Genomic DNA, 107,244 nt, shown 5'->3' on the forward strand with positions numbered 1-107,244 from the left:
CCCTGCCGCGCTTGTGAGGCCGCGGGCTCCTTGTCCTGCGGCATATGCGAGCCAGTGGACAAGTATTGGCGGGGGCTGAGACGGAGTCGACGATGACGAACATGTCCCTGGTCCGTGCGAGCGCCTATCGGGATCTTTGCCGAGCCTATGACGGCCTCCTGCTGCCGGACGCTCCCGAAGCCTCCGAGCGGGTTCAGCGCGAACTTGCCGGCTATGCGCGGCTTCTTGACCTGGACATCAGCGAGGCCGATGCAGCCGAAATCTGGCGCCGGGTACGGCCGTTGATCGCCAGAGAGTTCGGCTCCGTGGGCGAGGAGATGGCTTCGACCGCGCCGGACTGGACCCCGAAGATCTACCTGCCGGCCGCCGCAGGCGCGGCGGAGAGGTTCTCGGTCGACGCGCCGTCCCTGTCGCTGCTGGTCGTCGAGGACGATCCAGATCTGGGCCCGGCCATCGTCGAAGCCCTGACCCACGCCGGGCACCGGGTCGTCGCGCACGCCGTGTCCGCCGAAGTCGCTCTGGCCCAGGCGGCTTTGCACAAGGTCGACTTGGCGATCGTCGACGTGGAATTGGCTGAAGCCGCCAGCGGCGCCGAACTGGCGAAGGCGCTCTATGAGCGATGGGGCGTGCCGGCGCTGTTTATCTCGGGAAGCCACAACGAACACCTGGTCGCCCAGGACATGGCCGTCGGGTTTCTCGGCAAGCCGTTCAAGGCCGTGGAACTGCTGTCCGCCATCACCCTCGCCACGCCGCTGCTCGATCGGCGGGGGCTGGGGGCCGATGTCGCGCTTCAGCGCTGAACGCTCAGCCTCAGGCCGACCACGCAGACGCTGCGGCGGCCGGTGGACGTCGTCAGCATCGATCTGAGACTTGGAAGGAAGTGGTGGGTGTACAAGGATTCGAACCTTGGACCCGCTGATTAAGAGTCAGCTGCTCTACCAACTGAGCTATACACCCATAACCGTTACGCCATAAGGCTTTGCGGTTGTTCCGATGGTGACCGGTTTTACATCTCTCCGAGAGAGTTTTACCGCCCGCCGTTCGGAGGGCGTTCTCTAAGGGCATTTAGCGAAGCCCGCAAGACCCATTTCGCGCATCATCGCTTTTGTTGGCCGACCCTTCCTCATCGTGGGAAATTTCACCATTGCGTCGAGGCGTTCGATCGCCGCCCGGTCCTTGCGCGCATGCGCCTGAATGTGCCGCCGAAGCCGATCTGAGGGGAGGAACCACTCGCCCCGCACGCGATCCTCGGCGAACTTTGCGTGAAGATCCTCTTCCAGCCTGCCGAAGTCGTCACAGTACTGCAGGCCGAGCACCGTGAGTTCATCGGGACAACCGTTTGCAAGTTCCCGTAGCCGTCGCTCCGGGCGGTCGCACACTCCGATTTTGATGAGCCGCAACTCCTGGGCCTGGACGAAATAGACGACGCGCTCCTTGGACGGCTCGCGCACCACGACCACGCCGTCAATTATCTCCGCCACTCGTCCTCTCCAGTTTCAGCAGCACTGCTTTCACAACAGCGGCGCGGCTCACATATTTCCTCTTCATCGCCTCCACGTCGTCCTCGCTCCAGCCCATCAGGAGGGCCACCTGGGCGCTGTCCAGGCCCGCCGAAAGCAGGCCTGTGGCGGCCGTTCTGCGCAGGTCGTGGAAGGTCCGTTTGACCCCGGCGTCCTTGCAGGTCTTTCCGAACGACGAGCGCAGCCCGTCAGCCGTCCAGGGGCGCTTGCCGCGCTCCGTCGTGAGGATGACGGGGCCGCGCTTCGGGATGCGATCAAGCAGGGCGCGGCACGCCGGCGTGATCGGGATGGTGACGAATTTCCCCCGCTTCGATGTCAGGAAGCCGAAGGCCCCGTCGCTCTCGTGGTTCCAGGCGAGCCGGATCAGGTCGGATTGGCGCAGGCCGGTGAAAGCGGCGAGGTGCACCGCCCACGACAGCTCGGGGCTGGCGATCTTATCGAACGCCGTGAAGTCGTCGGCCGTCCAAATTGCATCGGACTTGTTGGCGCTGTGCAGGCGCTCGATGTCCTCGGCGTGGTTCTCCTTGTTGAACCGGCGCCGCTTCTTGCCCCAGGCGAGCAGGCGTTTGAGCGTCGAGACGGCGTAGTCAGCGGTGCGCGGCTTGTCCGACATGCCGTCGCGCCAGGCGTAGAACTCCTCGGCCACGTCCGGGTCGTCGATCGCCGCCAGCGGCATGTCGCCGAACTCGCGCTCGATCAGGTCTAGGTAAGTCCGGTAGGCGCGCTTGGTGTGCTCGCCCAGCTTCTCGAACTCGGGCGACGCCTTGAACGCGACGATAAGGGCCTTCACGGTCTTGCCGTGGCTCTCTGGGGCCTTTCGCGCCCGGTGGGCGGCGGCGTAGGCTTCGACGTACTCTGGGCTTCCTGGGGCGCCGGGCAGGCGAGGGCCGCCGCGCCACGCGTAGTGGTACGTTCGACCCTTCGAGGTGACGACGTGGACGTGTTTAAGCTGCACGACCGCCACGCGCTTGCCTCCAGCGTTCAAGTTCGCTGGCAGGCTCGACGGGAACCTCGGCGCCCGTCAAGACGCGGAAGGAGCCGTCAGGTCGGATCTCGACGCCGCCGATCTTCTCGCCGACGGCCTTCAAGGCCCTGGCGGCGCGCTCGAGGTCCGCTTGTGAGAACGCTGCGCGCTTAGTCACGTCTCGGCTCCTGGGGGCTGGGCGGGGGCGTTGGCCAGTTCGAGTAGAACGTCGGCGTGGCAGGGCGAGCCGATCTTGCACCAGCACGCTAGGTTCTTGCCGCGCAGGCGCTCCCACACGGTCGGCGGCAGTCGCGCTGCGTCGGTACGAAACGCCTCGACAGCCTGCGCGGCGTCGATGTTGCGAAGAACCTCGACTGCCTTAGCGCCGCCAAAGACGATGATGTCGTCTCCGATGCGGTGAGAGTTTCCCCACTTCGACGTCCGATCCACCTTCACGGTGTTGGGCGGCATCCTCCAGCCCTTCTGGCGGCTGAGCTGCACGCGAACGGGCCTACTCATCCGCCCCTCCAGGTGACAGAGCGCGATAGACCTCGGCGGAGCGGCGCTCGGTGACCGGCCCGAGATCGATCGGAAGCATGCTCAAGGCTCGGCTCCTGGGGGCTGGGCGGGGGCGTCGCAGATGGTTCTGAACTCGACCCGGTCGAGGCCGAGCGCCTTACAGCACTGGCCCTCGCTGAGCGTCCCTTCCTGGTGCAGGCGGACGACGAGACGCAGAGCGCGTTGCTCGACAAGCTCAGGGCGGAAGCGGGCGTACGACCCCGCGTGCCCCCGCTGCCCGTACTTCTGACGACGGGTCGCCCAGGCGCGCGCGCGGACTTCGCTGGCGGCCTCACTCATCCGCCCCTCCAGGTGACAGAGCGCGATAGACCTCGGCGGAGCGGCGGAAGTCGCCCCACGTTAGCGTCCGCTTCTGATCACCCTCACGCCAAGCACATCCGCTTTGGAACACACCGTCGTCAGGCACGCGAGCGCGACACCACCAAGCCCTTCGGCTCCCGCGAGAACCCTTTCGTGGCGCGCGATCAGGCCACGCTCGACGCCCTTCCCAAGGGCTCCTACGCCATCTCGCCGGAAGGCCATTTCGGAGTGATCGACTGATGGGCTTCCGCGTCATCCAGGCCGCTGACGGCTCCAAGCCGGAGGAGAAAAAGGGCGGCTTTCGCATCATCCAGCCGGCGGCGAAGTCGGGGAAGGCGGCGGGGCCGGTGTTCGATCCGGTGAAGGATCTTACGCGGGCGGTTCGTCCGGCGTGGGAAGCGGTGGCCGCAGACGTCGAGCGCGGCGGCGGCCCTGACAGTGCCGCACGCCTACTCGGCCTTGGCGCAGGCTTCCTCCAAGGCATCACCACGAACCAAGTCACCGGCCCGGCCTCACGCGCCCTGGCGACCTACGGCCCGCGGGCCTACGAGCGCCCGGCCGCGCCTTGGGACGAACGTTTCGGCCAGGCGCCGCGCCAGCTTTCCGGCGACGAGGCCGCGCAGGCCATTGAAGGCGACCTGAACAGCGCCCTCATGGGACTGCGCGCCGTGCCCGGTGCAGCCAAACCGCTGCCGGCACGCGTCGCCAAGCCGCTGGAGCCCGACGTTCGCGCTGCTCGGGCCATCGAACGCGCCCAGGCACGCGACCGGCTGGCCGGCGAGGTGTCGCAGGCCGCGCCCGGCGCTATGCCGATCCACCAGGGCGGCGAAAGCCTCACTGAGCTGGCCGACGTGCTCACGAACTCGCCGGGCCCCGGACGCGGCGTCATCCGGCGGGCAGTGCGCGACTATGAGGATGCCGCCGTTAACCGTACCAAAGGGGATATCGCCCGCGACCTTGGCGGGCGCGACGACTATTTCGACACGCTCGATGCTACGATGGCCTCGCGAGCGCTCGCTGCGGAGCCAGCCCGTCAGCGCGCCTTTGCAGCGCCGATCGACCCCGCGGCCTTTGGCGCGGAGATCAGTCCTCTCATGTCGCGCGTTCCCAAAAAGGCCATCGACTATGCCATGGAAATCGCGCGCCGCGACGGCGTGAACCCCAATGATCTCGGCATTGAAATGGTCCGGGTTCCTGGCAAGCCGACGTCGGAGACGGTGACGGAGATGGTCAAGGAGCGGGTGCCGGGGGGAGGCTTCCGCGATGTCCCCAAGCAACGCGAGGTTCGCGTTGAGGCTCCGTTGGAAGACACCGAGTTCATCATCTCACGCCCGACGATGAAGACGCTGCACTACATCAAGAAGGGTATCGACCAGGAACTGGAGGCCTACCGCAATGCGGTGACCGGAAAGCTGGAGGTGGGCAACGGCCTGGGCGCCGCGACAGCCAAATTGCGGAGCGAGTACGGGCAAGCTCTACGCAAAGCGAACCCGGACTATGACGAGTTCATGAAGATTTGGGGCGACGAGAGCGGCCACGTCAACGCCTTGGAGCTTGGACGAGACGCCTTCTCGGCTAAGGGGGACATGTCCTCTGAACTCCTGCGGCGCCGCGTCAATGAGATGAACGATGTCGAGCGCGACATGTTCAGGAAGGGCGTCGGGGAAGCGCTGATCGCGGAGGTGCGGTCCAGTAAGGGTGATGTCGGCGCGCTGCGAAAACTGCTCCGGTCCGAGGAGAATGCCGATCGTCTGGCTCTGGCGTTCCCTGATGATCAAGCCTTCGCGAATTTCATGGAGAGCGCTGCGCGCCGCGTGGCGGAGCGGGACGTCAATAGCCGCATCCTCGGCGGTTCGCCCACTGAAGCGCGTCGGGCGGCTCGCGCCGACCTTGAGGCGGAGGGCTTCGACTACCGTGACGCTGCTGGTGATGTGCTGACCGGCAATGTGGGCGGTGCGGCACGAAAGGCCGCTCAGGCGGCGATCAAGAGCCTACCCCGCAAGAGCCGCAGCGTGATCGGTGATCCTGATGCGAACCTGGCCCTGGCTCGCGCCCTGACGGACGAGGACGAGATGACCCGCGTCCTGAACTCGCTTAACGCCGCTCGCGCCCGGGACGCGCGTTTGCGCGCAGCCGTTGGGCGAGCTGCTCCACTTCTTGTGACTGGAGACGCGGCGCTGCGAGAAGCCCGAACAGCCGGTGAACGGGGTAAATGAGCGCCGCGCCAAATACGAGCGCCGGCGCAATGTCGGGTTCCTTGTAGGCGACCCACATCAGGAACGCGACCATCGCCACATAAAGGACGGCTGACACCCACGAGACAGTGAGCCTCCGCTCGGCGACCTGAAACTCAGCGTCGATGATCTGCTTGTCGGACATCGCCGCGCATCCTCTCACAACCCAGCCGCGCGCGCCACTGGCGCCGGCGCCACCTCCAGACATCGACAACCCTCGGACGGAGACACGCCCGAATGACCACCCGCCATGTGCCGCGGAGCGATGCCGCATGATTGAAATCGCGGGATTGCTCGCCAGCGTCATCATCCCAGCGATCGGCGGGATTGTGTGGCTCGTCCGCCTCGAAGGCCGCATCAACAGCAACAAGCAGACCATCGCCGAGGTCGAGAAGGACCAGAACGACCTTCGCGCGCAGGTACGCCTGGAGCTGGCCGCGATCACGGCCCGCGCCGACGCGGAGGCCGCTGCGCACAGCCAGACGACCATCGCGCTCGTCCGGGTGCAGGAACAGCTCAAGTACCTGACGGACATGATCGAGCGCCTTGTCGGCAGTCCGCGCGCTCGCGGCCGTCAGACGGTCGACCAATGAGCGCGCTGCGCACAACCGCCATCGGCGCCGGCGCTAGCCTGGCCGTCGTCCTGGCGCTGGCCGAGCCCACGATCAAGAAGTGGGAAGGCTACTCCAACGACCCCTATCGCGACATCGCCGGCATTCGAACCGTGTGCTGGGGCGAGACGGCGGGGGTCCAAAACCGCCGCTACAGCGACGCTGAGTGCAGGGCCATGTTCCAGCGCTCGGCGATCCTCCATGGCGCGCCGATTACCGAATGCCTGCCGCAGGCTGCTCCGCCAGCCGTACAGGCCGCGTTCGTGTCGTTCGGCTACAACGTCGGCGTCGCCGCCGCGTGCGGCTCCACGGCCGCCCAGCGAGCGCGGCGAGGGGACTACGCCGGCGCGTGCGAAGCGCTGGCCTGGTGGAACAAGGCCCGCAACCCGGTCACCGGCAAGCTTGAGGTGTCCCGCGGCCTCGCCAATCGCCGCGCCGACGAGCGCGCCCTCTGCCTGAAAGGTCTCGCCTGATGTTCGACGTCATCGGAATGCGCATGGCCGCCGTCGTCGCGGGCATCCTAATCCTGGTCATGGTCGCCATCACGGCGTTCGCCTCGCTCGGCGAGCAGGCGGCCAAGCGCCAGAACAAAGAGCTTCGCGCGGATCTCGTCACCACCAACCAAGCCTGGGGCGAGTGCAGGGCGACGCTGGCCCAGGCGAACGGCGAGATCGAGCAACAGACCGCCCAGGTGAAGGCGTGGAAGGCCAAGGCCGATCAGGTGCGGCGCGACGCTGATGCAGCGGTCGCCAAAGCCCGCCAGGAAGCTGCGCAGTACCGCAAGCGAGCCGACCGGCTGGCGAAGCTCCCGACGCCGGCCGCCGGCCAGTGCGAGGCCGCCGCGGCGCTTTACGTGCAAGTCATCTCGGAGGACGTGAAATGAAGTCCACCCTCACGAACAGAACGGGCGGCGCTGTTGCCCCCGCTGTGGCGCGCCCCGTCGCCATCCACGGGCAACATGAGCACAGCAATGACGACCGTGAACAGCACGTCGGACGAACGCACCGTCAACAACGTGATGCGTCACGCCTATCGCGTCCTGTCGGACGCCGAAAAGGCGCAAATGCAGGAGATCAAAGACATGGGCTTGGCGTTCCACACGCTGGTCGATGGGATCGGCCACAGCCGCGAGATCTCGCTGGCCAAGACCAAGATCGAAGAGGCGGTCATGTGGGCGGTCAAGCACATCACCGCCTAGCGCGGCTGTTGGCTGCGGGCGGCGCAGCGCTAGCCCTGACCGCCTGCGCCACCCCGAAAGAGCGCATCGTCTACCGGACCGTGACCGTGCCGGTGTTCCAACCGTGCGCGCCGAAGCTCGACCCGAAGCCTGACTATCCGACGCTGAGGGCGCCGGTGGCGGCCGACATCTTCGAGCAGATGCGAACGCTCCTGGTCGAGCGCGACATGCGCGCGGCCCGTGAGATGGAGCTCGAGGCGGCGGTTTCTGGCTGCGCCGCCCATCCACCGGACAGCTAGGGCGGTGACCTCGACAGCATCGACCCCACCGGTCGCGAAACACCTGGCGCTAGACGCCTGAACTGGCCCGTCCCTGACCCAGGGCGGGTCTTTTGCGTTATGGTCTTATGCCCCGCCTCGACCCCGAAGACCGCGAGCGCCTCCGCCTGATCAGCCAGGCCGGCGGGAAGATCCACATCGTGACGGCGCGGGGCGGCGAGCGCTTCCCGGATCAGGTCGCGCTCGTCCGCTGGGCCAACGCCATGTGCGACGCCGACTACATGCGGCTCGTCGAGCGCGGCGGGGCGCACGATCCATTCGGCGAGCACTTCAGCGACTTCATTCTGACGGACAAGGCCGAGCGGGCGGCGAAGCGGGGATAGGGAGTTGGCCGGGACGGCAGGAATCGAACCTGCATCGTCGGTTTAGGAAACTGCCGTGCTGTCCATTGCACCACGTCCCGACAACGGAGTGGCTGGAGCCTGCGCGAGGAATCGAATCCCGGTTTCGACCGTACGAAAGGCGCGTCCTGCCACTGAACGACGCAGGCGGTTAGGCCTGCGTGGTTGTCCCGGATCTGGTGGCGGCGCGAAGCATGGCCGTTTCTACCTCGATCAGGCCTTCCATCAAAGCGAAAACTGCTTAGAATCAATGTGCTGCGGCGGCGTGGAAGCGGGTTGGAGCCCCCGCGAATGACACGTATCTGGCTCGGGACGCCGAGCGGATGTCTGGCGGTAAGCCAAGGCCCAGAGCGGACAAGCCGGAGTGGCGCCCGGCCCGCAGCATCTACCCGGCCTTCGCCATCAGCTCTGGCAGTTTCGCGTATCCGAGCGCCAGCCTGCGCGCCTCATCGCGCGTGAGCCGATCCGGGTTGGTCCCGATCACGACCCCGCCGCCATAGCAGAACCAGACCATGCGAAAGCCGCTCGCGTCGGACACGCACCACGACGAGCCGTTGTCTTCGATGGACCAGGGGGCGGGAAACTGGCGCATCTCACTTCGGCCTGGGCTTGTGGAAGGTGATCCGGCCGCCGTCGCCGACGATCCCGATCAATGGAACGACGCGGGCCGGCTTAGGCCGTGGGGGCAGGGGGATGACGTTCGAGAGCTTCATGTCCTCGACGTGAACAGAAGTGGAACATTGGAGTCAATCGAGCGCGCGCTCGGAGGCCGTTTTCAGGCCCGAAAAGTTTTACACCGGCTACGGGGCGCAAGGGTTTGCGAGCGCAGAAATGCGGCCGGTTGTGGAGCTAAGGTGCTGATTTTATTGGAATGGCGGGTGATTAAGAGTCAGCTGCTCTACCAACTGAGCTATACACCCATAACCGTTACGCCATAAGGCTTTGCGGTTGTTTCCCCGACCGGTCCGGAGAGCGTTTCGCTCGCGGCCCCGCTGGGGAGGCGTCCTGTTAGCGAGTCTCGAACTGCGTTGCAAGCGTCTTTGTCATTCGGCCGGCATTGGACGCAAGGTGTAGGGCCCGGTGTGGCCGATATAGTGGTCGAACAGGCCCAGTTCTTCCCGCCCAGCGCCCGCCAGCGATGGCGGAACGAGACGTTCTCGCTCATCGCCACGCCGTTCTCGTCGGCCATCGCCGGGCCCAGCATGCCCTGCAATTCCAGCATTGAGCGGGTTTATTGCACGGTCACCTCGCCGTTTTAGGTGGGGGCGCCGACCAGAATCTTCATGCGGCGAAGTCCTTGTTAGGCCGGCGGCAACCTGAGCAAGGGCACGTCGGGGTCGAGTCGGCGTTCAGAGCGGGAATTATCATGGCGAGGCGCGACATCACCGGGGCGGTGGACTTCAAATACCTCGAATCCTTCACGGCCGGCGATGGCGACGTGATTGACGAGGTGCTCGCCCTGTTCCGCGAACAGGCGGCGATCTGGGCGGCGCTGCTCGACCCGGCCTCGGAAGGCTGGCGGGACGCGGTTCACACCATCAAGGGCGCGGCTCGCGGCGTGGGCGCGTTCCAGCTGGGCGATGCCTGCGAGCGCGCCGAGGCCGCCGGCCCGGGCGCGCTGGATTTGGTCAAGGACGCGCTCGACGCGGCGCTGGCCGACGTGGCGGCCTACGCTCACGAGCGGGCGCTTCAGTCGTTGCGCACGCCGCGCAGCTGATCCCAGACGCCGAACTCATAGGCGATGCAGCGATCGATCAGCAGCCGCCACACCGGCTCGGCGATCTCCTCGGACAGGCCGGCCTCGCGGGCGGCGGCCTTGACCTTGGTCACCACGTCCTCGATCCGCGCCGTATCCAGCACCGTGTGGCGCTCGGACTTGATGCGGGCGGCGGCGTCCATGTAGCGCTGGCGCTCGGCCAGCATCAGAACAAGCGCGCGGTCCAAAGCATCGACGCCCTTGCGGACGTCGAGCATGGTCTCGCAGTCGGCCGGCAAGGGCCGTTCATCAACAACGATTTTCATGGCCGCTTAGGACTAAATCCCGGCCCCGTTGTCCAGGCTTCTTAGCGCGGCCTCGTGGGCTTCGGCCTCGGCGGCGATCCAGTTGATGAACGCCTTGACCTGCGGCAGCCGCCCTTTGGCCTTGGGATGCACCACGTAATAGGCGAAATCGACCGCCGTCGCGATCTGCAGCGGGGCGACCAGGCGGCCGGCGTCCAGGTCGGCCTGTGCCAGAGTGCGCTTGGCCAGCGCAACGCCGCGGCCGTTCACCGCCGCTTCGATCACCAGGCTCGACTGGTTGAACCGCGGGCCGCGCGCCCCGTCGATGCCGCGCAGGCCGCGGGCCGCCAGCCACATGGTCCAGTCGGGGCAGGAATCGTCCGGCTCGGGCGAGCCGTCATGCAGCAGGATGTGATTGGCCAGATCCGCGGGTTCGTTGAGTGCGATATTCGCGGCAAGTTCCGGAGAAAGCACGGGAATCACCGTCTCCCCGATCAGCCGGCGAACCTCCAGCCCGGGGTAGCGGCCGGCCCCGTAGCGGATCGCCACGTCGACTTCGCCGGCGGTCAGATCGACCAGTTCCAGCCCCGCCGACAGCCACACGTCGACCTGCGGGTGCAGCTCTTCGAATCGGCCCAGCCGCGGCACCAGCCACTTGGCCGCGAACGACGGCGCGGCGGTCAGCGTAAGACGCCGTCCGTCAACCGCCGCGGTCAGCATTGAGGCGGCCTCGGCTAGGCGGTCGAACGCCTCGCGCAGGGCGGGCAGGGCCGTCTGCGCCGCGTCGGTCAGCAACAGGCCCTTCGGCGTGCGCTTGAACAGCGCCGCGCCGACATAGTCCTCCAGGTTCTGAATCTGTTGGCTGACGGCGCCGGGCGTGACGGACAGTTCGTCCGCAGCCCTAGAAAAATTCAGGTGCCGCGCGGCCGCCTCGAACGCCCGCAGGGCGTTGAGTGGCGGCAATCGTCGGCGTTCCGCGTTACGCTCCATCGAGTTTTCCTGACACCCCCGGCAGAAGTCCTTGGGTTGCGAATTGGCCTCTTCACAGCCAATTTGCAACCGTTCGCCGAGGTATTGGCCCTTTTCGTCGGCGGATAATGTGGCGGGGCGGGTGCAAGCCCGTCCCGCTCTTACATTCAAGCTCTGGCGTTTAGAGAAGCTAAAAACAATGCCTCACCGCAAGCCCAAAAACGAGAGCGGCCAGCGCCTCGTGGTGCTGGGCGGGGCGCGCCGTCGCGCCGCCGGCGCGGTCTGGCTGGTGGGCGCTGGTCCTGGCGACCCCGAACTGCTGACCCTCAAGGCGCTTAAGGCGTTGCAGGCCGCCGAGGTCGTCGTCCACGACGGCCTGGTCACCGACGACATCCTCGACCTGGCGCCGGCTTCGGCCCGCCGCATCAGCGTCGCCAAGCGCAAGTCGCGGCACGCCTACGCCCAGGACGAGATCAACCGCATGCTGGTCGCCTTCGCCCAGGAGGGCTTGAAGGTGGTGCGCCTGAAGGGCGGCGACCCGTTCATCTTCGGCCGCGGGGGCGAAGAGCTCGAAGCCTGCCGCGAGGCGGGCGTCGAATGCCACGTGGTGCCGGGCGTCACCGCCGCCCTGGCCGCCAGCGCGAACGCCGGTGCGCCGCTCACCCACCGCGGCTCGGCCCAGGCGGTCACCTTCGTCACCGGCCACGCCGCGTCGGGCAGCGAGCCAGGCCTGGACTGGGAAAGCCTGGCCAAGGCCAACCAGACGGTCGTGATCTACATGGGCGTGTCGGCCGCCGCAGGAATCGCCGCTCGGCTGATCGGCGCCGGGCGCGCCGGTTCGACGCCGGCTCTGGTGGTCGAGAACGCCAGCCGCTCCGACGAACGCCGCATCGTCACCACCCTGGCCGAGCTGCCGGCCGCCGCCGAACAGGTGTCGGGCCCGGCTCTGCTGATCGTCGGCGAGGCTATGGCCTTGGCCCAAGCTTCCGGCGATAGCGCCGCCTTCGAACCGAAACTTGAGTTGCGTGTGAAATGAAAGCCCTGACCGGAAATCGCCTCACCGACGGCGAAGTCGTCTTCTGGAAGGCTGGGGCCTGGGTCGAGCGCTTCGCCGACGCCGAGCTCTTCGAGTCCGCCGAGGCTGGCGAGGCGGCCGAGGCGCACGCCAAGACCATGCAAACGATGATCGTCGATCCCTACCTGATCGACCTTATCGAAAGCGAAGGCCTGTGGGCGCCGGTCAGCTACCGCGAGCGCCTGCGCGCGCTCGGGCCCACCAATCACCTGCACCACGGCAAGCAGGCCGAAGGCGGAGCCGCCATCGAAGCCCTGCAGCACGCGTCCGGCGCCGCCCGCTCCAAGGGCCGCGTCAATCTGATCAAGCGTTAGAGAGGGGAGGGCCATGTACCAGTACGACACCCTCGATAAGGAATTCCTGGCCGACCGCGCCGCCGAGTTCCGCGAACAGGTCGGCCGGCGTCTGGCCGGCGAGATCACCGAGGACCAGTTCAAGCCGATCCGGCTGATGAACGGCCTTTATCTTCAGTTGCACGCCTACATGCTGCGCGTTGCGATTCCCTACGGCTCGCTGAACCCGACCCAGCTGCGCGTGCTGGCCGATATCGGCCGCACCTACGACAAGGGCTACGGCCACTTCACGACCCGCCAGAACCTGCAGTTCCATTGGATCAAGCTGGCCGACACGCCGGACATCCTGGACAAGCTGGCGGCGGTCGACATGCACGCCATCCAGACCAGCGGCAACTGCATCCGCAACACCACCGCCGACCCCTATGCCGGCGCGACGGCCGAAGAGGTCGACGATCCGCGCGTCTGGTCCGAGGCGATCCGCCAGTGGTCCAGCCTGCACCCGGAATTTTCTTTCCTGCCGCGCAAGTTCAAGATCGCTATCACCGGCGCTGCGAAGGACCGAACGGCCGCCAAGGTCCACGACATCGGCCTGATGATGCGCCGCGGCCGTGACGGCACGCTGGGCTTCGAGGTGATCGTCGGCGGGGGCCTCGGCCGCACGCCGTTCGTCGGCCCCACGATCAAGGAATTCCTGCCGGCCAATCGCCTGGTCTCGTACCTGGAAGCGATCCTTCGCGTCTTTAACCGCCACGGCCGGCGGGACAACAAGTACAAGGCCCGCATCAAGATCCTGGTCTCGGCCCTCGGGGCCGAGGAGTTCGCCCGTCAGGTCGAGGAAGAATGGCTGAAGATCGGCCCGGAGAGCGATCTGCCGGACACCGAGATCGCCCGCATCCGCGGCGCGTTCGCTCCGACCGCCTTCGAGCCGCTGGTCAACCGCTCGGAAGTGTTCGAGGCCGCCAAGGCCGCCGATCCGGGCCTGGCACGTTTCGCGCGCAATAACCTGCGTGAGCACAAGCGCGCCGGCTACACGATCGTCGAGATCTCGCTGAAGGCCATCGGCGAAACCCCCGGCGACGCCACCTCCGATCAGATGGACATCGTCGCTGACCTGGCCGAGCGCTACGGCCAGAACGACATCCGCGTCACCCACGAGCAGAACCTGGTCCTGCCGCACGTAAAGCTCGACGACGTGCCGGCGCTCTATGCGGCGCTGAACGCGGCTGGCCTGGCGACACCGAACGTCAACCTGATCACCGACATGATCGCTTGCCCGGGCCTCGATTACTGCGCCCTGGCCAACGCCCGGGCGATCCCGATCGCTCAGGACATCGCCCGCACGTTCGCCGACCAGGAGCGGGCCGAACTGATCGGCGAACTTAAGATCAAGATCAGCGGCTGCATCAACGCCTGCGGCCACCACCACGTCGGCCACATCGGCATCCTCGGCGTCGATAAGAAGGGCGAGGAGTTCTACCAGCTCACCCTGGGCGGCTCGGGGGCGGAGGACGCCTCTGTCGGCTCCATGCTCGGCCCGGCCCTGCCGGCCGAGCGCGTGGCGCCCGCCATCGACACCCTGGTCGAGGTCTATCTGCGCGAACGCCAGGGCCAGGAGCGCTTCCTCGACACCTTCCGCCGCACCGGCGTCGTTCCCTTCAAGGAGGCCGTCTATGCCGACGCGAATTAAGCTGACGGACGGCCAGTTCTCGCTGGCCGAAGACCCCTACACGCATGTCTCCGACGACGAAGACCTGGTCCGCGGGGACCTGATCATCTCGCTGACCCGGTTCCAGAGCGAGGGCGAGCGCCTGCTCGCCGAGGGCCGCTCGGTCGGCGTGCGGCTGGAGCCGGCCGAAGAGGTCGAGGTGCTGGCCTACGACCTGCCGCGCATCGCGCTGGTCGCCGTCGCGTTCCCGAAGTTCAACGACGGCCGCGCCTACACCGCCGCGCGCCTGCTGCGCGAGCGCTACGGCTTCACCGGCGAGGTCCGCGCCGTGGGCGACGTCCTGCGCGAGCAGGCCGGCTTCATGGTCCGCGTCGGCTTCGACGCCTTCGAGCCGGCCGACGGCTCGACCCCCGAGCAATGGGCGCACGCCGCCCACCGCCAACGCCACGTCTACCAGCGCGCGGCCGACCGCCGTGCGCCGGCCTTCGCCGAAAGGGAGTGAGCTGACCATGGCCTTCGATCAGTTGGAGCGTCCAACCCTCGCGGCCCGGCTCGACGCCGAGCTGCGCCACGCCCATCCGGCCACCGTGCTGGAATCGGCGGTCGAGGCGTTCGGCGACAAGCTGGCCCTGGTCTCGTCCTTCGGGGCCGAGTCCGCGGTGCTGCTGCACATGATCTCGAAGATCAAGCCGGACGTGCCGGTGCTGTTCCTCGATACCGGCATGCTGTTCGGCCAGACGCTCGACTATCGAAAGAACCTGGCGGCCAAGCTCGGCTTGACCGACGTGCGCGACCTGCGCCCGGCCTACAACGACCTTGCCGTCGCCGATCCCAACGCCAAGCTCTGGCAGACCGACACCGACGCCTGCTGCGAGGTGCGCAAGGTCATCCCGCTCGACAAGGCGTTGGTCGAGTTCGACGCCTGGATCACCGGCCGCAAGCGCTTCCATGGCGGCGACCGCCTGTCGCTGCCCGTGGTCGAGCAGGCCGACGGCCAGGTGAAGTTCAATCCGCTGGCCAACTGGGGCAAGGCCGAGCTGGACGCCTATATGGCCGAGCATGACCTGCCGGCTCACCCGCTGGTCGCCCAGGGGTTCCCGTCGATCGGCTGCTGGCCGTGCACCAAGCCGGTGGAGGAGGGCCAGGACGTCCGCGCCGGACGCTGGGCCGGTCAGGACAAGACCGAATGCGGCATCCACGTCGCCCGCGCCCCGGGCGCCGTCGACAATGTCGGCGGCGACATCTGACGACGGCGTTGCTACATACGCTCCAACCTTTGTCGGCGGCCCCTTTCGCCGCAGACCCTACGACAGCTAAAGACTTGTCATGACTGATGTAATCGCTGCGGCCCCGGCCGCATCCAAGACGCGCGGCGCCTTCATGGTCGAGACGGTGACCTGGGTCCAGCACTGGACCGACGAGCTGTTCTCGTTCCGCACCACCCGCGATCCGGGCCTGCGGTTCTCGTCGGGCCAATTCGTGATGGTCGGCCTGGAAGTCGACGGCAAGCCGCTGGTGCGCGCCTATTCCATCGCCAGCCCGTCGTGGCACCACGAGCTGGAGTTCTACTCGATCAAGGTCGCCGACGGCCCGCTGACCTCGCGCCTGCAGAAGATCAAGGTCGGCGACGAGGTGCTGATCGGCAAGAAGCCGACCGGCACCCTGGTGCTCGACGGCCTCAAGCCCGGCAAGCGGCTCTACATGGTCGGCACCGGCACGGGCCTGGCCCCCTGGCTGTCGCTGGCCCGCGACCCGGAGGTCTACGACCGCTTCGACGAGGTGATCGTCACCCACACCGTGCGCAACGTCGCCGACCTGAACTATGCCGAGCTGTTCGAAAAGGACCTGCGCGAGGACGAGATCCTCAGCGAAGTGATCGGCGACAAGCTCCGCTACTACCCGACCGTCACCCGCGAGCCGTTCCGCACCCAGGGCCGCATCACCGACCTGATCACCTCGGGCAAGATCTTCGAGGACCTCGGCGTACCGCCGCTGGATCCGGCCGTCGATCGCCTGATGCTCTGCGGCGGCCCCTCGGTGCTGGCCGACCTCAAGACCATCCTGGTCGAGCGCGGCTACGAGGAGGGTTCGCTCGCTTCGCCGGGCGACTTCGTGCTCGAAAAGGCCTTCGTCGAAACCTAGGCGCTCTCGAACAGGTTCAGCTGCTCGCAACTGCGCCTTCCCGCTGGAGCGCCGTCGCCTCGCCGTTTTAGGCGAGGGGCGCCCGGGCCAGGCTCAGCACGAACTCGGCGCGTTCGGCCGGACTTCCCTCCGGGACTGTCACCGCCTCGTAGGACAGTGCGCGAAGCCGGCGGAGTATGGCCTCGTGCGTGGCCAGGCAGTCCTCGAAGCTCTGCTTGCGCTCGTCGTCCTGGGTATAGATCTCGCGCCACGGCGGGGGCACGAAAACCGTCCGGCTGTAGCGGTGGGTGCGGGCGGCCGCCTCCATCCAGCCGGGAGCCCGTCCGTCGATCATGCTGTCGAGGATGCCGCGGTCGAAGAACACCCGCTCCCTGACATCCTCCATTCCGTCGAATATCGCGATGTCCTCACGGGCGGCGCGCGCCAGGTAGGCGTCCTGGTCGATCCAGGGCAGGGCGGTCCCGCCGCTGGCGACCTGCTCGCGGATCACCCGCCGATGGGTTTCCTCGACGACCCGCTCGCCGCGGCGGCGCAGTTCGGCCAGCAGGGCGGTCTTGCCGACCCCGGGACCGCCGGTGATCAGAAAGAAGTTGGGCTTGATCATGCATCCTCACGGCGACGTGCTGGAATACGGCGAAGACGTTCCGGGGAACACCCGATGTTCAGGGCGCCAGGCGGCGGGGCAGGTTGGCGGCGGGCAAGGGGCTGCCGTCAAATCCTAGGGAGGACCCTGCAATGGCGCTCACCGAGTACGAACCTGGCCAAGCCTTTCCCGGCGTAATCGGCCGCACCTTCGACGTCTCCAAGCCGGCCTGGCCCGAACCGAACCGCGCGCGCAAGGGATCGCCCAACGTTCTGTTCATCGTGCTCGACGACACCGGCTTCGGGCACCTCGGTTGTTACGGCAGTCCGATCAACACGCCGAACCTGAACGCACTGGCCGCCGACGGCCTGCGCTACAACAACATGCACACCACGGCGCTCTGCTCGCCGTCGCGCTCGTGCATGCTGACGGGCCGCAACCACCACTCGAACGGCATGGCCTGCATCACCGAGGGCTCCACCGGGTATCCAGGCGGCAACGGCTACATCCCGTTCGAGAACGGCATGCTGTCGGAAATCCTCCAGCAGCAAGGCTACAACACCTATGCCCTTGGCAAGTGGCACCTGACGCCGTCGGAAGCGACCTCGGCCGCGGGCCCCTACGACCGCTGGCCGCTAGGTCGCGGCTTCGAGCGCTATTACGGTTTCCTGGGAGGCGACACCCACCAGTACTATCCAGAACTCGTCCGCGACAACTCTCAGACTGAACCCGAAACAACGCCGGAGGAGGGCTATCACCTGACCCCAGACCTCGTGGCGAAGGCCAAGGCGATGATCGCCGACGCCAAGCAGGTCGCGCCGGACAAGCCGTTCTTCATGTACTTCTGCACAGGCGCCATGCACGCGCCTCACCACGTCCCCAAGGAATGGGCGGACAGGTACAAGGGCGCCTTCGACGACGGCTGGGACGCCTATCGCGAGAAGGTGTTCGCAAAGCAGAAGGAATTGGGGATCGTCCCCGCCGGCGCCAAGCTGTCGCGGCACGATCCTGACGTCCAGGATTGGAGCAAGCTCCCTGCCGACGAGCGCAAGCTCTATGCGCGGATGATGGAGGTGTTCGCCGGCTTCCTCGAACACACGGATCATCATATCGGCGAACTGATCGCCTTCCTCAAGGAGATGGGCGAGTACGAGAACACGCTGATCATGGTGATCTCCGACAACGGCGCCAGCGCTGAGGGAGGCCCTAATGGCTCAGTGAATGAAGGCAAGTTCTTCAACAACGTCGCCGACGATCTCCAGCAAAACCTGGCGGCGATCGACGATCTTGGCGGTCCGAAGTACTTCAATCACTACCCTTGGGGTTGGACGCATGCCGGCAACACCCCGTTCCGGCGCTGGAAGCGCGAGACCTATCGCGGCGGCACGGCCGATCCGTTCATCGTCGCGTGGCCCAGGGGCATTAAGTCGAGGGGCGAGATCCGGAGCCAGTACTGCCACGCCATCGACATGGTCCCGACGGTGCTCGACGCCTTGGGGATCGAGCCGCCGGCGGTCGTCAGGGGCGTCACCCAGCATCCCATCGAAGGGTTCAGCCTGAAATCGTCATTCGACGACCCCAAGGCCGAGGCAAAGCACATCACCCAGTACTTCGAGATGTTCGGGCACCGCTCGCTCTACCACGACGGCTGGCGCGCAGTGTGTCCGTGGCCGGGCACATCCTTCACCGAATCGGGCCTGACCTTCGGCGCTCCGATCGATTACGACAAGCTGACCGAGTTGGACGCTCACGGCTGGGAACTCTACGATCTCGGAAAAGACTTCGCCGAGACGGACAATCTTGCCGACAAGGAGCGCGAGCGCCTGATCGCCATGATCGGCATGTGGTACGTCGAGGCCGGGAAGTACAACGTCCTGCCGATCGACAGCCGAGGCACCTTGCGAATGGTGGATCAGCGCCCGCAGATCGCTGTCGATCGCAAGCAGTACATCTATTATCCGGGCACGCAGGCGGTGCCCATCAACGCCGCTCCACGCCTTGTCAATGTCCCGCACTCGATTTCGGTTCACGTCAATGTGCCGAAGGGCGGCGCGGAAGGGGCGCTCTACTCCATGGGCGGCAATGACGGCGGGTTCGTCTTCTATGTCCAGGGCGGCAAGCTCTGCTACGGCTACAACTACGTCGCCGAGCGGCGCTTCAAGGTGCAGTCCGACAGCCCCGTGCCCGAGGGCGATCACGTCCTGAGCTTCGAGTTCACGCCCACCGGCAAGCCGGACATCGCCAACGGCAAAGGCGTTCCGGCGAGCATCAAGCTGTTCGTCGACGGCGACCAGATAGGCGCAGGCGAGCTGCCGGTCACAATCCCGCTTTCGCTTGGCCTGTCGGCGGGCGTGGTGGTCGGCGCCGACGCCGGTTCGCCGGTCATGGAGGACTATACGTCGCCGTTCCGCTTCACCGGTACGGTCAAGAAGGCGCTGGTCGACGTGACCGGCGAGGCCTTCGAGGACAAGGAGGCGCAGGTGAAGGCGTACCTGGCCCAGGCGATGGCCAGGCAGTAGCGAGCGCGGCTAAGGGGCTGGCTGCTCTAGTTGACCAGCTCGGGCGCCTCATCGGGGACATCGCACATCAACGCGGCGATGAGCTCGCCGTTCGGGCGGTAGACTTTCCGAAACCGGCCGGCGTCCCAGCCGCAGTCGCCGCAGGCGCAGACGCCGCCCAGGTAGCAGCTGGGCGTCAGCTCCTTGAGCCGCACGCTGGAGCCGTCGCCAACGGCCCGGATGTTGGTGATCGTATAGAGCGCCCCGAGATCGGGCATGATCTGGCTCTCGGGACGGTTGGGCGTGTCGTCGATGCACTCGACGATATCGCCTGTACTCAGGTCGGACACGGTAGCGGGCCTTCAATGGCCGCCGCGCGCGCCGGGGGCGCGCCCGGCGATAGGGACGCTGTAATGCTCAGGGCGCTGGGACGTTCCAGCGCCCTGACAGCATGATCGGGCAGTGTGGGGAGCCAGGCTATGCGGCCTGTCGCCGCCCTGTTTAGACGGGCGGGCAGCCCTTGAACTCGCCGGCCTTCGCGACCGTGAGCTTGGCGAGGTTCAGCGCCATCAGCGGGCGCATCGAGGACGAACCGTGGCCGGTGAAGAGGTCGATCTTCTCGCCTTTGATCGCGCCGCCGGTGTCCGAGGCGTACCAGAATCCGTCGTGCTTGGAGCCGTCGGGCATCGGCAGGCCCACGGTTTCCTTGATGAACAGGCGCGTGCGGCGCGGGATGAGCTTGGTGTCGACGGCGACGGTGCGCATCGCGACCACCTTGCAGCCGAGGGAGTCCAGGTTGCCCACGCCCTTGGCGCCGGCGTGGTAGAGCGTGGCCTTCATACGGAAGTCCGGGGTGCCCGGGAGCGCGCCGGTCAGGGCCGAGACAATCAGGTCCCCAAGCGGGTCGGTTTGAGGCGCGGCTTGTGCGCTTTGTGACAGCCCAAAGAAGAAGGGGAGGGCGGCAAGGGCGGCGAGGCGACGTCGCATGACGGCGGCTCCTTCGTCGTTGTTCTTGGCAGCGGCGGCCTTCGTACCCGGACTCCGAGCGCCAGATCAACCCCGCGTGAACGATGCATCCTCGCGACATATCGACACGAGCGCTTTGAGCGCAGCCTGGGAGAGGCTATCAACCCGTTGGCGAACAAGGGATTGAGGCATGCGCGTCTATGGCGATTCCATCTCGGGAAACTGCCTGAAGGTAAAGTGGACGGCCGACCATCTGGGCCGTCGCTACGAGTGGATCGAGACCGACGTCATGCGCGGCGAGTCGCGCACGGCGGAGTTTCTGGCGCTCAATCCCGCCGGCCAGGTGCCGGTCGTAGTGCTCGATGACGGGCGCCCGCTCGCGCAGTCCAACGCAATCATCATTCATCTCGCAGAGGGCTCCGACCTGATCCCGACCGACGCCTACGATCGCGCGCGGATGCTAGAATGGATGTTCTGGGAGCAGTACAGCCACGAACCCTACGTCGCGGTCGCCCGCTTCCAGGTCCGCTACGCCGGCAAGCCGGTCTCCGAGCTCGAGGCTCGGCTGGTCGAGCGGGGCAATGGGGCGTTGCAGCGGCTCGAGGACGGCCTGGCGTCGTCTCCGTTCCTGGTCGGCGAGGCCCTCAGTCTCGCGGACGTCGCACTCGTCGCCTACACCCGCGTCGCCCACGAGGGAGGCTTCGACCTGGGCCGCTACCCACGCGTCCAGTCCTGGGTGAAGCGGGTAGAGGCCGCGCTCAAGATCGCCTAAACGGAATCGCATGAAAGCTCCGCTGCTCGCCGCCGTCGCCGCGCTCTGCATCCTGCCCGCCCAGGCGTACGCCTGGGGCGCGATGGGGCACCGAATGGTGGGGGAAGCGGCAGCCCGGGCGCTGCCGGCCGAGGTTCCGGCTTTCCTGCGCAATGCGACGGCGGTGCGCGACATCGGCGAGCTCTCTCGCGAACAGGACCGCTCCAAGGGCGCGGGCCGAATCCATGACCACAACCGCGACGCCGGGCACTTTCTCGACCTCGACGAGGAGGGCAAGCTGCTCGGCGGCCCGTCCTTCACGCCGCTGCCCTCGACCCGCGCCGACTATGAGAAGGGCCTGCAGGCCGCCAGCCTCGACAGCTGGAAGGCGGGCTATCTGCCGTACTCGATCATCGACCGCCACCAGCAACTGACCAAGGACTTCGGCTACTGGCGGGTGCTGACCTACATGGCGGCCCGCGAGAAAAATCCCGTGCGCAAGGCCTGGTACAAGCGCGACCTGATCCGCCGCGAGGCGCAAATCCTGCAGACGATCGGCGACCTCTCGCACTTCGTCGGCGACGGGGCTCAGCCGCTGCACGTCACCGTGCACTACAACGGCTGGGGCGAGTACCCGAATCCCAACGGCTACACGACCGCACGCATCCATGGCCCGTTCGAGAGCGAGTTCGTCTTCGAGAACGTCAAACCTGCTGAAGTGGCGGCGAAGATGGCGCCCCTCAAGTCGTGCGACTGCCCGATCGAAAAGCGCACGGTGGATTATCTCACCGATACAAGCACCTACGTCATCCCATTCTACGAACTGGAGAAGGCCGGCGGCCTTAAGGACGGGGATCGGCGCGGCGTCGAGTTCGCCGCCGCCCGTCTGGCGGTGGGCGCCTCGGAGGTGCGCGACATGATCGTCTCGGCCTGGCGCGGCAGCGACAAGGCGACGGTCGGCTGGCCGGTGCTGCGCGTCGACGACGTGTTGGCGGGCAAGGTCGACCCGTTCGACTCCTTGTACGGCAAGGACTGATCGGTGCGCGCCGTGCCGCAGTTTGGCGAGCGCAGGGCGGGTCGGACCTACGCCGACCGGCCGGCGGCGTTCGGGATCCTAGAGCGCGACGAGCGGATTGCTGTGGTTCGGATCGCGAAACCTGACGGTGCGACCTGGATCGACTTGCCCGGCGGCGGCGTCGATCCTGGGGAGACGCCCGAGGAGGGGGTGGTGCGCGAGTACGGCGAGGAAGCGGGGCTGAAGGTCATGGTCCGCGAATCCTTCGCCCTGGCCGACCAGTTCTTCGTCAACACCGACGGCGAGGCCTGGAACAACCGAAGCGCCTTCTTCGTCCTCGACCTCGTGGCTCCGGACGCCGGGTTGAAGGTCGAAGAGGACCATACGCTGGACTGGCTTTCGCCCCCGGAGGCCATTGCGTCGCTTCGCCACGACTCGCACGCCTGGGCGGTCGCGGCCTGGATGCGCCGCTAGGCGCGCTTGCGGGCGGGTTTGGCGGCCGGCGCCTTCGCCTTGGGTTGAGAGCGTCGACGGCTTGGCGTGCCGGATTCCTTCCGTAGGCGCGTTGAGGCCTCATCCAGCTCGGTGAGGATCTCCTCAAGCTCCTTGTCGGGCAGATTTTCGATTCCGATGAAGGAGTTGTGCGCCTTCGACACGCGGATCAACTCGTCCAGCTTGGCGTGAAGGGCGTTGTTGTCCCGGTTCTGTGTATTCTGAATGAGAAACACCATGAGGAAGGTCACGATGGTCGTGGACGTGTTGATCACCAGCTGCCAGGTGTCTGAAAACCCGAACAATGGTCCGCTGACCGCCCACAGCAAGACAAGGACGCAGCAGGTCACAAACGCCAGCGGACGTCCGGTCAATCGCGAGATGTCGGTGGCGAACTGGGTGAAGAGGTGGGTGACTTTGCCGCTCATGCCTAGAACTCCCGCCGCATTGCGCGGCGCAGGCTGAACGGGTACTGGCTGCGCCAGTTCCGACCCCAGGAGAGCGCATGTCCCAGGCCCAGATCATCGACGGCAAGGTCACGGCCGAACGCTTGCGGGCCGAGGTCGCCGAGGAGGTCGCGGCGCTGAAGGCGCAGCATGGCCTGCAGCCGGGGCTGGCCGTGGTGCTGGTCGGCGAGGATCCGGCCAGCCAGGTTTATGTCCGCTCCAAGGGCGAGCACTCCAAGGCCGCCGGGATGCATTCGGTCACCCACCGCCTGCCGGCCGACGTGAGCCAGAGCGACCTGCTGACCCTGGTGCGCCAGCTCAACGCCGATCCGGCGATCCACGGCATCCTCGTGCAGCTGCCGCTGCCCAAGGGGCTGGACGAGAAGGCGGTCATCGAAACGATCGATCCGGCTAAGGACGTCGACGGCCTGCACGTCGTCAACGCCGGCCGCCTGGCTCAGGGGCTGCCCTCGCTGGTGCCCTGCACGCCGCTTGGCTGCATGATCATGCTCCGCGAGACGCTGGGCGACCTGAGCGGCAAGCGCGCCGTCGTCGTCGGCCGATCGGTGCTGGTCGGAAAGCCGGTGGCCCAGCTGCTGCTGGCCGCCGACTGCACGGTGACCATCGCCCACTCGCGCACCCAGGACCTGGCGGCCGTCTGCCGTGAGGCTGACATACTCGTGGCCGCCGTCGGTCGCCCGCAGATGATCAAGGCCGATTGGATCAAGCCGGGTGCGACCGTGATCGACGTCGGCATCAACCGCGTTCCGTTCCGCGATCCGGTGAAGGCCGCCGAGGGCAAGACCAAGCTGGTCGGAGACGTCGCCTATAAGGAAGTCTCGGCGGTCGCCGGCGCGATCACGCCGGTTCCGGGCGGCGTCGGCCTGATGACGGTGGCGTGCCTGTTGAAGAACACCGTCACCGCCGCCAAGCGCATCGCCGGGCTGGAGCCTTAGACCCCGCGGGCGTTGGTCCACGCGACCAGTTCGCCCAGCGCCTGTCCGACCGCCTGGTCATAGGCCGCGACGATCGCCGTGACGCGGTTGTCGCCGGCCCGTACGCGCGTCTCGAAATTGCGTGAGCCGGCCAGCACGCGGTCCGGGCCCGTCAGGGTGGCGCGCATCGTGACCACGATCTCCGGCGCGGCCTTCGGGCCCTGGTTGTACTGCGCCTCGAACTGGGTGACGTCCACGCGCAGCACATAGTCGGCCTTGCTGAAGTCGCCGCGGGTCAGCAACCGCGCGGGACCGGCGTCCGCGTCGAACGCCCGTGACAGCGCCTCGTTGAACAGCACTGAGGCCGGCGAAACCCAGCGGGATCCGGCGACATAGGCCGCGCGACTGCCGGTCATGGTCAGGATGCGGTCGTTGGCCGCCGCTTGCACGAAGGAGCCTCCCAGCCGCGCCACTGCGAACGGCGCGGCCTGGCTCGCGGCCGCTGGCTGGATGTCGCCGTCGAACCGGTAGAGCTGGGCCGGCTCTTCGTCCGGCAGCAGGGTGATGCAACCGGCCAGCAGGGCGGCGCAGGCGGCCAGGGCGAGGGCGGGGAAGATGCGCTTCAGGGCGTTCATGGCTTGACCTTGACCTCTTGGGCCGGGGATTTGCCGACCAGGCCGCGGGGGTTGGCTTCGACGTCGCGGATCAGCCGGTCAAGGGAATCGGCGGTCTGCTGGAGGGACTGGATCGCCGAGGTGAGCTGCGGCAGCCCATTCGTAGCGAAGTCGCTGGTGGGACCTTCCAGACGCCCGACCATGGTGCGGATGTCCTTGGCCGCGACCTGCGCCTCGCCGGCGGCGTCGGCCAGATTGGCGAGGGTGCGCTTGCCTTCGCCGTCGACCAGGTCCTGGCTCGACTTGGTGAGTTCGGTGATCTGCGCAGCCGCTGCGTCGATGCTCTGCAGCGCCTTTTGCGCGTCGCCGATCAGCGCCTTGCGCTCGCGCAGCTCGGCGGTGACGGCCTGGGCGTCCTCGATCGCGTCGCCGAACTTCTTGATGTTCTGATCGGACAGCACTCGGTTTACGCGGTCCAGCGCCTCGACCGTGCGGGTCAGCACCGTGCCGCCGCCTTCCAGCAGGTCCGACAGTGCGCTGCGCTGGGTGCGCAGCTTGGGCACCTTGCCGGGATCGACAGTGTCCTTGAGCAGCCGCTTGGAGGGCGAGCCGGCGGTGATCTGCACGTAGTTGATGCCGGTGATGCCTTGCGGCTCCAGCGTGGCGTAGGAATCGACCTTGATCGGCACGTCGGAAGTGACGCGCGCGCGGGCGATGACGCGGTTTGGATCGGCCGGGTCGAGCTGAATCTTGGTCACTTCACCGACCTTGATGCCGTTGAAGTGGACTTCGCCGCCCTGGCTCAGGCCACGCACGGGTCCCTGAAAGATGATGTCGTAGAGGTCATAGTCCTGGGCGAAGCTCAGCCGAGCCAGCCAGACCACGAAGATCAGCAGGCCGGTCACCAGCAGCAGGGTCGAAAAGCCCACCAGGGCGTAGTTGGCGTCTTTTTCCATCAGGCTGGATTCCCGGCTCTATGGGCCGCTTCGGCCGCGGCGCGGCCCCGCGGTCCAAGGAAGTACTCTTTGATCCACGGATGCTGTGAACGCTCAAGCTCGGCGACCGGCGCCACCTCGACCACGTGTTTGTCGGCCAGGACGGCCACACGGTCCGTGATCGAATAGAGCGTGTCGAGGTCGTGGGTGATCATGAACACCGTCAGATCTAGGCTGTCGGAGAGGTCGCGGATCAGCTCGTCGAACGCGCCGGCGCCGATCGGGTCGAGGCCGGCTGTCGGCTCGTCGAGGAACAGCAGTTGCGGATCCAGGGCCAGCGCGCGGGCCAGGCCCGCACGCTTGCGCATGCCGCCCGACAACTCGGCCGGCTTCAGGTCGCCGGCGCCGGGGCGCAAGCCCACGAGGGCGATTTTCAGGTCGGCCAGTTCGTGCACCACCCGCCGAGGCAGCTTGGTGTGCTCATACATCGGCGCAGCCACGTTCTCGCGCACGGTCAGGTTCGAAAACAGCGCCCCTTGCTGGAAGAGCACGCCCCAGCTGCGCTCAATCTCCGACCAGCGGCGCCGGCTGGTGCGCTGGATGTCCTGCCCCAGCACCTTGATCCTGCCGGCTTCGGGCCGGCGAAGGCCGATGATCGAGTTGAGCAGCACAGACTTGCCGGTGCCAGACCCGCCGACCACGCCCAGCACCTCGCCGCGCTCGACCGTCAGATCGAGATCTTCGTGCACCACATGCTCGCCGAACTGCGAGCGCAGGCCGCGCACCTCGATGGCCGGGCCATCGTCATCGAGCAGGGGTTTGTCGGTCAAATCCGACACTTAGACACCTATCTCCATGTAGATCAGCGCGAATACCGCATCGATGAGGATGATCGCGAAGATCGCGTGTACGACGGCGGCGGTGACGCGGCGGCCGAGCGACTCCACGTCGCCGCCGACTTCCATGCCCTGACGGCAGCCGATGCCGGCGATCACCGCGGCCATGATCGGCGCCTTCGAAAGGCCGATCCAGAAGTGAGTGACGCCGACATTATCGAGGATGCGCTGCAGGAAGAAGGCGGGGCCTAGGTCGAGCACGGTCCACGTCACGAGCAGGCCGCCCATCAGGCCGGCGATCGTGGCCACGAAGGTCAGCAGCGGGATGATCGCCAGCAGCGCGGCGAAACGCGGGAAGACCAGCGCCTCGAACGGGTCGACCCCGAGCACCTTCATGGCGTCGACCTCCTGGTTCATCTTCATCGAGCCGATCTCGGCTGCGAAGGAGGAAGCCGAGCGGCCGGCCAGGAGGATCGCGGTGATCAGGATGTTGAACTCGCGGAACACGGCGATGCCGATCAGCTCGACCGCGAACACCTCGGCCCCAAACTGCCGCAGCATGTTGGCGCCCAGCAGTCCGACGACAGCGCCGATGAAGAACGAGGTGAGGGTGACGATCGGGATGGCGTCGAGCCCGGCGCGTTCGGCCAGCGAGACGCACGCGGCCCAACGGATACGGGCCGGGTTGGCGATCGTGCGGCCGACCACTACCAGCAGGTGGCCGACGAACACCATGGTCTCGAAGATTTCGGTGCCGAGGTTGAACACCCCTCGCCCGGTGCGGATCGCCAGTTCGTAGAAGCCGCGCGGCTCCTGGCGTTTGTCCGGATTGTTGCGGGCCGCCGCGGCGACGAGCTCCAGCAGCCGGTGGGTCTCGGGGCGCGCCTCGATGCGGTCGGCCGCGGGGTGATCGGCCAGCGCGCGCAGGATGCCGTAGGCTCCGGCGGTGTCGAGCCGTCGGATCGGCGTCAGATCGATCCCGGAGAGCTGTTCGCCCTGGACGGCGGCCACCAGACGGCTGACGGCGTCGCCGGCCGCGGTCGCCGTCCAGTCGCCAGACAGCACCGCCCGGCGACCGCCATCGGCCTCCACCACACTGAACTCGGCGGGTCTTTCCATCGGCTCGCGTCGGGCCTCGTAAGCTGGCGTCCGCTTGAATCGAAACGCCTCAAGCTTGAACCTAGCAGAGCCGCCTCACCACGCCGAACGCCTTATGGCGAAGGTTGTTCCGTGGCGCCAGCCAATGGAACGTGTCTCGCGACAAGGTGATCCTAGGTCGCAGGCGGCGGCCAAGATTTCGCCCAAGTCGCAGGCGCTAAGGAGACTTGGCGGCCCGATCCGCCCTCTGAACATGTGCCTATCAGTCGGGAGCGTGGGTTGACCCGTCGTCATGTCGAAATCGCCGGAAAGTCCGGCGCCCTCTACCGTTACTCGGTTCTGGAGGAAGACCGCGTCTTGCCGCCGGCCGGCGCGAACTACGTCATCTGCAAGCCTGCGGATCGTGGCGTGGACATCCTCTTCGTCGGCGAGACCGACAGTCTGGCGCGGATCGCCTGGCGCGAGCAGCTGGCCTATGCGCGCGACACCTATGGCGACGACGCCGACGTGCTGACGCGTCTCAACGTACGCAGCGCGGTGCGGCTGGCCGAGCAGGAAGACCTGCTGGAAGAATACCGCCCGCCGATGAACGCCGGGGCCTAGCGCCGGCGTTAGGGCGTCGCCATTCTCCGGCGCGTGCCTGCTCCTCTCATCGTCATTCTTGGCGCCGCCGTCCGCCCGGACGGCCGCGCCAGTCCAGCCCTCCTTCGCCGGATCCAGGGCGGCTTTCGGCTGGCTGAAGCGAAACCACAAAGCCTGGTGTTCTGCTCAGGCGGGGTGGGGCGCTACGGCCCTTCGGAAGCCTCGATCATGGCCGAGCGCCTGACCGGCATGGGGCTGGCGGCCGACCGGCTGGTGCTCGACGAGCAGAGCCTCGACACCCTGCAGACGGTCGTCGCCGCGGCGCGATACGTCCGTGCTCATGACCTGCCCGGCGTCATCGTCTGCACAGACAGCTATCACACGCCGCGCACGCGGCTCTGCTTCGCTGCGCTGGGCGTGCCCAGCGTCGATGGTTCGGTGCTGGCCGGGCCGCGCCAGATGGGCTGGGGCGCCTGGTGGCGCATGCGCCTGCGGGAAATCCCGGCGATCCCCTATGATGGGGTGCTGGCCCTGACCAAGCGCGGCGCGCTTCAGCCGGTCCAGCGGTAGCCGACCCCTGGCTCGGTGGTGATCAGGGTCGGCGCGGACGGGTCGGGTTCGACCTTCTGGCGCAACTGGGCGACGAACACCCGCAGATACTGCACGTCGGCTTCGTGCGCCGGGCCCCAGACCGCGGTGAGCAATTGGCGATGGGTGACCACCTTGCCGCCGCCCGCGACCAACTGGGCCAGCAGATCGTACTCCTTGGGCGACAGGCGGATCGCGTGGCCGCCGCGGCTCACCAACCGTTTGACGAGGTCCACCGTCAGGTCCCCGGCCGTGACCACCGGTTCGGCGCCTGCCGACTTCAGCCGGTGACGCAAGGCGACGCGAAGACGCGCCAGCAACTCGCCGACTCCAAAAGGCTTTTCCACATAGTCGTCGGCCCCCATGTCGAGGGTGTCGATCTTCTCGGTCTCCTTGTCGCGGGCCGACAGCACGATGATGGGGCCGTCATAGAAGGCCCGCGCCCGGGTCAGCGCCTCCTTGCCGTCGAAGTCGGGGAGGCCGAGGTCCAGGACCACTGCGTCGGGCGCCTTGCGGGCGATCTCCTTAAGGCCGTCGGCGGCGGTGTCGGCGCGTACGGGCTCATAGCCGGCCGCCTCCAGCGCCGGCTGCAGGAACCGGTGGATTTGCGGCTCGTCGTCGATGACCAGGATGCGGGGACGGCTGGCGCTCACAGCATGTGCCCCGGCATGACGTGCTCCTTGGGCAGGCTGATCAGGATGCGGGTGCCTCGGCCGTCATGGATCGGGCTTGCCGCCGCGATGCGCCCGCCCATCGCCTCGACGAAGCCCTTGGAGATGGCAAGGCCCAGCCCCGCGCCCTTGCCGCGGTCGGTGGCTTCCTCCATGCGGCGGAACTTCTCGAACACCCGCTCCAGCTCCTCTGTCGGGATGCCGCGGCCCTCGTCCTCGATGGAGATCACCACGTTGCCGCGGTCCTCATAGGCGGCGACCTCGATGGCCGAGCCGTCTGGGCTGTAGGCGATCGCATTCTCGAGGATGTTCACCAGGGCCTGCTCCAGCAGCGACGCGTCGGCCTTGACCATCGACAGCTGGGCGGGGAAGTCGCGCGCCACGCTGCGCTTGTCCAGCCGCCGCTGCACCCGCTCGACGGCGGCGCGCAGCACGTCGCGGATGTCGACCCATTCGCGCCGAGTGACCAGGGCGCCGCCCTCCAGCCGGGTCATGTCCAGCAGGTCGCCGACATAGCGGTTCAGCCGCTCGGCTTCCTCGCGAATGGACTGAAGAAGGTCTTGCTGGACGTTGGGTTTCAAAAACTTTCCGTAGTCCAGCAGTGTCGTGACCGAGCCCAGCACCGTCGACAGCGGCGTGCGCAGGTCGTGGCTGACCGAGTTGAGCAGCGCCCCACGCAACCGGTCGGTGCGGCGCAGGGCCTCTGCGTCGGCCGCCTGGGCGGCGAACTCGGCCCGCTCGAGCGCCACGGCGCCCTGGTCGAGCAGGGCGGCGACGAACCGCTCGTTGTCTTCCGCCGCCAGCGCCTTGGGTTCGACCCCGGCCACCCCCGCCCGTGCCTTCACGCCTTGCAGCGGCCGGAAGGTCCAGGCGGAGTTGGGCAGGGTGCCGGTGCCGGCCCCCGCCGGCTCGCCCTTTTCCCAGGCCCAGCGGGCGGCGGCCATGTCGCCGGGGGCCAGGGCCTCCAGCGCCGGCGAGGCGGCCGTCAGCGCCAGGTCGTCGCGTTCCGGAGTCAGCACCACCGCTGCGCCGCTGGTGGCGGCCGCCAGTTGCTCGGCCAGGGCCTGCGCCGCCGTGTCCTGCTTGGCCGCGGAGGAAAGCCGGCGGCTGGCCGCCAGCAGCGCCGAGATCGCCGACGCCCGTTGCGCCACCGCGCGGGCCTGATCGCGGATGCGGCCGGTCAGCCAGCCTGTGGTCAAGGCCACGGCGAAGAACACCCCGAAGGTCAGGACGTCCGCCGGGTGGCCGATACGCACCGTCAGCCGCGGCTCCAGGAAGAAGAAGTTGTAGATGAAGGCGCTCAGCGTCGCCGCCGTCAGCGCCGGCCACAGCCCGAAGGCCAGACCGCTGACCAGCACGCTGAGCATGAAGATCATCGCCAGGTTGGCGGTCTCGGCCACCTGGAATGTGACGCTGGCCAGCAGCGCGGCGACCACGACCATGGCGGCGGCCGCCACGTGGCCGGTCCACGGCCAAGCCCGTAAGGGGACCATATGTCGGGCCGCGGGCGGCTCCGGCTCGCCTGGTTCGGTCACCACGTGCAGGGCCGCCCCCTGGGCCTCGTCCAGCAAGACGCGGATCAACGAGCGGCGGAAGGGATTGCGACGGCGGCGTCCCGACTTGCCGACCACGATCTGGGTGACGTTGTTGCGCCGGGCGTAGTCGAGCACACTGGCGACCAGGTCGTCGCCGGTCAGGACCACCGTGGCCGCGCCGAGCTGCTCGGCGAGTTTGAGCGCTTCGTTCAGCCGCGCCTGGCCGCCGGCCGGCGAGGGCGGCGCGTTCGGCCGCTCGACGTGCGCCACGGTCCAGGGCGCGTCCATCATCATGTCCGACAACCGCCGGCCGGTCCGCACCAGCGCCCCAGCAGACCCATCCGTCCCGACCAGCACCAGGATCCGCTCGCCTGCCGCCCAAGGGCCCTCGACGCCGGCGGCCTTCATCGCCCCGATCAGCTGATCGTCGACCGTCTGGGCCGCGCGGCGCAGGGCCAGTTCACGCAGCGCGGTCAGGTTCTCGGGCTTGAAGAACCGCTCGGCGGCCAGCCGCGCGGTGTCGCCGATATAGACCTTTCCCTCGGCCATCCGCTCGCGCAGCTCCGAGGGCGTGATGTCGATCAGCTCGATCTCGTCGGCGCGCGACAGGGCGCTGTCGGGCACGGTCTCGCGCTGGCGCACGCCGGTGATCTTCCAGACCACCTCGCGCAGGCTCTCCAGGTGCTGGACGTTCAGCGTCGTCCAGACGTCGATGCCGGCCGACAACAGTTCTTCGACGTCCTGCCACCGTTTGGCGTGACGCGAGCTCGGGGCGTTGGAATGGGCGTACTCGTCGACCAGCAGCAACTGCGGCCGTCGCGCCAGCGCAGCGTCCAGATCGAATTCCAGCAAGGTGCGGTCGCGATACTCGATCGGGCGACGAGCCATCACCTCCAATCCGCGCAGCAGGGACTGGGTCTCGCGACGGCCATGGGTCTCGACCACACCGACAACGACGTCGCCGCCCTCCGCCTTTCGGCGGCGAGCGGCGCGCAGCATCTCGAAGGTCTTGCCGACCCCTGGCGACATGCCGAGGAACACCTTCAGGCGTCCTCGGCCCGGTTGTTTGGTCGCCGCCAGCAGGGCGTCCGGGTCCGGCCGTCTGGGTTCGTCCATGCTCATGGCGTCGGGGGCGGGAAGCGGGCGTCGAGGGCGAGGTTGGTCATCAGGACATTGACCCTCGGCTGGCCGAGGACGCCGAAGGTGCGCCCTTCCACATGGCTCTGCAACAGCGCGCGTACCTGGGCTGGATCGACGCCGCGGGCCGTGGCGATGCGCTCGGCCTGCAGCAGCGCGTATTGCGGCGAGACGTCGGGGTCGAGGCCCGAGCCCGAGGCGGTGACCGCATCGGCCGGGATCGTCCCCTTGACGCCTTCGGCGCGCAGCGCGTCGGCCCGCTCGGCGACCTGCTCGGCCAGATCCGGGTTCAGCGGGCCGAGGTTGGAACCCGAGGAGGCGCTGGCGTCATAGCCCTCGGCGCCGGCCGCCGAGGGGCGCGGATGCAGGTACTGCGGCTGCGCGAAGTTCTGGCCGACCAGTTCCGAGCCGACCACCTTGCCGCCTTCGAGAACGAGGCTGCCATTGGCCTGGCGCGGGAAGGCGGCCTGGCCGATGCCGGTCATTAGCAGCGGGTAAGCCAGGCCCAGCAGCAGGGTGAAGAAGGCCATCGAAACGACGGCGGGACGAATGAGGGAGAGCATGGTTTTGCGGTCCTAGAGCGCCGCGCCCAGGAAGGCGCAGGCGAAAAGCAGGGCGATCAGCCCCAGCGAGACGAGGGTTTCACGCAGCAGCATCAGGCGAGCCCCAGCCCGGAAATCGCGAGATCGATCAGCTTGATGCCGACGAACGGCGCGACGAGGCCGCCGAGGCCGTAGATCAGCAGGTTGCGCGACAGCAGTTTGGCCGCGCCGATCGCCCGGTAGCGGACCCCGCGCAGCGCCAGCGGGATCAGCGCCACGATGATCAGGGCGTTGAAGATCACCGCCGAGAGGATCGCGCTCTGCGGGCTCGACAGGCCCATGATGTTCAGCGCGCCAAGGCTGGGCAGGGCGACCACGAACATCGCCGGTATGATCGCGAAGTACTTGGCCACGTCGTTGGCGATCGAGAACGTGGTCAGCGCGCCGCGGGTGATCAGCATCTGCTTTCCGACCTCGACGATCTCGATGACCTTGGTCGGGTCGCTGTCCAGGTCGACCATGTTGCCGGCCTCGCGGGCGGCCTGGGCGCCGGTCTGCATCGCCACGCCGACGTCGGACTGCGCCAGGGCGGGAGCGTCGTTGGCGCCGTCGCCGCACATGGCGACCAGCCGTCCCTTGGCCTGTTCCGCGCGGATCAGCCGCAGCTTGTCCTCGGGCGTAGCCTCGGCCAGGAAATCGTCGACCCCGGCTTCAGATGCGATGGCGGCGGCGGTGACCGGGTTGTCGCCGGTGATCATCACCGTGCGCAGGCCCATGCGGCGCAGGTCGGCGAACCGCTCCTTCACATTGGGCTTCACCACGTCCTTAAGGTGGATGACCCCGACCAGAGCGCCGTTCTCGCTGACGGCGAGCGGTGTGCCGCCGGAGCGGGCGATGCGATCCACCGCCGCCGACAGCTCGGTCGGGACCTGCTCGGGCGTCAGCCCCAGGCCGCGCACCACGGCATCGACCGCGCCCTTGCGCCAGGATTGGCCGTCGGCGTCCAGGCCCGACTGGCGGGTCGTGGCGCTGAACGGGATGATGGTCGCCCCATGCGGCGCTTCGGCGTCCAGGCCCTCGGCCCGGGCCAATTCGACGATCGAGCGGCCTTCGGGCGTCTCGTCGCCCAGCGAGGCCATCAACGTGGCGCGCATCGCCGCCTCCGGTCGCACGCCGGGCGCGGGGATCAATTCGGTCGCCATGCGGTTGCCGAAGGTGATGGTGCCGGTCTTGTCGAGAAGCAGGGTGTCGACGTCGCCGGCCGCCTCGACGGCGCGGCCCGAGGTCGCCAGCACATTGACCTTCAGGAGGCGGTCCATGCCGGCGATGCCGACGGCCGACAGCAGGCCGCCGATCGTCGTCGGGATCAGGGTGATGAACAGCGCGCCCAGCACCATCGGCGAGAGCTGCACGCCCGAGAACTTGCCCAGGCCCAGCAGGGTCACCACGGCGATCAGGAAGATCAGGGTCAGGCCGGCCAGCAGCACGGCCAGGGCGATCTCGTTGGGCGTCTTGCGGCGGTCGGCGCCCTCGACCATCGCGATCATGCGGTCGAGGAAGGTCTGGCCGGCCTCGGAGGTGATGCGCACCTTGATCCAGTCGGAGACCACGGTGGTGCCGCCGGTTACGGCCGAGCGGTCGCCGCCGCTCTCGCGGATCACCGGGGCGGACTCGCCGGTGATGGCCGCCTCGTTGACCGAGGCCACGCCCTCGATGATCTCGCCGTCGGCGGGGATCACGTCGCCGGCCTCGACCAGCACGACCTCGCCGACGCCCAGCTTGTGGGCCGGGGTCGGGAGGATGGTCCCGGTCGCCGGATCGACGATCAGCTTGGCCTTGGTGGTCACGCGCGAGGCGCGCAGGGAGTCGGCGGCCGCCTTGCCGCGGCCCTCGGCGACGCTCTCGGCCAGGTTGGCGAAGAGAACGGTCGCCCAGAGCCAGAGCGCGATCTGGATCTCGAACCCGAACGGCCGTCCGGCGACGATCTCGTTGATCGCCGAGGCGCTGGCCAGCAGCGCCACGATCCACGTGGCGAAGATGACGGGGTTGCCGGTCAGCTTACGGGGATCGAGCTTGACCACCGCGTCGCGGGCGGCGCGGGTGATCATCGGACCTGAAAGGCTGGTGGCGAGGGTGGAGGCCTTGCGGCGGCTCTCGCCCTGCGGTGCGTAGGATGCGGTCATGTGCTGACGCCTAGGGTTAGCGGCCGGCCAGCACATCGAGCACCTGGAAGTGCTCGACGATGGGACCAAGCGCGAGGGCAGGGAAGAACTGCAGCCCGCCGAGGATGAGGATCACGCCGATCAGAAGGCCGACGAACTGGCCGCTGTCGGTGGGCAGGGTGCCGGCGGACGGCGCCAGCTTGGGCTTGGCGACCAGCGAACCGGCTATGGCCAGCACCGCCACGATCGGTACGAAGCGGCCCATCAGCATGGCCAGGCCAAGCGTCGTGTTCCACCAGGGCGCGTTGGCGGTCAGGCCGGCGAAGGCCGAGCCGTTGTTGGCTGTGGTCGAGACATAGGCGTAGAGGATCTCCGACAGCCCGTGCGGCCCCTGGTTCAGCAGGCCCTTCAACGCTTCGGGCAGCACCGCGGCGATCGCCGAGAAGCCGAGCATCGACAGCGGCACGACCAGCACCGCCAGCATGGCCAGCTTGATCTCCTTGGCCTCGACCTTCTTGCCCAGGTACTCGGGCGTGCGGCCGACCATCAGCCCGGCGACGAACACCGCCAGCAGCGCCATGACGACCATGATCGCCACGCCCGAGCCGATGCCGCCGGGCAGGATTTCGCCCAGCATCATCAGGAACATCGCGATCCCGCCGCCCAGCGGCATGTAGCTGGCGTGCATGGCGTTGACCGAGCCGTTGGAGGCGCCGGTGGTCTGCGCCGTCCAGGCGGCCGAGGCGGCCGGTCCGAAGCGGACTTCCTTGCCCTCCATGTTGGCGCTGGCGTCGACTTGGGCGGCGACCAGGGCAGGGGGGCTCTGGGTTTCGGCCAGGTAGACGCCGGCCGCCCCGAGCGACAGCAGCACGGCGGCGGCGGCCGCCAGCGCGCGCAGGTCCTTGAACGCCTTGGCCGAGCGGCCGAAGGCGAAGTACGCGGCCCAGCCCAGCACGTTGATCGACACCGCGGTCAGGAAGTTGGTCAGCGGGGTCGGGTTCTCGAACGGGTGGGCCGAGTTGACGTTGAAGATCCCACCGCCGTTGATGCCGAGCTGCTTGATGGCCAGCTGGCTGGCGACCGCGAACAGCGACAGCTTCTGCTCAGCCCCTTCCAGCGTCGCGGCCTGGGCCGAGGCCGCCAGGGTCTGGGGCACGCCCAGCGCGACCAGCGTCACCGCCAGCACGATCGAGGCCGGCAGCAGCACATAGAGCGTGGTGCGCGTCAGGTCGGCCCAGAAGTTGCCGACGCCTTCGCCGCGATGGCCGACGAAGCCGCGCGCCAGGGCCGCGGCGATGGTCGCTCCGGTGGCTGCAGAAACGAAGTTCTGCACCGTCAGCGCCGCCATCTGGCTGAACTGAGACATGGTCGTCTCGCCGCCATAGGACTGCCAATTGGTGTTGGTCACGAAGCTGGCGGCGGTGTTGAACGCCAAGTGCTCACTGACCCCGCCGAAGCCCTGCGGGTTCAGCGGCAGGGCGCCCTGCAGCCGCAGGATCGCGTAAACCAGGAAGAACCCGGCCGCGTTGAAGGCCAGCAGCGCGGCGGCGTAACCGAACCAGGTCTGGCTCTTGTTCGCATCGACGCCGCAGCCGGCGTAGACCAGCCGCTCAACCGGCCGCAGCACCGGATCGAGCCAGGTGCGTTCCCCATTCCAGACCCGGGACATATAGACGCCGAGAGGCCAGCCGAGCCCGATGGCTGCGGCCAGCGTCAGGGCGATCTCCGCCCATCCTTGCCAAGTCATGTCAGTGATCCGTCAGAAGCGCTCGGGGCGCAGCAGCGCGGCGAGCATGTAGGCGGCCACGGCGATCGCGCCGCCCGCCCAGAGGAGATCGACGAGCATCTTCAGATGCGCCTCAATCCAACGGCCAGCAGCGCGAACAGGGCGAACGCCCCCGCGCCGACGCCGAGAAAGATGAGATCCGCCAAGGCAGAAGCCTCCATAGCCAGGTTCAGGCCAGGAGGATGCGCCGCGCAAGCGTCAGGGTTCGAGACGGGACGCGCCCGCCGCGCATAAGGGAAACGTAAAGGTCGGGCTTAGCCCGCGCGCGCGAATGTGAAGCGGCGGTGGCCGATCCAGCTGGTCGCCACCGGCACGACGATCGCCAGGGCATGGCCGATGGTCTCGGCGTGCCAGGTGAAGCCGATGGCCGGGAACACGCCGCGCACCAGCAGCGTCGCGGTCAGGAAGGTCAGGGTCGCGCCGATCGCGTTGACGATCGCGAAGTTGCGCGCCTGCACGCCGATCGGCAGCGGCGAGCCGGGAAACACCAGCAGGCGGAACAGCACGAAGGCGACGGCCATGCCCGTGGCGTAGGCGCATATCACCGCGGCTTCAAACGGCAGCACCAGGCTCCAGGCGAAGCGCGAGGTGAAGTTCGTACCGGCCGCCAGGCCGCCGACGGTCAGGAACCGCGCAAAGCGCAGCACATCGAAACCCAGCGGCTTCCAGCCAGGGCCCGCGGTCAGAACGTGTTCGTCGATCGACGCCATGACGGCGATCCTGGCGCGCCATGGTTGAGAAAACGCTCACGCGGCCTCAATTTTCTCCCGCAACCCCTTGTTAAGGTAGATGCGGCGGCCGCCCGAGGGCGGCTAGACCGGATCGACCCGGAAGTAGCGTTCGGCCTGTTCGCTCCAGCCGTAAGCTGTGTCGTTCATCTGATCGCGATCATAGCCCGGACTGTTCTTCAGCAGGTCCTTGCCCAGATCGGTGAGGTAGCTGTCCGAGGCCTCGTCATAGCGCAGCGCCCGCCAGGGGATCGGGTGGAACTTGCCGCTCGCGCCGAACAGCCCTCCGAACTCCAGCGCCACGAACCGAGCCTGGCCGGTGTCGCGCTCGAAATAGATCTCGCGGATCGTGCCGAGCTTCTTGCCGGAAGCGTCCTTCAACGGCGCGCCCAACAGGTTGGCGCTGCGGATCATCAGGCTGTCCAGGCTCATTGCGTCCCTCCAATTCCGCGTGGGGAACGCCTAGCTGCGCTGTTCGATCCCGGAGGATTCTAGGCGGCGCTCACCTTGCGCTCCTTGGTTCGCCGCTCGGTCACCGTTTCGGGGGTGAGGGGGTGGCGGCACTCGCTGCAGATCACCACGCTGTCGACTGGATGGCCGCACTGGTTGTGGGTGACGATGACCGGCGGCTGGTCGTCCTCGAGCAACCACTTGTCAGCCCAGATCAGCAGGGCCAGGGCGTGCGGATAGAGGTCCTTGCCCTTCTTGGTCAGCCAGTATTCGTAGCGCGGCGGCGACATCTCGTAGAGCCGCCGCTCGAACACGCCGTTGGCCACCAGAACGCGCAGGCGGTCGGTCAGGATGTTGGTGGCGATGTCCAGCATCGACTGGATGTCGTCGAAGCGGTGGATGCCGAAGTACTGGGTCGAGATGACCAGGCCCGTCCAGCGGTCGCCGGTCATGTCGACCACGTCGGCCGCCTGCCGGGGGGCGTCCTCCGCGCCGGACTGGCGGCGACGGTGCAGGCGGGCGATCTCGACCTCTTCGTAGCCCGCGCCCGGACCCGGATGGTGGCTGCAGGTGTGCAGCGAGATGTCGCCGCCGCAGTGGCGGCAGACCATCATCGGCAGCATCGACTTGCCGCACTCGGTGTGGACGAGCCCAGCCGGGCCGTTGGGCGCGGTGGCGTCCCAGCGGATGCCCCAGCACCAGGCGATCAGCACCGAGTCGAACAGGTCCAGGCCCATCGGCGTCAGGTGATAGGACTGGCGCGCCGCGCCTTCGCGATGGGCGCGCTGCTCGAAGATGCCGCTGGCGACCAGGCCTCGCAGGCGGTTCGACAGGGTGTTCCGCGGCGCGCCGGTGCGCGCGCGGAACTCCTCGTAGCGTGTCGCCCCGCGGAACGCCTCCTGGATGATCAGCTGACTCCAGCGGTCGCCGATCGTGTTCAGCGCTCGGTGGACGGAGTTTTTGACGATCTTGCGGGTGCGGGCCATGGGTCTCCTGCATCCAGGCGTATAGCCGCACAACCCCCCTGTCCAGTTGGGATTGGCCGCTTCCGACGCCAGTTCCGCCGAGGCAGGTCCGTTTTTGAAAGCAACGCCGGACTTCGCCTTGAGGGAGCCGCAGCCCGCCGCCTCAGAACCCGAGCTGACGCCCGGCCAGGTCGCGCAGGATCTCTTCCGAGCCGCCGCCGATCACGAAGATGCGCGCTTCGCGATAGATGCGCTCGACGCGGTTGTCGCCGGTGTACGCGCGGCCGCCCAGAACCTGCAGGCTCTCGCGGGCCACGAACTCCAGGGTCGTCGTCGCCTGGACCTTCATCATCGCCAGCTCGGCCACCGGCGTCTCGCCGCGCTGGAAGCGCCAGACCAGGATGTCGAGAAAGGCGTAGCAGGCGTTCACCCGCTGGATCATCTCGACGATCTTGTGGCGGATGGCCTGGTGGTCGATCAACCGCTGGCCGAAGGTATGACGCTGGCGCGACCAGTCGATGGCCTCCGAGATGGCCGTGCGAGCCATGGCCAGGGTGGCGGCGATGCCGCTGAAGCGCTCGATGTTGAACTGGTTGGCCAGGCCCGCGAAGCCGCGGTTCTCAACCCCGATCAGGTTGGCGGCCGGCACCTCGACATTGTCGAAGGTGAGCGTGCCGTTATTGCCGTTGTACCAGCCAAGGCCCTTAACAGGAGCGCTTGAGACGCCGGGGCGATCGGCTTCGATCATCAGCAGCGACAGGCCGCCGACGCCGGGACCGCCGGTGCGGACCGCGGTCAGCAGGAAGTCGGCGCGGGTGGCGCCTGAGATCAGCGTCTTCCCGCCGTTGACGATGTAGCTGTCGCCGCGCTTTTCGGCCGTCGTCTGGAAGGCGCCGACGTCCGAACCGCCCGAGGGCTCGGTGACTGCAAAGGCGATCTTCCTTTCGCCGCGCAGGATCGGCCTGGCCACGCGCTCGCGCATCTCCTCGGGGCCGAAGGCGATGATCGGGGGTAGGGCGATCCAATGGGTCGCGAGATCGGCGAACACCACGCCTGACCCTGCCCGGAAGAACTCCTCGGCGAAGATGATGCGGTGATAGAGGTCGATGTCCTCGCCGGTGCCGCCCAGCTCTTCCGAAAAGCCCATGCCCAGCGCGCCGGCCTTGGCGGCCTTCACATAGAGCTCGTCAGGGAAGGTCGCGGCCGCGTCCCATGCGTCGAGGTTCGGATTGATCTCCGCCTCGATGAAGTTCCGCAGCTGCTGACGCCAGGCATCGTGCTTCTCGGTCAGGAACGGGCTCGGCGGGCGCAGCCCATCGAAATCCAGGCGAGGTTTGTCCGCCGCAGCCATCAGTTCGTCCTCCCGACTTGTTACTTGCGAAATGATACTAATGGGGTGCGCAGAGCGGGGCAATGGGTCAGCCGCATCGCCAGGGACATTTCTATGCGTGTCATCCCGGAAAGCGCGCAGCGCCTGTCCGGCACCCATTCGCGCAAGCATAGCCAGGCGTGGCGCGGCCGTGACGCCGCCCGCGTATCCGGTGTTCATGCGTCCCGGTCTTGCTTCGCAAACCCGGATGAAACGGGGCGCTAGGCCAGCGCCGCCCGCAACTCGCGCTTCAGAACCTTGCCGACCGGATTGCGGGGCAGGCCAGGCAGGATCTCTAGCCGCTCGATCTGCTTGAACACCGCGACCTTGCGCTCGCCGGTCAGGAAGGCGTTGATCGCCTCGCGGTCCACGGTCTTGCCCGGTCGAGGCGTCACGAAGGCGCAGACCCGCTCGCCCAGCCGCTCGTCGGGCACGCCGACCACCGCGGCCTCGGCGATTTCCGGGTGCGCCATCAGGTGGCCCTCAAGCTCCTCGGACGAGATGTTCACCCCGCCGCGGATGATGATGTCCTTCAGCCGCCCGACGAAGCGGTAGTACTGCGCCCGGTCGCCGGCGATCTCGAACAGGTCCCCAGTGCGGAACCAGCCCTGGGCGTCGAACGCCTTGGCGGTCAGCTCCGGCGCGCGCCAATAGCCGGCGAACACGGTCGGCCCCTTGATCCGCATCTCGCCCGGGCGGCCAGGTTCGCTGATCTCTTCCTCGGTGTCGGGATCGACCAGGCGGCTGAAGAAGCGGTCGTTGAGCGGATAGGCCCAGTCGAAGCCCGGCGCGCCGACTCGCGGGAAGTAGGTCGCCCGCTCGCCATGGCCGGGAATGTCGTCGGCCGTGCCGCACAGCGACATGCCCTCGTTGGAGCCGAAATAGTTGACGATCTCGACGCCATAGCGGTCGTGGAAGGCGCGGATCATCGTCTCCGACAACGGCGCCGAGCCCGAACCGATAGCCCGCAGCCGGCTGAAGTCGACACCCTCCAGCAGCTTGTGATCGTGGGTCAGCAGGTTCAGCACCGCCGGCGGGGCGACGGTGTAGTCGATGGGGTGCTCGCGCATCTGCGCCAGCATCACCGCCAAGTCGAACGGATGGTGCTGGATCAGCGTCCCGCCGATCAGCAGCCAACCGGCCAGCGCCGTCGAGACCCCGCCCATATTAACCATCGGAAACGGGTTCAGCAGTCGCGCGCCCATCGACAGCCGGCCGGCGGCGACCACGCCCTGGGCCATGATCAGCCACTCGTTGTGGCTGCGCGGCACGCCCTTGGGCTCGGCCTCGGTGCCGGAGGTCCAGCAGATCGTCGCCACGTCGTCGGCGGTGATCGCCGCGGCGTCGGCGGCGTGCTTCGCCGCGGCCAGCTGCTCCGACGTGACGCCGCTCATGGCCGCGTCCAGATCCACCGCGGCCTCGGCCGCGCCGACGCTGAAGATGGTCTGCAGCGCCAGGCCGCGCAGCTGCGCCACATGGTCGTGGCCGCCGATGACGGCGCCCGTGATCGCCGCCTTGGCGCCGGTGCGGCGCACGATGCTGGAGAGCTCGTTCTCGCGGTACTGAACCGGCGCAGGCGTGACGATGATCCCGAGCTTGAAGGCGGCCAGATAAGCGAGGGTCAGTTCGACCACGTTGGGCAGCTGCACCAGCAGCACGTCGTCCTTCCCCAGGCCCGCGCCGTGCAGCGCTGCGGCCAGGCAGTCGACCGCCTGGCCCAGCTCGCGCCAGGTCAGCCGGCGCGGATCGCGGCCGATGACGGCCTGCGTGTTCGGTGGATCGATCAGCGCGTCGTCGCCCGGCCGCTCGGCGACATGACGGTCCAGCAGGTCGACCATTGTGGTCTCGCCCCACCAGCCCTGGGCGCGGTACGCGGCGATGTGGTCGGCGGGAACAAGGATCATCGTCGGCTCCGATCAGGCGAGGCGTTCGACCACCATGGCCGCGCCGACCCCGGCCGCGCCGGTGGCGACGACCAGGCCCAGGCGGCCGTCGGCGGCGTCCAGGGCGTCCAGCAGCGACGACAGCAGGATCGCGCCGGTGGCCCCCATCGGGTGGCCCTTGGCCAGGTGGCCGCCGCCGACATTGACCTTGGCCGGATCGGCCGGCCGGTCGCGCAGGAACTTGGCGATGGTGACCGCGAAGGCCTCCATGAACTCGACGCGGTCCATGTCGGCCAGGGTCAGGCCGGCCCTCGCCAATGCCTTGTCCATGGCCGAGAACCCGGCCAGCAACGAAGCCTGCGGGTCGCCGCCGGATTCGGCGTAGGCCAGGATTCGGGCGCGGGCCTTGCAGCCGCCGCTCGGCGCGCCGCCGACAACGGCCAGGCCGGCGCCGTCGCAGACCGGCGGGGCGTGGGCGATGGTGTGGCGATGGTCGATCGGGCCGTCCAACGCTTCCGCATAGGTCGCCGCCAGCGGCGCGAAGGCGGCGGGCATCGCGGCGAGGGACTCCGCCGTGGTCTGCGGCCGGGCGCACTCTTCGGCTGCCGCCGCGCCGACCGCGATGCGCGAAGCGATCAGCGCCGGGTTGGCCTCGGCCTGGCCGGTGCGGACCTGGGAGGCGAGGGCGACCGCGTCGAGTTGCTCGCGGCTGACGTCCTCGGCCTGCGCCAACCGGTCGGCCGCGACGACCACGGGGATGTAGCGCGAGCGCTTCGGGAAGCTCGCGTCCGTGTAGTAGCCGGCGTTGTCGCCCATGAACGGCACGCGCGACATCATCTCGACCCCGCCGGCCAGAGCGCGGTCGATCGCGCCGCCGGCGATCATGGTCGCGGCGTGGCCGATCGCGGTCAGGCCTGAGACGCAATAGTTGTTGAGCGTGAAGGCGTAGGCGTCTTCGGCGACGCCGGAATGCAGCTTGGACACAAGCGCGATGTTGCCGCCCTGGTCGCCGATCTGGCCGACGCAGCCCAGCACCATCGCCTGGCTCGCGCGCGGGTCCTGACCACGCGTCTCCAACGCGTCGACCAGCGCTCCGACCAGCGCCTGCGGCGTGTTGGCGGCCAGCGATCCATCGGGGCGGGCCTTGCCGCGCGGGGTCCTGACTGCGTCGTAAATCCAGGCGTCCACGTGCGTGCTTCCTCCCGACCGCGCCCTTGATCGGGCGTCTGGCCAGGCTCCGGCTTGCCACGATAAGTCTTGGAATGCAAGCTAACGAAAAGTGAGGCGAGGACGGGCATGACGCGCAAGGCCAGAGTGGTGCAATGGGCGACCGGATCGATGGGCAAGACCTGCCTGCGCGCGGTGCTGGATTCCCCGGACTGCGAGCTCGTCGGGCTGTTCGTCTACAATCCGGCAAAGGCTGGCGTGGACGCAGGCGAGATCGCGCGGCGGCCGGCGACCGGCGTGCTGGCGACCAGCTCCATCGACGAGATCCTCGCCCTCGACGCCGACGTCGTTCTGCACTGCCCGATGCTGGCCAGCCCCTATGACGGCCACGACGGCGACGTGAAGCGCCTGCTCGAGAGCGGCAAGAACGTCATCTCGATCAACAACTACTTCCACCCCTGGGCGCTCGGCGAGGCCTATGCGCAAGTCCTGGAAGCCAGCGCGCGCAAAGGCGGGGCGACCCTGGCCGGCGTCGGCGTCAATCCGGGGTGGGCGGCGGAGAAGGTCGCCGCCGCCGTGGCCGGCGTCTCCCTTCGGCTCGACCACGTCGCCACTACCGAAGTCATCGACTGCTCGGGCATCCCCAACGCCGCCTATGTGTTCGGCGCGCTGGGGATGGGCGCAGATGCCGCCGGCCTGGACCTCAAGGACGGCCCGCTCGCCCGCACCTTCACCGACATGTACGCTCAGTCGGTCGCGGCCCTGGCCGGCAAGCTGGGGATCGAGCTCGACGCCGTCGAGTCCGACCACGCCGTCACCCTGGCCGACCAGGACCTCGACGTCCGCGCCGGCGTCGTGCGGGCCGGAACCGTCGCGGCGACCACCTGGCGCGTCCACGGCCTGGCCGCCGGCGTTCGCCGCATCACCCACGCGGTCAACTGGGTCATGGACATGAGCCTGCCGGCCTTCGCCGGCAAACCGCATTGGGAGATCGAGCTCACCGGCCTGCCCGGCGTGCGTCTCTCCATGGATCTCACCGAGACCAACGAACCCGGCGTCCGCACCAAGCCCGAGCAGTACGCGGTGGCGGGAATGGTCATGGCCGCGATCCCCAAGGTGGTCGCCGCGCCGCCAGGAATTTGGCGCGGGTAGACGGCGGAACTGATTGCAGCGCTTGGAATCTAACGCCAAGTTTCGCGCCGGTCGGAGTTGGAGGGCGTAATGCTGGGCGAAGTGATGGCTGTGGCGTGCTTCATCTCGCCCAATCCCTCGCCGATGGAGTGGATGGCGAGCGGGCCGCCCGCGAAGCTGGCCGATCTGGAAGCTGCGGCCTCCGACGTCCCCGCGATCAGGCGCGTGGCGCGCGCGATGGACGGCGACATCGCCTTCGTCCGCTACGAGCTGGGCCCGTCGCTAACCTACGGCGACTGGATGGCGTTTCTGCACAAAGCTGAGGGCCTGGACGTCCTGCGCTCCACGCCGAGCCACATCGTCCCGAGCTGCCCCGACGGCCGGGCCGGGGATCTGGACGACAGCCATGCGGCGCCGCTGATCGTCGGCGTGGTCGGTGCGCCTGCAAAAACGTCCGCCGTGATCCGCGAACTGGGATGGCCCGGTACGGCGGTTCGATTGGCCGATGGTCAGAGCGCCGTCAGGTTTGAGCCGCCCGTCGATCAGGACGATCGCTATGCGCAGTTCGTCGCCCGCGCCGCCAAGGACGCCTGGCCGGAGGTGAAGGTCGTCCTGTTGCGCGCGGACTGATCGCGGGGGAGGACGGCTACCCGACCCGACCCACAACGAAGCTGACGACCGTCCCCAGCGAGCCGCCGATATTCAGGGTCTGGTAGGTGCGCGCGCCTTCGACCTGATAGTCGCCGGCGGTGCCGGTGACCTGCCGTCCGGCGTCGAGCAGCATCCGCGCGCCGGTCGCCCCGACCGGATGGCCGACGCCGATCAGCCCGCCCGAAGCGTTGACCGGGCACTTACCGCCCAGTTCGATCAGGCCGCTCTCGACCGCCTGCCAGGACTGGCCCGGCGCAGTCAGGCCGAGATGGTCGATGGCCATGTATTCGGTCGAGGTGAAGCAGTCGTGGGTCTCGACGCCGGACAGGTCCTGCGGCCCGGCGATCCCGGCGCGGCCCCAGGCGTCGGTGATCGCCTTGCGCACGTGCGGGAACACGTAGTCCTGCCCCTTCGAGCGCTCGATCTTGTCGAGGAACCGGATCCCGGCGTTGGTGTGGCCCCAGCCGAGGATCTGCGGGAAGTCGGACGCCTTCACCCCGCGGCGGGCGGCGTAGCGCTCCATGAAGCGGTCCGAGCACAGCACGATGGCGCTGGTCCCGTCGGTGATCTGGCCGCAGTCCATGCGCCGGGTGCCCGGCTCGATGATCGGGTTGGCCGCATCGTCGTCGGTGAAGTTCTCGGCCGTGAACGCCCACTTGCGGGTCTGCGAGAGCGGATTGCGCTTGGCGTTGGTGAGGTTGATCTCGGCGATGCGGTTCAGGTGCCGCCGGTCCAGTCCATAGCGCTCGCCGTATTCCTGGCTCAGGCGCCCGAACACGGCCGGCCACATGAAGCGGCAGTCGATGCCCTCGCGGCCCTGCCAGGAGGCGGCGTTCTGCACCTTCGAGGCCTCGTCGCCCGGCAGGTTCTTCTCTTCCTCGGCCCCGACGATCAGCACGCAGTCATAGCGCCCGGCCTCGATCTCGGCGGTGGCGGCCAGCACGGCGATGGAGGCCGAGGCGCAGGCCGCCTCGTGGCGCATGGCCGGCACGCCGTGCAGTTCGGGAACCACCTGGGCGACCATCGCCGCCAGATGCCCCTGACCGCGATAGAGTTCGCCGAAGGCGTTGCCCACATGGACCGCGTCGATGTCGGAGGGGTCAAGCTTGCAGGCGTCCAGCGCGCCCAGGATGCCGTCCCTGAGGATGTCCGACAGGTCGAGGCCCTCGCGCGACCAGGCGCGGGCGAAGTCGCTCTGATGACCGCCCAGAAGATAGATCGCCATGGCTTCCTCCAACCTGATCTTTCGTGATCTTGCCGACGAGCCTAAGGTATCGGTTCGTAAATGCAAGTCATAGGGAGGCCGGCATGCGGGATTTCGAGGGCAGGACAGGCGTGGTCACCGGCGCGGCCGGCGGCATGGGCGCGGCGGCGGTGCGGCTGTTCGCCGAGCGCGGGGCCAGGGTGGTGGCGCTCGACCGCCGGCTGGAGGACCTTAACGGCCTCGCCGAAGCCTGGCGCGGGGAGGGGCTGGCCGTCGAGATCGCCGGCTATGACCAGGGCGATCCCGACAGCATCGCGGCGGTGTTCGAGCAGGTGGACGGCGTCGCCGGCGGGCGGCTCGACTTCTGCTTCGCCAACGCCGGCTATGGCCGCTACCGCCCGGTCCTGGAGATCGAGGCCAAGGAGTGGAAGCGTCACACCGCGATCAACCTCGACGGCACGTTCCTGGTCGCCCAGGCGGCCGCGCGGCGGATGCGCCAGGGCGGCGGGGCGATCGTACTCAACGCCTCGTCCGGAGCGGTGTTTCCCACTGACCTGCTCTCGGCCTACTGCGCGTCCAAGGCCGGCTTGGTGATGCTGGCCAAGATCCTGGCCTCCGAACTCGGCGCCTATGGAATCCGGGTCAACGCCGTGCTGCCTGGCGTCATCGAAACCCCGATGACCGAGAGCCTGCTGTCAGAACCCGGCGTGCCGGAAACCCTCGCCAAGGCCACCCCGCTCGGCCGCGCCGGCCGCCCGGAGGAGGTGGCGCAGGCCGCCGCCTTCCTGTGCAGCCCCGCGTCCGGCTACGTCACCGGAACCAGCCTGCTGGTCGACGGCGGCCAGACCCTTCACGGCTTCCCGCGCTGGTTCAGCACCGACCACCGCGACCCCGCCGCGCCCTGGACGCCGCATGTCGACGTCTAGCACTACTTGCGTGGGGCCTCGCTTCGTGTAGCTTTCATATAAAGACTAAAAGAGACGTCGGGAGGACGCTATGCAGGTCAAGGATTCCGTCGCCCTGGTCACCGGGGCCAATCGCGGCATCGGCGAGGCGTTCGTGCGCGAACTGGTCGCCGCCGGCGCGGCCCATGTCTACGCCGCCGCCCGCGACGCCGCCTCGGCCGCTCACCTCGAGGCCGAGTTCCCCGGCCAGGTGACCGCCGTCCAGCTCGATGTCAGCCAGCCCGACCAGATCGCCGCGATCGCCGCCGCGCGACCCGACGTGTCGCTGATCGTCAACAACGCCGGCGCCTTCACCCACGGCCTGCTGATCGGCTCGCCCACCCTGGCCGGCGCGCGCGAGGAGATGGAGGTCAACTATTTCGGCTCCGTCGCGATGTGCCGCGCGTTCGCGCCGGCGCTCGCCAGGCATGGCGGCGGCGGGATCATCAACGTGCTCTCGGTCGGCGGCATCCTGGCGGCCCCGAACATGGGCGGCTACAGCCCCTCGAAGTTCGCCATGCGCGCCGCCACCCAGTGCATCCGCGCCGAACTGGCCGACCAGGGCACCACGGTCTCGGCGCTGATCGTCGGCTCGGTCGACACCCGCATGGCCGAACACGTGAAGGGCGCCAAGGAGCCGCCTTCGGTGATCGCCAAGGCCGGCATCAAGGCCATCGAACGCGGCCAGGACGAGGTCGACACCGACCGCATGGCTATCGAGACGCGCGCCGCGCAGGCCCGCGATCCGAAGGGGCTCGAGCGCCAGATGGCCAAAATGCTCAAGGCGACTGAAATTTCGACCGGCCGTTAGGGGGAACGACCATGCCTGAACTCTCACAGATCGCGACCTTGCTCGCCGTCAATTTCGGCCTGCTGGTTGTCGGCTTCCTGATCCTCTGGATGATCGGGACGGCGATCAAGGACGTCACATTCGTCGACGCCTGCTGGGGCCTCGGCCTCGCCAGCATGGCGGTGGCGAGCTTCTTCCAGACACCTGACGGCGCGGAGGCGCGCCGTTACCTGCTGACCGGCCTGGCGCTGCTCTGGGGGCTGCGGCTTGGCCTGCACATCCTCGGCCGCTGGCGTCATGAGGGCCCGGACCGCCGCTATGTGAAGATGATGGACCGGGCCAAGGCCGACAAAGGCTGGAGCTACGCCCACGCCTCGCTGCGCATGGTCTTCGCCTTCCAGGCGCCGCTGCTCTGGGTGGTCAGCCTGCCGGTCCAACTCGGCCAGATCTCGGCCCAGCCGGCGGCCGTCGGCGCGCTCGGCTGGATCGGCGCGGCGCTGTCGCTGTTCGGCATCGCCTTCGAGACCACCGCCGACTCTCAGCTCAAGCGCTTCAAGGCCGATCCGGCCAACAAGGGCCAGGTGCTCGCCACCGGCCTCTGGCGCTACACCCGCCACCCCAACTACTTCGGCGACATCTGCACCTGGGTCGGCTTCTACCTGATCGCCGCCGAGACCACGCTCGGCCTTTGGGCGCTGCCTGGTCCGCTGCTGCTGATCTTCCTGCTGACCCGCTGGAGCGGCGGGCCGTCCTACGAAAAGCGCCTGACCCATCAGCGGCCGGGCTATGACGACTACATCCGCCGCACGTCCTCGCTGATCCCCTGGCCGCCCAAGCGTCTCGACGGGAGCGCCTCGTGAGGACCCTGCTTTCGCCGACCATCGCCCCGCCGGACCCTCGGCCGATCGGGACCCTGCCGGGTCTGCATGCGGCCCGTGATCCGGACGCTCCGGCCATCACCTGCGAGGGCAAGACCCTGACCCGGGCGCAGTTCGCCGCCCGGGTGAACCGCCGCGCCCGCGGGCTGGCCTCGCATGGCGTACGGGAAGGGGACTTCGTCGCCATCGCCCTGCCGAACGGCCCGGCCTTCCTGGAATTGGCCTTCGCCGCCTGGACCCTGGGCGCGACCCCGGCGCCGGTCTCCTACCGCCTGCCGGCGCCGGAGCTGAAGGCGATCATCGAGTTGATGCAGCCGCGCGTCGTCATCGGGGGCGAAGCCACCCGCGCCGCGGGCGTCGACTTCCTCGACGAAGCGGCGACCCACGACGAGGCGGCCTCCGCCGACCCGCTGCCCGAACTGACGGCCAGGCACGTCAAGGCGATCGCCAGCGGCGGCAGCACCGGCCGCCCTAAGGTCATCGTCGATCACGCCCCTTCGATCATCGACCCGAACGCCGCCTCGCTCGGCATGCAGCCCGGCGACACGGTGATCATTCCGGGGCCGCTCTATCACGCCGCCCCCTTCGGCCTGGCCTACATGGCGCTGTGCTGGGGCTGCCACCTCGTGATCACCAAGCGCTTCGACCCCTCCGAAACCCTGCGCCTGATCGGCGAGCACCAGGTCCAGTGGGCTTATCTGGTCCCGACCATGATGCACCGCATCTGGCGGCTGCCGGACGCCGAGCGCGCCGCGGCCGACGTCTCCAGCCTGGAGATGATCGTCCACATCGCCTCGGCCTGCCCGGTCTGGCTGAAGGAGAAGTGGATCGAGTGGCTCGGCCCCGACGCGGTCTGGGAGGTCTATTCCGGCACCGAGGCCATGGGCGGCACCTCGATCGGCGGCCGTGAGTGGCTGACCCACAAGGGTTCGGTCGGCCGCCTGATGCCGGGCAGCGAGATCCGCATCCTGCGCGAGGACGGCAGCGAGGCCTCGCCCGGCGAAGTGGGCGAGGTCTTCTTCCTGCCGGCCGGCGGCCGCGGCGCGACCTACCACTACATCGGCGCCGAACCGCGGGCGAAGGGCGAGTGGGAGACCTTCGGCGACATGGGCCACATCGACGAGGAGGGCTATCTCTACCTCGCCGACCGGCGCACGGACCTGATCATCTCCGGCGGGGCCAACATCTATCCGGCCGAGGTCGAGGCCGCGGTCGACGCCTATCCGGGCGTGCTCTCCAGCGTCGTCGTCGGCCTGCCGCACGAGGACCTGGGCCAAGCGGTCCACGCCATCCTCGAAATGGCGCCCGGCGGCCCGCCGCTGGACGAGGCGGCAGTCAAGGCGTTCCTGGCCGAGCGCATCGCCCCCTACAAGATCCCGCGCAGCCTCGAGGTCACCCACGAGCGACTGCGCGACGACGCCGGCAAGGTCCGCCGCAGCGCCCTGCGCGACCAGCGCGCCAAGGCCGAAGCCTGATCGCCATGACCTCTGAGGTCATGGCCGGGACGAATCCCGGCGTCTAACCTGCTCCAAACTCAAGGGAGCAGGCGATGAACGGGTTCTGGCGGACGTGGCTCAACGGATGGTGCGCGGTGGTCGCGCTGTTCGGGATCTTACTGGCGGGCGGGGCGGCGGAGGCGACCAGCGGTCCGGTCCGCGCCTTGCTCGACCTGCTCAATGGACCCGAGCTGCTGGTGATCGACGGCCCGATGCGCTTCGCCCTGGCCGTGCTGGGCGCTGTGACGATCGGCTGGAGCCTGACGCTCTACGCCGCTATCGACGCGGCGAGGCGGCTCGGACCTGCCGGCGGGCCGATCTGGCGAATGATCCTGGCCAGCGCGCTCGTCTGGTTCGTCATCGACAGCGCGCTGTCGATGGCCACCGGCTTCAGCCTCAACCTGATCCCCAACACCCTGTTCGTCGCCGGCCTGATCGCGCCGTTGGCGGCTGGGGGGGTGCTGCGACCCTCGACGGCTCAAGCTCTGCCATAATTCCACCCTCAGCCACAGCGAGCGTCCGGGCGGAAGTTCGCGAGAAGGTGGAGATGGGGCGCGCGCAGCAACGGCTCCTGCTGCTGGCCCTGTCGATCGGGGCGCACCTCGTCGTGCTGGGCTGGCTGTTGGTCCAGCGCCATGTGCTGTCGCCGTCGCCTGAGACCCCGTCCATGGAGGTGCTGCTGGCGCCGCCGATCTTTCGTCGCCCGCGCCGCCGCGCCCGCATGCCGCCCGCTCTCCCGAGCGCGCGCCGCTCCAGCGCCAGGAGCCAGGCCTCGCCGCGCCGTCCACGGCGCCTGGCGCGGGCGAGGCCGCCGCGCCGCCGGCCGTGCGTCGGGCTCTGCGCGGCCTGATCGGCTGCCGGCTCGCCGATCTCACCGACGAGGAGCGCCAGCGCTGCGACGAGCGTCTGGCGGCGGTCGAGGACAGGATCGGCCGCAAGCTCGATCTCGACCCGCGCGGCGCCTTCGCCAAGGAGACGGCCCCCTACCTGGCCCGCCGGCCGAAGAACGGCTGCAAGGCTCGCGCCGGCGGCGACGCCGATCCGGCGGGCGAGCAGGGGGCCGCCGTCGGCATCGGCTGCGCCTGGGCGTTCTAGTTGACTGCGCTCGCGCGACGCCCGCCTAGTCGCGCCATGCGCCTGTTCCATTTCAGCGAGGATCCCGCGGTCGCGCGGTTCGAGCCGCGGCCGGTGCGCACGCCCTCGGCCCGGCCGCCCGGGCGCGAGTGGCTGAACGGCCCGCTGGTCTGGGCGATCGATGAGCCGCACCAGGCGATGTACCTGTTTCCGCGCGACTGCCCGCGCATCCTGCTCTGGCCGCTGGCGACGACCTCGGCGGCGGACCGCGCGGCCTGGCTCGGCGGGGCCGACCGGGCGGCCTATGTCGAAGCGCGTTGGCTGCCGGCGCTGAACGCCGCGCGGCTCTATCGCTACGAACTGCCGGTGAAGAGCTTCGAGAGCCTCGACGACGCCGGCATGTGGGTGGCGCGCGAAGCCGTCACGCCGCTGGCCATGGAGGAGTTGTCGGACCTGCCCGGCGCCTTGTCCGCCTGCGGCGTCGATCTGCGCGTGGTAGAGAGCCTGACGCCGCTGCGCGGGGTCTGGGAGACGACGCTGCACGCCAGCGGGATCCGCTTGCGCAACGCTGTCGGCTGGTAGGCCTGCCTTCCGCGCGGCGGAAGACAGGCGCCAGGATCAGTGCGTGGCGTTCGGATCGGCCATCTGGAAGTAGTCGCGCCAGCCGACGATCTTGCCGTCCGGCTTGAACTCGATAATGCCCATATAGGGGTGGGTCACGGTCTGGCCGCTGGCGTTGACGTACTCCTCGCGGCCCTCGGTGAAGAGGTGGGTGTCGGTCTCGGCGTGGCGCTCGATCACCCAGGTCGAGCCCGAATTGTCGGCCCAGTACTTGGTGATGAACTTCTCCACCCAGTCGCGGCCCATCAGCGGCCGGGTGCCGACGTGATAGTGGTACTCGACTTCCGGGGCGAAGAAGTCGAGGAAGTCGGCCTTGTCCTTGGCGGCGATGGCCTGCTGCAGACGGCGGATGACGTCGATCTTGGCTTCGCTCACGCGGCGCTCTCCTGCTTGGGGGCGGCCTCGATGCGGGCCGAGTCGTAGTAGTCGCGAAGCTTGCAGACCTTCCCGTCGCGGAACTCGATGGTCTGCATGAACGGGTTGTCGATCAGCACGTCGCGGGTGCGGTCGTAGAGTTTCTCCATGCCCTCGACCAACATGACGTCGCCCCTCTCGGCCCAGTTCAGCACGATCCAATCGCGCTGGTCGTAGCCCTGCTCGTAGTTGCGCAGGAACTTGCGCATGGTCGCCTTGTCGGAGATCGGCTTGACGCCCATGCGCCAGTGGTACTCGAAGTCGTCGGTCAGGGTGTCGAGGAAGGCGTCGTGGTCCTTCCGTTTCGAGGCGGCGATCATCGCCTCCAGCGTCTTCATGTTTTCGCTCATGACCGCGTCCCTCCTGCGTTTCTTTGGCCGCAGGCTATTGGCGTAAGTTCGATTATGCAAGTAACAACGCTGGAGCGGTTGACGCCGCAGCGAGCGGTCAATAAGTTGCGATTTGCAAGTCAAGGCTTGCGGCTTTTGGAGGCGCGGGGGGTTCGCGCCTGGGGATGTAAGGATACGCGATGCAGGATCTGGTTTCGCTCAAGGGGCGGCTGCGGCTGCCGGCCATCGCTGCGCCGATGTTCCTGGTCTCGGGGCCGGAACTGGTGCTGGCGGCGTGTAAGGCCGGGATTGTCGGCTCGTTCCCCGCCAACAACGCCCGCACCATTGAGGTGCTGGACCAGTGGCTGGCCGACATCAAGGCCGCTGTGGGCGACGCGCCCTGGGCGATCAACATCATGGTCCACCGGACCTATGAACGGATGGCCGAAGAGCTCGAGCTGGTCATGAAGCACAGGCCGCCGATCGTCATCACGGCGCTTGGCAGCCCCAAGGAACTGGTCGCTCAGGTCCAGGCCTATGGCGGCAAGGTGCTGGCCGACGTCAACTCGATCTCCTACGCCAGGAAGGCGGCGGAGGCGGGCGTCGACGGCCTGGTTCTGATTTCGGCCGGCGCCGGCGGCCATACCGGCCAGCTGTCGGCCTTCGCCTTCGTCCCGGCGGTGCGCGAGTTCTTCGACGGGACCATCGTGCTGGGCGGGGCGATCGGCTCGGGCCAGGCGGTGCGTGCCGCGGAAATCCTCGGCGCCGATTACGCCTATCTCGGCACCCGGCTGATCGCGTCGGAAGAGAGCATGGCCCACCCGGACTACAAGACCATGTTGGTCGAGGCGACGGCGGACGAGATCATCCTCTCGGCCTCGCTGACCGGCGTGCCGGCCAACTGGCTGAAGGGCAGCCTGGTCGCCGCCGGCTTCGACCCGGCCGCCATGGGTGCCAAGGCCGAGATCGACCTCGGCCGTCCGGAAGACAACGACGCCAAGCGCTGGAAGGACGTCTGGTCGGCGGGGCAGGGGGTCGGCGCGGTGCGTTGCATCGAGCAGGTCGGCGCCATCGTCGACCAACTGGCCGGCGAGTACGCCGCGGCCAAGGCCCGTTAGGCGGCTGGCGCCTCGTCCAGCGGCGAGGCGCCCATCAGCGCCCCGATGACCCGGCGCTGCTCCATCGGCACCGGGTTGTTCCCGAAAACGTCCGACAGCCAAAGGCCGTCGGCCACCAGCCGCTGCAGCAGCGCGTCGTCGGCCCCGACCGCGTCGTTCGGCGCGTCCCGGGTGATCTTGTCGACCCACCATCGCCAGCGATCGGCCAGGGCCGGCTCCAGCAGGCAGGCGACCAGCACCACCTTGCTGGTGCGCACCTCGTCCTCGCTCATGGTCAGCTGCACGGTCGCAGCCAGGTAGGCGCGGCCATAGCGCCCCACGGGATGCGGATCCTTGGCGGCGATAGCCTCGACCGTCGACGAGAACTTCTCGCCGGCCTCGTCGACCAGCGCCTTCAGCAGTTCGGCCTTGCTGGGGAAGTGATGCAGCAGCGCGCCCTTGCTTAGCGGCAGCCGGGCCACGACGGCGTCGAGGGTGAAGCCGGCCGCGCCGCTTTCCTGCAGGGTCTGCATCGCCGCCCCCATGATCTGGGCGCGGGTGGCTTCAGGCTGGCGTCGGCGGGGCTGGGACATGGTCGTTACATACCAACTGGACGGTAATTTGCAACGGCCCGCGCCGCAGCGTCAGGTGGTGGTCGCCAGCCACCGGCGCAAGACCGCGCTGGTCTCGTCCGGCTGCTCGATCGCCGGCAGGTGGCCGCAGCGGTGGAACAGGTGGAACGAAGGGCGGGGCAGGCCGCGCCACAGCCGCTCGTCGCAGAGCAGGCCAGGGATGAAGACGATGGGGAGCATGCCTCGGTTCTAGCGCGGGCCGGCGTCAGCTCTCGCCCTCGACCAGGATCAGCTTGGTGAAGTTCGAACGTTCCTGGGCCTCCGGATTGTCGAGGAAGGCGCTGTCGCCGACAGAGCGGCCGCCTAATGCGTCGACAGCTTTTCGCGCTTCACCCGGATGCCGGCGGCCTCCCGGTCCCAGGTCTGTGCGGTGACGCCTTCTTTGCGCAGCTCGACCTTCTGGATCTTGTTGGTTGGGGTCTTGGGCAGCTCGGCCTCGACCCGCACATAGCGCGGCACCATGAAGTGGGCCATGCGCGGAATCAGGAACTCGATCAACGCCTTGGGGTCGACGCTTGAGCCCTCGCGCGGGGCGACGCAGACCATCACCTCCTGCTCTCCGCCCGGCAGGTCGACGCCATAGGCCGCCACCTCGCGCACGTGCTCATAGGCGCTGACCTCGATCTCGATCTCCAGCGAGGACATGTTCTCGCCGCGGCGGCGGATCGCGTCCTTCTTGCGGTCGACGAAGTAGAACAGCCCCTCGGCGTCGCGCCACAGCAGGTCGCCGGTGTGGAACCAGCCGTTGCGCCACGCCTCGGCCGTGGCCGCCGGATCGCCCAGATACTCCTTGAACAGCTCCCAGGGGCGGTCGGTGCGGATGGTAAGCTCGCCGACCTCGCCGACCGGGACCTCCTGGTCGAAGGCGTCGACCAGCCGGCACTGCACGCCGGCGCGCGGCCGCCCGCAGCTGCGCATGGTCTTCTCGTTGACCTCGCTGATCAGCGGCGAGGAGACCTCGGTCATGTTGAACCCGGAGACGTAGTCGAACCCGAACCGCTCGGCGAGCGCCACCGTCTCCTCCGACACCGGCGACAGCGTGCAGATCCGCAGCGGATTGTCCTTGTCGTCGGGCCGGGGCGGCTCCTTGTGCAGGAAGCTCGTCAGGGCGCCGATGAAGCCGCTGCAGGTGGTCGAGCCGGTCTGGCGCACCAGGTCCCAGAACCGGCGGGTGTCGAAGGCCTCGAAGAGGGCTATGGAGCCGCCGCTGGCCAGCGCCGCCATGATCCCGCTGATCCCGCCGACATGGAACATCGGCAGGTTGACCAGCATCCGGTCGTCGGCGCGCATGTAGCCGTAGGTGACCCGCGCCGTTGTCCACTCCTGGACGTAGGAGGTCACGACCGCCTTGGAGGGGCCGGTGGTCCCGGAGGTGAAAATGATGACCGGCGTGTCCCAGGGCTGCGGATCGGCGAGGATCGCCTCGCGCGCATCGCCGTTCAGCGCCGAAGGCGGTTCGATGGCCTGGGGCAGGTCCAGCGCATTGGGGCCCGGCGCGGTCAGGATCACGCGCTCCAGCGCGGGCAGGCTCAGGCCGGCCAGCCGCGGGACGAGGTCCGGGTGGATGATCGCGATCTTCGCGCCGGTCTTGTTGACCGCGTGCTCCAGCAGCCGGCCGCGGAAGCTGGTGTTGATCGGGGCCAGCGCCGCGCCGGCGTAGTTGGCCCCGAACCAGGCCCGGCAGAGGGCGGCGGAGTTGGGGGCCCAGGCGGCGACGATGTCGCCGGGCCTCACGTCGCGCGCCTGCAGGGCCGCGGCGGTCGCCAGCGCGATCTCGCGGGTCTGGGCCCAGGTCCATTCCTCGCCGGTCTCGAACCGCAGAAACACCTTGTCGGGCGTGGCCTGCGCGTGCCGGTCGATGAGCCGGGGGACGACGCAGTCCGCAGCGCTCGGCGCGGTCTTCTGGTCGAACCAGACGGGGTGGGACATGGGTTTCCTCCAACCAGACTCTGGCGCCTGGCGGCCGCTTCGGTCGGCGGCGCTGCCCTTGCGCTTGGTTTGAGATACATCAAATCAGTTTCAAAATGAAAGTGATATTCGATGTGGCGCCTGCTCAGATGCCGGCTTGTCGGAATCCAACTGGCAAATTGAAACTAAATGCGCTTATCATGCGCCAACGAGGATGGCCGCGAGCTGTCCAGCAAGGGAGAGCGACATGCCCGTCGAACTGGTGAACCGGGTCCACAGCACCATCGAGCCGAACGACCACCCCTATATGAACGGCGCCTGGACCCCGCAGCATGAGGAGTTCAACGGCGAGGGGCTGGAAGTGATCGGCCAGGTCCCGGCCGACATCGACGGCGTCTATGTCCGCAACACGGAGAACCCGGTCCACGAGCCGCTCGGCCGCTATCACCCGTTCGACGGCGACGGCATGCTGCATGTAATGAGCTTCAAGGACGGCCAGGCGGCCTATCGCAACCGCTTCGTCCGCACCAAAGGCTTCCAGGCCGAGGAGGAGGCGGGCCGCGCGCTGTGGGCCGGTCTGGCCGAGAACCCCGCCAAGTCGACCCGTCCGGGCTGGGGCGCGCACGAGCGGCTGAAGGATTCGTCCTCCACCGACGTCGTCGTCCACGCCGGCAAGATTCTCTCGACCTTCTACCAGTGCGGCGAAGGCTACCGCCTCGACCCCTATACGTTGGAGCAGGAGGGCGTCGAGAGCTGGACCCCGATCGACGGCATCTCGGCCCACCCGAAGGTCGATGAGCACACCGGCGAGCTCCTGTTCTTCAACTACTCCAAGCACGCCCCCTACATGCACTACGGGGTGGTGGGCCCAGACAACAAGCTGAAGCACTACATCCCCGTGCCGCTGCCGGGCCCGCGCCTGCCGCACGACATGGCCTTCACCACCAACTACTCGATCCTCAACGACCTGCCGGTGTTCTGGGAGCCCGAGCTGCTGGAGAAGAACCTGCACGTGGTGCGGTTCCACCGCGAGATGCGCTCGCGCTTCGGCATCCTGCCGCGCTACGGCAAGCCCGAGGACATCAAGTGGTTCGAGGCCGATCCGACCTACGTCCTCCACTTCCTCAACGCCTTCGAGGATGGCGACGAGGTCGTGCTCGACGGCTACTTCGAGGAGAACCCTGAGCCGAAGTCGTCCAACAGCGCCCCGGCCGGCTATGAGCGGATCATGGCCTTCCTCGACCAGAACGAGCTGCGGCCCAAGCTGCACCGCTGGCGCTTCAACATGAAGACCGGCGAGACCCGGGAGCAGCGCCTCGACGACCGCATCCTTGAGTTCGGGGTCATCAACAATCAGTACGCCGGCCTGCCGTATCGCTACGGCTACAGCGCCGTCTCCAAGCCCGGCTGGTTTCTGTTCACCGGCCTGGTGAAGCACGACCTGAAGACCGGCGAGAGCTGGGCGATCGACTTCGGCGAGGAGCGCTACGGCAGCGAGCCGGGCTTTGCGCCCCGCGTCGGCGCGGTGGACGAGGACGACGGCTATCTCGTCACCTTCGTCACCGACATGCTCGCCGACCGTTCCGAATGCGTCGTCTACAACGCCAGGAAACTGGCCGACGGCCCGGTCTGCCGGATCATGCTGCCCGGCCGCATCTCCAGCGGCACCCACGCGACCTGGGGGCAGGGGCAGGCGATCCGCGCGGCGCAAGGGAAATAGGCGTCATAAGTCCCGGGGCCGGCTCGACGGCTCCGGGCGACGGGTCGGGTCCCGGTCTGAGTGGTGCAGGCCGGGACTTTTCGTATCCGCCTACCAGGTCTTCAGCGGCTTCACGGCCATCGGGGCCTTGTAGATGTAGATCTGCGGTTTGGCGGCGCTGGCCGGCTTGGCGGTAAGCCTGACGGTGTTGTCCGTCTTGGCCGAAGCGGGCTTGTAGGTGGCGGCCATCAGCAGGCCGCTCGACTTGGCGTCGTGGCGCACCTGTCCGCTGCTCTGCGCGGACGCTGTCCCCATGGCCAGCAGGCCGAGGACAGCGGTCAAGGCGACGAGTCTCACGCGCCTTCCTCCCATGTATCGTCTAGTCTCGCGGACCTTCTTGCGGGTCCGTCCAGCAGGCTGCACCGCTTTCGGTCTCGGTGCAAACCCGCAATCTACAAACGTCAGTGATCGGACGCTTCGGCGGTCTCTTCCTGCGAGGCGCGGACATAGGGTTTGATCGCCGCGATCAGCGCCGCGACCCCCAGCGGCAGCACCACGGCGGTGACGATGGCCACGGCGACGCCGATCTTGGCCGGATCCTTCAGCCAGTGGTCGCTGATCAGCGCCACCGCCGTCGGCCCGACCGTGAAGGCGACGATGTTGCCGATCAGCAGGTAGAGCGCGATCACCCGCGCCCGCACCCGGTTGGGCGTCACCGCCTGGAACGAGACCGCCGGCAGGCCCTGGGTCAGGCCGAACCCCAGGCACATCAACGCCAGCATCGCGGCGGCGAGCTCGCCGCTCGCCATCATCGGCGCCGCCAGGGCGAAGGGGAAGGCGCCGAGCGCGCCGATGATCGCCACGCGCAGCACCGCGTCCTTGCGGCCGGCGGCGGCGAAGCGGTCGGTCCACCAGCCGCCGATCAGCACGCCCAGCGTGCTGCCGACCAGCAGTATGGTCCCGTAGACCGCCCCGACCTTGCCGACCGGCCAGCCGTGCGCGCGCATCAGGAAGGCCGGCGCCCAGGTCAGGTAGGCGGCGATCACCACCCCGACCAGCGAGTAGCCGGCCGCCAGCAGGGTGAACACCAGCCAGCGGCGGCGCAGGTAGGGACCGAGCGGGGCCGAGGGCGCGGCGCCCGCGCCCTGGCGGGCCGGCTCGCGCAGGAACAGCATCGCGGCGATGAGCACCGGGCCGGGCAGGCTGACCAGCATGAAGGCGATCTGCCAGCCCTTCAGCGTCCCGACCAGCGGCAGGCTGACGGGCGGGGCGGTGCTGGCCCATTCGATCACCGCGCCGCCGATGATCAGCGCCATGCCGACCCCGGCGATCGAGCCGATCGCATAGATCCCCATGGCCCGCGCCCGCTTGGCCGGCGGGAAGGAGTCGGCGATCATCGAGTAGGCGGCCGGCGAGAGCCCGGCCTCGCCGATCCCGACGCCGACGCGGGCGGCGAACAGCGACACGAACGACCCGGCCAGACCGCAGGCGGCGGTCATCGCGCTCCACACCCCGATGCTGACCATGATCAGGTTGCGGCGCGAGCCGCGGTCCGCCAGCCAGGCCAGCGGGACGCCCATCAGCGTATAGAACAGCGTGAAGGCCAGCCCGCTCAGCAGGCTGAACTGGGTGTCGGTGATTCCGAGGTCGCGGCGCAGCGGTTCGACCAGCAGGGTCAGGATCTGCCGGTCGACGAACCCGACTGCATAGGCGGCCATCAGCACCAGCACCATGGTCCAGGCGCGGGCCGGGGCCGGCCAGTCGGCCGCGGCGGCCGCGGGCGATCCCAGCGCCGAATCCTTCGGTCGGGCGGCGTTCGACATCGTGCTTTGAAGCATTCCCGGGCCCCCGAATGGCGCGGCCGTCTGCGCGGCGTTCGTCCTACCGTCGCCTCGGAAGTATCAAAATGCAAGCTAATCTGATGCGACTTTCAAAAAAGGACTTGTGCGCATCAGTTCATTAATGCAAGTCTCTCGTCACGGGCCACAGAGCCCGGTCGATCGGCGCCGGAGCGCGCCGCGCAAACACGGGGGAAACTCATGACCAGGCAAGCGCTCATCCTGTTGGCTAGCTGCGCCGTCGGGGCGCTTTCAACGGGGACTGCGGCGGTCGCCCAGACCGCGCCGGCGGCAAATTCGCGGCCCGTCGCGGTCGAGGAAGTGATCGTCACCGCCGACCGTCGCGAACGGAAGCTGCAGGACGTCCCCTCGGCGATCAGCGCGATCACCGAGCAGGCGCTGGAACGCAGCCGCATCGTCGATCTCAGCTCGCTTTCGACCACCGTGCCCTCGTTCTCGATGACCGAGAGCTCGGCCCTGGGCAAGGAGCTTAGCATCCGCGGCGTGACCAGCGTGCGGATCCTCGACGCGACCGCCGAACCGTCGGTGGGGATGTTCGTCGACGAGGTCTATCTCTCGCGCATGGGCTCCGCCTTCACCGACTTCTACGATCTGGAGCGGGTCGAGGTGATCCGCGGCCCGCAGGGCGTGCTGCTGGGCAAGAACGTGGTTGGCGGCGCGATCAGCGTCATCACCGCCAAGCCGAAGTTCGATCCCTCGGGCGCCACCACCATCTCGTTTGGCAACTACGACTCGGTGATGGCCAACGGCTACGTGACCGGGGCCCTGACCGACGACCTGGCTGGCCGCGTCGCCTTCCAGGTCCGCAACCGCTCGGGCTACAGCAAGAACGTCGTGCTGGGCGGCGACATGGACAACCTGAAGTCCTATCAGGGGCGCGGCGGGCTGCTCTATCGCGCGCCGGACGCCGACCTCCAGGTTCTCGCGACCTTCGACTACGGCTCGGACGAGACCGACGGCACGGCCCGGGTTATGACCGACGATCCCTTCGCCGCCGGCACGGGCGCGGTCGCCGCCTGGCGCGCGGCCCGCGGCCTCGGCCCGCGCGACGCCACCAGCCCGCAGCATGAGTACAGCCGCCGCATCACCCGCGGCGCGATGCTGCGCGTCGACTGGGGCGTGTTCGAAGGCGCCAAGCTGACCTCGATCACAGGCTATCGGTCGTCCAAGGGCGTGATGGGCTTCAACCAGCTGGGGATCGGCTCGCCGCCCGGCCTTGCCGACACCTTCTATTCGACCAGCGAGAAGCCCGAGACGATCAGCCAGGAACTGCGCCTGGTGTCGGACAATCCGGACAGCCGCTTCGACTGGATCCTCGGCGCCTTCCACCAGAGCGACGATGTCACCCGCTACGATTCCAACGTCGCCACAACGTCGACCACCATCCCGGCGCTCAGCGGCACCTTCCTCTACACCAACAAGGCCGACCTCAAGACCACCGCCGTCTTCGGTCAGATCGGCTACAAGTTCACCGACCAGCTCAAGGCCACGATCGGCCTGCGCTACACCATGGACGACAAGAGCGGCACGCGTCTGGCCCAGTGCCTCGAGGACGGCGGCGATGGCCTCTGCGTGGCGGCCCTGGTGTTGGCCAAGGGCCAGTCCTTCACCGTCAACTACGGCAAGGATTGGAACGCCCTGACGCCGCAAGGCATCATCGAGTACCGACCGAACGACAACGTCATGATCTACGGCAGCGTCGCCAAGGGCTTCAAGGGCGGCGGCTGGGACCACCTGCCGTCGACCGCCGCGGCCGCCGCCATCGGCTACGACCCGGAAAAGGCCACCAACTACGAGATCGGCGTGAAGTCGGACCTGTTCGACCGCCGCGTGCGCCTGAACCTGGCCGCCTTCAAGATGGACTACAAGGACCTGCAGTCCCAGCAACTGGTCCTGGAGTGCCTCTGCCTGATCACCAGCAACGCCGGCACGGCCGAGATCAAGGGGCTCGAGGCCGAAGGCACCTGGGCGGTCAGCGAGGACCTTACCCTGACCGCATCGGGCTCGTGGCTCGACGCCAAGTACAAGAACTTCGTCGACGGCGCGGGCGTGGTGTTCTCGGGCAACCGCATCCAGCGCTCGCCGGAATACAAGTTCGACATCGGCGCCAACTACGTGTTCGGCATCGGCGAGTGGGACCAGGCCTTCAGCCTGCAGACCAACTACACCAAGCAGGGCAAGAGCTACTGGACCCCGGCCAACACCTTCGCCCAGGAGCCCTTCGGCCTGTGGGACGCCTCCCTGCGCGTCCAGCCGCCCGGCGCGGCCTGGTCGGTCACGGTGTGGGGCAAGAACCTCACCGACGAGCTCTACGCCGTCGCGGCCCAGACTTTCTTCGGCGACCTGATGAACTACTACGCCCCGCCCAAGACCTACGGCGTGGACCTGAAGTACGAGTTCTAGCGGCCCGCCTCCCGGGCTGACGACTGAGCCGGCGCCGTTCCCTCGGGCGCCGGCCTTTTCGTTTTGGGAGACCGGGGAGCCGCGGGGGGGCTGGGTGAACCCGTCGAGCGGGTTCCCGCGACTCCCCGCCGCCCCCAGAGCGCGCCCGTAAAGGCCTCGCCCCTAGAACCCCGGCGGGTCGCCTGCGCGTGGATCAGGCCGACAGGGCCTGCACGCGTCGCGCCCGGCGGTCATGGCGGAGCAGGGCGCCCGCGCTCACGAAACCCAGGATCATGGCGGTCCAGATGAGCGAGACTTCCGCCGCGCTGGCGACGGACGCGGCGGCGCCCTGGCCCCCGACGGCCGGGCTGGCCGCGGCCGCCATGCCTACGGCGAAGGCCAGCGTCGCCGGCAAGTGCTTCAACATCTTCGTCACGTCCTGACAAACCGCCGGGAAGCGGCCTTCATGGACGTGGGTATGGCGCGTTTCGAGGCGATCGCGCCAACAAGCTTTTGAAAAATAACGTAAACGAATGTAACGCCCGCGACCCTGGAGTAGAGCCTGGAGCGCGGGCGCCATCTGTGGGTCAGAGCTCGACGAAGCTCTCGAAGCCGCCGAAGATCATCCGCTGGCCGTCGAACGGCATCTTGGCCGGGTCCATCTTGATGCGTGGATCGGCCATGACCTTGGCGTTGATCTCGTCGCGGGCCGCGCGCGAGGCGTAGACGATCCACGAGAACACTACGACCTCGTCGTCCTTGGCCTGGACGGCGCGCGGGAACGAGGTCACCTCGCCATAGGGCGTGTCGTCGCCGATGCATTCGACATAGGCCAGCGCGCCGTGGTCCTTCCAGACCTCGCCGGCGTTGCGGGCGATGTCCTTGTAGGCCTCGATGTTGGCCTTCGGCACGGCGAGCACGAAACCGTCGACATAGGGCATGGCTTCCTCCTTTGGGTTGTGCAGACCGAAGGACGTTCGCGCGGCGTCCGATCCGACAGCCGCGCGCTTTTTTCGAATACCCGACTACTCGGCGGTCGTCGCCGGCCAGCGCCAGCGCCAGATCAGCAGCACCAGCGCGGTGATGATCAGGATCGCGAAGCCCGACAGCATCCAGGCGTTCAGGTACCAGTGCTCGCCCCAGGTGAACTTGCCGGACATGATCTTCGCCCAGCCGCGGAAGTGCTGCGTCGAGCCGACCGACAGGCCGAAGATCGCGAACACCGCCGACAGGTAACGGACCAGCCAGTGCGCCGGGTTCGGCATGAGCAGCAGCAGCCCCAGCAGGCCGATCACCGTGCGCTGCGTGCGGCAGTAGGGGCAGTGATAGACGAGGCCCGCCCAGTCGACGCCCCAGGTCACGATGGCGACGGCGATCGCCGCCAGTCCGACGATCCGCCGGTGACGCAGCAGGATGTCGGGAAGATCGTTGAGCATGGGCGCCCCCTCGGCCTGGAAACACGGCCAAAGAGGGCCTGACGCGCGACCATAGGCGCCGTCGTCGCGAACGAATAGCCCCGCGCGGGCGCTATCCGCTGTTGCGCAGTCCCGCGGCGACCCCGTTGATGGTCAGGTGGATGCCCTCGCGCACGGCCTCGGCGCCGTCGCCGGCGCGGCGGCGGCGGATCAGTTCGATCTGCAGGTGGTTGAGCGGGTCGATGTAGGGCAGGCGCGTGCGCAGCGCCTCGGCCAGGTCCGGGTGGCGGTCGAGCAGGGCGCTCTGGCCGCTGATGGTCAGCAGCGCTTCGACCGTCTTGTTCCACTCGGCCTCGATGCGTCCGAAGATCGTCTGCGCGAGGGCCTTGTCCTCGACCAGCCCGGCATAGCGCCGGGCGATCAGCATGTCGCTCTTGGCCAGCACCATCTCCATGTTGGCGAGCGTGGTGGCGAAGAACGGCCAGGCCTCGTGCAGTTCGTTGAGCTCGGTGAGCGAGACGCCCGAGGCCTCGATCGCCGAGCCGAAGCCGTACCAGCCGGGCAGCATGGTCCGCGACTGCGACCACGAGAACACCCACGGGATCGCCCGCAGGCCTTCGATGCTGCGGGTCGGCTGGCGCGAGGCCGGCCGGCTGCCGATGTTCAGATCGACGATCTCGGTCAGCGGCGTGGCGGCATAGAAATAGTCCACGAATCCAGGGGTTTCGTAGACCAGATTGCGATAGGCCTCCATCGAGGCCTGGGACAGCTTGTCCAGCACCGGCGCGTGCTTCTCGCCCTGCCGCTCGGCCGAATCCTGGCGCAGCGAGGCCAGCACCACCCCGGCGGTGATGGTCTCCAGGCTCTGGTCGGCCAGCTGCGGGTCGGCGTACTTGTTTGCGACGACCTCGCCTTGCTCGGTAATGCGGATGCGCCCGCGCACCGTGCCTTCGGGCTGGGCCAGCAACGCCTCGTAGCTCGACCCGCCGCCGCGGCCGACCGTGCCGCCGCGGCCGTGGAACAGCTGCAGCCGCAATCCCATCGCCTCGGTGGTGGCCAGCAGCGCCCGCGAGCCCTGGTGCAGCTCCCAGGTCGAGGTCAGGTAGCTGCCGTCCTTGTTGGAGTCCGAGTAGCCGATCATCACTTCCTGCAGCCGGCCCTCGGCCAGCAGCGACTTGATCAGCGGCAGCGACAGGTACTCGCGCATCGTCTGCGGCGCGGCGCGCAGGTCGCCGATGGTCTCGAACAGCGGCTCGGCGAACACCTCGGTGCGCGGGGTCTCGCCCGGGTGGAACAGCCCCACCTCCTTGAGCAGGACGTAGACCTCGAGCAGGTCCGAGACCGAGGTGGTGTTGGAGACGATATAGGCGACGATCGCCTGGCGGCCGTACTGCTGGCGCGAGCGCGCCGCCTGGGCCAGCACCGCGTATTCGCGGTGGGTCTCCTCGCTGTACTCGGCGTAGGGTGAATAGAGCAGCCGGCCGTGCGCCAGCTCCGACAGCAGCAGGTCGCGGCGGGCCTGCTCGTCCAGGGCCTGATAGTCGGGGCAGACCCCGGCCACGGCCATCAGCTCGGCGATCGTGCGGGCATGTACGGCTGAGTTCTGCCGCAGGTCCAGCGTCGCCAGGTGGAAGCCGAAGCAGTCCACCGCCCGGATCAGCTCGGGCAGCGGGCCGATGGCGAAGGTGTCGCCGTGGTTGGCGACCAGGCTGTCAAGAATGGTCTGCAGGTCGGCCTTCAGCGCCTGGGCGTTGGCGTAGGGCTGGGCGGCCAGCGGCGAGGGGCGGGGCGGGGCCTCGCCGGTCAGGACCGGATAGGTCGCCGCCAGCCGCGCATAGACGCCGCGCAGCGCTCGCCGATAGGGCTCGTCGCCGCGCTGCGGCGAGGTGTCGCCCGAGGCGTCCGCCAACGCCTTCAGGGCCGGGGTCACCTCCGCCAGGGCGCTGGACAGCGAGAGCTCGGCCCCCAGGGCGTGGATCCGCTCCAGATAGTTCAGCAACGCGGCCTGCGACTGGCGCGCGAACGCCTGGCGTTGGACCGCGTCGGTGACGAACGGATTGCCGTCGCGGTCGCCGCCGACCCACGAGCCGATGCGCAGGAAGCTGGGAAGCTGCGCGTCCAGCTGTCGCGTCCAGCGCGCATAGAGCTTGGGCAGTTCGGCCAAGAAGCTGCGCTCGAAGTACGAGACCGCGGTCTCGATCTCATCGATGACACCCAGCCGAACGCCGCGCAGCAGCCGGGTGCGCCAGAAGATCGCCACTTCGCGCAGCAGTTCGATCTCGCGCTCGTGCCGGGCGCTCTCGCCGCTGGCGTGCTCCAGGGCGCTCAGCGCTTCAGTGATGGCGCCTGTGCGGTCCAGCACGCTCTTGCGCCGCACCTCGGTCGGATGGGCGGTGATCACCGGGGCGATGAACGCGGTCTGCAGCATCTTGGCGACCTGCGCGGTCGAGACGCCTTCTTCGGCCAGGGCCGCAAGGCTGCCGGCCAGGGTGTCCACGCGTGGGTCGCCGGCCTTGCGGCGCTGGACGTAGTCCTCGGCGATGTTGGTGATCTGCAGGAAGCACGCGAACGAGTGGGCGAAACGCACCGTCTCGTGCAGGTCCAGGCTGCGCAGCCGCTCCTCCAGCAGCGCCGCGTTCGCCGCGCCGCCCTCACGGTGGAAGGCGACGGACGTCTTTCGGATGTCCTCGATACGGTCGAACAGCACCTGGCCGTCCTGGGATTTGATCACATCCCCCAGCACCCGGCCCAAAACCCGAACCCTGGCCCTCAGCTCCGAGGGCGGCGATTTGGCAGCTCTTTCCGGCACGCGCGCACTTTCAGAATGTCGTTACGTCAGTTCAACGCACCGCGTTCTCTACAGCTCATCGCGCCCGTCGTCGCGCGGGGAGTTGTGGCGCCTCAGGCCCGGACCGGAAACCAGATCTCGATAGCGGGACGGCCGGTGTTGCCGGCGTCGTCGCCATAGACCTCGATGAAGTCGGGCGTCAGGCTGTCGCCGGCCGAACGCAGGCCAAGGTTGGGCAGCCAGCCGTACCAGGCGGTCCAGATGGTGCTGCGCAGCCGGCTCACCGGGCCGCGATGAGCGAAGACCGCATAGCGTCGGGTCGGCACGCGCAGTTGCTCGAAGGCGGCCGGGCGGCCGGCCGCTTCGTCGGTCGCCACCGCGGCGATCATCTCGAAGCCATCCCGCTGGGCGAACAGGTCGTAATAGAGCCCGTACCCCGCGCCGTCCTTGCGGCCGGCGACCTTGCCAAAGCGGTCGGAGGCGGCGCACCCGTGCTCGTCCAGCGCGCGCCAGACGCCTTCCTTGCGGGCGTGGCGGCGACGTAGGCCCGCAAAGGTCCAAGGTCGCTCCTCGAACCGCGGCGCCTCCATTGCGGCCGGCTGCAGTCTCTCCATGGTCCCTCTCGGTCGTGCGCGGCCAGCACCGCGGCTGCGCCGCGTCGCCCGCCTGCGTCCAGATCGTGTGAAGGTCGCGCGCAGTCTCGCCCAAGGTGTCGGTCGCGGCGCCGTGGCTGCTGTCGAGCGGGGAGGTGAGCGTCATATTTCCATGCAGTATAAGTCGATCAACTGCGTGCTTGCGGATAGTCCATATGCACTATTTCGGTATGTGGCAGAACGAATTCAACTGAATAAAAACAACCGTCAGGGGAAGTGTTCGAGCCAATTGTAAAATGTTGGCCAATATTGTTGTGAATGGCGAAATTGTGGCGCAGATCGACTGACATCTAGGGCAACAAGAAGGTGGTTTGGCGTGGATAAGCTCAAGTTTCAGGTCAAGGCTCCGGCCTTGATTTCGGCGCTGGTTCTCGCGGCCGTGATCGCGACGCCGGCCGCCGCGGCGGTGCAGGTCGAGTTCAAGAACGTCGCGGGCGTGTGGTTCGACCCGGCCGGCGGCACGAACATCGCCATCGCGGCCAACGGCGGCGACGGCACGATCCGCTGGGGTCAATCGACCGGCTACGGCCAGAGCGGCTACAATTTCATCGGCGCCGACTTCTCGACGAGCCTCGATCAGGCCATCGATTCATCGGGTTCGGTGAACATCGGCGAGTTCCAGCACGTGAACTTCCCGATCAACAGCGGCGGCGCGATCAGCGGGGTGGGCCTGCGTTTCACCACGGACGTCTGGGCCGACGGCTCGTTCCTGGGCACGAAGACCTTCGAGTACAACTTCTCCCACAACGAGACGACGAACCAGTCGAACCCCTGCGCCAACGGTCAGGCGAACGGCGGCGGCGTCAACGTCAATGGTTGCGCCGACCAAGTGACGATGAATTTCAACTCGAACTCGCAAGTCTTCCTGATCGGCGGCAAGCAATACACGCTGAACCTGGACGGCTTCCTCGTCGACGGCTCGCCCAGCGGCGGTTTCTGGACCAAGGAACAGGCGGTCAACAGCGCCTTCATCCGCGGGAAGATCGACCTTTACAGCGTCGCCAGCGGCGTGCCCGAGCCGGCGACCTGGGCGATGATGATCATCGGCTTCGGCGGCGTGGGGACCATGGTCCGCTCGGCCCGTCGCCGCCAGATGCTGGCGGTCTGAGACCAGCTCTCATGTGATCCGGGAAAGGCCCGCTCGTCCGAGCGGGCCTTTTCTTTGGCTCAGCGGTCGACGTATTCGCGGATGAGCGCCCGCGCCGCGCGCGGCAGCATCCGGTCAGGCCCTTCGCCGCCCAGGGTGATCCGGGCCATGTGAGAGCCCTCTAGCAACAGCAGCAACCCGTCGCCCAGCTCGTCGTCCGGCGCGCCGGCCGCGCGTGCCAGCTCGATCAGCCGGCGCCGCGTCTCCATCTTGTGGGCCTTGGCGACCAGGAACGCCGGATGATCGGGCTCGTGCAGTTCCACCGCCGCGTTGCACAGGGCGCAGCCGTGCGCCTCCGAGCTTTCCGAACGCTCGGCGAAGGCGTCGAACAACCCCTCCAGTTGAGCGCGCGGGGTGCCGAAGCGGCCGACGATCTCGTCCCACCAGGCCCAGCCCTCCCGCGACTGCTCGCGCAGCACCTCGGCGACCAACTCGTCCTTGGACGGGAAGTTGCGATAGAGGCTCATCTTGGTCGCGCCGGCCTCGGCGGCGATGCTCTCGACACCGACCGCGCGGATGCCCTTGCGATAGAACATGTCCCGCGCCGCCTCGAAGATGCGGTCGCGCGCCGAGCGCGGCGCATCCCCCGTCGTCTTGGATGGTCTCGCCGACATGTCCCGCCTTTCAGTGAGCGACCGGTCTGTAACGAGTTACATCACCGCGCGTCATCCACAGGGTCAAGCGGGCAGGCGGGGAAGCTACGCCTTATCGGCCGCGATGCTGAACGATGAGGCGGATGTTGCGCTGGCGGGTCAGCCAGCTCCACGCCCAGTCGAACGCCACGGCGATGCGGTTGCGCAGGCCGATCAGGAAGTAGACGTGGGCCACGCCCCAGAACACCCAGCCGACGAAGCCGGTCAACTTAACCTAGCCGATCTGCACTGCAGCCGCGTGCCGGCCGATGGTCGCCAGATCGCCGGCGTGCATGTAGCGAGCGGGCGCTGGAAGGCCTGGTCGTGGAGGTGCGCGGCCCATCTAGAGGCCGTGCCGTCTGATCCGGCAAGGCGGCGAACCGCATTTGGCGAACGCCGCCCGAGAGCGCATGATGCCGAACAAGTGTTTGAGGACTCTCGGCCGGACGGCCAGGACGATTTCACAGGTGATATCGGTGGGCAGCGAACATTTCGACGTGCTGATCGTCGGGGCCGGGCTCTCGGGCATTGGGGCGGGCTATCACCTGCAGGCCAATTGCCCGGGCAAGACCTATGCGATCCTGGAGGGGCGCGAGGCGATCGGCGGCACCTGGGACCTGTTCCGCTATCCCGGCATCCGCTCGGACAGCGACATGTACACCCTCGGCTACGCCTTCAAGCCGTGGCGCGAGGCCAAGGCCATCGCCGACGGTCCCTCGATCCTGAAGTACGTCCGCGACACCGCCGTCGAGAACCGCATCGACCGCCACATCCGCTACGGCCACCACGTCACCTGCGCGTCCTGGTCCTCGGCCGACGCCCGCTGGACGGTCGAGGCCCAGGTCGGCCCGAACAAGGAAGCGGTCCGCCTGACCTGCAACTTCCTTTTCATGTGCACCGGCTACTACGACTACGCCGAGGGCTACACCCCCGATTTCGCGGGGCGCGACGCGTTCGAGGGCCAGATCGTCCATCCCCAGAAGTGGCCGGAAGACCTCGACTATTCGGGCAAGAAGGTCGTGGTGATCGGCAGCGGCGCCACCGCCGTCACCCTGGTCCCGGAGATGGCCAAGACCGCCGCCCACGTGACCATGCTCCAGCGCTCGCCGACCTATGTGGTCTCGCGCCCGGCCGAGGACGCCGCCGCCAACTGGCTGCGGGCCAAGCTGCCGGCCAAGCTGGCCTACGGCATCACCCGCTGGCGCAACGTCCTCTTCGGCATGCTGTTCTTCAACCTGGCCCGCAAGAAACCGGAGAAGACCAAGGCCCGGATCATCGACATGGTGCGCCAGCACCTGGGCCCCGACTACGATGTCGCGACCCACTTCACGCCGCGCTACAATCCCTGGGACCAGCGGCTGTGCCTCGTGCCGGACGCCGATCTCTTCGACGCCATCAAGGACGGCTCGGCCTCGGTGGTCACCGACCAGATCGAAACCTTCACCAAGACCGGCATCCGCCTCAAATCGGGCCAGGAACTGCCTGCCGACGTCGTCGTCACCGCCACCGGCCTCAAGCTCCAACTGCTCAGCGGCCTGCAGGTCATCGTCGACGGCGAGCGCGTCGATATGGCCAAGACCATGAGCTACAAGGGCATGATGTACAGCGGCGTGCCGAACCTGGCCTCGGCCTTCGGCTACACCAACGCCTCGTGGACGCTGAAGTGCGACCTGACCTGCGAATACGTCTGCCGCCTGCTCAACCACATGGAGCGCACCGGCCAGCCGATCTGCACGCCCAAGCCCGATCCCACCGTCGGCGAAGCGCCGTGGCTCGACTTCTCCTCCGGCTACGTCCAGCGCGGCATCGACCAGTTCCCCAAGCAGGGGACCAAGACGCCCTGGAAGCTGCACCAGAACTACGCCCTGGATCTCGTCAGCCTGCGCTTCGGCTCGGTCGACGACGGCGTCATGCAGTTCTCCAAGCCGCCGGCCCGCGCCAGCCAGGATCTGGCCGCCTGATCTGGGCTGCCTGATCCGGCGCGTCTGACCGAACGTCGATATGCGGCGGCTTGCCAAGCCGCCGCTCCCTGGGTCTGATAGCTCCGCCGGCCGCGACGCCGGCCGGGGCGCAGGGGAGGCGGCCATGGGGGCGTTCGCGGGGCGTGATTTGCCGGCCTGGTACGACGACGCCAAGTTCGGCGTCTTCATCCACTGGGGCCTGTTCTCGATCCCGGCCTTCGCGCCCAAGGTCGGCAAGATCTCCGACATCTTCCAGACCGACTACCGCCGGGCGGTGGCGCTCTCGCCCTATACCGAGTGGTACGAGAACGCGATCAAGTCGCCTGACACGCCCTCGGCCGCGTTCCACCGAGAGACCTATGGCGGCGCGCCCTATCGCGACTTCCGCGAGCCGTTCCTGGCGGGTCTGAGCCAATGGGACCCCGACGCCTGGGCCGAGGCCATCGCCGGCTCCGGCGCGCGCTATGTGGTGCTGGTCACCAAGCACCATGACGGCTTTTGCCTGTGGCCCTCGCGGGTGGCCCATCCGCACGCCCAGGGCTGGCGTACCGAACGCGACGTGGTCGGCGAACTGGCCGCCGCCGTCCGCCGCGCCGGGATGCGGTTCGGCGTCTACTATTCCGGCGGCATCGACTGGAGCTTCAATCCCGAGCCGCTGCGCACGCTGATGGACTTCGTCGGCTCGGTCCCGGGCGGGCTCTATCCGGCCTACGCCGCCGCCCAGACTCGCGAACTCGTCGACCGCTACGAGCCCAGCGTGCTCTGGAACGACATCTCCTGGCCGACCGATCAGGGCGAGCTCGACGAGCTGTTCTCCGACTACTACGCCGCCGTGCCCGACGGCGTGGTCAACGACCGCTGGAAGACCCCGACCTTCACCGCTCGCCTGTTGCGTCACAAGCTGCCGCGGCTGTTGCTTGACCGGATGATCGAGTCCCGCGCCGCCAAGTCCGGCGGGGGCGCGGACGGGGTGGTGCCGCCGCCGGTGCCGCACAGCGACTTCCGCACCCCGGAATACGTCCGCTTCGCCGACATCCAGGACCGCAAGTGGGAGGCGACCCGCGGCATGAGCCACTCCTTCGGCTTCAACCGCAACGACACCGAGGCCGACTACGAGAGCCCCGAGCACCTGCTGCTGGAACTGGTCGACAGCGTCTCCAAGGGCGGCAATCTGCTGCTCAATGTCGGTCCGCGCGGCGACGACGCCCAGATCCCGACGCCGCAGCTCGACCGGCTCAAGGCGATGGGCGCCTGGCTGCGCGATAACGGCGAGGCGGTCTATGGGACCCGGCCATGGTCCTTCGCGGAGGCGCAGACCGACGATGGCGCGCCGGTCCGCTTCACGACCCGCGGCGATCGGCTGAACGTCATTCCGCTGACAGCGGTCGGGGGCGGAGAACTGGTTGTCCGCGGGGTGGCGCTCAGCGGCCTGGGCGTGCGACTCTCCGACGGCTGCCCGGTCGAGTTGCGGGCCGAGGGCGACGCCACCCGGATGATCTTCGCGCGGCCCCAGACCGGCGCCTTCGCCCCGGCGGTGGCGATCGACGGCGGGGCCGCCGCGACCCCATGATGGGGCGCGCGACGCCTTGACGGTCCGTGAACTGACTGAGCCAATGGCGCGCATGAAGCCTGTCCGTACCCGGGCCATTTACGCCGGCTCTTTCGACCCGATCACCCTCGGTCACCTGGACATAATCCAGAAGGCGCTGCTGACCTTCGACGTCGTGCACGTGGCTGTGGGGATCAATCCGCTCAAGAGCGGCCTGTTCGACCCCAATGAGCGCCTCGACCTGATCCGCCGCTCTGTGCTGGACCTCGAATTGGGAGGTCCGCGGGAACTGCCGCCCCAGGTCGAAATCGGCGCATTCCAGGGCGAGAGCGTCATCAAGTACGCTCGCCGCATCGGGGCCACCCACATCGTCCGCGGCCTGCGCCAGTCCTCCGACTTCGACGACGAGTTCCGCTACCACGGCATCCTGGGCCGGCTCGATCCCGACATGCCGATGATCCACATCATCTGCCGCGAGACCTTCCTGCACGTCAGCTCCAGCACCGCGCGCGAACTGGCCAGCCTCGGCGAGGACGTCTCCTGGCTGGTCACCCCCAGCGTCGAGCGGGCGCTGCGGGCCAAGTTCGGCGAACGGGTGCGAGCGGTCTAGCCCAGCCGCAACCGCACCGGATCCAGCTCGGTCCGCGGCGCATAGTGGTCGCCGAGCAGCCGGCTGCCCTCGATCGACAGGCCGACGGGGATGACGATCTCGCCCGACGGATCGGTGGTCGCCGCCGCCAGGTCCAGGCGCCCGACCTCGACCCGCAGGTTGCGTGACGGCGTATCGGCGACGGTCAGGGCCGCGCCCTTGTCGTCCACTTCGATCGCCGGGTCGGCCAGGAACACAGACAGCATGCCGCCGTGGGCCTGAAACTTCACCTCGCCGAGAAAACCCCCGCGGCCCTGCAGCCGCCCGTCGGCGTCCAGGCTCAGCCCGCCGTCCGCCGCGGCGAACACGAACGCGCCGTCCTCGTTCGCCTGTGCGCCGCCGCCGACCTCGGTCGTCCCGCCGGTCATGGCGACATAGTTGCGGAAGCTCTGCTTGACGCCCCATTCGAGCGACGCCGCCGGCTTGTTCTGGTCGCTCATCGTCGACTCCCTCCCCATACCGAGCCCGGAAAGTAACATCTCTCGCTAAACCCGCAGCCGTTGCTTGCCGCCGTCGTGACAATTCCTTTGCGGTGCGACAGGTTGCCGGCCGCTGGCCACAGGGCTGGCGCGGGGTGGGTATGGTCGACCTTCTGTCGTCGCGCGCCGAGGTTCGCGACATCTATGACGGGTTCAACGGACGCGTGGCCGACGGGCCGCGTTCGCCCCGTCATGGGCCGGCCGCCTCGGCCCGCCTGCCGGTTGAGCACGGCGCCGGCCACTGGGACGTCGTGCGCCTCTACGACTACCTGCTCGTCTGCGTCGCCGACAGCAGCTACGACGACCATTACACCTTGCCGATCCGCGCGCCCGAGGACCTCGTTTCCCTGCGCTTCGTGCTGGCCGGCGGCATCGGCGTGCACGACGACGGGCCCAACGCGGTGCGGATCGAGAAGGGCTATGCCTCGGTCCTGACCCTGCCGGCCGGGCGCGACTATGACCTGCACATCCATGGCCGCGAGCGGCTGGCCTCGCTGACCCTGCACTTCCACGCCGGCAACCTGGCCCGGATCATGGGGCTGGAGCCGGACGAACTGCCCAAGCTGCTGCGCGATCTCGACCGCCGCGGGCAGGGCTTCAACCATGTCGGCATGCGCTTGACCCCGGCCATGCACAGCGCGGTGGGCGACATCGTCGGCGCGTCGTTCAAGGGCGCCCTCCGCCAGCGCTATCTCGAGGCCAAGGTGATGGAGATGCTCTGCCTGCTGGTCGACACGGTCGAGAGCGGCGATCAGGGGCCGCGCGCCGCCTCGCCGGTCCGCCGCAGCGAGCGCGACAGTCTCTACCAGGCGCGTGAAATCCTGATGGCCGAGTTCGCCGATCCGCCGACCATCGAGGCGCTCGCCCGCCGCGTCGGGCTGAACCGCACCAAGCTGCAGGGCGGGTTCAAGGAGACGTTCGGCGCGACGGTGTTCGATTTCTGCCAGGGCCGGCGCATGGAGCGGGCCAAGGACCTGCTGCGCGAAGGCGGCATGACCATCGCCGAGATCGCCGAATCGGTCGGCTACGAGCACCCGACCAACTTCACAGCCGCGTTCCGCCGCCGGTTCAACGCCGCGCCCAAGGACTTCCGCCGAAGGTAGCGGCGAGGGGGTGCTGCACCTGGAGTTGCCGCCCGGCGGCGACTGATTGCATCGCGCATCAGAATGGCTGCTTGGCGCATCATTCGCAGAAGCGTCACACGCCTATGGTCCCGCCTCGAAATTTGCGCGCGCCGGCTGGAGCGGCGTCGCGCGCCTGTCATTCGGGAGGGGATTCCTATGACCATGAGCACCAAGTCGCGCCTGCTGGCCGCGTCGGTTCTGATCTCGGCGACGGCGCTCACCGCCGCGCCGTCCTACGCGCAGTCGGCCCGCGACAGCGCCGTCGTCGACGAACTCGTCGTCACCGCCCGCAAGCGGACCGAAAGCGTCCTCGACGTGCCGATGAGCATCAACGTCGTCGGCGAACAGGCCATGCAGAACATGGGCGCCGAGAGCTACACCGCCCTGCTGGGCTCGGTGCCCAGCCTGACCGCCTACCAGAACGGTCCGGGCCGCACGCGCCTGTCGATCCGCGGCGTCACCAACGGCGGCGGCAACGACAACGACACCCAGAACCAGGAGACCGTCGGCATCTACATCGACGAAATCCCGATCTCGATGGGCGCTCTGAACCCGGAACTGGCGCTGTTCGACCTGGAGCGCGTCGAAGTGCTGCGTGGTCCGCAGGGCACCCTCTACGGCGCCGGCTCGATGACCGGCACCGTGCGGATGATCACTCATCGCCCGCAGCTCAATGAGTTCTCCGGCAAGGTCGAGTACGGCGTCTCAAGCGTCAATGAGGGCGGAAACGGCTTCTCGCTGAAGGGCCTGCTGAACGTGCCGGTGGTCAACGACCGCATCGCGATCCGCGCCTCGGGCTACTACACCAAGACCCCGGGCTACATCGACAACGTCACCACCGGCGAGAAGGACCTCAATGATGGTCTGGCCCGCGGCGGCCGCGTCGAGGCGCGCTTCCAGGTCACCGACGACTTCACCGCCGACCTGTCGTACTTCAAGCACCACTACAAGGACGGCGGCCGCCCCGAGGATCTCGAGCGCGTGCCGGGCCTCGCCCGCGACTACACCTCTAACGACGGCTACGACGACAAGCTCGACATCTACAACCTGACCCTCAACTACGACCTGGGCTTTGCGAACCTGGTCTCATCGACCTCGTATTTCGACCGCACCACGGTCAACAAGCGCTCGCTCGATGGACTGCTCGGTACGTTCCCGGGCGTGAAGCCGAGCCCCCTGGTCGACACCACGGATTCGACCTACTTCGCCCAGGAGATTCGCCTGGCCTCGCAGGGCGACGGCCCGTTCAGCTGGGTCGTCGGCGCCTTCACCGACAAGAAGGACATCTACTATCTGAACACCGTGCCGGTGCCGGGCTTCGATGCCGCCATGGGGATCAACTCGAACGACTTCGGCGCCCCGACCGACAACCCCTACTGGGGCTACGACGACATCGAGGTGAAGACCTACGCCCTGTTCGGCGAGCTGACCTACGAGATCGGCAAGTGGAACGTCACCGGCGGGCTGCGCTATTTCAACTGGGAACAGAAGTACAAGCTCTACGCCTCGGGCTTCTTCAACGGCGCGATCCCCAGCGACCCGCCGCGCCGCACCTCGAAGGAAGACGGCTTCAACCCGAAGTTCAACGTCTCCTATGACGTGAACGACGACTTCATGGTCTACGCCCAGGCCGCCCGCGGCTTCCGCTACGGTGGTATCAACACCCCGGTGCCGCAGGACGTCTGCGCCGCCGAGCTGGCCGATTTCACCCGCACCGGAACCGACCCGAACGCCTTCGCGGCCGACAAGGTCTGGAGCTACGAAGCGGGCGGCAAGGGCTCGTTCGCCGACGGTCGCGTCCGCGTCAACGGCGCCTACTTCCACCTGGTCTGGGACGACATGCAGACCCAGCGTCGGCTCGACTGCGGCTTCGGCTTCCGTGAGAACGTCGGCGGCGCGACCAGCGACGGTGTCGAACTGGAAATCACCGCCAACCCGATCCAGGGCCTGACCCTGACGGCCGGCGGCGCCTACATCGACTCCAAGCTCTCGACCGATGTCGTCAACCTCAAGGCCAAGAAGGGCGACAAGGCGCCGTTCGTGCCGGAGGTCACCTTCAGCGGTTCGGCCGAATACGTGTTCCCGGTCGGCGACGATCTCGACGGCTTCGTCTACGCTGGCTACCAGTACATGGGTGAGCGCTTCACCGAGTTCAGCCCGCAGCTGAGCACCTACCGCAAGATGGACGCCTACAACGTCGTCAACCTGCGCGCGGGCCTGACCCACGAAGGGGTGGAGTTCTCGGTCTACGCGAACAACGCGCTCGACAGCCGCGGCGTGATCCGCGCGCTGCCGGCCAGCCCGTTCGATCCCGAGGCGCGCATCCGCATCGTGCCGCGCACCGTCGGGGCCAACATCCGGGTGGCGTTCTAAACCTGCCGGCCGGCGGGGCGACCCGCCGGCCATCGACCTGACTAGGGGAGGGCCCGCCTTGGCCGTGACACTCGTTCGACGCGCCATGCTGGGCGCGGCTCTCACCCTGGCGATGGCGGGCTACGCGCTCGCCGCGCCGGCTGTTCCGGTGGTGATGACCACCGACCTCGGCGTGGTGGAGCTCGAGCTCTACCCGGACAAGGCGCCCATCACCGTCGCCAACTTCCTGCGCTACGTCGACGAGGGCCGCTTCGACGGGGCGACCTTCTACCGCGTCGTCCGCGCCGGGACCGACCCGAACCCCAAGGCCCCGATCCAGGTGATCCAGGGCGGCATCGACAGCGACGCCCATCGTGGCCAGATGCTGCCGCCGATCGCCCACGAGACCACCGCCATGAGCGGCCTCTCGCACACCGACGGCGTCATCTCGATGGCGCGCGACGGCCCCGGCACCGCGACCTCCGAGTTCTTCATTACGGTCGGCGACAACACCAGCCTCGACTTCGGCGGCGCCCGCAATCCCGACGGCCAGGGCTACGCCGCCTTCGGTCGGGTGACTCAGGGCATGGACGTCGTCCGCAAGATTCAGTCCCAGCCGTCCGACGCGCCGCCGCCGGTCGTGTTCGTAAAGGGACAGATTCTGGAACGTCCCGTCGAAATCCTGACGATACGGCGCAAATAGGAGCCCGATTGTGAAGTTCAGCGCACTTTCCGCCATCGCCCTGACGATAGCCCTGGCGGCTGGTCCGGCCCTCGCCGACGACCGCGCCGACGTCGCCAAGGTGCTGGCCGACGCCAGCGCCGGCTGGAGCCGCGGCGAACTCGACACCTTCATGGCCAGCTACGAAAAAGCCCCGCAAATCAACTATGTTAGCGGTGGAAAGGTCATCCAGGGCTACGACGCGATCCGGGCCATGTACGCCCCGCGTTTCGCCGACCCGAAGGCCATGCCCAAGCTCTCCACCGAGGTCGTCGACTTCGATCCGCTGGGCGCCGACTACGCCGCCGTGATCGGCAGGTTCAATCTCGACCTGCCGAATGGCGAGAAGGCCACCGGCCTGTTCAGCCTGGTGTTCCACAAGACCGCGGACGGCTGGCGGATCGTCTCCGATCACTCGGGCTGAGGCTTGGGCGATCCGGCCTTTCGGGCTCGGGCCACCGCCGCGTCCAGGTCGGCGTCATCCAGCCCGCCCTGGATGAGATAGGGGCCCACGAGGTACGCTGGCGTGCCCTTCAGCCCCAGGGCGAAGGCCTGGTTGGCGTGCGCCGCAAGTTGGCGGTCTATCTCTTTGTCGTATTGGACTAAATCAGCTTCCAGGCGGGCCGGGTCGAGGCCCGCCTCGGCGGCGATCCGGCGCACCTCGGCCGCGTTCAGAGGGGCGTTGTCGGCCATCAGCGCGCGGTGCATGGCGAAGTACTTGCCCTGCCGCTCGGCGGCGAGCGCCGCCCGTGCGCCGAGCATCGACTGCTCGCCTAGGATCGGCCAGTCCTTGTAGTGCACGCGCACCTTGGGATCGCGTGCGACCAGCCGCTCCAGCGCCGGATCGGTCCGCCGGCAGATCGGGCAGCGGTAGTCGGTGTAGAGCACGACGACCACGTCGGCGTCTGCCGGTCCCACCCGCGGCGTGCCAGGGTCGCCCAGCACGTCGGCGACCACCGGCGTCAGGGTGAGCGGCAACGCCGGCGGCGGCCGGCTTTGCAGGACGAACGTGATCGCCAGCCCGACCGCGACCGCAATCGCCAGGACCCGCTTGGGATGGGCGTCGGCCCAGTCGACGAGGGAATCGAACAGCCGCTTCATGCGCTCGGCGTAGGTCCGGGGGCCGGGCTCGTCTAGGGTTCGTCGAGCTCGACGCGCAGCCAGTCGACGAACACCTGGGCCTGCGGCGACAGCGGCCGCGTCCGGTGCGGCAGGGCGGCGAACCCGTCGGGGAGGCTCGCGAACTCCGCCACCGCCACCAGTCGGCCGGCGGTCAGGTCTGCGTCCGCCAGCCGCCGCTCGGCCACCGCCACGCCCATGCCCGCCGCCGCGGCCTGAAGGCAGAGGTGGGTATGCGGAAAGCTGACCTCGGTCGGCGCCTCGATCGACAGGCCCGAGACCCGGCTCCACTGCGCCCAGGCGCCGGCCGTGTGGTCGTGGGCGATCTTCCGGCCAACCCGCAGCACTTCGCCTCGCCGCGCGATCGGATAGTCGGGCGCCGCCACCGGCCCGAATGTGGCGTCCGCCAGCCGGATCGCCCGGGCACGGTCCTCGGCGGGGTAGGGCGCACGGTCCCACAGGATCACCAGGTCGGCGTCGCGCTCCTCACGCATCTCGCGGGCCGAGGTCATTGAGAGCTGCAGCCGAACGTCCGGATAACGCTTGGAAAAGCGCGACAGGCGCGGGGCCAGCCAACCCATCGCAAAGCTGGCGCTGCAGGCGATCCGCAGAGCCGGCGCACGCGCCTCGCGCACCACCTCGCCATACGCCTCGCCCAGGTCGTCTAAGGCCCGTCCCACCGCTTGCGCCAGGCGCTTGCCGGCGGCGTTGGGGGCCAGGCCCGTGCCGACCTTGTCGAACAGCGCCACTCCGGCGTCGAGACGCAGCGCCTGTAACTGCTTGCTGACCGCGCCGTGTGTTCGGCCAAGTTCCTCGGCGGCGCGGCCGACCGAGCCCAGCCGGGCGACCGCCTCGAAGGCGCGCAGGGCGGAAAGCGGCGGCAGCCGTCGGCGCATGACTAGAGCGTCCTAATTGAATTTGGCTCACCGATAGCACGACCCGAACTCGGTTTTGGCGAGTTCTGTCGAGGCGTACGTCTCCAGCCGTCCAATCAAACGTGAGGAGAAGTGGCGAATGGCCGTCGGTGGGGATGTCGATTACGAGCAAACGGGCGCCGGCTATGGCGCCCAGCGGCGGCCCGATCCCGTGTTGGCGCAGCGCATCCGCCAGGCCCTGGGGCCGGTGCGGACGGTGCTCAACGTCGGAGCCGGAGCCGGGTCCTACGAGCCGGAAGACTGCTATGTCCTGGCGGTCGAACCGTCGGCGGTGATGCGGGCCCAGCGGCCGCCCGGCGCCGGTCTGGCGATCGAGGGCTTCGCCGAGGCCTTGCCGCTCGACGACGACAGCGTGGATGCGGCGATGGCGGTGGCCACCGTCCACCAGTGGCGCGACCTGGCCAAGGGGCTGGCCGAACTGCGGCGCGTGGCGCGCGGCCCCGTGGTGGTCGCCGCCTTCGACGGATCGGTGCTGTCGCAGTGGTGGTTCAACGACTACGCGCCCGAACTGCTGGCGGCCGAGCAACGACGCTTTCCCGACATCGAGGCCATCGCCGAGGGCCTTGGCGGGCAGATCTCCATCGAGACCGTTCCCATCGCCGCCGACTGCGTGGACGGGATCACCGACGCCTTCTTCGCCCGGCCCGAGCGCCTGCTGGACCCGGCCGTTCGCGCCGCCCAGTCCTCCTGGGGGTTCGTCGCCCCAGAGGTCGAACCGAGGTTCGTGGAGACGCTGTCGGCCGATCTCGCCTGCGGCGCCTGGGACGCCCGCTATGGCCACTGGCGGCGCATGGCGACCTATGACGGCTCGCGGCGGCTGATCATCTCGCGGCCATAGGGGCGGGGGCCGTCTTGCGCCTGTCGCGAACCGATATGTAGGCTGTGGCGACAACGCCAGGAGCCGACGCATGAAGTTCAAGCAGCTTGGCCGGACCGGCCTCTACGTTTCCGAGATCTGCCTGGGGACCATGACGTTCGGCGGCAACGAGGACGCCGGCATCTGGAAGGCCATCGGCTCGCTGCCTCAGGCCGACGTCGACGCCATCATGGCCAAGGCCCTGGTCGCCGGGGTGAACTTCTTCGACACCGCCGACGTCTATTCGTTCGGAGCTTCGGAGCAGCGGCTCGGTCAGTCGCTGAAGAACCTCGGCGTCAAGCGCAGCGATGTGGTGCTGGCGACCAAGGTGTTCGGCCAGATGGGGCCAGGGCCCAACGACCGCGGCGCCTCGCGCGGGCACATCATGGACTCGGTCAAGGCCAGCCTGGACCGGCTGCAGACCGACCACATCGACCTCTACCAGATTCACGGCAATGACGCCGTGACCCCCATCGACGAGACCTTGCGCGCGCTCGACGACCTGGTGAGCCAGGGGATGGTCCGCTACGTCGGCGTCTCCAACTGGGCGGCCTGGAAGATCGCCAAAGCGGTGGGGCTGTCCGAAGCCAAGGGATACGCCCGTTTCGAGACCCTGCAGGCCTACTACACCATCGCCGGCCGCGACCTGGAGCGCGAGCTGGTCCCGATGCTGACCTCCGAACGGCTCGGCCTGATGGTCTGGTCGCCGCTGGCCGGCGGCCTGCTCTCGGGCAAGTTCGGGCCGGGCTCGAACAACCCTGAGAACGCCCGCCGCACCAACTTCGATTTCCCACCGGTGAACCTCGATCGCGCCTGGGCGTGCGTGGAGGTCATGCGCGAGGTGGCGCAGGCGCACGGCGCCTCGGTGGCCCGCGTGGCGCTGGCCTGGCTGCTGGCCAAGCCGCACGTGATGAGCGTGATCATTGGGGCCAAGACCGTCGAGCAGCTCGACGACAATCTCGCCGCCGTCGGCCTCGAACTTACGCCCGAGGAACTCGCGCGCCTCGACGAGGTCAGCGACCTGCCGGCCGAGTATCCGGGCTGGATGTTCGCCCGCCAGGGCGGCGCGCGCGTGCCGACGCCGTTCATGCCGAAGGCCTGACGTGGCGCACCCTTCAGCGCCGATCGCTGTCGTCCGAGGCGCGCCGACGGCGCAGGTCCAGGCGTTGTTCGCCGTGTTCGCCGCCCGCCTGGGGCCACAGGTGCGCGTCGCCGGCGTGGTCGAGGAGGAGCCCGAGCCTGGCCATGCGCAGCTGCGCAGTCTGGCCGATGGCCGCCGGTTCGAGGTTTTCCAGGCGCTCGGCCGCGGCTCCAGCGCCTGCAGCGTCGACGCCGGCAGCATCGTGACCGCCTGCCAGGCGGTGCGCGGCGACATCGCGGCCGGCTGCGACCTCGTGGTGCTCAGCAAGTTCGGGCGGCTTGAATCCGAGCGCACCGGCCTCAGCGACGCCTTCGTCGCCGGTCTCGAGGCCCAGGTCCCGATCCTGACCTCCGTGGCCCCCAAGTTCGACCCGGTCTGGACCGCCTTCGCAGCGCCGCTGTTCGTCATGCTGCCGCCGCAGTTCGAGGCGGTCGAGGCCTGGTGGCGCGCTCTGCAGCGGCAGGCCGCCTAGTCGCGGAGTCGTCGACGCAGCCGCATCGCTTCGCGCTCGTCCACCCCGGGCGGATACGCCAGGCAGGCGTCCCAGCGCCTCGCGCCGCACCGCGCGCAGTCCGCCTTGATCCGTGCCACCACGTCGGCCACCGGCGTCTGCAGGCCGCCGTCGCCCAGCGTGTAGAGCCGGTGCGCGATCCTCAGCGGATCATACCGCCGCCGCCACCCACATCCCCCGCAGGTCAGCAGGACGACGCATCCGGGAAAGTACCGGGCCTGCTCAAGGCGTGGTGTGGGCAGGGGGAGCCTGCGATCGAGCGGCGAGGGGAGCATGATTCATGAGAACAAAACAAGAACTTTGTCGCCATGGCCCTAGGGTGGCTGCGCGCGGCTCGGCGCCACCCTCCGTAGCGGTCGGGGGCGTCGGAACTGTCGCAGGCCGGGCCGGCGGGTGAAGGCCTGGAATTCGCTGGAATTCGCAATTGAGCTAGCCGTCACACTACGGCAGTCTTCGGTGTCGACAGGCGTCAAGGGTGTCCGGATGCGGATGATCTACCTGGTGCTCGTGCACGAAGGTCGAGAACAGCTCGACGCGTTAGTTGAACGGCTCACGCCGGAAGGCAGTTCGGACAAGGTCATCATTCACGCGGACCGCCGCTCGGCCCTGTGGCGAAGTCTGCGCGATGATCCGCCCGCCCACGAAGACCGGGTGCATATCATTCACAAACCGGTGGCCGTGAGATGGGGGCACCGAAGTCTGCAGTCGGCGATCGGTCTGCTGATCGACCGTGCCTTGGATTTCGAATTCGACTATGCGCATCTGGTCAGCGGTTCGGACTGGCCGGTCGCATCGCGGCAGGAGATCTTGCGAGATCTTGCCGCCGCTCATCCACCGCTTTGCTACATCGATGCCGAGTGCGGGCGCGAGGAGGATCGGATGCAGGGCTTCCGCATCGACGCTCGCTGGTTGCGAGCCGACCCCGTGCGTGAGCCGATGGCGGTCCGCCTGAAGCCGCACATTGAACGCCTGTCGCAATGGCTGGACGCGCGGCGGCGCGGCTTTGGAGATCGGTCCCGGCCCTGGGGACCTTGGTTCAAGGGCGAGACCTGGTGGTCCCTGCCGAAAGAGGCCCTGCAGGTGGTGGCGGTTGAGCTGCGCAAGCTGAACGGATCGAGCCGCCTTATCGGCACCTACATCTGCGAGGAGCACGTCATCCCGACCATCGTCGCCGCCAAATTTCCGGATCGACTGACCGACAGCCGGCGCTACATCGATTGGACAGACTGCAGCGACAGCCCGCGCCTGCTGGAGCAAGGCGATCAGGAGGCGATCGTCGGAAGCGGGGCGTGGTTCGCCCGCAAGGTCGCGCTCGCCCACGACGACTTCTTCCTGCGCCTGCCACCCTATTGCTGAGCGGCGGCCTGGGGCCCAAAGCCCGATGAAACAAGGAAGAAATGGTGGATGCGACAGGGATTGAACCTGTGACCCCCTCGGTGTGAACGAGGTGCTCTCCCGCTGAGCTACGCATCCGCCGCAGGAAGGGTGCGCCTATAGCCGCTAGCTTTGCGCCGGGCAAGCGGTCAGAAGCCGAACACACGCATTTGCCATCTGATCGAAGTGATCGACCAGGATGTCGGGGGCCAGATCGGCCGCAGGAATCTCGGTGTAGCCGAAGCTGACCAGGATCAGCGGAGCCTTGGCCGCACGGGCGGCGCCGGCGTCGGTGGAGGCGTCGCCGACCATCACCGCACGCTCGATCCGACCGCCCGCCGCCTCCACGGCGAAAATCAGGTGGCGGGGGTCCGGCTTAGGGGCCGGGGCGGAATCGGCGCCCACCACGGCGTCGAAGAATCGGGCGAGGTCGAGCTTTTCGAGAATCGGCGTCGACAGCCCGGTCAGCTTGTTGGTGCACACCGCCAGCCTGGCGCCGGCCGCCTTCATCTGGGCCAGGCACTCGACGACGCCGGGATAGGGGCGGGTCAGGTCGGCGCTGTGCTCGTTGTAATGGGCGAGGAAGCGCTCGAAGAGCGCGGGCATGTGGTCGGTCGACAGCGGCCGGCCTTGGGCGGCGAACCCGCGCTCGATCAGTCGCCGGGCGCCGTGACCGATGAACGGACGCGCCTCCTCCAGCTGCAGGGGCGCGACGCCTTCCTGCTGCAGGATGACGTTGAGCGTCCCGATCAGGTCGGGGGCGGAATCCACCAGGGTTCCGTCGAGGTCGAAGGCGATGGTCGCGCCGTCCAGCGCGCTGAGATCGGTCAAGGAAACGCTCCGTCGAAACCGCTCGCCGTTTCGGCTAAACGCCGCATGATTGCAACATCCGCCCGACTCGTAAGGACCTATCCATGACCAGACGCGCCGCTGTGATTATGGCCGCCGGACAGGGCACGCGCATGAAGTCGCCGACGCCGAAGGTCCTGCACAAGGTCGGCGGCCGCACCATTCTCGATCGGGTGATCGACACCGTGCAGGCCAGCGGCTGCGAGCAGATCGTGGTGGTGGTCGGCAATCACAGCCCCGGCGTCCGCGCCCTGGTCGAGGCGCGGCTGGGACCGGCCGCCGTGGCGGTGCAGGACCCGCCGCTGGGCACGGCCCACGCCGCCCTGGCCGCGCGCGAGGCGCTGGCTGACTTCGCCGGCGACGTGCTGATCCTCAACGGCGACTGCCCGCTGCTGGAAGCCCATCATCTGGAGCCGCTGTTCGAGTTGCGGGCCGCCGGCGCCGACATGGCGATGATGGCGTTCGAGCCGGTCGATCCGCTGCTCTACGGCCGCGTGCTGCGCGGCGCCGACGGGCATGTGCTGCGGATCGTCGAGGCCAAGGAAGCGACGCCCGAGGAGCTGGCGGTCAAGATCTGCAACGGCGGCATGATGGTCGCTGACCGGGCCCGGATGTTCGGCTGGCTCTCCCAGGTCACCAACGACAACGCCAAGGGCGAGTACTACCTGACCGACACCGTGAAGATCGCGGTCGGCGAGGGCGGTTTGGTCAAGGCCTCGATCGCGCCGGAGAGCGCGGTCATGGGCGCCGACACCGCGATGCAGCTGTCGCAGGCCGAGGCGATCTTCCAGCAACGCCGCCGCGCGCACTTCCTGGCCGAGGGCGTGCAGATGCTGGCCCCCGACACCGTCCACTTCAGCTGGGACACCCAGATCGCCGCCGCCGCGCTGATCGAGCAGTTCGTGGTCTTCGCGCCGGGCGTCAGCGTCGAGACCGGCGCGGTGATCCGCGCCTTCAGCCATCTGGAAGGCGCGGTTGTGAAGGCCGGCGCCCTGATCGGCCCCTACGCCCGCTTGCGGCCGGGCGCCGAGATCGGCGAGGAGGCGCACATCGGCAACTTCGTCGAGGTCAAGAAGGTCAAGGTTGGACCGGGCGCCAAGGCCAACCATCTGTCCTATCTCGGCGACGGCACCGTCGGGGCGAAAGCCAACCTCGGAGCCGGCACGATCTTCTGCAACTACGACGGCTTCGACAAGTTCGAGACCCATGTGGGCGAGGGGGCCTTCGTGGGCTCGAACTCGGCCCTGGTGGCCCCGGTGACCGTCGGGGCGGGCGCCTATACCGGCTCGGGCTCGGTGATCACCCGCGACGTGGCGCCGGACGCCCTGGCCCTGGAGCGCAGCGCCCAGGTCGAGAAGCCCGGCTGGGCCGCGCGCTTCCGCGCCGCCAAGCTGGCCAAGAAGGCGAAGAAATAGGATCGCGGCCCGTCCGCGCTTGGCCTATGTCACCGCCATGAGCTCTGCAGACGATCAGAAGCGCGCCGCCGGCGAGGCCGCCGCGGCTCTCGTGGAAAACGGCATGACCGTCGGCCTGGGCACGGGCTCGACCTCGGCCTGGTTCGTCAAGGCGCTGGCCGCCCGCGGCCTCGACATCGTCGGGGTGCCGACCTCGCTGGCGACCGCCGAACTGGCGCAGAGCCTGGGGATCCGCTTGGGCGAGCTCGGCCAAGTGAAATCCATCGATCTGACGGTCGACGGCGCCGACGAGATCGGCCCGGCGCTGTCGCTGATCAAGGGCGGCGGCGCGGCGCTGCTGCGCGAAAAGCTGGTCTGGGAAGCCTCCCGGCGCTGCGTGGTCATCGCCGACGCCGAAAAGCGCGTCGCCAGCCTGGGCAAGTTTCCGCTGCCGATCGAGGTCGTGGCCTTCGGGCACGAGACCACCGCCCTGCGGATCTGCGACGCCCTGGCGGAGTGCGACCTCGGGATCGCGCCGCGTCTGCGGCTCAAAGACGGCGCCCCGGTGAAAACCGACGGCGGCAACCTCATCTATGACGCAGCTTGCGGGCGTATCGAGGATCCCGCGCAGCTCGCCGACGCGCTGAAGAGCGTGACCGGCGTGGTCGATCACGGCCTCTTCCTGGACCTCGCGGACATGGCCCTGGTGGGCACGCCGGACGGCGTCGTCACCCTCGAGCCGTAAGGAGTTATCTGTGGCGAAGTACGACTACGACCTCTTCGTGATCGGGGCCGGTTCGGGCGGCGTGCGGGCCGGACGGCTGGCGGCGCTGTCGGGCGCCAAGGTCGGCATGGCCGAAGAACACCGCGTCGGCGGCACCTGCGTGATCCGCGGCTGCGTGCCCAAGAAGTTCATGGTCTACGCCTCCGAGTTCGCCAATCAGACCCAGGTCGCCGAAGGCTACGGATGGAGCGTCGGCGAGGCGCAGTTCGACTGGAAGCGCTTCCTGGAGGCCAAGGATCGCGAGATCGCCCGCCTGTCTGGGATCTATGTCACCAACCTCAGCAACGCCGGCGTCGAGATCGTTCACGCCAAGGCCCGGCTGAAGGACGCCCACACCATAGAGTTGGTCGGCAAGGGCGAGGTCACCGCCGACAAGATCCTGATCGCCACGGGCGGACGGCCCTGGACACCGACCGAATTCGCCGGCGCCGAGCACATCATCACCTCGGAAGAAGCCTTCCATCTCCCCGAGCTGCCCAAGCGGATCATGATCGCCGGCGGCGGCTACATCGCTGTGGAGTTCGCCGGGATCTTCGCCGGGCTGGGCGTCGACACGACCCTGGTCTACCGCGGTCCGAACATCCTGCGCGGCTTCGACGACGACATCCGTTCGCACGTCACCGAAGAGATGAAGAAGCGCGGCGTGAAGATCATGCTGGGCTGCCAGCATCAGAGCATCGAGAAGACCGCTAGCGGCCTCGTCAGCCATATGGACGGCTGCGGGAACATCGAGACCGATGTTGTGATGTTCGCGACCGGCCGGAGGCCGTACGTCGAGGGCCTGGGGCTGGAGACCGCGGGTGTGGCGCTCAACGACGCCGGCGCGATCGCGGTCGACAAGTTTTCGAAGACCAACGTCGACAACATCTGGGCGGTCGGCGACGTCACCGACCGGATCAACCTGACGCCCGTGGCGATCCGTGAGGGCGCGGCCTTCGCCCAGACCGAGTTCTACAACAACCCGACCACGTTCGATCACGACATGGTCGCCTCCGCCGTTTTCTCGCAGCCGCCGGTCGGCTCGGTGGGCCTGTCGGAGGCGGACGCTCGCCATCTTCATGGCAAGGTCGACATCTACCTGTCCCGCTTCAGGCCGATGAAGACGACCTTCTACGGGGGCGACGAGCGTTGCATGATCAAGCTGGTGGTGGAGGCGGGCACCGAGAAGATCCTCGGCTGCCACGTCGTCGGTCCGGATTCGCCGGAAATCATCCAGATGGCCGCGATCGCCCTGAAGATGGGCGTCACCAAGCCGCAGTGGGACTCGACCTGCGCCGTGCACCCGACTCTCGCCGAAGAGCTGGTGACGATGCGCGACAAGTATGTGCCTCAGGGCGCGGCGGCGTGACGGCGGCGCAGGTCGGTGCACCGCTCCGGGAGACCTCCTGGTACGGCTGGGTGCTGGCCTTCGCTTTCGTGCTGGCGCCTGTCGCCGGCTGGGTTGGGCCGCTGGCTTTCGCGCCGATCGTGAGCCTGTCCGGCCTGCTCAGCCTCGGCGCGCTGCGCATCGGCGAGCGCGATCGGCCGGCGGCCTTGGCGATCCTGGTGCTGTCGACCTGGGCGCTCGTCTCGATGGTGTGGAGCCCGTTTCATCCCACCAAGGCCGAACAGGCGACGGCGATGAAGCTGGTGCTGCAGGGCGTGCTCTACTGGGCCCTGTTCCGGGCGGCCGGGTCGATGACCGCCGACAGCCGCACCTTGGCCCTGCGCATCTTCGCCTGGGGCATGGCGCTGCTGGGCGCGCTGCTGGCGGTCGAGGCGCTGACCGGCGCTGGCGTCTATCAGGCGCTGCGCAACGCGATGAACGATCCGATCCGGCCGGACCTGGCGGTCAAGAACGTCGCCCAGGGCGGGTTCGTGCTGGCGGTGCTGACCCCAGCCGCGGCCCTGGCAGGCTGGCGCACCGGCGCGGGCGTCTGGCCGGGCGTGCTGATGGCGGCTGGGATCCTGGGGGCGAGCTTCGGGCTGGACGCCGACGCCCCGGTGATCGCCCTGGTGTTCAGCGCCCTGGCGGTGTGGGCGGTCTGGCGCTGGCCGGTCTGGGCGCCGCGGGTGATCGGCGGCGTCGCGGCGGCGCTGTTCCTGGCGGCCCCGGCCATCGTCTGGGCCACGCGCCAGCTCGGCTGGTTCCAGGCGCTGGAGCGCGAAGTGCCGCTCTCCTGGTCGATGCGGATGAGCTACTGGCGTCACGCGGCCGACTGGATCGGCGATCATCCGTTGCGCGGCTGGGGCATCGACGCCAGCCGCATGTTCGGCCCCGGCATCACCCTGCATCCGCATAACGGTCCGCTGCAGGTCTGGCTTGAGCTTGGCCTGATCGGGGCGATGGCGGCGGCCGTGTTCTGGTTCGTCGCCATCGCCAGCCAGAGCCAGGATCGTCGCGATGTCAGCCGCGGCGTTGGGGTCGGCACGGCGGTGGCCTACCTGACCTTCTCGGCCGTCTCGTTCGGGGTCTGGCAGGAATGGTGGTTGGCCGTGGGCGGCCTGGCGGCCGCTGGATGCATGGCCGTTCAGCGACAGGGCAGGGCGGAAAACGCCTAGCAGGGGCCCCAAGGCCTTCCTACGTCATCGACTGCGCAATCATTCTGGGTTTAGAAGCCCTCGGCCCGTTCCTCGTGCGGGCGCGGAGTTGAGCCATGACCGAACATTGGACGCCTGCCTCCTGGAGGAACAAGCCCGCCAAGCACGTGCCGACCGACTATCCGGATCTGGCCGAGGTGGCGAAGGTGGAACAGGTCCTGCGCGGGATGCCGCCGCTGGTGTTCGCTGGTGAAGCCCGTCGCCTGAAGAGTCTGCTGGGCGACGTCGCCGAGGGCCGCGCCTTTCTGCTGCAGGGCGGCGACTGCGCCGAGAGCTTCAAGGAATTCCACGCCGACAACATCCGCGACACCTTCCGCCTGATCCTGCAGATGGCGGTGGTGCTGACCTTCGCCGGCGGCAAACCGGTGGTGAAGGTGGGCCGCATGGCCGGCCAGTTCGCCAAGCCGCGCTCCTCTCCGGTCGAGACCGTGAACGGCGTCGAGCTGCCGTCCTATCGCGGGGACATCATTAACGGCATGGAGTTCGACGAGGCTTCCCGCCGTCCCGATCCGCAGCGCCTGCTACAGGCCTACGGCCAGTCGGCGGCGACGCTGAACCTGCTGCGCGCCTTCGCCGGCGGCGGTTATGCCGACCTCTACAACATCCACCGCTGGACGCTCGGCTTCGTCGCCGACAGCCCCCAGGGCGCCAAGTACCGGGAATTGTCCGAGAAGATCAGCGAGGCGCTGACCTTCATGGCCGCCATCGGGGTGACCCCGGAGAGCCAGCCCGACCTGCACCGCGTCGAGTTCTTCACCAGCCACGAGGCCCTGCTGCTGGGCTTCGAGGAGGCGATGACCCGCGTCGATTCCACTTCGGGCGAGTGGTACGACACCTCGGCCCACCTGGTCTGGATCGGCGAACGCACCCGTCAGCTCGACGGCGCCCACATCGAGTTCTTCCGCGGCATCAAGAACCCGATCGGCGTGAAGTGCGGCCCGACCATGGAGCCCGACGACCTGTTGCGGCTCATAGACGTGCTGAATCCGAAGAATGAGCCGGGCCGCCTGACGCTGTACGGCCGCTTCGGCCATGACAAGATCGCCGAGCGTCTGCCGCGCCTGCTGCAGGCGACCAAGAAGTCCGGCCGTTCGGTGGTCTGGGCGATCGACCCGATGCACGGCAACACCTTGACCGCCGCCAACGGCTACAAGACCCGACCCTTCGACCGCATCCTGTCGGAGGTGAAGAGCTTCGTGCAGATCGCCGAGGCTGAGGGCGTCCACCCGGGCGGCGTGCACCTGGAAATGACCGGTCAGAACGTCACCGAGTGCCTGGGCGGCGCGCGGGCGCTTTCCGAGGGCGACCTGGCCGACCGCTACCACACGCACTGCGATCCGCGCCTGAACGGCGAGCAGGCGCTGGAGCTGGCCTTCCTCGTGGCCGAGAAGCTCAAGGAAGAACGTCTGGAAGCGGCCCTGCGCGCAGCGATTTGAGCGGGGCGCCGCGCCCCGCCCGCGATGGGTTCGTGCGAGCCGGTTGAGCGCTCGCTTGCGCCCTGACGGGTGTCGGGCGCCTGGAAAATGAGCACGACGGCCAAGCCGCCTCTTGCGGCCTGTGTTGCAACGCGTCACGTTCCGCGCCTTCTTTGAAAACCGGTGAGATCATGGCCCACCCGGCCCAGGCTGCTCTTCCCTCGGAAGAGCGCGAAATCGACGTCGTGCGCAAGGAAACGGCCGAGCTCTGGAAGCTCTCGTGGCCAGTCGTGCTGTCGCGTCTGGGCATCATGGTCATGGGCCTGTCCGACGCCATCGTCGTCGGCCGCTTCTCGGCGACCCAGCTTGGCTATCACGCCCTGGCCTGGGCTCCGACCAGCGTTGTCGTGACCATGTGCGTCGGGCTGCTGACGGGGGTGCAGGTCATGACCGCCCGCCGGATCGGGCAGGGGCGGCGTGAACTCACCGGGGCGGTGCTGCGCCGCGGCCTGTCGTACGGCTTCTGGATCGGCATGGTCTCGATGGCCGTCACCCTGGCGGCCGGCCCCACCTTCTTGCATGTCATCGGCCTGGAGAAGGACCTGGCCGACGGCGCGGCCAAGGCGATGCTCATCTTCGCGTTGTCGCTGCCCGGATACGCCTTCAGCGTGGCCGCCAGCTTCTGGCTGGAGGGATTGGGCAAGCCCAAGCCCGGCGCGGTGATGATGTGGCTGGCCAACGGCGTGAACCTGGCCCTGCTGCTGGTCCTGGTGCCCGGCGCCTTCGGCTTGCCCGCGCTGGGCGCGGTCGGCGGTGCGTGGGCGACCACGGGGGCCCGGACCTTCCTGGCCCTGGCCATGCTGGCCTACATCTGGCGGATGCCCGAGGCCCGGGCGCTCGGCGTGTTCAACAAGCCCGAGCGCGACAAGCCCTCCGAGGTCGAGCAGCGCCGCATCGGCTACGGCGCTGGCGCCTCGAACTTCTTCGAGGTCGCGGCCTTCGCCTCGATGAACATCTTCGCCGGCTGGATGGGCGGCCTCAGCGTCGCGGCCTGGGCGGTGGTGCTGAACGTCGCGGCCCTGGTGTTCATGGTCCCGCTCGGCCTGTCGACCGGCACCGCGGTGATGGTCGGCCGCGCCTATGGCGCGCGCGACGCTCGCGGCGTGACCCGCGCCGGCCTGATCGGGTTCGGCATGACCGCCGCCTTCGGCCTGGTCATTTCGCTGGTCATCTGGCCGACCGCCGGCCTGATCAGCCAGGCCTACACCTCCGACAAGGTGGTCATCGCCATGGCGGCGGCGGCGCTGGTGCTGTCGTGCCTGTTCTTCCTGGTCGACGCCCTGCAGGTGGTCATAGCCCAGGCGCTGCGGGCGCGCGGCGACGTCTGGCTGCCGACCTTCACCCACCTGACCAGCTACGTGCTGGTGATGATGCCGCTGGCCTGGTTCCTGGCGATCCACCTGAAGATCGGGCTGAACGGCATCGTCTGGGCGGTGATCGCCGCTTCTTTCCTTTCGGCCGGCCTGCTCAGTGCGCGGTTCTGGATGCTGGCCCGCCGAGGGTTGTAGCAGAACTATTTTTCGCGCGGTGAACGGTCGATTCACGCTGATCTGCGAGGGTCTCGGCCATGGTTCTCTCGCCGAAGATCGCCGCCCGCTTTCTGCTCGTCGCCGCCGCCCTCGTGTGCGGCATCGGCATGATCACGCCTGGACTGCAGGGGGTGGAGAAGAACTTCGTGCCCGCCGACAAGGCCGCGCACTTCATCGCCTTCTATGGCCTGACCGCGCTGATGATGGTTGCGTTCCCGAAGAACCGGCGGCTTGAGATCACGCTGGCCGCGGTCATGTTGGGCGGCTCGATCGAGGTGGCGCAGATGGTCACTCACCGCGGCGTCAGCTTCAGCGACCTGGCCGCCGATGCGGCCGGCGCCTTCGCCGTCTGGATTCCGATGTGGATCCAATCCCTGCGCAGCCCGCCGGTGGTCGAGCGCCGTCGTCGGGCCGGCGACCGCGTTCCGGAGGTCTCGTCGGTCTGAGTCTCGGGCGCGAACGGTTTCGGCATATCGAGCCGCCTCGGGGCGTCAGCGCCAGCGCCGCGGCCGCAGGTCGTCGCCGGGGCGCGCCGCTTGTTCGATATCCCTATGGTTAGTCGGCAGCGGCTGTCTTGAGGTGAAGGATCGGCCTATTGCGGGGCGATGACGGCGACGACGGTTCCGGTCGGGCCGACTTGGGGGGGCTGGCGACAGGACGCCTTGGGCGCCTAACGACTGAGATAAAGGTCATTGGTGTTCCGTTGTTTGCGGCCAAGCGCCGGCGCACGCGAAGCGCGTGCGGGTGCTATCCGCGATGAAGGGAAAGGTTCGAGGCTGGCGACCGCGTGTGGGCCGCTCATGGCGCGCCCCGGTGGCCTGCGCTGTACTGCGCGGGCGAGGAGGTCGTCTTGGAAGCGGGAGTCTAAGTCCGCGGCTCGTCCGGTTGGGGCCGCCCTGGGCGCGATCAGAGCGCGCCCAGGCTTCCAATGCTTAGGCTGCCTGCAGTTGCCCAGCGGACGTCTTCCCGCTGCGCTGATCGCGTTCCAGCTCGTAGCCAAGCTTTTGGCCTTCGTTCAGCGAGACCATGCCCGCTCGCTCGACCGCCGAGATGTGGACGAAGACGTCCGGGCCGCCATTGTCGGGCTGGATGAAGCCGAAGCCCTTAGTTGAATTGAACCACTTAACTGTGCCGGTAGTCATGAGAAAATATCTCCGCGTAAGAGTAATCACGCGCTCAATTTGAGGCGTTTCTAAAGTTTTTCGAGAGGGTTCAAGGTGGGCCGAGATTTGACCCTAAGGTCAAGGTGTGTGCGCGGCCGCATTCAAATCGCAATTCGATCTCGCATATATTTCATATATTTTTGAGCGACGCCAGAGAAAAATAAATTAGGACTGCCTGACGTGACATCGGCGGGCTCATGCCTAATCTCGGATGGAGATTTGTGTTATGTTGCTTGATGCAACAGCAAATCGAAATCACGCGATTGATCGCCGATCTCCAGGCTCGATCAATTGTCCACCATCACATCATCATGCAGCTGGTTCGATCTAACGCACGGGAAACGGATAATCCGCGCGCCTATCTGTCGGGCCTTGCCGAAGAACTCACCCAAATCGTTGATCAGAGCCTTCCGCTCGACGACGTGCGCACCGCGGCAATGAGCATGCGGCAGTACTTTGACGAGTTCCTGGTCAACGTCGGCGCCGACCTGTTGATCAAGCAGCAGTCCGACAAGTCCTAGCTGGCCCCGGGCGTATCTCAAGCGGGAGCGACTTCACCGGTCTTGCTGCGACTTGGCGTCCTCGTCGCGATTGATTTGCGCCCGCTCGTTTCGCCGTGCTCGCTGGTTCTTCTTTTCCAGACGCAAAAACACCGCAAGCCCGCCCGCGAACCCAGCCGCCATCAGCCCGGCAAGGCTTTCGAGATTGTCGCGCAGGCGCCAGCCGTAGAAGCCCGAGATGATTGCATCCGCGGCCAGCAGCAAACCGGCGCCCGCAACGCCCGCCATGAAGAGCCCGCCAGTGGGGCGCGGCGCGTATTCTTCCGCTCTGCTGGCGGCTAGGTCGTTGCGTCTTTTCTCTTCCATGGGCGACGATATCACATGCATCGCCTGCGCGGGCTCACAATGCGGCGTCGACCGATGCGCGCTTGGCGATGCGGCCGTCGACTAGGCCTCGACGCCCAGAATCCAGCCTTCCTCGGTTTCGGCGTCGACGATGACGTCGGCGGCCGCGCTCTTCGCCCCGAAGATCGCCCCCAGCTTGCCGGTCTCGTCCAGCCGCGCGAAGTGCTCGGCGGTGACGCGCACCTGAGCTTGGTCCTTGATCTCGCCCGGCTGCGGCTGGGCCCTGTAGAGCGAGGGATAGACCTCGGCGACCACCACCTCGACGCCGGCCAGGTCGGCCTCGGTCAGCGCCTTGAAGCCGCCCTCGAACGGCCAGACCTTCACGGCCTCGCCGCGGGCGAGCTTTAGACGCCGCACGGCCGGGATGCCCAGGATCGCCTGACCGCCGACCGAACCGTTGTAGTAGAGCTTCCAGATCGAGGCCGCGCCCTTGGCCGCCAGATCCGCATGGCGGAACTCCGGCAGGTCGTCGGGGCCATGCGCGCGCGTGCGCTTGGGTTGCAGCGTGGTCAGCGCGTCCTTGGGCGGGCAGCCCCAGAACGGGAAGGGGCCGCCGGTCAGCCGGCGGTTGATCTCCGAGCCCACCCCGAAGCGATTATTCGTGTTGTCGGCCTTGTCCTTGACCATCTTGTCCAGCTGGTCCCAGACCGCACGCCACGGCAGGTCGCCGGGCAGGGCCAGCGCCTTGGCCAGCCCGCGCGGGAAGCCGAGCGGAAAGTCGAAACCGACCAGCACGCGCTCGCCGCGCTTCTGAAAATCGTCGAGGATGTCGGCCAGCTTCTTCTCGGCCTCGGCGCGGGTCGCCGGGTTGAACGCCTCGAACGTCAGCCGGAAGCGCAGGTCGCGCTTCATCACCCCGATCCAGACGGAGTCGGGGCCGGTCGCAGGTTTGGCGGCCGCGCTCCAGTCGACGATGACATAGGCGCTGAACAGGCGGGACACGGGAAACTCCGGCAGCAACTAACCCCTGGCTTGTAGCGGTTCGTTCCCCAGCGGCCAACGTCCTCAGGAAAGCTTGACCAGCATCTTGCCGAAGTTCTCGCCGGAGAACAGCTTGAGGAAGGCCTCGGGCGCGCGATCGATGCCGTCCAAGACGCTCTCACGCCACTGCAGCTTGCCGGCGGCGTGCCATTCGGCCAGGTCGTGGTGGAAGGCCTGTAGAAGGTCGTAGTGGCTGGAGACGATGAACCCCTCCAGACGGATCTGCTTGCCCACCGCCTGGGCGATGTTGCGCGGGCCCGGCGGGGGCGTGGTGGCGTTGTACATCGAGATCATGCCGCACAGCGCAAAGCGCGCGAAGGGCCGGGCCGAGTTGAGCGCGGCCTCCAGGTGCTCGCCGCCGACATTGTCAAAATAGACGTCGATACCTTCGGGAGCGGCGGCTTCCAGCGCTTTCATCAGGTCGGGCGCGGCCTTGTAGTCGATGACCTCGTCGATCCCGAGTTCGTCCTTGAGGAACCGCACCTTCTCGGGCCCGCCGGCCGACCCGATCACCTTGTGGCCCTTGAGCTTGGCGATCTGGCAGACCATTGAGCCGACGGCGCCGGAGGCCGCCGAGACGAACACTACGTCGCCGTCCTTCAAGGCCGCGACCCGCAGCAGCCCGGCATAGGCGGTCATGCCGGGCATCCCGGCAGCGCCGAGGAACGCCTGCGCCGGCAGTCCCATGGTGTCGAGCTTCTGGATCATCGAGGCGTGGGCGTTGAACGCCTCGCGCCAGCCGTAGTTGGACTGCACTAGGTCGCCCGGCTTAAAGCTCTCGTCGCAGGAAGCGATCACCGTTCCGACTGCGCCGCCATGCATGGCCTCCCCTAGCGCGAAGGGGGCGGCGTAGCTCTTGGCGTCGCTCATTCGGCCGCGCATGTAAGGGTCGACCGTCATCCAGTCATTGCGGACCTGGACCTCGCCAGGCGCGGGCGGGGGGAGGGTGACGGACGCCAGTTCGAAATTGTCGGCGGTCGGCATGCCGACCGGGCGGCTCTTGAGCCGGACCTCGCGCGAGGTGGTCATTGCGGCGTCTCCCTTGCCCGCCTGTCGTCTCTTGCAGCCCATGTTGGCGCTCGGCGCAGGTGGCGTCGAGTGGGGCTTCCGTGTAAGGCGCGGCGCTAGAGTTGGTTGCGGAGCGAATCCATGGGCGAACCCCTGCGAGGCGGCGTAATCGGCGCCGGCGTGTTCGGCGGCCATCATGCGCGCAAGTATGCGGGCGCCGAGGGCGCCGTGCTGTCGGCGGTGCTCGACACCCATCACCCGGATCGGGCCGCGGCCCTGGCGGTCCCGCTGGGCGGCCGAGCGTTTCACAAGCTCGACGAGTTTCTCGAGGCTTGCGACGTCGTCACAGTCGCCTCGCCCGCCAGCGCGCACATCGAGGGCGCGCTGGCGGCGCTGAAGGCGGGCAAGCCGGTCTACATCGAAAAGCCCATCGCCATCAGCCTGGCCGACGCCGACAAGATCATGGCCGAAGCGGCCAAGCAGAGCCTGGTCGTCGCCTGCGGCCACCAGGAGCGGGTGGTGTTCCAGGCCATGGGCCTGTTCGACATCCCGGAGCAGCCGCTGCGCCTGGAATCGATCCGTCACGGCACGCCGTCCGAGCGCAGCCTCGACGTCTCGGTCGTGCTCGACCTGATGATCCACGACCTGGACCTGGCGCTGTCGTTGTCGACCGCCCAGCCGGTGGCGGTCGAGGGCGAGGGCGTGGTCGACTTCTCCGGCGGTTGGGACCAGGCGCGCGCCGAGGTGACCTTTGACGACGGCTTCACCGCGGTGTTCGACTCCTCGCGCATGGCGCTGGAGCGCAAGCGCAGCATGAAGCTGGTCTACCCGTCCGGAGAGGTCGAGATCGACTTCATCAGCCGCAAGTTCCGCAACACCACTGGCTTTGCGCTGAACGAGGATTACGCCGACGCTCCGGCGGTGAAGGACACCCTGGCGACCAGCGTCGAAGGCTTTCTGGCCGCGGTCCGCGGCGACGCGCCTCGCCCGATCGTGACCGCCGACGAGGCCGCCCGCGCGCTCGATCTGGCCCTGGCCGTCGAACATGCGTTGGAGGATCGGGGCTTGCGGCGTTAGGCTGCGCAAGACCCCAGCGGTGGAGCACGGCCATGACCAAGTTCGCCTACGACTTCGAGTTCCACACCATCGAAGGCGGCCACCTGCCGCTCGAGACCTATCGGGACAAGGTGGTGCTGGTCGTGAACACGGCCTCGCAGTGTGGGCTGACGCCCCAGTACGACGGGCTTGAGAAGCTTTACAGCGATTATCGCGATCAGGGTCTGGTGGTGCTGGGCGTGCCCTGCAACCAGTTCGCTGGCCAGGAGCCGGGCACCGAGGCCGAGATCAAGGAATTCTGCGAGACCCGGTTCAATGTCGACTTCCCGCTGACCGGCAAGACCGACGTCAAGGGCGACACCGCTCACCCCTTCTATAAGTGGGCCAAGGAAGTGCTGGGCGAGCCCGCCGAGCCGGTCTGGAACTTCCACAAGATCCTCGTCGGCAAGGACGGCAAGCTGATCCGCGCCTTCGGCCCGCGCACCGAACCGCTCGACGACGAAGTCGTGGGCGCGATCAAGGCGGCGCTGTAGGCGCTCGCCCGTTTCGCCGCGGCGACACGGGGCGCGTCAATCAAGTCGGGGGTTCAATGCGTACGGTCGGACTGCTGGGCGGGATGAGCGCCGAGAGCACGACGCTTTACTATCAGGCCATGAACCGGCTGGTGCGCGAGCGGCTGGGCGGCCTGCACTCCATCCAGCTGCTGATGTGGTCGGTGGACTTCGCGCCGATCGCCCGGATGCAGGCCGACGGCGACTGGCAGGCCGCCGGCGAAGTTTTGGCCCAGGCCGCAGCGCGGCTGGAGCGGGCCGGCGCCGAGGCGATCATGATCGGGGCCAACACCATGCACCTCGTCGCCGACCAGGTGCAGGCGGCGGTGAGCGTGCCGCTGATCCATATCGCCGACTCCACCGCCGACGCGGTCAAGGCGGCGGGCTGCTCGCGGCCGCTGCTGCTGGCCACCCGCTTCACCATGGAAAAGCCGTTCTATCGCGAGCGGCTGAAGGCCCAGGGTGTCGAGGCGTCCATCCCCAACGACGCCGAGCGCGAACGCCTGCACGCAATCATCTACGACGAGCTGTGCCAGGGGGTGATTTCGCCGGCCTCCAAGGTCGAGGCGCTGGCCATGATCGCCCACGCCTCCGGCGCCGATTGCGTCATCTTCGGCTGTACGGAGGTCGGTCTGCTGCTTTCGCCGCAGGACCTGGACCTTCCGGTGATCGACACTGCGCTGGTCCACGCCCAGGCCGGCGTCGATTTCGCTCTGAGCTAGCGCGTCACAGCAGCCGCTCGTCGCTGTCCAGCTGGAACGGGGGCTCTTCGTCGTCCTCGTCGTCGAGGGTCGCAGCCATCGGCGCGGGCGTGGAGGCTGCGACGCGCGGGGCGATCGGGCGGCGCAGGATCGCCTCGGCCCGCGCCAGCCAGCGGTTGGCCTCCTGCATGGCGTCGCCGGGCGAATTGGCGCGGCGGCGCGTCTCGTCGCCGGCCAGCCACAGATCCACGTCGAAATCCGGGTGATGCGGATCGTCGAAGATTAGCCGCAGCGTCACCCGCGCGGCGTGTTCCACGGTCTGGTCTAGGGCGCGCCGCGGCTCGCCGCGATAGGCTCGCGCCACGACCTGGCCGTCGACGATGACCTCTGCGCCCATCAGTTCGTCCAGCCGGTAGATCAACAGCCAGGCTCCGGCGTCCCAGGCCACGGCCATCAGCCCTGTTGAGGTGTTGAAGCCGGCGCCGCGCCCGCGGCCGCGGGCGATGACAACCGCCTCGGCGGAGCCTTTGAGCACGCGCTTGAGCGCGCGCCGGATACGGCGTTCCTCGTCCATCAGCCAAGCCGCTGCGCTGCCCAGCAGCGTGACGACGACGCCCGCCAGCGCCAACAGCAGGAAAAGCCTGGGCCACTCGCTCATGTGCTGACGCTAGCGCCGTTCGCCATAGCCGAGAAGAGCGGCCGCCGGCCAATGATTGAAGTGTCACGCAGGTGGTGTCTCATATGCCTGAGGGCCTCATCGGTCACCACGACAGGAGCGCGACATGGGTCTGCTGGACAGCATTTTGGGCGGTGCGGGCGGCGACGGATCGCCGATCGGCGCGATCACCGACCTTCTTGGCCAACAGCAGGGCGGCCTCGGCGGCTTGCTCGGAGCATTCGAACAGGGCGGCCTGGGCGAGATCGCCAAGTCCTGGGTCTCCAACGGCGCCAATTTGCCGGTCTCGGCCGAGCAGATCCAGGCCGTGCTGTCTTCGGGCATGCTGGCCGACTTCGCCGCCAAGCTTGGCGTCGATCCGCAAACCGCGGCGAGCACGCTTGCCCAGGCGCTGCCGCAGGTGATCGATCACCTGACCCCGGGCGGCCAGGTTCCCGCCGGCGGCGGCCTGGGCGGACTGGGCGGGATCGCCGACATCCTCGGCAAGCTCAGGGGCTAGGCTCGTTCGACCACCATCGCTTCAGCCGCCTCAGCATGCGCCAGCTGACATAGATCACGCCGAGCGCGCAAAGCAGCAGCATGGTCGCCACCGCGATGGCGATGTGCGGCTGGCTGAGCACCAGCCACAGGCCGCCGGCGGTCATCACGTCCTCGAAACCGCTGACGGCGATGTTGCTGACGGGTTCGGGACTGGTGTTTACCGCCGCGCGCGCGCTGGCCTTGGCGCTGTGGCTCAGCAGGGCCGCGCCGCCGCCGAGCATGAACACCACCACCTGCCAGGCCGGGTCTGAGGCGTCGACGATGGCCAGGGCGAGCAGCGCACCGCCCAGCGGGCGGATCAGGGTGTGGGCGCCGTCCCAGAGGCTGTCGAACCACATCACCTTGTCGGCGACGAGCTCGGCGACCGCGCCCAGCACCGCGACGCCGATCACCCATGGATTGGCGAGCGCATCGAGCGCCTGGATCTTCTGCGGCAGGTCTATGAGCCCGAAGCGCATGGCCAGCCCCGCCGCAGCGATGCACGCATAGAGCCGCCAACCCGCCAGAAAGCTCAGGCTCGCCGCCACCCCGACCAGCTCGACCGCGCCCATCGCCCGATCTCCCAGCAGCTTCTCGCGGCCACGCTAGCCCCGAACTCCGGGCAGGAGAAGCTCAGCGCTGGAAGTTGAAGACGTAGGCGTCCTGCAACATGTTGTTCTCGCGCATGAACGCGGCCATCGACTCGTAGGTCGCGGTGCGGACCGTGGCGTCCTGGTCGTCGGTGCGCAGCCGCTGGTCGGCGATCGGGCCGAACAGCCGCACCACCGCGTTGGTCTTAACGACCGTGGGCTTGTAGTGGGCCTTGAGATTAGTGGTGATCCGCTGCGGATCGTCCGTCTGCCAGATCGCCGCGCCGATCACGTTCAGCATGAAGTTGTTGCAGTTCTGGTACTTGCGCGCCCAAGGGTTGGCGACCAGCGAGTAGGCCGGGTTATGGACCTTCTGGTAGGTCGGGCTGTCGATCACCGCCAGGATGCGGCGCTGCATCTCCGGGCTCGGGATAATCACCGCCATGTCGTCGACCGTGGAGCCGCGGGTGAAGTCCAGGGGGAAGTCCTGCACTAGCCGGCTTTCGGTCTTTGACCAGTCCGAACCGTTGCCGGCGTAGAGGTTGTAGACCGCATAGCCTTTGATCGAACCGCCGTTGGCGGTCTTGATGTCGCGATAGACCCAGAAAGCGCCGTGGGTATAGGCGATGCCCTCGGGCAGCTGGTCGCGCATGCGACCGGCGCGGAACACCATCGCCACCCGCGCGCCCTTCGAGGCCAGGTCGCGTTCGACCTGCTTGGAGAACGCGGCGGCCTGTTCGGCGCTGAGGTGCGGGGAGATGGCGCGGACCGAGCTGTCCTGCGCGCTCGCGGGGACGGCGGCGGCGCTGAGCGCCGCCGCGGCCAGGGCGGCCTTGAGAGCTTTCATTAGGGATTCGGCTTCTGGGCGTTGTAGGGCACGGCCGGCATCGGGTCGGGCGATACCACAACCTTGTCGTCGACTTTCAGGGGACCGGACGCGAAGTCGGCCGAGTGGCCGGCCGCTTCGGAGAGGCCGCCGCCGACCGCCGCCGATCCGGCGCCCGCAGTCGCTACCGCCGAACCGCCGACGACCGAGGCGCCTGCCGCGACGCTGACGGGCAGGGCGGCGACGCCGACCACAGCCTGGACGCCGGAAGCCGTGAGATGGCCCGCCACCTCGGAAGAGGCGCCGCCCGCGGCAGATGCGTTGGCCGTGCTGTCCTGGGCCTGGGCGCCGGACGCCGCCAGGGCGAGCGTCGCAATAATGAGAACTCGCATGGGGAACACCTCCGATGAACTCATGGTGCAGCTAGGATCGGGCCGGAATTGCGGCAACCGCTTTGCGACGAACTAGACCTCCAACTCGACGACCAGGGGAACGTGGTCGGACGGCTTGTCCCAACCGCGGACGTCCTTGTGGATCACGCAGCCCCGCAACAAGTCGGCCGCCTGGGGCGAGAGCAGGGCATGGTCGATGCGGATGCCGTTGTTCCGCTGCCAGGCGCCGGCCTGATAGTCCCAGAAGGTGTAGGCTCCGGGCGCGCCGTCGGCGCTCATGTAGGCTTCGGTCAATCCCAGCCATTGTAGGGCGCGGAACGCCTCGCGGCTCTGGGGCTGGAAGAGGGCGTCGCCCAGCCAGTTTTCTGGATGAGCCGCGTCGCGCGGTTCCGGAATGACATTGTAGTCGCCGACCAGCGCCAGCGGCTCCTCATAGCTCAGCAGTTCGCGGGCGTGGGCGTTCAGCCGCGCCATCCAGTTGAGTTTATAGTCGAACTTCTCGGTGCTGATGGGATTGCCGTTGGGCAGATAGATCGATGCGACCCGTACCGGGCGCGGCCCGCTGATCACCGCTTCGAGATAGCGCGCCTGTTCGTCGGAATCGTCGCCGGGCAACCCCTTGCGGACGTCTTCCAGCGGAGCCTTCGAGAGGATCGCGACGCCGTTGTATGTCTTCTGTCCGTGGACGGCGACGTTGTAGCCCAGGCGTTCGAACGCCTCGGCCGGGAACTTCTCGTCGACGCACTTGATTTCCTGCAGGCAGGCGACGTCCGGAGCGGCCTCCTCGAACCAGCGCAGCACCGTTTCGAGGCGTGCGTTGACAGAATTTACGTTCCAGGTCGCGATGCGCATCAACTGCTCCAGATTGGGGTTGGGACGCTAGAGGCGCTGCTTCTGTGGCTCAACCCCTGCGAACGTACGTGACCTCGTCGCAATGATGGTCTAGCTACCTGCGACCAATTGTCATTGCACGGGGGTATTCATGTCGCGTTTTGCAAAGCTGGCCATGGTCGGCGCAGCGGTGCTGACTGCGGCGCCGGTCGGCGCGTTCGCGCAGGGCCGTCCCGCGAAGGCGTCCAACGCTCAAAAAATGCAGGAGGCCGCGTCGGCCGAGGTGCCGCGTTGCACCCGCAAGCTCGGCACGCTGTCGATCACCAACGGCGACGATCCGCGCGGTTGGAACCAGTACAACCTCGCGCCGCCTGCCAAGCTTCTGCGCTCGATCGTCCAGCGCTCGGGCTGCTTCAACCTCGTGGACCGCGGCGCGGGCCTGAACGCCGCGCAGGCCGAACGGGACATCGGCTCGGGCCTGGGCATGCAACGCGGCTCGAACGTCGGCCAGGGGCAGATCAAGGCCGCCGACTACGTGCTCGTCGCTGAAGTACAGGCGGCCGACGGCAACGCCGGCGGCTCGGCCCTCGCCGGCATCGCCGGCGGCCTCATCGGCGGCACCGCAGGCGCGCTGGTCGGCGGCATCAAGACCCGCAAGCTGGAAGCCAACACCGTGCTGTCGCTGACCAACGTCCGCACTACGGAAACCGTGTCGGTGACCGACGGCTATGCGGTAAAGAACGACATCGGCTGGAGCGCCGGCGGCGGCGGCTTCGGCTCGACCGGCTTTGGCGGGGCCGTCGGCGGCGGCTACGAGGACACCGAGACCGGCCGCATCGTGACCCTGGCGTTCATCCAGGCCTACTCGAAGATGGTCAACGAACTTGGCCTGGTGGCCAACTCGGCCGGCTCGGCCCAGGCCTCGCCGACCAAGACCTTCACGGCCACCGCCCCGGTCAACATGCGCCGCTCGCCCGACGCCAAGGGCGCGCTGGTTCGCGCGCTGCAGCCGGGCGCGATCCTCTACCCGACCGGCCAGAAGGAAGGTCTGTGGTGGGAGGTCGCCGACGAGAACGACAATGTCGGCTGGGTGCTGAACACCAAGCTCGAGCCCTCGCGCTAAGGGCTCGACGGGGGCGGGGGCTTCGGCTCCCGCCCTTTTTTTGATTCGAGCTAGATCGAGAAGCTGACGCCGCAGCCGCAGCTGGACTTGGCGTTGGGATTGCGGACCTTGAATTCCGCCCCGGCCAGTTCGTCGACGAAGTCGATCTCCGACCCCTTCAGCAGCACCAGCGACATCTCGTCGACGAGAGCCGCCGCGCCGTCGCGCTCGATCTTCAGATCGTCCGGCTCGGCGGCGTCGACCAAGTCGAACTGGTACTGGAAGCCGGAGCAGCCGCCGCCCTCCACCGCAATGCGCAGCATGATCGGCTTGCCTTCGACGGCGCCGATTTCGTGCAGCCGTTGGGCGGCGGCGGGCGAGAGCGTGAGTTCGGTCGTAGTCATACTGCGGAAAACCTCTGCCTGGACTATATGAGATCGCCAAGCCCTTCGTCCAAGAGGGCGTCGTAAAACCGAGACCCGATGATCCTTCCGCCCCGCGCGCCTTACGCCGAAGATCCCACCAAATCCCTGGGCCGTAAGGTTTCCGAGCCGGAGAGCCGCACGCGCACGCCGTTCGCGCGCGATCGCGACCGGATCATCCACGCCACGGCGTTCCGGCGACTCAAGGAGAAGACCCAGGTCTTCGTGGCGCATGAAGGCGACCATTTCCGCACCCGCCTGACCCATTCGCTGGAAGTGGCGCAGATCGCCCGCTCGGTCGCCACGGCCCTGGGCTTCGAGGCCGATCTCGCCGAGACCATCGCGCTGGCCCACGATCTCGGCCACCCGCCGTTCGGCCACGCCGGCGAGGACGAACTGCAGATCCAGATGGAGAAGTACGGCGGCTTCGACCACAACGTGCAGACGTTCCGGGTCGTCACCAAGCTGGAGCGCCGCTATCCCGGCTGGGACGGGCTGAACCTGACCTGGGAGACGCTGGAAGGGATCATCAAGCACAACGGTCCGGTCGCCGATAAGCTGGACCGTCCGTCATGGGCCTCGATCGCCGAATTCGACAAGGACTACGACCTGCGCCTGTCGACCTGGGCGTCGGCCGAGGCCCAGGTGGCGGCTCTGGCCGACGACATCGCCTACAACAATCACGATGTCGACGACGGCGTCTCCGCCGGCCTGTTCACGCTCGACGATCTGCTGGACGTGCCTCTGATCGGACCGATCCTGGCCGGTGTCTACAAGGACTATCCCGGCGTCGATCCGGTGATTACGCGTCTGGAGGCCGTCCGGCGCATGATCGGGGCCATGGTCGACGACGTCTTGGCTGAGACGCATCGCCGCGCCCTGGAAGCCAAGGTCGCCACGCCCGAGGACGTGCGCAACATGGACCACGCGCTCGTCTCCTTTTCGCGGGACATGCTCGAGGACCTGTCGCGGCTGCGCGAGTTCCTGATGAACCGCATGTATCGATACTGGAAGGTCAATCGAACGCGCAGTCAGGCCCGCCGCATTCTTGCCGAGATGTTCCAGTTGTTCATGGCCGAACCCGACGTCCTGCCGACCGAGTGGTTCGCTCGCTCGCAGAACCGCGACGAGGCCGGGCGGGCGCGAGTGGTGTGCGACTACATCGCCGGCATGACCGACCGGTTCGCCATCGAAGAGCACCGCCGACTTTTCCACCTCGACGTCTGGAATTAGGCGTAGGGCTGGCTTCGAAGCCCGGTTCCCTTCGGTAAACTCACCGAAACGCCGCGCGCGATTCGCGCTGCGGCCACCGAGTCCTTTTCGGAGCCTTCCATGTCCGACCCCGATCGCGGCGCCTATACGCCCCCGACCGACGCGCCGCTGTCCTTCGACGCGCGCCAACCGGTGCGGGGCGGGGGGCCTGCGCCCGTCATGCTGATCTTGAGCGCCCTGGTCCTCATCGCGCTCGTGGTCGCCATCGTCATGTTCTACCGCTCCGGCGTCCGCGAGGCCGGTGAAGCGCCGCGCACCGTCGGAGCGCCGGTCGCCGAGATGAAGGCTGCGCCGCCGGCCGAGGCCCAACCCGCCGATCCGGCCGCGGGCCTGCAGATCTATCATTCGGAGGATGGCTCGGAAGCGCCCGCCGCGCCGAACTTCACCGCGCCGCCCGAACAACCCCAGGCTCGTCCGGCCCCTGTGACCGTACAGCCGCCGCCGCGTCCGGCCCCGACCTCGCCGGTCTCCGCCGCGCCGATCGCTCCGACGACGTCCGGCGGCCTGCGTCCGGCCGTGACCCCGCCGGCCGCGCCGGTGACCAAGGTGGCCCCGCCGGCCGCTCCGGCGCCGAAGTCGATCGATGCGGCCCTGGCCCAGGCGCCGGCGCCGAAACCTGCCGCCGCGGGGGGGGCGGCCGCGGTGCAGATCGGCGCCTTCTCGTCGCAGGCGCTGGCGGATTCGGAGTGGAGCAAGGCCGTCGCCGGCGCGCCCGGCAAGGGCAAGAAGGTCGAGGCGGTCCAGAAGGGAACCTCGACCCTCTATCGCACCCAGGTTACCGGCTTTGCCAGCCGCGCCGAAGCTTCGGCCTTCTGCGACAAGCTGAAGGCGGCCGGCAAGAATTGCTTCGTGAAGTGACCAGCGCCGCGATCCTCGGCTGCAGCGGCCTGACGCTTTCGCGGGAGGAGGCAGCCTTCTTCCGCGACGCGCAGCCGTGGGGGTTCATCCTCTTCTCGCGAAACGTCGAGACGCCGGACCAGGTGCGCAAGCTGGTTGACCAGTTGCGCGCCACGGTCGGCCGGCCCGACGCGCCCGTGCTGATCGACCAGGAGGGCGGCCGGGTCCAGCGTCTGGGGCCGCCGCACTGGCGGCGCTACCCGCCGGGGCGCGCCTACGGCGATCTGCCGTCCAATGACCCGCTTTTGCGTCGAGAAATCACTCGTCTCGGCGCGCGCCTGATGGCGCACGATCTCGCCGCGCTGGGCATCAATGTCGATTGTGTGCCGGTCCTCGACGTGCCGGTGGCCGGCGCTCACGACGTCATCGGCGACCGCGCCTACGCCAAGACGCCCGATGGCGTCGCTTTGCTCGGCCGCGCGGCCTGCGAGGGCCTTATCGCCGGGGGGGTGCTGCCGGTGATCAAGCACATCCCCGGTCATGGACGCGCCATGGCTGACAGTCACCACGACCTGCCGTTGGTCGACACGCGTTACGACGAACTCGACGCCTGGGACTTCGCGCCGTTCAAGATGCTGTCGGACATGCCGATGGCGATGACCGCGCACGTCGTCTACTCGGCCGTAGACCCCAAGCTGCCGGCGACGACGTCGAAAAGAGCCATGCGCCAGGTGGTCCGAGGGGCGATCGGCTTTGACGGACTGGTGATGAGCGACGACCTGTCGATGAAGGCGCTCGGCGGTGAGTTCGCCGATCGCGCCCGCGCCTCGTTGGCCGCTGGCTGCGATGTCGTCCTGCACTGCAACGGCGACATGGCGGAGATGAAGGCCGTGCTGGCGGGAACCAAGCCGCTGTCCGGTCAGGGCCTGCGCCGCGCCAAGGCGGCGCTCGGCCGGCTGGCCAAGGTTCCCGAACCTTTCGACCTCGACGAGGCCCGCGCCCGGTTTGACGCCGCCTTCGACGGCAGGTGGGCCGCGTGAGCGGCTTCCAGCCCACGCTGGACTTCGAGGCGGCCAATACGGCGGCCGAGGACGGCGACGCGCTGGTCATCGACATCGACGGCTACGAGGGGCCGCTGCATGTCCTGCTGGCCCTGGCCCGCAATCAGAAGGTCGACCTGCTGCAGTTGTCGATCACCAAGCTGGCCGATCAGTATCTGAGCTTCGTTCAGCAGGCCCGGCGCGTGCGGTTCTCGCTGGCCGCCGACTACCTGGTGATGGCCGCCTGGCTGACCTACCTGAAGTCGCGGTTGCTGCTGCCCAAGCCAGAGAAGGCTAAG

120 protein-coding genes and 4 tRNA genes (1 of these 124 only partly in view) are annotated in these 107,244 nt (G+C 68.0%); 65 read left to right on the forward strand and 59 right to left on the reverse strand.

The window, feature by feature from the left end; translation table 11 throughout:
• Positions 1–92 precede the first annotated feature (92 nt).
• Positions 93–800 (forward strand): response regulator, encoded by a 708-nt coding sequence (locus tag GGQ61_RS00825; RefSeq protein ID WP_183769480.1) that lies wholly within the window; start codon positions 93–95, stop codon positions 798–800.
• An 81-nt stretch (positions 801–881) separates the two neighbouring features.
• On the opposite strand, the gene GGQ61_RS00830 is transcribed toward GGQ61_RS00825, so the two are convergent.
• The 5 genes from GGQ61_RS00830 to GGQ61_RS00850 all read right to left on the reverse strand — a co-directional run bounded on the left by GGQ61_RS00830 (position 882) and on the right by GGQ61_RS00850 (position 3,342).
• Positions 882–957 (reverse strand) — tRNA-Lys (locus tag GGQ61_RS00830).
• Between the two features lie 98 nt (positions 958–1,055).
• Positions 1,056–1,481, reverse strand: coding sequence for a GIY-YIG nuclease family protein (locus GGQ61_RS00835; protein ID WP_183769481.1), 426 nt, complete (start codon positions 1,479–1,481; stop codon positions 1,056–1,058).
• Positions 1,465–2,484, reverse strand: a complete 1,020-nt coding sequence (locus tag GGQ61_RS00840) for a tyrosine-type recombinase/integrase (protein WP_183769482.1) — start codon at positions 2,482–2,484, stop codon at positions 1,465–1,467. Before GGQ61_RS00840 ends, GGQ61_RS00835 begins: the two co-directional genes overlap by 17 nt.
• A gap of 174 nt (positions 2,485–2,658) precedes the next feature.
• Positions 2,659–3,003, reverse strand: coding sequence for a DUF4326 domain-containing protein (locus GGQ61_RS00845; protein WP_183769483.1), 345 nt, complete (start codon positions 3,001–3,003; stop codon positions 2,659–2,661).
• 81 nt (positions 3,004–3,084) lie between these two features.
• Positions 3,085–3,342: a hypothetical protein gene (locus GGQ61_RS00850; RefSeq protein ID WP_183769484.1), complete on the reverse strand. Its 258-nt coding sequence runs from the start codon at positions 3,340–3,342 to the stop codon at positions 3,085–3,087.
• A 260-nt stretch (positions 3,343–3,602) separates the two neighbouring features.
• On the opposite strand from GGQ61_RS00850, the gene GGQ61_RS00855 reads away from it, so the two are divergent.
• The 7 genes from GGQ61_RS00855 to GGQ61_RS00885 all read left to right on the forward strand — a co-directional run bounded on the left by GGQ61_RS00855 (position 3,603) and on the right by GGQ61_RS00885 (position 8,046).
• On the forward strand, positions 3,603–5,579 hold the full coding sequence (locus tag GGQ61_RS00855; RefSeq protein ID WP_183769485.1) for a hypothetical protein: 1,977 nt from the start codon (positions 3,603–3,605) through the stop codon (positions 5,577–5,579).
• Positions 5,580–5,869: 290 nt separating this feature from the next.
• Entirely contained in the window at positions 5,870–6,190 is a 321-nt protein-coding gene (locus GGQ61_RS00860; RefSeq protein WP_183769486.1) for a hypothetical protein, read from the forward strand.
• Complete coding sequence (locus GGQ61_RS00865) at positions 6,187–6,681, forward strand: lysozyme (RefSeq protein WP_183769487.1); 495 nt, start codon at positions 6,187–6,189, stop codon at positions 6,679–6,681. Before GGQ61_RS00860 ends, GGQ61_RS00865 begins: the two co-directional genes overlap by 4 nt.
• Complete coding sequence (locus GGQ61_RS00870) at positions 6,681–7,091, forward strand: hypothetical protein (RefSeq protein ID WP_183769488.1); 411 nt, start codon at positions 6,681–6,683, stop codon at positions 7,089–7,091. Before GGQ61_RS00865 ends, GGQ61_RS00870 begins: the two co-directional genes overlap by 1 nt.
• 87 nt (positions 7,092–7,178) lie before the next feature.
• Positions 7,179–7,406, forward strand: a complete 228-nt coding sequence (locus GGQ61_RS00875) for an Acb2/Tad1 domain-containing protein (RefSeq protein ID WP_183769489.1) — start codon at positions 7,179–7,181, stop codon at positions 7,404–7,406.
• Positions 7,379–7,684: a hypothetical protein gene (locus GGQ61_RS00880; protein ID WP_183769490.1), complete on the forward strand. Its 306-nt coding sequence runs from the start codon at positions 7,379–7,381 to the stop codon at positions 7,682–7,684. The genes GGQ61_RS00875 and GGQ61_RS00880 overlap by 28 nt, the downstream gene beginning before the upstream one ends.
• A gap of 107 nt (positions 7,685–7,791) precedes the next feature.
• Complete coding sequence (locus GGQ61_RS00885; protein WP_183769491.1) at positions 7,792–8,046, forward strand: hypothetical protein; 255 nt, start codon at positions 7,792–7,794, stop codon at positions 8,044–8,046.
• Positions 8,047–8,051: 5 nt separating this feature from the next.
• Here GGQ61_RS00885 and GGQ61_RS00890 read toward each other — a convergent pair.
• From GGQ61_RS00890 to GGQ61_RS00900, 3 genes are all read right to left on the reverse strand, one after another.
• A tRNA-Arg gene (locus GGQ61_RS00890) sits at positions 8,052–8,126 on the reverse strand.
• 13 nt (positions 8,127–8,139) lie between these two features.
• Positions 8,140–8,213, reverse strand: a tRNA-Thr gene (locus GGQ61_RS00895).
• Positions 8,214–8,449: 236 nt separating this feature from the next.
• Positions 8,450–8,656 carry a hypothetical protein gene (locus GGQ61_RS00900; protein ID WP_183769492.1) on the reverse strand — a complete coding sequence of 69 codons (207 nt, stop codon included), beginning with the start codon at positions 8,654–8,656 and terminating at the stop codon, positions 8,450–8,452.
• Positions 8,657–9,146: 490 nt separating this feature from the next.
• Between GGQ61_RS00900 and GGQ61_RS00905 the strand changes: the two genes are divergently transcribed.
• Together GGQ61_RS00905 and GGQ61_RS00910 are read left to right on the forward strand one after the other, a co-directional pair.
• Positions 9,147–9,323: a hypothetical protein gene (locus GGQ61_RS00905; protein WP_183769493.1), complete on the forward strand. Its 177-nt coding sequence runs from the start codon at positions 9,147–9,149 to the stop codon at positions 9,321–9,323.
• A 107-nt stretch (positions 9,324–9,430) separates the two neighbouring features.
• Positions 9,431–9,781, forward strand: coding sequence for an Hpt domain-containing protein (locus GGQ61_RS00910; RefSeq protein WP_183769494.1), 351 nt, complete (start codon positions 9,431–9,433; stop codon positions 9,779–9,781).
• Here GGQ61_RS00910 and GGQ61_RS00915 read toward each other — a convergent pair.
• Entirely contained in the window at positions 9,754–10,086 is a 333-nt protein-coding gene (locus GGQ61_RS00915; protein WP_183769495.1) for a chorismate mutase, read from the reverse strand. The genes GGQ61_RS00910 and GGQ61_RS00915 overlap by 28 nt on opposite strands.
• A gap of 12 nt (positions 10,087–10,098) precedes the next feature.
• Complete coding sequence (gene gcvA / locus GGQ61_RS00920) at positions 10,099–11,055, reverse strand: transcriptional regulator GcvA (RefSeq protein ID WP_183769496.1); 957 nt, start codon at positions 11,053–11,055, stop codon at positions 10,099–10,101.
• Between the two features lie 178 nt (positions 11,056–11,233).
• Here gcvA and cobA point away from each other — a divergent pair, with 178 nt between their 5' ends.
• The 6 genes from cobA (at position 11,234) to GGQ61_RS00950 (ending at position 16,213) form a co-directional block, all read left to right on the forward strand.
• Positions 11,234–12,070, forward strand: coding sequence for a uroporphyrinogen-III C-methyltransferase (gene cobA, locus GGQ61_RS00925; protein ID WP_183769497.1), 837 nt, complete (start codon positions 11,234–11,236; stop codon positions 12,068–12,070).
• Positions 12,067–12,423 carry a DUF2849 domain-containing protein gene (locus GGQ61_RS00930; protein WP_183769498.1) on the forward strand — a complete coding sequence of 119 codons (357 nt, stop codon included), beginning with the start codon at positions 12,067–12,069 and terminating at the stop codon, positions 12,421–12,423. Before cobA ends, GGQ61_RS00930 begins: the two co-directional genes overlap by 4 nt.
• 13 nt (positions 12,424–12,436) lie before the next feature.
• A complete protein-coding gene (locus GGQ61_RS00935; protein WP_183769499.1) occupies positions 12,437–14,092 on the forward strand; it encodes a nitrite/sulfite reductase in 1,656 nt (551 codons plus the stop codon).
• The gene (locus tag GGQ61_RS00940; RefSeq protein WP_183769500.1) at positions 14,076–14,573 is read left to right on the forward strand and encodes a DUF934 domain-containing protein; all 498 of its coding nucleotides are present in this window, start codon (positions 14,076–14,078) and stop codon (positions 14,571–14,573) included. Before GGQ61_RS00935 ends, GGQ61_RS00940 begins: the two co-directional genes overlap by 17 nt.
• 7 nt (positions 14,574–14,580) lie before the next feature.
• Complete coding sequence (locus GGQ61_RS00945) at positions 14,581–15,318, forward strand: phosphoadenylyl-sulfate reductase (protein WP_183769501.1); 738 nt, start codon at positions 14,581–14,583, stop codon at positions 15,316–15,318.
• A 79-nt stretch (positions 15,319–15,397) separates the two neighbouring features.
• Positions 15,398–16,213: a ferredoxin--NADP reductase gene (locus GGQ61_RS00950; RefSeq protein WP_183769502.1), complete on the forward strand. Its 816-nt coding sequence runs from the start codon at positions 15,398–15,400 to the stop codon at positions 16,211–16,213.
• A 67-nt stretch (positions 16,214–16,280) separates the two neighbouring features.
• Here the strand turns inward: GGQ61_RS00950 and GGQ61_RS00955 are convergent, their stop codons facing one another.
• Entirely contained in the window at positions 16,281–16,817 is a 537-nt protein-coding gene (locus GGQ61_RS00955; RefSeq protein WP_183769503.1) for an AAA family ATPase, read from the reverse strand.
• Between the two features lie 131 nt (positions 16,818–16,948).
• On the opposite strand from GGQ61_RS00955, the gene GGQ61_RS00960 reads away from it, so the two are divergent.
• A complete protein-coding gene (locus GGQ61_RS00960) occupies positions 16,949–19,315 on the forward strand; it encodes an arylsulfatase (protein WP_183769504.1) in 2,367 nt (788 codons plus the stop codon).
• A 26-nt stretch (positions 19,316–19,341) separates the two neighbouring features.
• Here the strand turns inward: GGQ61_RS00960 and GGQ61_RS00965 are convergent, their stop codons facing one another.
• Entirely contained in the window at positions 19,342–19,644 is a 303-nt protein-coding gene (locus tag GGQ61_RS00965; RefSeq protein ID WP_183769505.1) for a hypothetical protein, read from the reverse strand.
• Between the two features lie 151 nt (positions 19,645–19,795).
• The gene (locus tag GGQ61_RS00970; RefSeq protein WP_183769506.1) at positions 19,796–20,281 is read right to left on the reverse strand and encodes a 3D domain-containing protein; all 486 of its coding nucleotides are present in this window, start codon (positions 20,279–20,281) and stop codon (positions 19,796–19,798) included.
• 169 nt (positions 20,282–20,450) lie between these two features.
• On the opposite strand from GGQ61_RS00970, the gene GGQ61_RS00975 reads away from it, so the two are divergent.
• The 3 genes from GGQ61_RS00975 to GGQ61_RS00985 are packed head-to-tail and all read left to right on the forward strand — an operon-like array spanning position 20,451 to position 22,500.
• Entirely contained in the window at positions 20,451–21,032 is a 582-nt protein-coding gene (locus tag GGQ61_RS00975) for a glutathione S-transferase family protein (protein ID WP_183769507.1), read from the forward strand.
• Positions 21,033–21,042: 10 nt separating this feature from the next.
• A complete protein-coding gene (locus GGQ61_RS00980) occupies positions 21,043–22,047 on the forward strand; it encodes a phospholipase C/P1 nuclease family protein (protein ID WP_183769508.1) in 1,005 nt (334 codons plus the stop codon).
• 3 nt (positions 22,048–22,050) lie between these two features.
• Positions 22,051–22,500 carry an NUDIX domain-containing protein gene (locus GGQ61_RS00985; protein ID WP_343055968.1) on the forward strand — a complete coding sequence of 150 codons (450 nt, stop codon included), beginning with the start codon at positions 22,051–22,053 and terminating at the stop codon, positions 22,498–22,500.
• Here GGQ61_RS00985 and GGQ61_RS00990 read toward each other — a convergent pair.
• Complete coding sequence (locus GGQ61_RS00990) at positions 22,497–22,946, reverse strand: low affinity iron permease family protein (protein ID WP_183769509.1); 450 nt, start codon at positions 22,944–22,946, stop codon at positions 22,497–22,499. The two genes, GGQ61_RS00985 and GGQ61_RS00990, sit on opposite strands and share 4 nt — an antisense overlap.
• Positions 22,947–23,023: 77 nt before the next feature.
• On the opposite strand from GGQ61_RS00990, the gene folD reads away from it, so the two are divergent.
• Complete coding sequence (folD, locus tag GGQ61_RS00995; protein ID WP_183769510.1) at positions 23,024–23,920, forward strand: bifunctional methylenetetrahydrofolate dehydrogenase/methenyltetrahydrofolate cyclohydrolase FolD; 897 nt, start codon at positions 23,024–23,026, stop codon at positions 23,918–23,920.
• Here the strand turns inward: folD and GGQ61_RS01000 are convergent.
• From GGQ61_RS01000 to GGQ61_RS01015, 4 genes are read right to left on the reverse strand one after another with little or no spacing between them, the layout of a single operon-like run.
• Positions 23,917–24,534, reverse strand: a complete 618-nt coding sequence (locus GGQ61_RS01000; RefSeq protein ID WP_183769511.1) for an ABC-type transport auxiliary lipoprotein family protein — start codon at positions 24,532–24,534, stop codon at positions 23,917–23,919. The genes folD and GGQ61_RS01000 overlap by 4 nt on opposite strands.
• The gene (locus GGQ61_RS01005) at positions 24,531–25,469 is read right to left on the reverse strand and encodes an MlaD family protein (RefSeq protein WP_183769512.1); all 939 of its coding nucleotides are present in this window, start codon (positions 25,467–25,469) and stop codon (positions 24,531–24,533) included. Before GGQ61_RS01005 ends, GGQ61_RS01000 begins: the two co-directional genes overlap by 4 nt.
• Positions 25,469–26,278 (reverse strand): ABC transporter ATP-binding protein, encoded by an 810-nt coding sequence (locus GGQ61_RS01010; RefSeq protein WP_221220803.1) that lies wholly within the window; start codon positions 26,276–26,278, stop codon positions 25,469–25,471. The genes GGQ61_RS01005 and GGQ61_RS01010 overlap by 1 nt, the downstream gene beginning before the upstream one ends.
• Positions 26,279–26,287: 9 nt before the next feature.
• Complete coding sequence (locus GGQ61_RS01015; protein ID WP_183769514.1) at positions 26,288–27,403, reverse strand: MlaE family ABC transporter permease; 1,116 nt, start codon at positions 27,401–27,403, stop codon at positions 26,288–26,290.
• A 258-nt stretch (positions 27,404–27,661) separates the two neighbouring features.
• On the opposite strand from GGQ61_RS01015, the gene GGQ61_RS01020 reads away from it, so the two are divergent.
• Positions 27,662–27,985 carry a hypothetical protein gene (locus GGQ61_RS01020; RefSeq protein WP_183769515.1) on the forward strand — a complete coding sequence of 108 codons (324 nt, stop codon included), beginning with the start codon at positions 27,662–27,664 and terminating at the stop codon, positions 27,983–27,985.
• A 33-nt stretch (positions 27,986–28,018) separates the two neighbouring features.
• Entirely contained in the window at positions 28,019–28,534 is a 516-nt protein-coding gene (locus GGQ61_RS01025; RefSeq protein WP_183769516.1) for an ElyC/SanA/YdcF family protein, read from the forward strand.
• On the opposite strand, the gene GGQ61_RS01030 is transcribed toward GGQ61_RS01025, so the two are convergent.
• The 11 genes from GGQ61_RS01030 to GGQ61_RS22575 all read right to left on the reverse strand — a co-directional run bounded on the left by GGQ61_RS01030 (position 28,516) and on the right by GGQ61_RS22575 (position 42,968).
• A complete protein-coding gene (locus GGQ61_RS01030) occupies positions 28,516–29,205 on the reverse strand; it encodes a response regulator (protein WP_183769517.1) in 690 nt (229 codons plus the stop codon). The two genes, GGQ61_RS01025 and GGQ61_RS01030, sit on opposite strands and share 19 nt — an antisense overlap.
• Positions 29,202–31,880, reverse strand: a complete 2,679-nt coding sequence (locus tag GGQ61_RS01035) for a sensor histidine kinase (RefSeq protein ID WP_183769518.1) — start codon at positions 31,878–31,880, stop codon at positions 29,202–29,204. The genes GGQ61_RS01030 and GGQ61_RS01035 overlap by 4 nt, the downstream gene beginning before the upstream one ends.
• Positions 31,877–32,458 carry a potassium-transporting ATPase subunit KdpC gene (kdpC, locus tag GGQ61_RS01040; protein WP_183769519.1) on the reverse strand — a complete coding sequence of 194 codons (582 nt, stop codon included), beginning with the start codon at positions 32,456–32,458 and terminating at the stop codon, positions 31,877–31,879. The genes GGQ61_RS01035 and kdpC overlap by 4 nt, the downstream gene beginning before the upstream one ends.
• Positions 32,459–32,550: 92 nt before the next feature.
• On the reverse strand, positions 32,551–34,545 hold the full coding sequence (gene kdpB, locus GGQ61_RS01045) for a potassium-transporting ATPase subunit KdpB (protein WP_425500965.1): 1,995 nt from the start codon (positions 34,543–34,545) through the stop codon (positions 32,551–32,553).
• Positions 34,546–34,636: 91 nt separating this feature from the next.
• The gene (gene kdpA, locus GGQ61_RS01050) at positions 34,637–36,346 is read right to left on the reverse strand and encodes a potassium-transporting ATPase subunit KdpA (protein ID WP_183769521.1); all 1,710 of its coding nucleotides are present in this window, start codon (positions 36,344–36,346) and stop codon (positions 34,637–34,639) included.
• Between the two features lie 293 nt (positions 36,347–36,639).
• On the reverse strand, positions 36,640–37,095 hold the full coding sequence (locus GGQ61_RS01060; protein WP_183769523.1) for a GtrA family protein: 456 nt from the start codon (positions 37,093–37,095) through the stop codon (positions 36,640–36,642).
• A 102-nt stretch (positions 37,096–37,197) separates the two neighbouring features.
• Positions 37,198–37,545 carry a PRC-barrel domain-containing protein gene (locus GGQ61_RS01065; RefSeq protein WP_183769524.1) on the reverse strand — a complete coding sequence of 116 codons (348 nt, stop codon included), beginning with the start codon at positions 37,543–37,545 and terminating at the stop codon, positions 37,198–37,200.
• Positions 37,546–37,604: 59 nt separating this feature from the next.
• Positions 37,605–38,549, reverse strand: coding sequence for a winged helix-turn-helix transcriptional regulator (locus GGQ61_RS01070; protein WP_183769525.1), 945 nt, complete (start codon positions 38,547–38,549; stop codon positions 37,605–37,607).
• 142 nt (positions 38,550–38,691) lie between these two features.
• Complete coding sequence (locus tag GGQ61_RS01075) at positions 38,692–39,879, reverse strand: acyl-CoA dehydrogenase family protein (protein ID WP_183769526.1); 1,188 nt, start codon at positions 39,877–39,879, stop codon at positions 38,692–38,694.
• 239 nt (positions 39,880–40,118) lie between these two features.
• Positions 40,119–41,801 carry a class I adenylate-forming enzyme family protein gene (locus GGQ61_RS01080; protein WP_183769527.1) on the reverse strand — a complete coding sequence of 561 codons (1,683 nt, stop codon included), beginning with the start codon at positions 41,799–41,801 and terminating at the stop codon, positions 40,119–40,121.
• 12 nt (positions 41,802–41,813) lie between these two features.
• Positions 41,814–42,968: a thiolase family protein gene (locus tag GGQ61_RS22575; protein WP_183769528.1), complete on the reverse strand. Its 1,155-nt coding sequence runs from the start codon at positions 42,966–42,968 to the stop codon at positions 41,814–41,816.
• A 108-nt stretch (positions 42,969–43,076) separates the two neighbouring features.
• Between GGQ61_RS22575 and GGQ61_RS01090 the strand changes: the two genes are divergently transcribed.
• Together GGQ61_RS01090 and GGQ61_RS01095 are read left to right on the forward strand one after the other, a co-directional pair.
• On the forward strand, positions 43,077–44,099 hold the full coding sequence (locus tag GGQ61_RS01090) for an NAD(P)H-dependent amine dehydrogenase family protein (RefSeq protein ID WP_183769529.1): 1,023 nt from the start codon (positions 43,077–43,079) through the stop codon (positions 44,097–44,099).
• Positions 44,100–44,168: 69 nt separating this feature from the next.
• Positions 44,169–44,708: a hypothetical protein gene (locus GGQ61_RS01095; protein WP_183769530.1), complete on the forward strand. Its 540-nt coding sequence runs from the start codon at positions 44,169–44,171 to the stop codon at positions 44,706–44,708.
• A 16-nt stretch (positions 44,709–44,724) separates the two neighbouring features.
• Here GGQ61_RS01095 and GGQ61_RS01100 read toward each other — a convergent pair whose 3' ends face one another.
• On the reverse strand, positions 44,725–45,954 hold the full coding sequence (locus GGQ61_RS01100) for an acetyl-CoA acetyltransferase (protein WP_183769531.1): 1,230 nt from the start codon (positions 45,952–45,954) through the stop codon (positions 44,725–44,727).
• A gap of 83 nt (positions 45,955–46,037) precedes the next feature.
• Here GGQ61_RS01100 and GGQ61_RS01105 point away from each other — a divergent pair, with 83 nt between their 5' ends.
• From GGQ61_RS01105 to GGQ61_RS01140, 8 genes are all read left to right on the forward strand, one after another.
• Complete coding sequence (locus tag GGQ61_RS01105; RefSeq protein WP_183769532.1) at positions 46,038–46,859, forward strand: SDR family NAD(P)-dependent oxidoreductase; 822 nt, start codon at positions 46,038–46,040, stop codon at positions 46,857–46,859.
• 70 nt (positions 46,860–46,929) lie between these two features.
• Positions 46,930–47,688, forward strand: coding sequence for an SDR family oxidoreductase (locus GGQ61_RS01110; protein ID WP_183769533.1), 759 nt, complete (start codon positions 46,930–46,932; stop codon positions 47,686–47,688).
• Positions 47,689–47,699: 11 nt separating this feature from the next.
• The gene (locus GGQ61_RS01115; protein ID WP_183769534.1) at positions 47,700–48,527 is read left to right on the forward strand and encodes a DUF1295 domain-containing protein; all 828 of its coding nucleotides are present in this window, start codon (positions 47,700–47,702) and stop codon (positions 48,525–48,527) included.
• A complete protein-coding gene (locus GGQ61_RS01120; RefSeq protein WP_343055969.1) occupies positions 48,524–50,020 on the forward strand; it encodes an AMP-binding protein in 1,497 nt (498 codons plus the stop codon). The genes GGQ61_RS01115 and GGQ61_RS01120 overlap by 4 nt, the downstream gene beginning before the upstream one ends.
• Positions 50,021–50,094: 74 nt before the next feature.
• A complete protein-coding gene (locus tag GGQ61_RS01125) occupies positions 50,095–50,535 on the forward strand; it encodes a hypothetical protein (protein ID WP_183769535.1) in 441 nt (146 codons plus the stop codon).
• Between the two features lie 53 nt (positions 50,536–50,588).
• Positions 50,589–50,891 (forward strand): hypothetical protein, encoded by a 303-nt coding sequence (locus GGQ61_RS01130; protein WP_183769536.1) that lies wholly within the window; start codon positions 50,589–50,591, stop codon positions 50,889–50,891.
• A complete protein-coding gene (locus GGQ61_RS01135) occupies positions 50,867–51,136 on the forward strand; it encodes a hypothetical protein (RefSeq protein ID WP_183769537.1) in 270 nt (89 codons plus the stop codon). The genes GGQ61_RS01130 and GGQ61_RS01135 overlap by 25 nt, the downstream gene beginning before the upstream one ends.
• Before the next feature lie 36 nt (positions 51,137–51,172).
• Positions 51,173–51,697, forward strand: coding sequence for a DUF6886 family protein (locus GGQ61_RS01140; protein ID WP_183769538.1), 525 nt, complete (start codon positions 51,173–51,175; stop codon positions 51,695–51,697).
• A gap of 36 nt (positions 51,698–51,733) precedes the next feature.
• On the opposite strand, the gene GGQ61_RS01145 is transcribed toward GGQ61_RS01140, so the two are convergent.
• Complete coding sequence (locus GGQ61_RS01145) at positions 51,734–52,111, reverse strand: nuclear transport factor 2 family protein (protein WP_183769539.1); 378 nt, start codon at positions 52,109–52,111, stop codon at positions 51,734–51,736.
• Positions 52,108–52,500 (reverse strand): nuclear transport factor 2 family protein, encoded by a 393-nt coding sequence (locus GGQ61_RS01150; protein ID WP_183769540.1) that lies wholly within the window; start codon positions 52,498–52,500, stop codon positions 52,108–52,110. The genes GGQ61_RS01145 and GGQ61_RS01150 overlap by 4 nt, the downstream gene beginning before the upstream one ends.
• Positions 52,501–52,679: 179 nt before the next feature.
• Between GGQ61_RS01150 and GGQ61_RS01155 the strand changes: the two genes are divergently transcribed.
• The gene (locus tag GGQ61_RS01155) at positions 52,680–53,597 is read left to right on the forward strand and encodes an NAD(P)H-dependent flavin oxidoreductase (protein WP_183769541.1); all 918 of its coding nucleotides are present in this window, start codon (positions 52,680–52,682) and stop codon (positions 53,595–53,597) included.
• On the opposite strand, the gene GGQ61_RS01160 is transcribed toward GGQ61_RS01155, so the two are convergent.
• The 3 genes from GGQ61_RS01160 to GGQ61_RS01170 all read right to left on the reverse strand — a co-directional run bounded on the left by GGQ61_RS01160 (position 53,594) and on the right by GGQ61_RS01170 (position 56,137).
• Entirely contained in the window at positions 53,594–54,169 is a 576-nt protein-coding gene (locus GGQ61_RS01160; protein WP_183769542.1) for a TetR/AcrR family transcriptional regulator, read from the reverse strand. The genes GGQ61_RS01155 and GGQ61_RS01160 overlap by 4 nt on opposite strands.
• A gap of 51 nt (positions 54,170–54,220) precedes the next feature.
• Positions 54,221–54,388, reverse strand: a complete 168-nt coding sequence (locus tag GGQ61_RS01165) for an alpha/beta fold hydrolase (protein ID WP_183769543.1) — start codon at positions 54,386–54,388, stop codon at positions 54,221–54,223.
• Between the two features lie 123 nt (positions 54,389–54,511).
• Positions 54,512–56,137 carry an AMP-binding protein gene (locus GGQ61_RS01170; protein ID WP_183769544.1) on the reverse strand — a complete coding sequence of 542 codons (1,626 nt, stop codon included), beginning with the start codon at positions 56,135–56,137 and terminating at the stop codon, positions 54,512–54,514.
• A 226-nt stretch (positions 56,138–56,363) separates the two neighbouring features.
• On the opposite strand from GGQ61_RS01170, the gene GGQ61_RS01175 reads away from it, so the two are divergent.
• Positions 56,364–57,836 (forward strand): carotenoid oxygenase family protein, encoded by a 1,473-nt coding sequence (locus GGQ61_RS01175; RefSeq protein ID WP_183769545.1) that lies wholly within the window; start codon positions 56,364–56,366, stop codon positions 57,834–57,836.
• A 90-nt stretch (positions 57,837–57,926) separates the two neighbouring features.
• Here GGQ61_RS01175 and GGQ61_RS01180 read toward each other — a convergent pair whose 3' ends face one another.
• Positions 57,927–58,172 carry a hypothetical protein gene (locus tag GGQ61_RS01180; RefSeq protein ID WP_183769546.1) on the reverse strand — a complete coding sequence of 82 codons (246 nt, stop codon included), beginning with the start codon at positions 58,170–58,172 and terminating at the stop codon, positions 57,927–57,929.
• Positions 58,173–58,276: 104 nt separating this feature from the next.
• Entirely contained in the window at positions 58,277–59,653 is a 1,377-nt protein-coding gene (locus GGQ61_RS01185; RefSeq protein WP_183769547.1) for a spinster family MFS transporter, read from the reverse strand.
• Positions 59,654–59,854: 201 nt separating this feature from the next.
• Here GGQ61_RS01185 and GGQ61_RS01190 point away from each other — a divergent pair, with 201 nt between their 5' ends.
• Entirely contained in the window at positions 59,855–62,077 is a 2,223-nt protein-coding gene (locus tag GGQ61_RS01190; protein WP_183769548.1) for a TonB-dependent receptor, read from the forward strand.
• 193 nt (positions 62,078–62,270) lie between these two features.
• On the opposite strand, the gene GGQ61_RS01195 is transcribed toward GGQ61_RS01190, so the two are convergent.
• The 5 genes from GGQ61_RS01195 to GGQ61_RS01215 form a co-directional block, all read right to left on the reverse strand.
• Positions 62,271–62,483 (reverse strand): hypothetical protein, encoded by a 213-nt coding sequence (locus GGQ61_RS01195; RefSeq protein WP_183769549.1) that lies wholly within the window; start codon positions 62,481–62,483, stop codon positions 62,271–62,273.
• A 160-nt stretch (positions 62,484–62,643) separates the two neighbouring features.
• A complete protein-coding gene (locus GGQ61_RS01200; RefSeq protein WP_183769550.1) occupies positions 62,644–62,997 on the reverse strand; it encodes a DUF1428 domain-containing protein in 354 nt (117 codons plus the stop codon).
• An 84-nt stretch (positions 62,998–63,081) separates the two neighbouring features.
• Complete coding sequence (locus tag GGQ61_RS01205; protein ID WP_183769551.1) at positions 63,082–63,492, reverse strand: hypothetical protein; 411 nt, start codon at positions 63,490–63,492, stop codon at positions 63,082–63,084.
• A gap of 91 nt (positions 63,493–63,583) precedes the next feature.
• A complete protein-coding gene (gene ppc / locus GGQ61_RS01210) occupies positions 63,584–66,280 on the reverse strand; it encodes a phosphoenolpyruvate carboxylase (protein ID WP_183769552.1) in 2,697 nt (898 codons plus the stop codon).
• Between the two features lie 92 nt (positions 66,281–66,372).
• Positions 66,373–66,873, reverse strand: coding sequence for a GyrI-like domain-containing protein (locus tag GGQ61_RS01215; protein WP_183769553.1), 501 nt, complete (start codon positions 66,871–66,873; stop codon positions 66,373–66,375).
• A 355-nt stretch (positions 66,874–67,228) separates the two neighbouring features.
• On the opposite strand from GGQ61_RS01215, the gene GGQ61_RS01220 reads away from it, so the two are divergent.
• A complete protein-coding gene (locus GGQ61_RS01220; RefSeq protein WP_183769554.1) occupies positions 67,229–68,020 on the forward strand; it encodes a THxN family PEP-CTERM protein in 792 nt (263 codons plus the stop codon).
• A gap of 59 nt (positions 68,021–68,079) precedes the next feature.
• Here GGQ61_RS01220 and GGQ61_RS01225 read toward each other — a convergent pair whose 3' ends face one another.
• On the reverse strand, positions 68,080–68,673 hold the full coding sequence (locus GGQ61_RS01225; protein ID WP_183769555.1) for a TetR/AcrR family transcriptional regulator: 594 nt from the start codon (positions 68,671–68,673) through the stop codon (positions 68,080–68,082).
• A 91-nt stretch (positions 68,674–68,764) separates the two neighbouring features.
• Entirely contained in the window at positions 68,765–68,920 is a 156-nt protein-coding gene (locus GGQ61_RS01230) for a hypothetical protein (RefSeq protein ID WP_183769556.1), read from the reverse strand.
• Positions 68,921–69,167: 247 nt separating this feature from the next.
• Here GGQ61_RS01230 and GGQ61_RS01235 point away from each other — a divergent pair, with 247 nt between their 5' ends.
• The 3 genes from GGQ61_RS01235 (at position 69,168) to coaD (ending at position 72,811) form a co-directional block, all read left to right on the forward strand.
• Positions 69,168–70,652, forward strand: a complete 1,485-nt coding sequence (locus tag GGQ61_RS01235) for an NAD(P)-binding domain-containing protein (protein WP_183769557.1) — start codon at positions 69,168–69,170, stop codon at positions 70,650–70,652.
• Positions 70,653–70,776: 124 nt separating this feature from the next.
• Entirely contained in the window at positions 70,777–72,222 is a 1,446-nt protein-coding gene (locus GGQ61_RS01240) for an alpha-L-fucosidase (protein WP_183769558.1), read from the forward strand.
• A gap of 52 nt (positions 72,223–72,274) precedes the next feature.
• Entirely contained in the window at positions 72,275–72,811 is a 537-nt protein-coding gene (coaD, locus tag GGQ61_RS01245) for a pantetheine-phosphate adenylyltransferase (protein WP_183769559.1), read from the forward strand.
• Here the strand turns inward: coaD and GGQ61_RS01250 are convergent.
• Positions 72,808–73,290: an HtaA domain-containing protein gene (locus GGQ61_RS01250; protein ID WP_183769560.1), complete on the reverse strand. Its 483-nt coding sequence runs from the start codon at positions 73,288–73,290 to the stop codon at positions 72,808–72,810. The genes coaD and GGQ61_RS01250 overlap by 4 nt on opposite strands.
• Positions 73,291–73,430: 140 nt before the next feature.
• Between GGQ61_RS01250 and GGQ61_RS01255 the strand changes: the two genes are divergently transcribed.
• From GGQ61_RS01255 to GGQ61_RS01270, 4 genes are all read left to right on the forward strand, one after another.
• A complete protein-coding gene (locus GGQ61_RS01255; protein WP_183769561.1) occupies positions 73,431–74,432 on the forward strand; it encodes a helix-turn-helix transcriptional regulator in 1,002 nt (333 codons plus the stop codon).
• 177 nt (positions 74,433–74,609) lie between these two features.
• Positions 74,610–76,826 (forward strand): TonB-dependent receptor, encoded by a 2,217-nt coding sequence (locus GGQ61_RS01260; protein WP_183769562.1) that lies wholly within the window; start codon positions 74,610–74,612, stop codon positions 76,824–76,826.
• A 64-nt stretch (positions 76,827–76,890) separates the two neighbouring features.
• Positions 76,891–77,508, forward strand: a complete 618-nt coding sequence (locus tag GGQ61_RS01265; RefSeq protein WP_343056051.1) for a peptidylprolyl isomerase — start codon at positions 76,891–76,893, stop codon at positions 77,506–77,508.
• 10 nt (positions 77,509–77,518) lie between these two features.
• A complete protein-coding gene (locus GGQ61_RS01270) occupies positions 77,519–77,950 on the forward strand; it encodes a nuclear transport factor 2 family protein (RefSeq protein WP_183769563.1) in 432 nt (143 codons plus the stop codon).
• Here the strand turns inward: GGQ61_RS01270 and GGQ61_RS01275 are convergent.
• Entirely contained in the window at positions 77,938–78,627 is a 690-nt protein-coding gene (locus tag GGQ61_RS01275) for a DsbA family protein (protein WP_183769564.1), read from the reverse strand. The two genes, GGQ61_RS01270 and GGQ61_RS01275, sit on opposite strands and share 13 nt — an antisense overlap.
• A 32-nt stretch (positions 78,628–78,659) precedes the next feature.
• Positions 78,660–79,541, reverse strand: coding sequence for a LysR substrate-binding domain-containing protein (locus GGQ61_RS01280; protein WP_183769565.1), 882 nt, complete (start codon positions 79,539–79,541; stop codon positions 78,660–78,662).
• 118 nt (positions 79,542–79,659) lie between these two features.
• Here GGQ61_RS01280 and GGQ61_RS01285 point away from each other — a divergent pair, with 118 nt between their 5' ends.
• The 4 genes from GGQ61_RS01285 (at position 79,660) to GGQ61_RS01300 (ending at position 83,444) form a co-directional block, all read left to right on the forward strand.
• Positions 79,660–80,418 carry a class I SAM-dependent methyltransferase gene (locus tag GGQ61_RS01285; protein ID WP_183769566.1) on the forward strand — a complete coding sequence of 253 codons (759 nt, stop codon included), beginning with the start codon at positions 79,660–79,662 and terminating at the stop codon, positions 80,416–80,418.
• A 70-nt stretch (positions 80,419–80,488) separates the two neighbouring features.
• Positions 80,489–81,538 (forward strand): aldo/keto reductase, encoded by a 1,050-nt coding sequence (locus GGQ61_RS01290; RefSeq protein ID WP_183769567.1) that lies wholly within the window; start codon positions 80,489–80,491, stop codon positions 81,536–81,538.
• A gap of 1 nt (position 81,539) precedes the next feature.
• Positions 81,540–82,049 carry a DUF2478 domain-containing protein gene (locus GGQ61_RS01295; RefSeq protein WP_183769568.1) on the forward strand — a complete coding sequence of 170 codons (510 nt, stop codon included), beginning with the start codon at positions 81,540–81,542 and terminating at the stop codon, positions 82,047–82,049.
• A 522-nt stretch (positions 82,050–82,571) separates the two neighbouring features.
• Entirely contained in the window at positions 82,572–83,444 is an 873-nt protein-coding gene (locus GGQ61_RS01300; RefSeq protein ID WP_183769569.1) for a beta-1,6-N-acetylglucosaminyltransferase, read from the forward strand.
• A gap of 42 nt (positions 83,445–83,486) precedes the next feature.
• Here the strand turns inward: GGQ61_RS01300 and GGQ61_RS01305 are convergent.
• Both GGQ61_RS01305 and gph read right to left on the reverse strand, forming a co-directional pair.
• Positions 83,487–83,561: transfer RNA gene (locus GGQ61_RS01305), tRNA-Val, on the reverse strand.
• Positions 83,562–83,588: 27 nt separating this feature from the next.
• Positions 83,589–84,293, reverse strand: coding sequence for a phosphoglycolate phosphatase (gph, locus tag GGQ61_RS01310; protein WP_183769570.1), 705 nt, complete (start codon positions 84,291–84,293; stop codon positions 83,589–83,591).
• A gap of 83 nt (positions 84,294–84,376) precedes the next feature.
• Between gph and glmU the strand changes: the two genes are divergently transcribed.
• The 7 genes from glmU (at position 84,377) to GGQ61_RS01345 (ending at position 92,519) form a co-directional block, all read left to right on the forward strand.
• The gene (gene glmU / locus GGQ61_RS01315; RefSeq protein ID WP_183769571.1) at positions 84,377–85,726 is read left to right on the forward strand and encodes a bifunctional UDP-N-acetylglucosamine diphosphorylase/glucosamine-1-phosphate N-acetyltransferase GlmU; all 1,350 of its coding nucleotides are present in this window, start codon (positions 84,377–84,379) and stop codon (positions 85,724–85,726) included.
• 37 nt (positions 85,727–85,763) lie between these two features.
• Complete coding sequence (gene rpiA / locus GGQ61_RS01320) at positions 85,764–86,450, forward strand: ribose-5-phosphate isomerase RpiA (RefSeq protein WP_183769572.1); 687 nt, start codon at positions 85,764–85,766, stop codon at positions 86,448–86,450.
• Positions 86,451–86,460: 10 nt separating this feature from the next.
• Entirely contained in the window at positions 86,461–87,837 is a 1,377-nt protein-coding gene (gene gor / locus GGQ61_RS01325) for a glutathione-disulfide reductase (RefSeq protein ID WP_183769573.1), read from the forward strand.
• Positions 87,834–89,030, forward strand: coding sequence for an O-antigen ligase family protein (locus GGQ61_RS22580; RefSeq protein WP_183769574.1), 1,197 nt, complete (start codon positions 87,834–87,836; stop codon positions 89,028–89,030). The genes gor and GGQ61_RS22580 overlap by 4 nt, the downstream gene beginning before the upstream one ends.
• 95 nt (positions 89,031–89,125) lie before the next feature.
• Positions 89,126–90,505: a class II 3-deoxy-7-phosphoheptulonate synthase gene (locus GGQ61_RS01335; RefSeq protein ID WP_183769575.1), complete on the forward strand. Its 1,380-nt coding sequence runs from the start codon at positions 89,126–89,128 to the stop codon at positions 90,503–90,505.
• A gap of 170 nt (positions 90,506–90,675) precedes the next feature.
• Complete coding sequence (locus GGQ61_RS01340) at positions 90,676–92,052, forward strand: MATE family efflux transporter (RefSeq protein WP_183769576.1); 1,377 nt, start codon at positions 90,676–90,678, stop codon at positions 92,050–92,052.
• Positions 92,053–92,111: 59 nt separating this feature from the next.
• The gene (locus GGQ61_RS01345) at positions 92,112–92,519 is read left to right on the forward strand and encodes a VanZ family protein (RefSeq protein WP_183769577.1); all 408 of its coding nucleotides are present in this window, start codon (positions 92,112–92,114) and stop codon (positions 92,517–92,519) included.
• Positions 92,520–93,005: 486 nt separating this feature from the next.
• Here GGQ61_RS01345 and GGQ61_RS01350 read toward each other — a convergent pair whose 3' ends face one another.
• Positions 93,006–93,215, reverse strand: a complete 210-nt coding sequence (locus GGQ61_RS01350) for a cold-shock protein (RefSeq protein ID WP_183769578.1) — start codon at positions 93,213–93,215, stop codon at positions 93,006–93,008.
• A gap of 257 nt (positions 93,216–93,472) precedes the next feature.
• On the opposite strand from GGQ61_RS01350, the gene GGQ61_RS01355 reads away from it, so the two are divergent.
• A complete protein-coding gene (locus tag GGQ61_RS01355) occupies positions 93,473–93,757 on the forward strand; it encodes a hypothetical protein (RefSeq protein ID WP_183769579.1) in 285 nt (94 codons plus the stop codon).
• 33 nt (positions 93,758–93,790) lie between these two features.
• Here the strand turns inward: GGQ61_RS01355 and GGQ61_RS01360 are convergent, their stop codons facing one another.
• The 3 genes from GGQ61_RS01360 to GGQ61_RS01370 form a co-directional block, all read right to left on the reverse strand.
• Positions 93,791–94,102, reverse strand: coding sequence for a hypothetical protein (locus GGQ61_RS01360; protein WP_183769580.1), 312 nt, complete (start codon positions 94,100–94,102; stop codon positions 93,791–93,793).
• Positions 94,103–94,183: 81 nt separating this feature from the next.
• On the reverse strand, positions 94,184–95,083 hold the full coding sequence (locus GGQ61_RS01365; RefSeq protein WP_183769581.1) for a cobalamin biosynthesis protein CbiG: 900 nt from the start codon (positions 95,081–95,083) through the stop codon (positions 94,184–94,186).
• Positions 95,084–95,146: 63 nt separating this feature from the next.
• Positions 95,147–96,151, reverse strand: a complete 1,005-nt coding sequence (locus GGQ61_RS01370; protein WP_183769582.1) for an NADP-dependent oxidoreductase — start codon at positions 96,149–96,151, stop codon at positions 95,147–95,149.
• A 120-nt stretch (positions 96,152–96,271) separates the two neighbouring features.
• On the opposite strand from GGQ61_RS01370, the gene GGQ61_RS01375 reads away from it, so the two are divergent.
• From GGQ61_RS01375 to GGQ61_RS01385, 3 genes are read left to right on the forward strand one after another with little or no spacing between them, the layout of a single operon-like run.
• The gene (locus GGQ61_RS01375; protein WP_183769583.1) at positions 96,272–97,207 is read left to right on the forward strand and encodes a Gfo/Idh/MocA family protein; all 936 of its coding nucleotides are present in this window, start codon (positions 96,272–96,274) and stop codon (positions 97,205–97,207) included.
• Positions 97,208–97,239: 32 nt separating this feature from the next.
• Positions 97,240–97,719 (forward strand): glutathione peroxidase, encoded by a 480-nt coding sequence (locus GGQ61_RS01380; RefSeq protein ID WP_183769584.1) that lies wholly within the window; start codon positions 97,240–97,242, stop codon positions 97,717–97,719.
• A 56-nt stretch (positions 97,720–97,775) separates the two neighbouring features.
• Entirely contained in the window at positions 97,776–98,459 is a 684-nt protein-coding gene (locus tag GGQ61_RS01385) for an aspartate/glutamate racemase family protein (protein ID WP_183769585.1), read from the forward strand.
• A 4-nt stretch (positions 98,460–98,463) separates the two neighbouring features.
• On the opposite strand, the gene GGQ61_RS01390 is transcribed toward GGQ61_RS01385, so the two are convergent.
• Positions 98,464–99,096 (reverse strand): hypothetical protein, encoded by a 633-nt coding sequence (locus GGQ61_RS01390; RefSeq protein WP_183769586.1) that lies wholly within the window; start codon positions 99,094–99,096, stop codon positions 98,464–98,466.
• A 124-nt stretch (positions 99,097–99,220) separates the two neighbouring features.
• Here GGQ61_RS01390 and GGQ61_RS01395 point away from each other — a divergent pair, with 124 nt between their 5' ends.
• Complete coding sequence (locus tag GGQ61_RS01395) at positions 99,221–99,613, forward strand: YidB family protein (RefSeq protein ID WP_183769587.1); 393 nt, start codon at positions 99,221–99,223, stop codon at positions 99,611–99,613.
• Here the strand turns inward: GGQ61_RS01395 and GGQ61_RS01400 are convergent.
• The 4 genes from GGQ61_RS01400 to xth all read right to left on the reverse strand — a co-directional run bounded on the left by GGQ61_RS01400 (position 99,603) and on the right by xth (position 102,293).
• On the reverse strand, positions 99,603–100,205 hold the full coding sequence (locus GGQ61_RS01400) for a DUF4126 domain-containing protein (protein ID WP_183769588.1): 603 nt from the start codon (positions 100,203–100,205) through the stop codon (positions 99,603–99,605). The genes GGQ61_RS01395 and GGQ61_RS01400 overlap by 11 nt on opposite strands.
• 61 nt (positions 100,206–100,266) lie before the next feature.
• On the reverse strand, positions 100,267–101,070 hold the full coding sequence (locus tag GGQ61_RS01405) for a DUF2145 domain-containing protein (protein WP_183769589.1): 804 nt from the start codon (positions 101,068–101,070) through the stop codon (positions 100,267–100,269).
• A complete protein-coding gene (locus GGQ61_RS01410; protein ID WP_183769590.1) occupies positions 101,070–101,441 on the reverse strand; it encodes a hypothetical protein in 372 nt (123 codons plus the stop codon). Before GGQ61_RS01410 ends, GGQ61_RS01405 begins: the two co-directional genes overlap by 1 nt.
• Before the next feature lie 72 nt (positions 101,442–101,513).
• Positions 101,514–102,293 carry an exodeoxyribonuclease III gene (xth, locus tag GGQ61_RS01415; RefSeq protein WP_183769591.1) on the reverse strand — a complete coding sequence of 260 codons (780 nt, stop codon included), beginning with the start codon at positions 102,291–102,293 and terminating at the stop codon, positions 101,514–101,516.
• Between the two features lie 130 nt (positions 102,294–102,423).
• On the opposite strand from xth, the gene GGQ61_RS01420 reads away from it, so the two are divergent.
• The gene (locus GGQ61_RS01420; protein ID WP_183769592.1) at positions 102,424–103,395 is read left to right on the forward strand and encodes a CsgG/HfaB family protein; all 972 of its coding nucleotides are present in this window, start codon (positions 102,424–102,426) and stop codon (positions 103,393–103,395) included.
• 50 nt (positions 103,396–103,445) lie between these two features.
• On the opposite strand, the gene erpA is transcribed toward GGQ61_RS01420, so the two are convergent.
• Positions 103,446–103,778 (reverse strand): iron-sulfur cluster insertion protein ErpA, encoded by a 333-nt coding sequence (gene erpA, locus GGQ61_RS01425; RefSeq protein WP_183769593.1) that lies wholly within the window; start codon positions 103,776–103,778, stop codon positions 103,446–103,448.
• A gap of 78 nt (positions 103,779–103,856) precedes the next feature.
• Here erpA and GGQ61_RS01430 point away from each other — a divergent pair, with 78 nt between their 5' ends.
• The 4 genes from GGQ61_RS01430 to GGQ61_RS01445 form a co-directional block, all read left to right on the forward strand.
• On the forward strand, positions 103,857–105,029 hold the full coding sequence (locus GGQ61_RS01430) for a deoxyguanosinetriphosphate triphosphohydrolase (protein WP_183769594.1): 1,173 nt from the start codon (positions 103,857–103,859) through the stop codon (positions 105,027–105,029).
• A 99-nt stretch (positions 105,030–105,128) separates the two neighbouring features.
• The gene (gene ftsN / locus GGQ61_RS01435; protein ID WP_183769595.1) at positions 105,129–105,926 is read left to right on the forward strand and encodes a cell division protein FtsN; all 798 of its coding nucleotides are present in this window, start codon (positions 105,129–105,131) and stop codon (positions 105,924–105,926) included.
• Positions 105,911–106,945, forward strand: a complete 1,035-nt coding sequence (gene nagZ / locus GGQ61_RS01440) for a beta-N-acetylhexosaminidase (RefSeq protein WP_221220805.1) — start codon at positions 105,911–105,913, stop codon at positions 106,943–106,945. Before ftsN ends, nagZ begins: the two co-directional genes overlap by 16 nt.
• On the forward strand, positions 106,942–107,244 hold the start of the coding sequence (locus tag GGQ61_RS01445; RefSeq protein ID WP_183769596.1) for a segregation/condensation protein A. Its footprint extends 501 nt past the window's final position; 303 of the gene's 804 nt are visible here — the first part of the coding sequence; the start codon lies at positions 106,942–106,944; its stop codon lies off the right edge, out of view. Before nagZ ends, GGQ61_RS01445 begins: the two co-directional genes overlap by 4 nt.

The sequence above is a fragment of the Phenylobacterium haematophilum genome (assembly GCF_014196295.1).
Classification (GTDB): Bacteria; Pseudomonadota; Alphaproteobacteria; order Caulobacterales; family Caulobacteraceae; genus Phenylobacterium; species Phenylobacterium haematophilum.

What these genes read in the sequence shown, in the direction of transcription:
- GGQ61_RS01160 (WP_183769542.1), bottom strand. Translation starts at nt 54,169, where the DNA reads ATGTCCCAGCCCCGCCGACGCCAGCCTGAAGCCACCCGCGCCCAGATC.
- GGQ61_RS01115 (WP_183769534.1), top strand. Translation starts at nt 47,700, where the DNA reads ATGCCTGAACTCTCACAGATCGCGACCTTGCTCGCCGTCAATTTCGGC.
- ftsN (WP_183769595.1), top strand. Translation starts at nt 105,129, where the DNA reads ATGTCCGACCCCGATCGCGGCGCCTATACGCCCCCGACCGACGCGCCG.
- GGQ61_RS00955 (WP_183769503.1), bottom strand. Translation starts at nt 16,817, where the DNA reads ATGATCAAGCCCAACTTCTTTCTGATCACCGGCGGTCCCGGGGTCGGC.
- GGQ61_RS00990 (WP_183769509.1), bottom strand. Translation starts at nt 22,946, where the DNA reads ATGAGCGGCAAAGTCACCCACCTCTTCACCCAGTTCGCCACCGACATC.
- GGQ61_RS01015 (WP_183769514.1), bottom strand. Translation starts at nt 27,403, where the DNA reads ATGGAAAGACCCGCCGAGTTCAGTGTGGTGGAGGCCGATGGCGGTCGC.
- gcvA (WP_183769496.1), bottom strand. Translation starts at nt 11,055, where the DNA reads ATGGAGCGTAACGCGGAACGCCGACGATTGCCGCCACTCAACGCCCTG.
- GGQ61_RS01070 (WP_183769525.1), bottom strand. Translation starts at nt 38,549, where the DNA reads ATGGCCCGCACCCGCAAGATCGTCAAAAACTCCGTCCACCGAGCGCTG.
- GGQ61_RS01390 (WP_183769586.1), bottom strand. Translation starts at nt 99,096, where the DNA reads ATGAGCGAGTGGCCCAGGCTTTTCCTGCTGTTGGCGCTGGCGGGCGTC.
- GGQ61_RS01215 (WP_183769553.1), bottom strand. Translation starts at nt 66,873, where the DNA reads ATGGAGAGACTGCAGCCGGCCGCAATGGAGGCGCCGCGGTTCGAGGAG.
- GGQ61_RS01000 (WP_183769511.1), bottom strand. Translation starts at nt 24,534, where the DNA reads ATGAACGCCCTGAAGCGCATCTTCCCCGCCCTCGCCCTGGCCGCCTGC.
- GGQ61_RS00885 (WP_183769491.1), top strand. Translation starts at nt 7,792, where the DNA reads ATGCCCCGCCTCGACCCCGAAGACCGCGAGCGCCTCCGCCTGATCAGC.
- GGQ61_RS01360 (WP_183769580.1), bottom strand. Translation starts at nt 94,102, where the DNA reads ATGGAAGAGAAAAGACGCAACGACCTAGCCGCCAGCAGAGCGGAAGAA.
- GGQ61_RS01380 (WP_183769584.1), top strand. Translation starts at nt 97,240, where the DNA reads ATGACCAAGTTCGCCTACGACTTCGAGTTCCACACCATCGAAGGCGGC.
- GGQ61_RS00875 (WP_183769489.1), top strand. Translation starts at nt 7,179, where the DNA reads ATGACGACCGTGAACAGCACGTCGGACGAACGCACCGTCAACAACGTG.
- GGQ61_RS00930 (WP_183769498.1), top strand. Translation starts at nt 12,067, where the DNA reads ATGAAAGCCCTGACCGGAAATCGCCTCACCGACGGCGAAGTCGTCTTC.
- GGQ61_RS01065 (WP_183769524.1), bottom strand. Translation starts at nt 37,545, where the DNA reads ATGAGCCTGGACAGCCTGATGATCCGCAGCGCCAACCTGTTGGGCGCG.
- GGQ61_RS01345 (WP_183769577.1), top strand. Translation starts at nt 92,112, where the DNA reads ATGGTTCTCTCGCCGAAGATCGCCGCCCGCTTTCTGCTCGTCGCCGCC.
- GGQ61_RS01190 (WP_183769548.1), top strand. Translation starts at nt 59,855, where the DNA reads ATGACCAGGCAAGCGCTCATCCTGTTGGCTAGCTGCGCCGTCGGGGCG.
- GGQ61_RS01140 (WP_183769538.1), top strand. Translation starts at nt 51,173, where the DNA reads ATGCGCCTGTTCCATTTCAGCGAGGATCCCGCGGTCGCGCGGTTCGAG.
- GGQ61_RS00970 (WP_183769506.1), bottom strand. Translation starts at nt 20,281, where the DNA reads ATGCGACGTCGCCTCGCCGCCCTTGCCGCCCTCCCCTTCTTCTTTGGG.
- GGQ61_RS01110 (WP_183769533.1), top strand. Translation starts at nt 46,930, where the DNA reads ATGCAGGTCAAGGATTCCGTCGCCCTGGTCACCGGGGCCAATCGCGGC.
- rpiA (WP_183769572.1), top strand. Translation starts at nt 85,764, where the DNA reads ATGAGCTCTGCAGACGATCAGAAGCGCGCCGCCGGCGAGGCCGCCGCG.
- xth (WP_183769591.1), bottom strand. Translation starts at nt 102,293, where the DNA reads ATGCGCATCGCGACCTGGAACGTAAATTCTGTCAACGCACGCCTCGAA.
- GGQ61_RS01280 (WP_183769565.1), bottom strand. Translation starts at nt 79,541, where the DNA reads ATGCGCCGACGGCTGCCGCCGCTTTCCGCCCTGCGCGCCTTCGAGGCG.
- GGQ61_RS01350 (WP_183769578.1), bottom strand. Translation starts at nt 93,215, where the DNA reads ATGACTACCGGCACAGTTAAGTGGTTCAATTCAACTAAGGGCTTCGGC.
- GGQ61_RS01370 (WP_183769582.1), bottom strand. Translation starts at nt 96,151, where the DNA reads ATGACCACCTCGCGCGAGGTCCGGCTCAAGAGCCGCCCGGTCGGCATG.
- GGQ61_RS01005 (WP_183769512.1), bottom strand. Translation starts at nt 25,469, where the DNA reads ATGGAAAAAGACGCCAACTACGCCCTGGTGGGCTTTTCGACCCTGCTG.
- GGQ61_RS00935 (WP_183769499.1), top strand. Translation starts at nt 12,437, where the DNA reads ATGTACCAGTACGACACCCTCGATAAGGAATTCCTGGCCGACCGCGCC.
- GGQ61_RS01240 (WP_183769558.1), top strand. Translation starts at nt 70,777, where the DNA reads ATGGGGGCGTTCGCGGGGCGTGATTTGCCGGCCTGGTACGACGACGCC.
- GGQ61_RS01100 (WP_183769531.1), bottom strand. Translation starts at nt 45,954, where the DNA reads ATGGCGATCTATCTTCTGGGCGGTCATCAGAGCGACTTCGCCCGCGCC.
- GGQ61_RS00910 (WP_183769494.1), top strand. Translation starts at nt 9,431, where the DNA reads ATGGCGAGGCGCGACATCACCGGGGCGGTGGACTTCAAATACCTCGAA.
- GGQ61_RS01430 (WP_183769594.1), top strand. Translation starts at nt 103,857, where the DNA reads ATGATCCTTCCGCCCCGCGCGCCTTACGCCGAAGATCCCACCAAATCC.
- GGQ61_RS01205 (WP_183769551.1), bottom strand. Translation starts at nt 63,492, where the DNA reads ATGCTCAACGATCTTCCCGACATCCTGCTGCGTCACCGGCGGATCGTC.
- GGQ61_RS00850 (WP_183769484.1), bottom strand. Translation starts at nt 3,342, where the DNA reads ATGAGTGAGGCCGCCAGCGAAGTCCGCGCGCGCGCCTGGGCGACCCGT.
- GGQ61_RS01095 (WP_183769530.1), top strand. Translation starts at nt 44,169, where the DNA reads ATGCTGGGCGAAGTGATGGCTGTGGCGTGCTTCATCTCGCCCAATCCC.
- GGQ61_RS01170 (WP_183769544.1), bottom strand. Translation starts at nt 56,137, where the DNA reads ATGTCCCACCCCGTCTGGTTCGACCAGAAGACCGCGCCGAGCGCTGCG.
- glmU (WP_183769571.1), top strand. Translation starts at nt 84,377, where the DNA reads ATGACCAGACGCGCCGCTGTGATTATGGCCGCCGGACAGGGCACGCGC.
- GGQ61_RS00915 (WP_183769495.1), bottom strand. Translation starts at nt 10,086, where the DNA reads ATGAAAATCGTTGTTGATGAACGGCCCTTGCCGGCCGACTGCGAGACC.
- GGQ61_RS01225 (WP_183769555.1), bottom strand. Translation starts at nt 68,673, where the DNA reads ATGTCGGCGAGACCATCCAAGACGACGGGGGATGCGCCGCGCTCGGCG.
- GGQ61_RS01410 (WP_183769590.1), bottom strand. Translation starts at nt 101,441, where the DNA reads ATGCGAGTTCTCATTATTGCGACGCTCGCCCTGGCGGCGTCCGGCGCC.
- GGQ61_RS01285 (WP_183769566.1), top strand. Translation starts at nt 79,660, where the DNA reads ATGGCCGTCGGTGGGGATGTCGATTACGAGCAAACGGGCGCCGGCTAT.
- GGQ61_RS00855 (WP_183769485.1), top strand. Translation starts at nt 3,603, where the DNA reads ATGGGCTTCCGCGTCATCCAGGCCGCTGACGGCTCCAAGCCGGAGGAG.
- GGQ61_RS00900 (WP_183769492.1), bottom strand. Translation starts at nt 8,656, where the DNA reads ATGCGCCAGTTTCCCGCCCCCTGGTCCATCGAAGACAACGGCTCGTCG.
- GGQ61_RS01155 (WP_183769541.1), top strand. Translation starts at nt 52,680, where the DNA reads ATGCAGGATCTGGTTTCGCTCAAGGGGCGGCTGCGGCTGCCGGCCATC.
- GGQ61_RS01080 (WP_183769527.1), bottom strand. Translation starts at nt 41,801, where the DNA reads ATGATCCTTGTTCCCGCCGACCACATCGCCGCGTACCGCGCCCAGGGC.
- GGQ61_RS00845 (WP_183769483.1), bottom strand. Translation starts at nt 3,003, where the DNA reads ATGAGTAGGCCCGTTCGCGTGCAGCTCAGCCGCCAGAAGGGCTGGAGG.
- GGQ61_RS01385 (WP_183769585.1), top strand. Translation starts at nt 97,776, where the DNA reads ATGCGTACGGTCGGACTGCTGGGCGGGATGAGCGCCGAGAGCACGACG.
- GGQ61_RS01200 (WP_183769550.1), bottom strand. Translation starts at nt 62,997, where the DNA reads ATGCCCTATGTCGACGGTTTCGTGCTCGCCGTGCCGAAGGCCAACATC.
- GGQ61_RS01405 (WP_183769589.1), bottom strand. Translation starts at nt 101,070, where the DNA reads ATGAAAGCTCTCAAGGCCGCCCTGGCCGCGGCGGCGCTCAGCGCCGCC.
- GGQ61_RS01395 (WP_183769587.1), top strand. Translation starts at nt 99,221, where the DNA reads ATGGGTCTGCTGGACAGCATTTTGGGCGGTGCGGGCGGCGACGGATCG.
- GGQ61_RS00945 (WP_183769501.1), top strand. Translation starts at nt 14,581, where the DNA reads ATGGCCTTCGATCAGTTGGAGCGTCCAACCCTCGCGGCCCGGCTCGAC.
- GGQ61_RS00825 (WP_183769480.1), top strand. Translation starts at nt 93, where the DNA reads ATGACGAACATGTCCCTGGTCCGTGCGAGCGCCTATCGGGATCTTTGC.
- GGQ61_RS01105 (WP_183769532.1), top strand. Translation starts at nt 46,038, where the DNA reads ATGCGGGATTTCGAGGGCAGGACAGGCGTGGTCACCGGCGCGGCCGGC.
- kdpC (WP_183769519.1), bottom strand. Translation starts at nt 32,458, where the DNA reads ATGCTCTCCCTCATTCGTCCCGCCGTCGTTTCGATGGCCTTCTTCACC.
- GGQ61_RS01300 (WP_183769569.1), top strand. Translation starts at nt 82,572, where the DNA reads ATGCGGATGATCTACCTGGTGCTCGTGCACGAAGGTCGAGAACAGCTC.
- GGQ61_RS01355 (WP_183769579.1), top strand. Translation starts at nt 93,473, where the DNA reads ATGCAACAGCAAATCGAAATCACGCGATTGATCGCCGATCTCCAGGCT.
- GGQ61_RS00865 (WP_183769487.1), top strand. Translation starts at nt 6,187, where the DNA reads ATGAGCGCGCTGCGCACAACCGCCATCGGCGCCGGCGCTAGCCTGGCC.
- GGQ61_RS01130 (WP_183769536.1), top strand. Translation starts at nt 50,589, where the DNA reads ATGGGGCGCGCGCAGCAACGGCTCCTGCTGCTGGCCCTGTCGATCGGG.
- GGQ61_RS01035 (WP_183769518.1), bottom strand. Translation starts at nt 31,880, where the DNA reads ATGAGCATGGACGAACCCAGACGGCCGGACCCGGACGCCCTGCTGGCG.
- GGQ61_RS01420 (WP_183769592.1), top strand. Translation starts at nt 102,424, where the DNA reads ATGTCGCGTTTTGCAAAGCTGGCCATGGTCGGCGCAGCGGTGCTGACT.
- GGQ61_RS01250 (WP_183769560.1), bottom strand. Translation starts at nt 73,290, where the DNA reads ATGAGCGACCAGAACAAGCCGGCGGCGTCGCTCGAATGGGGCGTCAAG.
- GGQ61_RS01185 (WP_183769547.1), bottom strand. Translation starts at nt 59,653, where the DNA reads ATGCTTCAAAGCACGATGTCGAACGCCGCCCGACCGAAGGATTCGGCG.
- GGQ61_RS01340 (WP_183769576.1), top strand. Translation starts at nt 90,676, where the DNA reads ATGGCCCACCCGGCCCAGGCTGCTCTTCCCTCGGAAGAGCGCGAAATC.
- GGQ61_RS00870 (WP_183769488.1), top strand. Translation starts at nt 6,681, where the DNA reads ATGTTCGACGTCATCGGAATGCGCATGGCCGCCGTCGTCGCGGGCATC.
- GGQ61_RS01275 (WP_183769564.1), bottom strand. Translation starts at nt 78,627, where the DNA reads ATGAAGCGGCTGTTCGATTCCCTCGTCGACTGGGCCGACGCCCATCCC.
- GGQ61_RS01175 (WP_183769545.1), top strand. Translation starts at nt 56,364, where the DNA reads ATGCCCGTCGAACTGGTGAACCGGGTCCACAGCACCATCGAGCCGAAC.
- GGQ61_RS01060 (WP_183769523.1), bottom strand. Translation starts at nt 37,095, where the DNA reads ATGGCGTCGATCGACGAACACGTTCTGACCGCGGGCCCTGGCTGGAAG.
- GGQ61_RS00860 (WP_183769486.1), top strand. Translation starts at nt 5,870, where the DNA reads ATGATTGAAATCGCGGGATTGCTCGCCAGCGTCATCATCCCAGCGATC.
- coaD (WP_183769559.1), top strand. Translation starts at nt 72,275, where the DNA reads ATGAAGCCTGTCCGTACCCGGGCCATTTACGCCGGCTCTTTCGACCCG.
- GGQ61_RS01255 (WP_183769561.1), top strand. Translation starts at nt 73,431, where the DNA reads ATGGTCGACCTTCTGTCGTCGCGCGCCGAGGTTCGCGACATCTATGAC.
- erpA (WP_183769593.1), bottom strand. Translation starts at nt 103,778, where the DNA reads ATGACTACGACCGAACTCACGCTCTCGCCCGCCGCCGCCCAACGGCTG.
- GGQ61_RS01195 (WP_183769549.1), bottom strand. Translation starts at nt 62,483, where the DNA reads ATGTTGAAGCACTTGCCGGCGACGCTGGCCTTCGCCGTAGGCATGGCG.
- GGQ61_RS01290 (WP_183769567.1), top strand. Translation starts at nt 80,489, where the DNA reads ATGAAGTTCAAGCAGCTTGGCCGGACCGGCCTCTACGTTTCCGAGATC.
- GGQ61_RS01150 (WP_183769540.1), bottom strand. Translation starts at nt 52,500, where the DNA reads ATGAGCGAAAACATGAAGACGCTGGAGGCGATGATCGCCGCCTCGAAA.
- GGQ61_RS01375 (WP_183769583.1), top strand. Translation starts at nt 96,272, where the DNA reads ATGGGCGAACCCCTGCGAGGCGGCGTAATCGGCGCCGGCGTGTTCGGC.
- cobA (WP_183769497.1), top strand. Translation starts at nt 11,234, where the DNA reads ATGCCTCACCGCAAGCCCAAAAACGAGAGCGGCCAGCGCCTCGTGGTG.
- GGQ61_RS01260 (WP_183769562.1), top strand. Translation starts at nt 74,610, where the DNA reads ATGACCATGAGCACCAAGTCGCGCCTGCTGGCCGCGTCGGTTCTGATC.
- kdpA (WP_183769521.1), bottom strand. Translation starts at nt 36,346, where the DNA reads ATGACTTGGCAAGGATGGGCGGAGATCGCCCTGACGCTGGCCGCAGCC.
- GGQ61_RS01075 (WP_183769526.1), bottom strand. Translation starts at nt 39,879, where the DNA reads ATGGCTGCGGCGGACAAACCTCGCCTGGATTTCGATGGGCTGCGCCCG.
- GGQ61_RS01090 (WP_183769529.1), top strand. Translation starts at nt 43,077, where the DNA reads ATGACGCGCAAGGCCAGAGTGGTGCAATGGGCGACCGGATCGATGGGC.
- GGQ61_RS00950 (WP_183769502.1), top strand. Translation starts at nt 15,398, where the DNA reads ATGACTGATGTAATCGCTGCGGCCCCGGCCGCATCCAAGACGCGCGGC.
- kdpB (WP_425500965.1), bottom strand. Translation starts at nt 34,545, where the DNA reads ATGATCACCCGCGCCGCCCGCGACGCGGTGGTCAAGCTCGATCCCCGT.
- GGQ61_RS01165 (WP_183769543.1), bottom strand. Translation starts at nt 54,388, where the DNA reads ATGCTCCCCATCGTCTTCATCCCTGGCCTGCTCTGCGACGAGCGGCTG.
- folD (WP_183769510.1), top strand. Translation starts at nt 23,024, where the DNA reads ATGTCCCAGGCCCAGATCATCGACGGCAAGGTCACGGCCGAACGCTTG.
- GGQ61_RS00980 (WP_183769508.1), top strand. Translation starts at nt 21,043, where the DNA reads ATGAAAGCTCCGCTGCTCGCCGCCGTCGCCGCGCTCTGCATCCTGCCC.
- GGQ61_RS01125 (WP_183769535.1), top strand. Translation starts at nt 50,095, where the DNA reads ATGAACGGGTTCTGGCGGACGTGGCTCAACGGATGGTGCGCGGTGGTC.
- GGQ61_RS01335 (WP_183769575.1), top strand. Translation starts at nt 89,126, where the DNA reads ATGACCGAACATTGGACGCCTGCCTCCTGGAGGAACAAGCCCGCCAAG.
- GGQ61_RS00975 (WP_183769507.1), top strand. Translation starts at nt 20,451, where the DNA reads ATGCGCGTCTATGGCGATTCCATCTCGGGAAACTGCCTGAAGGTAAAG.
- GGQ61_RS00940 (WP_183769500.1), top strand. Translation starts at nt 14,076, where the DNA reads ATGCCGACGCGAATTAAGCTGACGGACGGCCAGTTCTCGCTGGCCGAA.
- GGQ61_RS01400 (WP_183769588.1), bottom strand. Translation starts at nt 100,205, where the DNA reads ATGGGCGCGGTCGAGCTGGTCGGGGTGGCGGCGAGCCTGAGCTTTCTG.
- GGQ61_RS00960 (WP_183769504.1), top strand. Translation starts at nt 16,949, where the DNA reads ATGGCGCTCACCGAGTACGAACCTGGCCAAGCCTTTCCCGGCGTAATC.